Below are 115343 nucleotides of genomic sequence, written 5' to 3'. Positions count from 1 at the left end.
CCGAGCGGGAGGCGCTCGCGCATCTCTTCGCTGGCGCCATCGGTTCCTACAAGAACCCTCACTCGCACCGTAACGTCGCCTTCGAGGATGCCGGCGAAGCGATCGAGATCGTAACGCTTGCCAGCCACCTGCTGCGTATCGTGGACGCGCGGCGCCCATAACATACAGAAAGGAAGGGGCAGGTTGATGACTTGGCCATCAGGTGATCGCCGCATCCGGATGGCCCATCTGCCCTCAAAAATCCCGCCTGCTATGAACATGGAGAATGAAAATACCTACCGGCGCATCATGCTCGCAATCGCGATCATCGACCTTGCGCTCAGCGCTGCCCAGATCTGACTATGAGGTTCCTCAGTGACCGCATTCTCAACTATCGCCCTCGAAGCGCTCGTTCAGGTGATCTCTGGCGGTTCGGGAGCAAACAACACCGAACCACCGATCGGCCTTTATCGTAGCGCCTCCAACATCGACGGCTTCCTCATGGCATGCGGCATTGACCCCGCTCAAGGCGAGGGCTCTCGGCTGCCTGCCCTGCGAGATTGTCTCAACTGGGCTGCTCGCCAGGAGAACGGTGACGAATTGATCGGCCGTGCGATTGAAAAGGTAGCTGATCCCAGGAACCATACGAGAGAGCCAGAAAAAACGCAGGCTGTGCTTGACCACCTGAACTTGCACCTCTCGCCCGATGGCTTCGAGGTTGTACTTCTTGGAGGGAGAGCGGTCCTCCGCAAGCGAGGCTCGGGTGCCGCTGTCATCGGTGCCATTGCTGACAAAACTGCAACGCTGGATTTTGGGACCGTGAGCCGCGATATCGACCGCGCCATCCGGAACGCAGAAGAGGACCCCGAGGACGCGGTGACGGCCGCATGCGCGACACTTGAGGCAGTCTGCCGATCAATCCTCGTAGAGCTCGGTCTGAGCCTGCCGGCGAAGAAAGATATCTCCTCGCTCGTGCGTGCCGTTCAGGAGCCGCTTGGCCTCTCCCCCGGGCGCACGGGCCTGCCTGACCTGATCGCAGGTGACATCCGCAAGATCCTGAGCGGCCTGACTACAACCGCCGAGGGGATCGGCGCGCTGCGCACCCATGGTGGCGATGCCCATGGGCGAGAGCGGGGCCATCGTCGGATCGATCCCCGGATCGCGCGACTCGCCATCCACGGATCAAGTACCCTCGCGCTTTTCCTGATCGAAACTTGGGAACGGAAAATGCAGCGAGCTTTACCTGCGACGACGGAATCGGCTGAATGAGCCTCGTCATTGCCGCTGCTGCAACGGCGCTGCTAGCCGCAAGCGCGCCCGAGGCCAAAGAAACATACTGGCCGCTCTTCGTCGGCAAGCTTTGATCCTCCGTTTTCCTCAACATTGCGGTGGAGCAGTTCAGTGAGGGAGGATCACCGATTTCACATTCTCCGCAAAGCTGCCGTTCATTTCGAGCGCAGCGAAAGCCAGGAGTCCGGACCTTGGTGCGGGGCGCAGCGAGGGTCCTACGCCATCTACGGCAACCTGACTTAACCATCCGAAACGCACCGCCGATCGAGCATGAATGGCCAGCGTCTGCTTGCGTAGAACATCGGATCAGATACGATGCCACCAGCATTGCTTGAAGGTCGACATGGATAAGCATCTTCTATCTGAACGAGATATCTGCAGCAAATTCATCTTACCTGCGCTGATTAAATCAGGGTGGGACCTTCAATCCCAGATCAAAGAAGAGAAGACGCTTACCGCTGGCCGCATTATTGTCAGGGGGAAACTGGTCGCCAGGGGCAAGAAGAAGCGAGCGGATTACGTTCTCTACTTGAAGCCCAATATCCCAATCGCGGTGATCGAGGCCAAAGACAACCGTCACTCCGTTTCCGACGGAATTCAGCAAGCCCTTGGTTATGCCGACTTGCTTCGTGTGCCGTTTGCTTTCTCCTCGAACGGCGACGGCTTTGTCATGCACGACAAGTCGGGTCAGTCAGCCCAAGTGGAAAGTCACCTCAGTCTGGATGAGTTTCCGTCGCCCGAGGCACTTCTCGATCGCTATCTGGCTTGGAAGGGCATGAGTGAAGCCGAGGCCCAGACCGCGTTGTACCCGTATTTTGATAGCGGGAAGGAGCCTCGCTACTATCAGATGAACGCAGTGAACGCGTCGCTTGAGGCCATTGCCAAGGGGCGAGACCGCTTGCTGCTGGTCATGGCGACCGGCACAGGCAAGACATTCACTGCCTTTCAGATCATCTGGCGGTTATGGAAGTCGGGGCAAAAGAAACGAGTTCTTTTTCTGGCCGACCGAAATGTTCTCGTCGACCAGACGATGGTCAACGATTTCCGCCCCTTCATAGGCTCCATGGCGAAGCTGTCGACACATGCAAAGACAATCGAGCGTGCGGATGGGACAGAAGAAGAACTCACCCTCGCGATGGACCGCAAGCGCCGGATCAACACCGCATATGAAATCTACCTCGGCCTATACCAGGCACTGACCGGGCCGGCGGAGAGCCAGAAGATATACAGGGAGCTCAGCCCGGATTTCTTTGACCTAATCATCATTGACGAGTGTCACCGCGGAAGCGCGGCAGAGGATTCAGCTTGGCGCGAAATCCTTGAGCATTTCTCCAGCGCCACGCAGATCGGCCTGACTGCAACGCCCAAAGAGACGGAGTATGCGTCAAACATCCACTACTTCGGTGAGCCGATCTACTCCTACACACTGAAGGAAGGCATCGAGGATGGCTTTCTTGCTCCCTACAAGGTCATCAAGTCTCACATCGATTGCGACGTCGAAGGTTACCGACCGCAACAAGGGCAGCTGGACCGTGATGGCGTCGAGGTTGAAGACCGGATCTACAACATCAAGGATTTCGATCGGACCCTTGTGATCGATGATCGCACCAAACTGGTGGCCAAGCGGGTCACCCGGTTCCTCCAGGAAAGCGGAGATCGCATGCAGAAGACAATCGTCTTCTGCGTGGATCAGGAACACGCCGGCAGAATGCGTCAGGCCCTGATCAATGAGAACCAGGACCTCGTCGCAAAGGACGCCCGCTACGTCATGCGGATTACAGGCAATGACAAGGACGGCCTGAATGAACTGGCAAACTTCATTGATCCCGAGGCAAGCTATCCGGTCATCGTCACAACGTCTCGGCTGCTCAGCACAGGCGTGGACGCCCAGACGTGCCGCTTGATCGTCCTTGATCGTGAAATCGGCTCGATGACTGAATTCAAACAGATTGTCGGGCGTGGCACACGCGTCCACGAGGACACCGGCAAATACTACTTCACGCTGATGGATTTCCGTGGGGCAACATCCCATTTCGCCGACCCGGACTTCGATGGAAAGCCCGTGCAGATTTATCAGCCCGGTCCCGATGATCCCATGACACCGCCTGAGGACGAAGACAACCCAGAGACGGGCGAAGGCGCCGAAGACGACGAAACGGTTGTTATCGATCCGACACCAACGAACACGGATCCGGATGGTGAAGACCCTGATGGAGGCGGGTGCCCCGATGGACGGCGTCGCAAAATCTACGTCGACGGTATTGGCGCGACGATCATCAAGGAACGTGTTGAATACCTGGACGCCGACGGGAAGCTGGTGACCGAGAGCCTCCACGATTTCACCCGCAAGCATCTCACCCGCCGCTTCGCATCTCTCGACGATTTCCTGCGCCGCTGGAAGGACGAAGATAGGAAGCAGGCGATCATCGACGAGCTTGCGGAAGAGGGGCTCGACCTTGAACTCATCGGGCGGGAAATCGACGCTGAACTCGATCCCTTTGATCTGGTCTGCCACGTGGCATTCGGCGCCAAGCCCCTGACGCGCCGCGAACGCGCTGAGAACGTCAAGAAGCGCGACGTGTTCAACCGATACGGCGATCAGGCGAAGGCCGTTCTCGAAGCCCTCCTCGAGAAATACGCCGATGAGGGCGTCCTCACCCTCGACGACACGAACATCCTTCAGATAAACCCCTTCTCTCAAATGGGCACGCCGATCGAATTGATGCGCGCCTTTGGCAAGAAACCTGACTACCTCCGGGCGATCCGCGATTTGCAGGAAGCCCTCTATGACGAAAGCGCCTGACCCACATGTCCATGAGAAATCTCGTAAAAACAATTCAGGACGTCATGCGCAAGGATGTCGGCGTCGATGGTGATGCCCAGCGGCTGTCGCAGCTTGTCTGGATGTTCTTCCTGAAAATCATCGACGACCAGGACGAGGCGCTGGAATTCACCCGCGATGACTACACCTCTCCCATCCCCGAGCATCTGCAATGGCGCGCCTGGGCCGCAGATCCCGAAGGCATCACCGGGGACGAACTGCAGGATTTTGTCAACACGCAGCTCTTCCCGACACTGAAGGAACTGCCGGCCACAACGCCGCGAGCCCGCGTCGTACGCTCCGTCTTCGAAGGCGCCTACAACTACATGAAATCCGGTCAGCTGATGCGACAGGTGATCAACAAGATCTCCGAGGTTGACTTCAACTCCCTGGCCGAACGCCAGCATTTCGGCGACATCTACGAACAGCTGCTGAACGATCTGCAGAACGCCGGCAACGCGGGCGAATACTACACGCCCCGCGCCGTCACCTCCTTCATGGTCCGGCAGCTAGACCCGCATCCCGGCGAAATCCTCATGGATCCCGCCTGCGGCACCGGCGGCTTCCTCTCCTGCGCCATCCGTCACATGCGCGACCGCTACGTGAAACGCCCCGAGGACGAGGCCACCATGCTGGCCTCCCTTCGCGCGGTGGAAAAGAAACCGCTGCCGCACATGCTCTGCACCACAAACATGCTGCTCCACAATGTCGAGGAGCCGTCCTGGGTCCGGTACGACAACACACTTGCCCGCCCGTTCATCAGCTGGACCAGGGATGAACGCGTCGACATCATCCTCACCAACCCGCCCTTCGGCGGCAAGGAGGAGGACGGGATCGAGAACAACTTCCCCCAGTTCAAGACCCGTGAGACCGCCGATCTCTTCCTCGCTCTCATCATCCGCCTGCTGAAGGACAAGGGCCGCGCCGCCGTCGTCCTGCCCGATGGCTCGCTCTTCGGCGAGGGCATCAAGACCCGGCTGAAGGAACACCTGCTCAAGGAATGCAACCTGCACACCATCGTGCGCCTGCCGAACTCGGTCTTCAAACCCTATGCCTCCATCGGCACCAACCTGCTGTTCTTCGAGAAGGGCAAGCCGACGCAGGACATCTGGTACTGGGAACACCGGGTGCCGGAGACCCAGAAGGCCTATTCCATGACCAAGCCGATCCGGCTGGAGCATCTGGACGACTGCGCGGAATGGTGGGGCGGGCCAAACCGTAAAGGCCGCGAGGAAAGCGACCGCGCCTGGAAAGTGTCGATCGACGAGATCCGCGAACGGGGCTTCAACCTCGACATCAAGAACCCGCATGTGGAGGAGGAGGACTGGGGCGATCCCGAGACCTTGTTGAACGACCTGACCAAGGCAGAAGCCTCGGTTGACAGCCTGCGGGCGGAGCTGAAGGCCATCCTGACAGAGGCGCTGGCCCGATGAATGCGGAACGGTTGCTGGAGGTCTACGAGCAGATCAGTGAAGCGCCGGACGCCCTCGCCCGGTTGCGGCGGTTCGTGCTGGACCTGGCGGTGCGTGGGAAGCTGGTGGAGCAGGATGCGGGGGATGAATCTGCTGCAGAGTTGCTGAAGCGGATTAAAGTCGAAAAAGACCGGATTGTTCGCGAGGGGAAGTTCAAAAAGTCGGAAGGAACATTTGCTCGCGACCAAGAGGCTTTCGCATTTCCAGTTCCGGCAAGCTGGCACTGGTGCTACTTGGACGACGTGACGGCCATTGCACGTGGCGGCTCACCTCGACCGATCAAAGCTTATCTGACGAATGAGAAAAACGGAATTCCATGGATCAAAATCGGGGATTCAACTCGCGGAAGCATTCACATTAACAGCACCGCAGAGCGCATCAAACCAGAGGGGCTTTCGAAGTCTCGCCTCGTTATTCCCGGGGACCTATTGCTTTCTAACTCGATGAGCTTTGGCTTCCCCTACATCACGAACATTGAAGGCTGTATTCACGATGGTTGGCTGGTTATTCGGACACCCGAGAAACTTATCAGTAAATTTTTCCTTCATACATTATTCCTTTCGGAACATGCCAAGCGATCATTTGCGGAGGCCGCTTCGGGCGCGGTAGTTCAAAACCTGAACGCAGACAAGGTTAGACAGCTTTCCGTCCCACTCCCCCCGCTCGCCGAGCAGCACCGGATCGTCGCCAAGGTCGATGAGCTGATGGCGCTCTGTGATCGGCTGGAAGAGGCCCGCAAGACGAGGGAGGAGGTGCGCGACAAGCTCACCGCCGCCAGCCTCGCCCGCCTGACCACCCCCGACACCACGGCGGAGGACTTCCCCAACCACGCCGCCTTCGCCCTTGAAGCTCTCCCCGCCCTCACCACGCGCCCCGACCAGATCAAGGCCCTCCGCCAAACCATCCTCAAGCTCGCCGTCCGCGGCAAACTGGTGGAACAGGACCCGGCGGATGAACCGGCGATGCAATTGCTTGCGCGCGTAGAAGCACAGCGCGATGAGTATTTGAGCTCCAACTATCCAACTCCAGCAGAAGCAAATACGCAGCGCAAAAAGCAAAGCCAACAGTCTATCCCGGCAAAGCTGCCGGAGCTGCCAACCGGGTGGTCGTGGGCGACACTTCAGCAGTGCGCTCTGATGGTGATCGACTGCAAAAACAAAACCGCCCCTTATTCTCCCCAAGGGATCCGCCTCATCCGCACTACCAACGTGCGCGACGGTCTGATGAATGCAAACGATCAGAAGTTTGTCTCCGAGGCCGTATACGAAGACTGGAGCCTAAGGGGAAAGCCTGCTCCCGGCGACATTCTGATCACCCGGGAAGCACCCATGGGGGAGGTGTGCATCATCCCGGAGGGCGAACAGATTTGTCTTGGCCAGCGAATGATGCTCGCCCGCCTTGTGCCCGAAACAATTGACCCGCGCTTCATGCTTTACAGCCTGCGAGATCCTGATCTCATGGAACGGGTTCAAGACAAACCTCTTGGGATGACGGTTCAACATCTCCGTGTGGGAGGAGTGGAGACGCTCCTGGTGCCCTTGCCGCCTGTCGCCGAACAACACCGCATCGTTGCTAAGGTCGACGCTCTCATGGTCCTCTGCGACCAGCTGGAGGCCGCCCTGACCGCCGCCGAAATCACCCGCACCCGCCTGCTTGAAGCCCTCCTCCATGAGGCGTTGGAGCCTGCCACGGAAGCGCTGAAGGCGGCGGAATGAGTGAGGATGTCGACTGGACAAAGGTCGCGGCCTTGCTCGACGAGCTCTACACTGCCGCCGATGGCCTCGAGCGGATTTTCCCGGGCCGGAAGTTCACGCTCGACGGCCACCTCGTTGGCAGTATCGGCGAAGTCACCGCCGCCTACATGTTCGGCCTCGACCTGAACCCGGCCTCAACGCAGGGTCACGATGCCCGATCCCGTGATGGGCGGAAAGTCGAGATCAAGCTGACACAGGGAAGCCGCGTAGCGATCCGCCACAAACCCCAGCACCTGATCGTTCTGCACCGTCCCATAGGCGGTCCGATCAGGGTGGTCTTCAACGGCCCGGGCGCGATCGCCTGGGCGGCGTCGGGCAAGATGCAGAAGAACGGACAACGGCCCATCTCACTCTCCCGCTTGTCGCGCCTCTCGCAGGAGGTCGCCGAACACGAACGACTGCCGGTTCTTCGCGATCCGCCGGTTTGATCTGTGATTTGGGAAGACAAAGACGACAGTCATTGTTCAGGGGGTATTTCGCATGAGTAACGGGCTGCCCGAAGGCAAACGCATCCGCATCCGTTCCTTCTATGGCTTTTCGCCGGAGGAAGACGGCTATGTCGGGTGGACGCAAGAGCAAGCCCGAGACGCCTATCTTCGCAAGCTGAACAACGGCGACCTGCTGATGATCTACGGTGCCAGCACGTCAGATACGGAAAAGGCCCTGCGGTCCTACGTGCTGGGCTTCGTCGAAATCGAAACGACGCCGATCCGAGATGTCGACAAATCGTCGGCACTGGGCATGCAGCGCAAGCGTGACAATGGTTGGGAAGATCGCTGGAGCTATGGCATCCCGATCCGCCGTGCCTGGCGAGCTCAGGAAAAGGTGATGATCAGTCGGATCGCCTTCAACTCCTATCGGTCCGAAGCAGGACAAGCCCTGGCAGTCCATGGCGCTGAACTGGATGACGACGAGATCGCCGAAGCCTTGAAGATCAAGGTGCGGGAGGTCAACGTCTTCGGGGAAGAGCCCGTTACGGAAGACGACAGCCCGGTCATTCCCTTCGCTGATGCCTTCCGGCCGTCCCGCGCCTTTCCCGGCAGCGCCGGCACCCGGACGTCCGTTTACGAGGACGGCGACACCTACTTGTATCTGGCCATGTATGATGGAGACGGCCACGCTTTTCTGGGCCGCAAGAAGGCCTTCGGCGATCGCTCCGTGGCTGTGAAAATCGGGATTACCAACGACCCGAAGCGTCGTTACGCGGAACTGAATGCAGGTATTCCTCCTGCCGCCTCGGGAAAATGGTCCCCCAGGCTGATTTCTCAGGCCTTCCCCGATATCGAAAGCGCCGAAGCCGTGGAGCAGCAGTTCAAGAACCAGTCATCCGGCAAGCTTGAAAGCCTTGGAGGTGAGTTCTTCTGGGGCCGGATCGAAGAGGCTGAGAGGCTTTTCTACTCCTTGCCCGGGATGGTGCGCTTCCGGTCCAAATGATCCAGTTTGCAGGGGGCAGAGCGCGCACACGCAGGAGTCGTGAACGTTCCTTGAGTTGCCGCCTCGCCGCCTTCCGGGATATCGCAGACGTGCGTTCGCATGTCGACGTCCCCCAATTCACCGGGCAGACAGGTGACCGGTGGCAGGTCACCAAGACTATGCGGTTCGGCGGCGATGATCTGATCGCGCCCATGCTGATGACGAGGTTCTCATTGTGCATGACCATGATGACCTGCCGCTTAGGTGTCCCCCTCAACGATCGGCCCACCACGGAGCAGATGCTCGGTTCCGGCCTCTGGCTTCACCGCCTCAGTGGCCCAGACAATATAGCTCCGGCATCCTGGACGACTCTTTGTGGTCCGCATCTATCGACCACCTCAAGGATTCGAGCCGCATCAATGGTTGCATCATCGGGAACCCAAAACTGCTGATCATCTGAAAGATCGCCTGCTCCGCTCATTTTGATCCCCTCATCGCCCGAATAAGTGAGGCGAACGCTCTCAATTCACGGTCGCATCGTTAAAATTTTCCAGCGTTAACGGTTCGCCGGTGATTTTGCCCGAGAACGGCGTTATCGCAATTTTCGAGCAGAACAGATGACCGCGCGCCCCCCTCTCTTTGTCCTTGATACAGATATCATCAACACGCTCGCCAAGGACTCAGCCAGCCTGCCTGCCCAGCTTCGCACCAGGATTCGGCAGATCCCTTCTTGCACGTTGGCACTGCCTGCCGCGCCGCCGATATCGCAACCGATTTCGGTCTGGATGCACTGAGCCACCACAACTGAACAATGCGCGACAGTTCACACAACTGCACCTTGAGTGCGGCTGCGAGCTCAAGCGCGCGTTCGAACACATCCACTTCTAACGCTGGAGACCCTCCAATGGACGACTGCTCCCATTTCAACTCGCCTCTCCCCCACAGCATGTAGCTCCGGGCTCGAACAGGTGCGAACCGCTCTTCCCGGCCCCGCATCCAGTTTTCTCACGCCGCATCGGCATCGCTGCCGACCCAAGGAGCACAACATGCCAACCATGACGCTCAACTCCGACCTCACGTATGCGATTGAAGCCAAACACTTCAGGCGGCTTGCCGCCGACCTGTCGCACCTGAATGAACACCGCCAGCCCCCTTCCCTTTTGAGACTGGCACCAACCATCGAAGCGTGGTCGACCACGCTGGTACCGCAAGCGGCGCTCATCGGAAGCATCTCAGACGTCGCGATCCTCGAGCCCCTTTTCGCGCTCTCTCTTAATGATGGTTGGGCTCGCCTGGCATCAGGCTGGGCGAACCTCGGCTCGCATGTGAACGAGCTGGCAGGCGCCGAAGGTGACGGAGGGAACCACAGATAATCCCCTTCGATATGAACGGCCAATTCGACCGAGAAAAGCTGTCACGAGAAATCGACAACCTCAAACGCCTCGTCTCTGATCTGGAACGTATCCGCGACGGTATCTATCCGGACGCAAGAACGCTCCGGTCGTCCCCTGCGCTTAATGACTGGCGCTTGACGTTTCGGCACACCCCCGCCCTTTCTGGATCCGTCAGGGACCACCCTCGCCTCCCCGACGCTGACGAGATTATCACGTCCGAAGTCCACATCGTCGCCCCCGCTCTCGGTCTCGCACGGACGCGGAGCCGCTGGTACCGCCTGGAACAACGGGCAGCCAAGCGCATCTGATGTCCGATGCTACGCATCTGTCTTCATCAATGGCCGCGGAGCCCCCTACTCCTAGGAAAAAGTCGCCTCGCGTTTCCCGGCGACCACGGAAACATTCCGTCGGTCCCTGCAACCTGACGCTCCCCGGGTAATCTTGACGGTCGGCTAAAGCCCGTAACCGAGCCCAGTCTAACGAGATCCATTCTCGAGCTTGCGCGCCTCTTGGCGTCGCAAAACGAAGAGTCATGTCATGAGCAACGATAAAACCAAGCGAATTCTGGAAATCCTCAACGGGTACGACTGTTCAAAACAGCAAATCGCCAATATTCCCGCCGCCAAATCGCCCGACAAAGTCAGGAGGAAGGAGGTTCTGGGCGGCGTTGATAGATGGAGTGAGTATATATCGGGCTTCCCGACACATCGAAGCAGTGTGGCGGACCTTTGGATTCCACCATCGAAATCTCGTGCGAGCCGATTACCAGCCGCGCGTTCCAGGAGTTCTTGTCGAGGGTACATCGTCAACCCTCGAACCAACAGGGAACTGGTTTACGAGAGCTCTCTTGAAGCTGACTTGCTCTACATCCTCCTGGTTCACCGAGACGTCGATGACATCCACGATCAGCCTCCGGCGGTCTCATATGTCGATGATGAGGGCAAGCGTCGCAAACATACGTTCGATTTCCGGGTTCATCTACATGATGGCCGGAAAATCGCGATTGCGGTTAAGCCCGAACGTCGGGTCCGCAGCAGTGGCATCGAGCGCACACTGGAGTTGATCAGGCAACAGGTGACGGACTTTGCCGACCAGTATCAGCTCCGCACCGAGAGATCCATCACAGTAGATCGAAGCTACAACGCGAAGCTGACTTTCCGTGCTCGAAAGATGCGGGACACAACAGCCGACGAGAAAATCTTGCGGATGATCAACAAGTGTCAAGGCGCTCTGACCATCCGTGCGCTGCTCGAACATGCGTCACTGAACAGTCACGACCTCAATGCCGTCGTCAATCTCATCGGCGACGGCGTTCTCAAACACGTTTCATCCGGCCGCATCACAAGAAATAGCTTCGTTCGGAAAGGGCTCTGACATGCATTCCGTGAATACTCGCATTCGCTTCGCAGCGAACACAAAAGTCATTGTCAACGACGTTCCCTATATGCCGATTGAAGAAGACGACCTCGGCTACGTGCTTCGTAGGATCGACATGCCCGAGGTGGTCGAGAATTTCACTCACAGTGAAATCAAGGAACTTCACAGAAGTGGAAATCTAATCGAAAAACTCGACAGCTTTTCTGCCGCGAGCGCAAAGATCCGACTAGGCCCGTCAAATGTGCGCATTACAGATTTGAAGCCTGAAACGCAACGCCTGGTCCTGTTTCGAAAGTTCATCTGCGACGAAATCCTCCGTAGAGAGGAAACAGGAAAGATCACAAGGACAGACAAGAACCTCGCCCAGGCGCTGTGCGATCTTTACGCTCGCTATTGTTCAGAAGAACGCGCGAGACAAACAGCCGACGGTCGTTTCGGTCAGAAGGGCGTGACTGTACTCTGTTGCCCCTCCCCCACCACAGTTCGGCGTTGGCTCGTTCGGTATGAACGAGGCCATTTCAACGCGCTTTCCCTGGTCCCGGGTTACGGGAGAAGCGGCAACCAAAAGTCGAGGCTCGCCCCCGTCGTCAACAGGCTCATGAGGGAAGCGATCCTTGGCTATTCGAGCAGGCTGAAGCCGTCGAAGAAGAAGATCCACGACGATCTCAAGATCCTCATTGCGGAAGAGAACCGATTGCGAAGTTCAGCGGGGCGCGCGCCCCTGACGTGCCCAAGCCAAGCCACCGTGTCCAGAGCCATTAGCCAGCTTCCGCAGTTCAAAGTCAGTTCTGGCCGCGAGGGAACCGACTTTGCCCTCAAGAAATTCCGCATTGTGCATAAAGGCTTGGACGTCGAATGGCCGTTGGAGCGCGTTGAATTTGATGGCTGGATGATCTCACTCGTCAGCCTCTATCAAAAGGCAGGCCTTTGGTCCCGCCTGCCCGAGGCAGAACAAGCCGAGGTCGAGAAAGGCCGCTATTGGGCCTCGGCTGCCATCGATGCGCGAACCAGATGTGTTCTGGCACTTGTAATCGCGCCCAGCCAATCTGCGATTAGCGCAATCGACACACTTCGCATGGCGGTCAGCGACAAAGCACAAATCGCAAAAGCCGCCGGATGTCAGACACCCTGGGACATGTGCGGGCGGATCGAAAAAGTCGTCGCCGACAACGGCTCCGAATACGTGGCGACGGAGTTCAAAGCTGCCGTCCTAGACCTTCACAGTCACTATGAGATCGTGCCCGCTGGCCAGCCACAACTGCGCGGTCGAATTGAGAGGTTCTTTCGGACGGTCGAACTCGGCCTCATGCAACACCTGTCCGGGCGAACGTTCGAAAACGTTGGCAGCAAGGGTGAGTATGACGCCGGGGCCAACGCTGTGTTCTCTGTGGAGGAGTTTGGCCAGCTTTTCGTCCGCTACGTCGTGGATGTCTATCACAACACGCCTCATTCCGGACTCGGAGGTGAAACCCCGCGCAAATGCTGGCAGCGGCTGACCAGTCAATTTGGAACCCAGCTGCCTCCCGATCGACATGAGATGCTACATGCGCTTGGAACATCGATCGAACGTAAGATCACCAAGAGTGGCATCGTATTGCTCGACCTCCACTACCAGTCCCCTGAGCTTCAAAAACTTCGGCGTAGTTCGCCAGCAAGTAACTGGCTCGTACGAATGGACCCGAGAGACCTGGGATTTGTGTCCGTCCGCATCCCCAACGAGGGATGGCTCACCGTCAAGTGTGGTCACGTGGGCTTGGATGGTGTCTCGGTATTTCACTGGAAGAAAGCCAACGAACTGCTGCGTACGCGCATGGCAGCCGAAGCAAAGATGAGCGAAGAGATTGTTCTGCAGGCCATCCAAGACGTCAAAGCCACAGCTACGGAGGCTGAACTCCGCGCCGGAATCGCAGCCCCAATCCTTGACCAGACCGTTCTTTTAAAGCTCGAGCAAGAGGTCGCGCGAGACTTCAGTAGATGTTCCGGCGATCCAACTGAAGTCGTGGACGGCGAATTCGACTTCGAAACCGAAAACACACGATCCGCACCAAGATCCATGTCGGAAGATGCCGCGCCTGAGATGGAGCCGAATGTCGAAAAGGTTCCTGACGACGAAGACGATGAATGGCGCTGGGAGGACTGACCATGCAAGAGGCAAATTGCGTCGTCTCCATTGATGACGCCAACGAGCACGCCGCTGAGCGGCAACGGCGCTTGTAGTCGCTCAAGAAAGAACTGCGGCGAACGTTTCTCTCGCAACCCTGGGATAGAGCACTCGCAGATGAACTGAACGAATTGATCTCAGATGAGCAACTCGTTGCCGAAGCGATGGACAACGATCTGGGAGGGCGCCTCGTAGAAGGCCGCGCTCTCGTAATTCTGGGTGAATCCGGCGCCGGAAAGTCTCGTTCCATCCACCGCGCCTTGTCCGATCGTTTCGGGAACTACCAGGTGGCCAACGCCCCTACCCGTCTCATCTCGATCACTGCTCCGTCTCCCTGCACTCTGAAACAGCTCGGTGCAAGTGTTCTGCGGGCTACAGGTTATGAGACAAAACGAGATCTCAAGGAGAATGTCGTTTGGGCGATGGTGCGCCGTCGATTGAAGGACCTGAACATCAGGTTCCTGCATATCGATGAGCTTCAGCACGCCGTTCAGATGAAGAGTGATGGAGAAATCCAGAAAGTCCGGGATACGCTCAAAGGTCTCATGCAGACGCCTGAGTGGTCTGTCTCCCTCATTCTCTCCGGACTCCCCGAACTGGCGGTCTTCATTCAAGGCGACACGCAGGTCCGTCGACGCTGTCGATTCATCCGGTTTGAGCCGCTCGTGCCCGGTCGCGATGCAAAGAAGGTTGGCACCATGATCCGTAACCTTGCCCGGCGGGCAGATGTGTCGGCCGACCACGTACTGGCAAGCACTTCACTCGCCTTGAGGTTGATCCACGCCGCGTCCGCACAATTCGGGATCGCGATCGAGCTTGCCCAGGATGCGATCCTCGCCGCTGTTCGCGAAGGACACAAGCAACTCACGCTCGGCCATTTCGCTACGACTTACCACGCCCGAACCGGGTGCGTTCCAAGCGAGAACATCTTCTCGATATCAGCAGATTTCCTGCTGATCGATCCTCAGCGCGCACTGGAAGACGCACCAAAGATCACGATTTCCGCGGATGGCGCTCCCAAACGACCGAAAGACAAGAGAAACGCCTGATGCCTTTGCACCCAAAACTCACGCCTGAGCTCCACCCCGATGAATCGCCGATGAGCTTCTGCTCTCGCGCAGCATTTCTGAACGGACGCAGCGCGCGCGATTTCTGTCTGGATATGGGCTTCACGTTCCAGGAAATCATCGATGGCGTTCAGCGCGCACAGGACTCCCTTGCACGTCTTTGCAACATTCCCGAAGGCACCGATTTAGGAACACCAATTCGTCGAGACGGCAGGACCTACTGGATTGGAGCCAACAAATTCACGCGCGCCACTCTCAGCCGACAAACCCTCTTCGTCTGTCCGCATTGCTTGGCTGATGATATCTCACGCAGTCCCAATGGCCCGGCCGCAATCTATGGGCGAACGCGCTGGCTTGTATCATCCCTTAGAACCTGCGCCGTCCACGAAGCCAGTTTCGTGCCCGCCTGCGATGACGAGCGCCCAAGTCGCATTCACGACTTCACGATGCTCGTGGCTCCGACAGGTGCAAACCTGGCTCAAATCACTCGCGCAAGCTCACACAGGAACTGCTCGCCACTGGAAGAGTACCTCATCGCCCGGCTGGAAAACCGACCTGGCGAAGGAAATTGGCTAGACCGTTTTCCGGCGTACGCGGCGGCACGGATCTGCGAAATTGTGGGAGCGGTTTCAGAGTTCGGGGTGCGCTTCCACTCCGCAGAACTTACGCCCAACGCCTGGTGGCACGCAGGGGGTCTAGGCTACGAAATCGTTCGGGCTGGCCCGGAAGGCATCGGCCCCTTCCTTTGTGGACTTCAAAGTCAGTCAAGCGGACCCCAAAAAGCCTGGGCGCCCAGAACGATGTACGGGCGCCTCTATGAGTGGCTGGCCCACGAATCCGAGGACTCTTCCTATGATCCCCTTCGACATCTCATCCGCGAGCACGCAATTGACACCCTGCCATTGGGGCCGGGAGAAGAGATCTTCGGCATTCCAGTCGAAACGCGAAAGCTGCATTCTCTTCGCTCTGCTTCTGAAGAATACGCCGTCCATCCCAAGCGGCTGAGAAAAATCCTCCACGAGGTGGGCGTCATTGCCGACGATGCAATGTCCCTGACTGATGAACGAATTATGTTCCCGGCCAGCGAAGGTAGCCAGTACATTGCGCGCGCCAGCCAAAGTATGTCGATGGCTGCCGTGCGCGATTACCTGAACATTCCCCGCCCAATTGATCGTAGCCTTTTCGAGGCGGGTATCCTCGTGCCCTGGGTGCGCGGCGGCAATGAGACACTGCACCATCACGCCTTCGCCAAGACGGATCTCGACGACCTAATGCAGCGGCTGATGAAGGACGCTTTGCCTAACGACCAACCTGTCCTTCAAGATATTCCTGCGGCGGCCAGGAGAGCCAATTGCTCACAAGTCGAGATTGTCCGGCTTATTCTGGATCGCAAACTCAAAACGGTGCGCCTGCTCTCCGAAGAGCGTGGATATCTCTCGCTTCTGGTCAACGTCGAAGAGGTCAAGCCTCATGTGCGGCTTGAGGGTCATGGGGGCTTGTCGCTTCGACAGGTGGAAAGGGAAATGCACTTATCGTCTGCGGTCGTGAAAGGCTTGCTCGTACACGGTCACCTGCCTTCGCAAACAGCCGTGAATCCCATCAATCGTTGTCCGCAAACCATTGTGAAACGAACCGATCTTGAACAGTTTATGGGCGACTTCTCATCGCTCCACACTCTCTCAAGAGAAACCGGAATCCACCATGTGCGACTGAACAGGCTGCTCCGTGAGTATAAGATCCGCCCGGCTTTCCCCGCCCAAGATGTGCCCGCCACCTTTTTCCGACGAAAGGATCTTCAGCGGATCAGCGAAGCCTTGGGGCTGTAGTTCGCGCCCCCAATAATCAATACTGAAACCGACCAGCCCCGGGACCAAGCTCGGGGCTTTTTTGTCTCTTACGTTTTCGCATTCATGATTGTAGTTAAGTCGAGATTTTGAGGCAATTGATTGCGACTATTGAGGCAGTTTAATGCGCGCAATTCAGTACTTATGAGGCAATTCACATATTTTTCTATTATATTTTCAATTACTTACAAAATATATGAGGCATCCTATTGGAGTCATGACAACATGTTGTCTGAGATAGCAAAGGATGGCCTGAGAGAAGCAAAGTCCGCCTCAATGAGCGCAACAGATTGCCTCTGTGAGGCAATCTGAGAAATCAGGCACATTCTTCCAGCCAAATGAAAATCCGCCGATCGGATCCGATCGGCGGGTTTTCATGTTTCTGATCAGTCGTTCGTGCTGATTTTCCTTCGTGGGGTTGCTGACCCACGAAGAGCAAAAATGGAGCCGTAAGCGGGCTGTCGGCTTCTGGGAAATTCGTTCACGTAAGCCGACAATCGTTAGGACATTTTCTGCGGTAGCTTTCGGCCCAAAGCTGACATTCCGGAGACAACAAATTATCACCCACAACGCATGGATTGCTATCGCGAGTTCTCCGCCTCAATCCGTCTGATATTTTCAGCGTGTTGAGCCGCACGATCCCTACCGTCCACCAGCTGCTGAGGTGTCGAGATAAAGACGGAAAGAGCACCAGACCAATCACCTACCCCTTCAACCTCGAAATCGACCTCGATCTGTAGCTTCTGCTCCTCAAGCTCAAACGAGGGGACGGAGACGCGGTTCACCCTGTTGACGCACAAGAACGGAGTGGCGTCCTCGCCTGTGAGGCGGTTTCTTTTCGGGATAGAAGCCAGACGCACAATCTCGTTCATAGCAAGTGGCTCGAACCAAGGCGAGCCACGATAGCGCCAGTACAAGTCAGCTAGGTGGCTGCCCAACTCCAGATCGGCAAACCACTCTCCCCGCGCCATGCCAAGCGTCCGCTCGAAGTTTTGGACGAGCGCATCCATGCCTTCGATCAGTCGGCCTGTCTCGGCGCACATGCTGACGATGTTCTGTGTTGCATTACGTCGAGGTGTTCGCTCTGAGAACGTGAACTCAAGCTCGTAATCGATGCCTTGGCGAGACACGCTCGGCGTGTCAGCTAGCAAACCACCATAACCAAGCTCATTGAGAAGAACGTACCGATCACCAATGTCAGTTTGTTGGAACTCGTTAGCAAAACGCATGAGGTCTCTGCCTGACCCTTGCACGAAATGCAGCAAGCGGACTTTGAACCCTTCACGCCCCGTACTCAGGATGTCGCCTGCGGTGATGATATCGCGCCCGATGGCAATGACATCCGCGCGGTCGATTTCATTGTCCCCGTCTATACGGCGCGACGCTTCATGCTCGTCACGAATACGCCTCAGCTCGGCTATTGTGAAACGCTCTTCGTCCCGATCAATCAGCACGCTACAGCTCGCGCAAAGCCAAATTCCATTGCTGATGTGTCTCCGCTCTTCGGAGGTCATGTTTGGATCATAGCGACGTGCGCCCTGTCCCGATGCCGCAGCGGAAATATGCGCAGCAACACCGATATTGGTCACTGCGCTTGGACTTTCATCGCTTGGGCCAGATGTTGAGCGCTTGCATTTCGAGCACATGTGGCTAGCCCTGAGAGCTAGATCGCTGCGTGTTCTAGGACTGAACTCGTCTCGGCTGCGGGTCATTGAATAATGGTAAACGCACTTCACGTTTGCTGGAAGGGCAATCACCCCGTATCTGTTCCCGTTCTGGCTAAACACGCCAGATATGTCATGAAACAGGCGATAACATGGATGTGACCCAGTGGCTACTCGGGCCATGGGTGATAAAGTAAATTACGAAAATCAGTGTCCGCTTTACCTGCTTAACTTGCGTAGCTTATATTATTTTTTTGTTCCAAGTTAGTAAATTCATGGGTCACTTTGAGGCGGGTAAATATCACAAAAAATAGGCCTATTACAAATAATACAGCACCAGGCCCCGCGTCTGTCAATGACGTTTGGGCCAACCCAAGCGCTTCAAACGTAAATGACGTTTTCCCAATTATTCCTCCCATAAAAAGCCATGCACCTACAATAACAGATAGGCATCAAAGTAATAATCCACCCATATAGTAGAAAAATTTCTATCTTATTCCATGATTATGTATCTCAATAAATGAATTTAATGCTTTTTCGTATTCGGCGTTTTGCGTTGTGTTTCCTAATAAGTGAGTTAATATTACATTTTCCTTGGCTACGCCAATTTTATTCGCCTCCATTTCATATAGGGCCATTTGTGCATTTGGTATCTCTAAAGTTATTGTTATTTTTTCTTCTGTCATGGATGACTTTCTCTCAACATATTATTCGAGTATCGTCGCAGAAATGAATGTTTTGCAACGGATTTTTTCGGGCTAACATTTCAGGGGGTAGCTCTAGCAAAGCCCAGTCGTAGTAATGTGGTCGGCACGTTGGGGTCATTCATGGAAAAGATATTTCACGTTTTTGTTAGCTCAACATACAGCGACCTCATAGAGGAGCGAAAGAAGGTCAGTGAGGCGGTAGCGAAGGCGGGGTATGTGGCTGAAGGTATGGAAATATTCCCAGCTTCGAGCCAAAAACAAATGAGCTTCATCGAAAGAGTTATTGATCGCTGTGACTACTACATTTTGATTTTGGCAGGTCGCTATGGATCACTGGCTGAGGATGGCTTGAGTTACACAGAAAAAGAGTTTTTGCATGCCAAATCCATGGGTATCCCAGTTCTCGCCTTTATCAGGAACGACCTCGAAAACCTGCCCATAAATAAGATCGAGGAAGACCTAGAGAACAAGCAGAGACTTTCCACATTTATCGATTCTTTGAAGAATGAATCTATGGTCGATTTTTGGGCGAATCCCGACGAACTTTCTACTAAAGCACTCGCGGCGCTGTCACAGGCGCGGGTAACTTTTGAAGGTGTGGGCTGGATCAGAGCTGATACAGCCGCCAGTAACGAAATATTGAATGATATTAATAACCTCAGAAAGGAAAATGAGGAGTTACGATCTATTATTTCCGCTGCCAAGCAACCGCCGATTTTCGATAATATCAATCTTGCCGGACTGGATGAAGAATTCATCATTCACTTCGAGTCAAAGCCGAGAGTTGGTGGTTCGAATGTTCGGAAGACACCCCGTACATCATCAATGACATGGCGAGCGATATTGGCAGCAATTGGCCCTCAATTTCGTACGCCATCAAATACATCAGGGATTAGTTCTTCGCTTGATAGCGTGCTTAGAAAGGTAGCCAACCTAAGCGCTGAAACAAACATAACGATCGACATGGCGGACAAACAACGCATCCTCATGCAGATGGAGGCATTGGGCATGATGCGAGCTGCTACCTATAATCTGAAAAACGGAGGGCATGAAGTTTTTCATCAGCTAACTAACCAAGGGTTGGCCCATATGTTGCGAGAGAATGTGGTCAAGTCAGCTGATGATGCAGCAATCGCACTTGAGTAGCCCTTTTTCTCATAGCGCATAAATCGGCATTCTGCGCATAAATCGGCAAGATAGTTGCTCCGCTCAGCAGAGCTTGAGCAATCAGCAGCGAAAGTCCGCTCCCCGCCCTTCTCAGACTTTGCCCGCGTCGCAGCGTATGGCGGTCTATCTGCCTCGGGGCCGGAAACTGACGGGCCGCTCTCGACATTTCGACTTGCCGAAGCGGACGTACGTCCGACCTCGTTCTCGATGCTGAACTTGTCGGAGTAACCAGTGCGCTGTCGCAATGATCGCAGTCGACCTGACAATATCGCTTCGCCTTATTGCGGAGCTGCGTCGACTTTCTCCAATTTCTCCAATTTCTCCAAGAAGAGACGCAAGCACTCGGGATCAATCGGGAGTTGAGCTCCACGCGCAAGCCTCTCGTCGGGAAGACCGGCGGTGGCTCGAAATCGCGGGTAAAAATCGCGTCTCCGGTCGATAACAAGTTCCTCAATTGCACGTCTGGCTTGCTTCGACAGGCGGTGTGGTATCCAGACTTCGCCGCGCCGGTTGATGGTCGCGAGGCGCGATCGATGTGTGAACGCACTGGTGTCGCCGACTATGCCACTCGATTTACTACGGTGATATTTCTGGAGCTTCAACGCGACGACGAGGTGCTGATCCCTCGCCGCAAGGAACGATGTCAGACCGAGTGACTGACCAATATTCGACAGCCGGCTTCGCTCCACGCCTGCTCGCCCCCCCCAACGCCGCCCATCAATTTCAGATTGGTGCCAGACCTTTGCAGCGCGAAACTGTGCCTCGGTCTTCGGTGGCATTGACACTAACAAGTTGGGTGCGTTTCCCATATCATCTCATAGAATTCTGAATGCGCTCCCGGCAACACGTGACAACTTCAGCTGAAAACATACTCATTACCGGCGCGCGGGCACCAGCCGCGCTGCATCTGGCCCGCCTGTTTCATTCGGCCGGCCACAGGATAGTTCTGGCCGACAGCCTGAGCTGGCCTCTGGCACGGTCAAGCCGTGCCTGCACGGCGTATTCCCGACTGCCAAAGCCAAAAGACGAACCGGCAAACTATGCCGAAAGGCTTGCCGACTTGCTTCAGAGCCAGCGCATTTCCCTGGTCGTACCGACATGCGAGGAGATCTTTTATCTGGGGGAGATCTGGCGCGATCGTGCCATGCCAGCCCGGCTGTTTGCCCCGCATCTCGATCTTGTGGCGGCCGCGCACAACAAATTCCAATTCATCGAAATGGTTAGGGCGATGGGCTTGAGAGCGCCCGAAACCAGGCTTCTGGTCTCACGCGCTGACCTTGAGGAGTTAGGCAGACAGACGACAGATCTCGTCTTCAAGCCGGTCTGGTCGCGCTTTGCAAGCCACACACTGTTGCGCCCGCATTATACGGATCTCCTCCACGTTCAGCCAACGTCGTCATCCCCCTGGGTTGCACAGAGCTTCATCGACGGCGACGAGATCAGCGTCTATGCCATTGCGGTCGAAGGCAGGCTCAAGGCGGCTGCGTTCTATCGCTCACTGTACCGGGCCGGAAAGGGTGCGGGGATTTGCTTCGAGATGGTCACCGCACCGGCTGCCCGAGGTTTTGTGGAGACATTCGCGGAAAAAACCGGCTGGACCGGCCAGCTATCGTTTGATCTCATGTGCGATACTGACGGTACGGTCTGGCCGCTGGAATGCAATCCGCGGGCGACCAGCGGCGTCCACTTCTTTCACCAGCCAGCTGCCTTCATCGCCGCATGTCTGGGGGCCGCAGACGAGGTGAAACCGGATATCGAAGGCATGCAAGGCTCCCGCCTCGCCATGTGGATCTACGGGCTCCCGCAAGCCTTCAGGCGAAAACAGCTTGGTGCCTTCTTTCGGGATCTGCGGCGTATGGATGATATTTTCACTTGGGACGGCGACAACCTGAGCGCCAGCGCCCAATGGAAGGCCTTTGCGGAAATCATCGGAATAGCTTTCCGCGAGCGCATCTCCCCCCAGCAGGCTGCAACCCGCGACATCGAGTGGAACGGCCCGGCTCAGAGCTCGATGGAGGCTCTGCGCGATACTTCCATCGCCGAATGAGGCTCTCCCTTCAGGATAGCCTCGATATCCTTGCGTAGAAAGTCCAGCGGACCGATCACTGGGCGGGCATCCGGCGTGAAGCGACTATTCAAGCTGGCCGAACGCAGAACACGCCGGTCCTGGTTGAGCGCGACGGAGAATAGCGGTTTGAAGGCAAGGGCCATAAGATGGCCGAGGCCACCTTTGCGGGGCCCCATGAGCCAGCCGATACCTTCGACCGTTTCCGCATCGGCCCGGCGAAGATGGAAGGTTGTTGCCAAAGCCAATCCTTTCGGCCCCCAGTATTCCAGCTCGGCTATTCCCGGAGCCCGGAACCGACCAACGGTTCTGGTCCGCTCGCCTTCGAGCAACTTGCTGACGATGCCTTCCTGTCGATTTTCGCCGATGTAGTCCGCCTGGATCCAGCCCTCACCTCCGGTGATTTCAACTGTCACCTTGTGACGTTTCGCGCTCAGTCCGCGCAACAGGTTCTTGTGCGTGAAGTGGGTATGGGTGGCATCGAGGATGTTCTCCGCAGCGTCCAGAACCGTTGACTGGGTCGAACTGCGCACACGGCGCACGACCACATCCTGACCTTCCATGCAATGTACATAGGGGGGCTGCGCCGGGCTGCCGGCCGAGACAAAGATCGCGCCTTCCCGCTCCATCGTGCGATAGGTCTGCGTCCTGTAGACAGGCAGTTTGCCGATGTGACCCGGAATGGCGGTGCATCGACCGTCCCCATTGAACCGCCAGCCGTGATAGGGGCATTCGATGTCTCCGTCGACGACCCTCCCCTCCGAAAGCGCGACCAGACGATGGGGGCAGCGATCCGGCAGGGCTGCCACCCCGTCACGCCCCCGGAACAGGACGATCGGAACGCCATTGAGGAAAATGCGCTTAGGTTTGCGCCCAACATCGGCCGACAGGGCGACGGCGGCCCATTGATCCTTGAATTGGCTCATAGTTCAAACTTTCTAAGGAGGGGAATACCGATGGTCCGAAGGGCGATTTCCATGATCGCTGTCGCAAGGCGCATGCGCAACGGCAAGTGGCGGATATAAACCGCTGTGAACTCGATGACTGGAACGGCCCCGCGTCGCCGCTTGAAGTCGGCGGCCCCGGCGCTGACGTTGAAGAAGGCGCCGGTTCTCCGCGCTTCTGCCTGAGCCATGGCCATGACCATCCGGTAAAGGCCTTCTGTCTTCGGCAGGCTTGTGTCGTAGCCCACAATCGGCTGGGTCAATGTCCGCCCATTCAGGAACGTCCCGCTCACCGCAACCAGTTTTCCCGTGCTGTCACGCAATCCGGCCAGGCGGAGAAGTCCTGCCTCGTGCATACGCCGGATATAGGTTGCGGTGTATTGAGGGTTTAGCGGGGTGTATTTGACGAGATAAAGCATCTCATAGAGGCGAGCGCAGCGTGGATAATCTTCCTCAAGGAAATCGCCATTGCCAGCATACTGAAAATGCGTCCGTTTAAGACGGTTGGTATCGGCCCGCATGTTCTTCAAGCCTGCTGCCTTGTCCGCATCGGCCACAAGATAGATCTGCCGGGCGGGCAGAATCCTGAATCCCTCCTGTCTCAGAGCTACCAAGCTCGCCTCGTCGGCGAGCTCGTTGAGCGAGCGGAGCACGATGGCGTGGGTCGGATACACTTGAGTCAATTCGCTTCTGATCTGCCGCACCGTATCGCGGTCCAGGTCGGGAACCGGATTGGTTGAAAACAGCCAGTTGTTCAGCTGGACCTGCCGGTCAAGCCCGCTGGCGCGGACGAGCGGGGCAAGTCCTGAAATCAGCCTGCATATCGCTTTCTGTAACCTTGGAAAGCCGCCAAAATTACGGGTTTCATCGAGAGCGTAGTCGATATAGGCCGCAGCGGGGCTGCAAATGTAGCAAGTCGGAGTGCCATCATTCACTGTCAGCGGAAACGCATTTCCGGCAATTTCAACGCTTTTCAGCTGAGTTTCCAGGTTGGCGATCAGCTCTTGGCAGGCATAGTCTTGAAACAGTTGCACCAGAGCCGCAACCTGCCCCGGATCATTGGCGACCCGCTTCTGGCCTGAGTGCCCGGTATGCTCGTCATCGGGCAGGCTCACCGAGACACCTGCGCATCGACAAGCCGGCATTCGACCCGGCGCAGCTTGCGCCCAGTCTCCAACTCAAGCAGACGCTGCAAGAGAACGACATTCACCTTGGCACCCCGCCCCTCCAGAAGCGCCTGGAGTGAACGAAGAGCTGCCGAAGCCGCCTCCTCAGGCAGATCAGGCGCCAGCGACACCTCGATGCAGTCCGTAGCGGTCTGAACGATCCGGAAATCGGTTATGCGAGGATCGGCATTCAACACGGCATTGCGCAAAACATCTGGCGTCACCATCACCGGTCCGGTGGGCGAGGCAAGACGGAAGATGTCGTCCTGACGGCCGACAATTTCCGTGACGTGCCGAAGGGGGGAGCCGCAGGGACACGATTGCGGCGACAGGCGAAGCAGATCGTTCATCCGGTAGCGAGCCATGATCTGGACATTACGCCTGAACGTGCTCACCAGGGGCGAGACCAGCCCCTTCCCTACCGGCTCGAACTCGAAATGGACGGAGTCCTCGGCCAGATGCAGATTGCCATGACGGCATGTGACTGCAAACAGACCTTCCGTTGCCATGTAGATCTGCTCCAGCCGCAGGCCAAAGAAGGCCTCGACGGGGGAGCGGTCGACCGGGTCCAGGGTTTCGGCCGCAGAGAAAATCCGCTGCGGGCGAATGGAACTCTTTTCCTCCGCGAGATATCGCAGGACTTTCGGAGGGGCGACGACAACGGTTGGCGCGAAACCTTCCAGCTCCCCACGCAGCTGGTGCGGAGCGGTCGTGAGGTTGAAGAAGGCGAGATCCAGAACCCGCGAGCGGGCCGCGTTATCATAGAGGCCGGTGTTCTGGGGCAGGAGGATCGCCACCCGGGGCCGTTTCAACAGCATGTCCGGGATCGTCTTGGCAAGGATCGATCCAAGCCAGGCATTGCTTTCCTGCCGGGAGACGACAAATACCCCGCGGTTGCCGCTGGTTCCCGTGCTTGCGCCAACCGTATGCCCATCAATCTGGAAGGATCCCTGTGCCAGGGTTGAGCGGATTTCCTGCGCCGTCAGTCCAAATTGATTGAACTGCTCAAACCGAGCCATTTGCATCGCCTTGTCGACGACGGGCAACTGATCCAGTGAGAGGGCCGATCCAGCATAGAATGAAACCCTCGGCACATCGCGGGCAAGCCATCGCATGATCGCCCTGTGTTGCAAGCGCTCGAACCGTTGCCGATCCAATGACTTGCGCGACAGCCAAAGCGTCCGGATGAAGGATGCAATCACCTCCGCCGAAGCGCTCATGGGACACCTCCCTTACCGTCGGAATCATGGTGTGTCATTGCTGGATCATGGCATAGCAAAACATCGACGCCTTGTTTTTCAAGCCCTTGGAGTAATCGTGTGGTGTCAGCCTGAGCGCCAGCGTCATGGGCAATGAGGCTTGCAGGAAAGCCGGGGCGCCGGTTGCTGCTCAATGCGGCGTGAACCCACTGTGCGTCGACCGCGTAGAACAAGGGGGGATCCTGACGCGGAAAAAGGATGCCGAAATGCCCCGCCGCATGCCCCGGCAAGTCAACGGCGATCATGCTGCCGTCTCCCAACAGATCCTTGCCTGAGAATCCGTAGCGCTGACAATCGACCCCGGCGCAATCGGCGAGTGGCTCAAGTCGCCGGCTGAAATCGGGCGGGATCAATTCGGAAAAGACACCATGGCGCAGCTGACCCACTCGCGAACATGAAGCAATCCGGCGCCAGGCGTCCGCGTCAGCGATGAACCTTGCGTTCGGAAAGAGCTGCAATCCGGAAACGTGATCGGCATGAAAATGGGTCAGAACCACGAGATTGACATCGGCGGGCGAAAGACTGAACCGGCGCAAAAAGACCTCCGGTTGATTTTCGGGAACCAACCGGGGGGAAAGAACGGATCCGTAAAGCCGAAGCGCCAGTGAGCGCTGGCCAGCATGGAGGGCATGTGCCGTATAGCCGGTATCGATGAGAACGGGGCCCTTGTCGGGGTGCAGGCAAAGACCGTATCGCACCCGTAGATCTATGGGACGCCATTTTCCCTTGCGGACTACAATCCTCTCCGGAACCCTGACATGGGCGCTGTTGGCAAAAACCGGTGTCACGGCCCTGCCCCCGGCTGGAAAGTCCTCTCCAGTCCTTCCGCGAAGCCGATCTCGGGGCGCCACCCCAGCAAGGTCCGTGCTTTCGTGATGTCGAGGCTCTGGGCAAAGGCAAATAACCCAAGGCCGTAACGTGTAACCGGTGGCTCGGGCGCCCTCGGCAGCATGAGACAAGCGCGTTCCAACATGGCCGCTGCCATGAGCGCAGGTGTGAAGGGCATGGGCTTCCAGCGCGGAGTGATCCCGGCACGCCGGCAGGCGGCATCGGCGACCTCCCGGATCGGCAGGACCTCCCCGCCGGAAATATTCAGGACCTCGCCATTCACTGCGGCTGGAGCATTGAGGGCGCAGAGAACGGCCGAGACCACATCGTCTACGTAGGTCAGGTCCGTGCGTGCGGCGCCCTTTCGGAACAAGGGCAAGGGCCCCTTGTTTGCTGCATGAATGAGGCGGGGCACAAGGGCCGTATCGCCCCGGCCATAGATACCACGCGGCCTGAGGACAATCGGGCCAATGTCATTGGCGGCCAAAACGATCTTCTCGGCCTCCCGCTTGGTTCGCGCATAGGGCGTGAAAGGCTTCGGCAGAACACCGTCTTCGCGCACACCAAGCTGGTCGGCGCACGTGAAGTAAACCGACGGGCTGGAGATGAGAACGAAGCGTCGGACCTCTTGCTGCCTGGCGAAAGTTACCAGATTGCTGGTGGCTTCGACGTTGGCCCTCTGGAAATCCCGAAGTCTGCCGAAGGGGGCCGAAAGAGCCGCACAGTGAATGATCGCGTCGATCTTTCCTGACCTCGGACCAAAGTCCGGCTCGAAACCGAGGCTGAGGTCACCACGCATGACGGTGTGACCAGCGGCCTCCAGAGCCTCGCATTTGCGGCCGTCGCGCCCATGGGCCAGAACGGAACGCCCTTGCCTTGCAAGGCGCTCGACCACATGACCACCGAGAAAGCCCGTGGCGCCGGTCACCAGAACGTTCGCCACCTCGTCAGACCTCCAATGCCATGGCGCCAAAGGAGACCCCTGCGGAGGTTCCAAGGAAAAGCACCCTGGATCCGGTTTGGATGCGCCCGGCTTTGCGGGCAATATCGAGCGCAAAGGGAATGGAGGCCGCAATCTGGTTGCCGTGACTGCGCGTGATGTCGATCATTTGCTCCGCACTGACCCCCACCTGCCGCGCCATATGCTCCAGTGCAAAGGGACTGGCCTGATGCGGGATGACCAGATCGACGTCGCTCAGCGTCCAGCCGGCCTCATCCAGAACCTTGGCGACGAACGCTGCGAAATGGCGCCTGCTGAGACGAAAAAGCGCCGAGCCATCCATCGAGAAAACGGCGTTTCGGGCGAAGTCCTCGTTTTGTTTACGAAAATCGAAGCGGGTCCCTCCAGCGCCAATGGAACAGGCTTCATAGGCGGAAGGGAAACTCGTCATGAGGCTTGCGCGGATGCGGCTCGCAAGAGGCCCGGATGCGCGTCGGAGAAGGACGGCACCGGCTCCGTCCCCGAAAAGGGCTGCCGTTTCCGGATGATCGTCCCAAGGCAAGGCACGCGAGGCGATTTCCGAAGCGACCACCAACGCCGTCTGATACCGGCCCGCTGATAAAAGATGTGCCGCGGTCTCAAGCGCAGTGAGAAAACTGAGGCAGGTGCTGTTGACGTCAAATGCCGCTGCCTGGCCATCCGGGATACCGATTTCCCGCATGATCAGCGGCGCCATCGCAGGCAAGGGCTGGTAGGGGATTGCTGAACCGGACAGGACCAGTTCAACCTGATCCACCGGAAGCCCAGCGTCTTCGATTGCCGCTCGCGCGGCCGCGACAGCAAGATCAATCTGCGTTTCTTGCTCACAGACATAACGCTGCGCAACTCCGGTCCGCATTTCAAGCGTGCCGACATTTTGCCCAAGCTGGCGATCAATTTCCGAAGAGGGCAGGATTCGGTTGGGAAGACTGCTCCCAGTCCCGCCAAGGTCTATAAACATACATATACCTGTTAATGACGTGCTCCCCGATTGTAGACCACCCGGCCCGGGGATTTCCCGGGGTGACACTCACCGCGGACCGGATGCGCCGGAGCCATTCATGAGCGATATCGGAGGCATGTTGCCGATGGCTTGGTGAGCGCAAACCTCATTGTAATCTCTACGCTATTCCTTCCATCTTCTGACGTGCATCGTCAAGCGTCAGGAACCAGTGCGGGTTCAGGCATTCAAGCCGGAACGTCCCGTTGAACGGATCGATACACGCGGTGTCCGAGGGCTCGCCCGCTGAGATGCGACGCCATTCAAAGCCGCGATCCTGCTGCCACTCTCACCTCACACCGGCGTCAAGGTCGTTGCGGTTGTCGCTTAAGCTGCATTTCCGGCAAAGATCAGCGACAGGCAAGCCCACCTGATGCCCCTTCAAAAGGCCAGTGATCTGCCTATCGGAAAACCTGGGCCCTCTCATCGCTTGTCGCTGCCGCCGGGGCGCAGGGCATGCTCAAAACGCGGACAACAAAGGCAAGCCGGTTTGCTGTGTTACGCGAACCGGCCGGATACCATCGTCCCCGGCCGAATACCATCGCCCTTACCAGCCCCGGCCCGACACGCATCACAACCTCTTCCAGCTTCGTGAGAATTCCAATTGGCTAATGTCGCCAGCCTTCCATCTGTGATGGTGCGTTTTCCTGACAATAAGGCGGCCCCACTCAGTGCAGAAGGTCGCCTCAACACCCTACTCACTGCACCTCGCAGACCCTCCTGCCCGAACATAACGCCCCAGCGCCACCTCCCCTAAGGTTTTATAGTTTTCCCATTTGTATATTTTCGTATTTCGGCCCTTCATTACTTTTTTGTCTCTTCTTTTTTACGCGTCTTTTATATTTTTACCGAATTCTCGACGCGCTATCCGTGTATTACATAGATTTTGCTACGTATTGACTCGAATAGTCAAAGCAGACAATGGCGTCAGGACAACTGAGGGACAGAAAGACATGCTCAAAGGGACTATATTGGCGGCTGGGATTGCCGCATTTTCAATCTCCGCTGCGGTCGGGCAGACATGGAACGTCGACAAGTGGACGCCTCCCTATGATTTCACCAACCCGCCACAAGATGCCGCTTATGCCGCGCTCGAAAAGGCTTCCAAGAAGTGGAAGCTTTGCGTCATCTTCCCGCATCTGAAAGACCCCTATTGGGTCGCGACAAACCACGGTGTCGTTGCGCATGCGCAGAAAATCGGCGTGGCCCTCGATCTTTACGAGGCGGGCGGATATCCCAACCTGGAAAAGCAAAAGCAGCAACTGCTGGACTGCGCCAACGGAGACTATGACGCGATTCTGTTGGGCACGGTCTCGTTCGACCAGATGACGCCAACGGTCGTCGAGGCGGCCAAGAAGAAGCCCGTTTTTGCGACCGTGAATGCGATCATGCCCGATGGAATATCGGGAATGGCCGCGGTCGATTGGCATGACATGGGCCGCGCTGCCGGTCGCTATTTCTCGGAAAAATATCCCGCGGGATCGGCCTCCGCCAAAGTGGCCTGGCTGCCAGGACCGGAAGCTGCAGGATGGGTGAAGTTCACGGACAAGGGCTTCCGCGAAGTCGTCAAGGACTCGTCCATCGAACTGGTAACCGTCAAGTTCGGCGATACGGGCAAGGAAATTCAACAAAAGCTCGTTGAAGACGTTCTCGACGAACATCCTGACGTCGACTACATCGCCGGAAACGCGGTCGCGATTGAAGTCGCGATGAGTGTGCTGCGCCAAAGAGACCTGAAAGACAAGGTGAAGCTGGTCTCGGACTATTTCACCCCCGCCATTTATCGCGGAATTCGTCGTGGCCTGATCTCAAGCGCGCCGACCGACAGCGCGGCGCTGCAGGGGATGATCTCGGTCGACCAGGCCGTGCGGTTCCTTGAAGGTTCCGTCGAAGCCGACCACGTTGGCCCCGCGATTTTCAACGTCAACAAAGACAATGCGCAATCTTTCGCGCTGGAAGAATCGCTTGCCCCCTCCGACTTCACGCCGACATTCAAAGTCGACTGAGCCGTCATGAAAATTAAGGAGCGTGACACACGCTCCTTTTTTCCAAACAATTTGGGGTACACATGAAGGGTCTTACCGTAAAAACCGGCCTCCTGACGGCATTTGGCATCGTCACAGCAATGGTGCTCGTCTCATCGGCAACAGGAATGTTTGCACTGCGATCCATGAACAAGGAGCAGGCATCCGTCCTCGACGTCGACATGCCCTCCTCTGAGGCGGCTAAAGACCTCTATGTGAACGGCATCTTGCTCACCAACATGACCGGCATGCTGGATCAGGCACAAAACCTTGAACAGGTCTCAAGCATTGAAGCGTCTCTTCAAGACACGATTCAAAAGGAGAGCGATGCCTTGAACAAGCTGCGGGCACTTGGCGCCCGTCAAGACGAAACCTCCAAATTGGCTTCGGAAATTGAAGCATTGACCGGAAAGCTGAAAACCTACAGCGAACTCACCAAAACGCGCATAACCTACAGCAATGACAGCCTACTCGTCGAAGACAAGATCAAATCGAATGCGAAAGATCTGATCATACTCTCTGAAACGCTCGTCGCAAATTCGAAGTCCAGCGTCACAAACTCTGTTTCGACGTTATATGACATCGTTGAAGACAGCAGCAAAATAGGCTCTGTTTTTGACACTCTCGACGATCTGCTGGATATCAAACTGTTTTACTCGGACGCCATGACAAGCTTCAAGGCGAATGCTCTCGCTGTGGAGCGCAGTATTGGTCTGGTCAAGAACGCGCGATCTCTTGACGGGATTGAGCAAGCCCATGCCGAGTTTGAACAATTGCTTATAGCTCTGGGTCGCAACGCAGAAAAAATTGATGATCCGAACCGGAAAACGCAAGCTCTGGAAACGCTGTCTACGATCAAGCGCCTGATGGACAAGGGAAACGAGGAGAGCTTTTACTCCATCTATGTCAATATAATCAAAACCAAAAACGAGATGGATGTCCTTGAGGCGGAATTGCAAAAGAGCACCAAGGAACTTGAAGAAGCCGTTCTGCAAACTGTAGAGACATCCAAGGACAACATCGCGGCCGCCAAATCGGACATGACGCAACTGACGTCATTTGCTTTCACGTTGATGGTAGCCCTGTCCATCGCATCGGTGGCCCTTTCCGCATCGATCGGCATTTTCTATGTCGAAAGGCGTGTCATTCGGCGGCTGGTGGCGCTGAACCACACCACCCTTGCTTTGTCGCAAGGCGATTTGGAGGCCCCTGTGCCGCAAGTCAGTCGTGACGAAATCGGCCAGATGGCGTCTGCCTTGCAGGTCTTCAAGGACAATGCGCGTGAAGCCGAGATCCTGCGGCAACGGCAGGTGGAGGCAAACGAGGTTGAGCAGAAACGGCAAAATGCCATTTCCAATCTCATTTCCAGCTTTGAGAGCAACGTCGCGAACTTGATGGAGCAAGCGCAAAATACCGCGAACAGTCTGCGCGAAACGGCCGATGGGCTTGGAGACGTCGCCCGAATGACGACGGAAAAATCCAGCAGTGCATTTGGTTCGTCTGAAGAAGCCGCCAAGAACGTTCAGGCGGTCGCGGCAGCGGCTGAGGAACTGTCGCAATCAATCAATGAAATACAGCACCAAATCAAGACGACGGGTGACGTCATCCTCCAGGCCGACCAAGACGTAACCACGGCCAATGAAGAAATCATCGGGCTGGCGAAGACCGTTGAACGTGTCGGTGACGTGGTGAATATCATTACCGACATCGCGGAGCAAACGAACCTCCTCGCGCTCAACGCCACGATCGAGGCCGCTCGCGCAGGCGAAGCCGGCAAGGGATTTGCCGTGGTCGCCACGGAGGTCAAGGCGCTGGCAGATCAGACATCAAAGGCGACAAGTGAAATTGCCGAACAGATATCCGCGATCCAGGGCTCTACCGGCAACGCGGTTGCTGCGATCGAAAAGATCTCTGCGACCATGAATTCCGTGCGCGACTATTCTGCGTCGATCGCCCTGTCTGCGGAACAGCAAAGCTCGGCGACAACCGAAATTTCGCGAAATGTTCAGGAGGCGGCGCGAGGCACCACGATCGTTGCCTCGAACATTCAAAATGTGTCGGAATCGGCTGAGGAAACGAAACAGTCCTCAGAACTTGTGAAGTCCGCTTCACTCGAAGTTTCGACGACAGCGGATGAGATAAACAAGAATATCAATGAATTTCTCAAGTCGGTACGTGCGGCTTGAGAAACACCGCTACAACGGGGGCGGGCGGAATGCCCCGCCCCCGTTGTAGCGGGAAAACGCCATCGATCATGAGCGCGCGGGCGCCTGCGATACCGCGGGCTATTTGACGAGCAACACCGACAGCCGGAACCCTTGGCTGTGCATATCGACAAAGCCATTGGTAAAATCAAAGAAGTAATACGCATCGGGAATTGCTTCCGTCGAGGTCCAGAATGTGGCGCCTTCCCCGAAGTCGGACGCCGAGATTGCTGGAAAGACGGTCGTGTCGATCCAGAAATCGCCGCAGGTTTCTGAAAGAAGCGTTCCAAGTTCCATCGCCGTGGGAACGCGCCAGCCCTTGCCTTGCTTTTTTGCGTAATCCAAAGCGTCATTCACACTAAGGCCAAGCACCTCGCCCGCGCACTGCCTTGTCTCCTGGCTCCATGTCATGCCCGCGGCACATCGCTTCCAGGTCAAACCGCTGCTTTTGTCGGTTGCCTCATCTCCGCGCAGGTGAAACCCAGATCCATTACCTTTAACGCAAGCCGCATGCACGGAAAACGGAAGTATTGAAGCGAGAAAAGCAACAAGAATAACTCTTGACCGCATGTGACTTTACATTCCTGAATGAACTTTGATCGAGATCGGGTGCCGTGAAATAAGGATCAATAAGGTGTTTTTATGACGCCGAGCCCGGCCGGAGATCTCGACGGAAGGCCCCGCCGCTTTCTGATATGCGCCTCATAGGCCGGCGACGGGCAGATCTGAAAAATGAGGCGCCTTCTTCCAGCCCAATACCCCCGGCTCCATCCGCACAGGCACGTCTTCCATCGCCTCGCAGCCTGCCCCGGAACGCGTGTCTACGCAGTTTCCGCATTCCAATATTTCGTTATGTTACTTTTCACGATATACTACCCACTACAAGTAACGTTATCGTATTTTTAATTCGGACAAGAAATCATTTATTAATACTTCCAGTAAAGTAATGCTAGTCGCCACTCACTTGAGACAATGGCGACGGAATACGGAAACCTCCGCTTAGTACCGACACCTCCACGTAATGCCCGAAAGGTTCGAAAATGAAGAGCCATAACTTCATTCGTCTCGGCAGTATTCAATCCAAGATAGCTGTATTTTCAATCTTTTGTATCGCCCTCACCGTTGTCTCATTGGTAGTAACATCACTGTTTTTCTCACGCGATACGAACGAATATGTCGGGAAAACCGCTACGGATATTATCGGAGGACAGATCGAAGAGCGCCTGCTGAATGAGGCCGGCCTCCAAGCGGGTGTCATCAAGTCGAGGCTGAGCGTCGGCATCCAGACCGCACGCAACATGGCGACGACCTTTTCGGAACTGGCGTCGGCGAGCAAGGGCTTGCCGCCTGAGATCCGTCGCGAGAAATTCAATGGTATCCTGCGTCATACCGTTGAGGAAAACAGCACGATCAACGGCACCTATTCGGCCTGGGAGCCCAACGCCCTTGACGGCAACGACGCGGCCTATCGCAACCGCGCCGATATCGGCTCCGACGATACGGGGCGGTTCCTCCCCTACTGGACCAAAGACGCTTCAGGCAAGGCGGTGGTGCAGGCCCTTGTGGAGTACGAAGAAACGTCCATGGCGTCATACGGTTTGCAGAAGGGGGCGTGGTATCTTGATCCGCGTTCAACCGGCAAGGAACGCGTCATCGGCCCGCTGACCTATCTCGATCAGGGCAAGCTGGTATCACTGGCCACGTTTGCCGTTCCTGTCATGATCGACGGCAAATTTCACGGCATTACCGGTGCCAATTTCAATCTGAACTTCGTTCAAAACCTGGTCTCCAGCGTCGATGCCGATCTGTTTGGCGGCAAGGGAAGCGTGATCATCATCAACGACACCGGACTGATCGTTGCCTATAGCGATGATGCCGACCTCATTGGCAAGAAGGTCGACACAGCGCAAACAAGCTGGTCGCAGCGCGTCGGTTCAATCGACCGGGACAAGCCAACCGTCATCGACGACAGTACGTTCGAGATGGTCGACATCTTTGCGCCGATCGTCCTCAGTGAAGATAACACGCCGTGGACGATCGTGATCTCCGTGCCCAAGGCAGTGGCGCTTGCGGATGTCCATCAATTGCAGGACAAGCTCACTGAGCGTTCCCGGTTCGCAACCCTCTGGCTGATCATTCTCGGAATTGTCGTCGGCGTGGCTGCCACTTTCATCATGTTCCTTGCCGCACGCGGCATTGCCAAGCCGATTGTCACCATAACAAACTCCATGAAGAAGCTGGCAGGGCATGATACGTCGGCCGAAATCCCCTATCAGGAACGGACTGACGAAGTCGGGGATATGGCCGTCGCCGTGCAAGTGTTCAAAGACAACATGATCAAGGCCGATGAGCTCACCCATGCCGCCGCGGATGAAACGAAGCGTCGGGAAGAACGGGCACAGCGCATCGCGGCTCTGACGCAGAATTTCGATGTCGATGCCAGTGAGTTGCTGGCCGCCACCTCCGCTGCTTCGAGAGAAATGGAAAGCACGGCGAACGCACTCTCCGGCATTGCCAACAACACCAACCAAAGAGCGACATCGGTTGCCAGCGCCGCCGAACAGGCCGCAGCAAACGTTCAGACAGTTGCCAGCGCGACGGAAGAACTCACGAGTTCCATTGCGGAGATCAGCAGACAGGTGACCCAGTCATCGGAGATTGCAGGGGGCGCCGTATCTCAGGCAGAACAGACGGATCGGCAGATCCAGGGTCTTGCCACCGCTTCTCAGAAGATCGGCGATGTGGTCAATCTGATTTCCGCCATTGCCGAACAAACCAACCTGCTGGCCCTCAACGCGACGATCGAGGCTGCCAGAGCTGGCGATGCCGGCAAGGGGTTTGCGGTTGTCGCCGCCGAAGTGAAGGAACTCGCAAGCCAAACCACCAAGGCAACCGAGGAAATCAGCCTGCAGATCGGCACCGTTCAGCTTGAGACGGATGAAGCGGTGAAAGCGATCCAGGAGATCGGAAAAACGATCGGCGAGATGAATGTGATCGCCGCGAGTATTGCGGATGCCGTTGAACAGCAGTCTTCGGCCACCGGTGAAATCGCGCGCAATGTCGAGCAGGCCGCTCGCGGCACCCAGGAAGTGACCGAGAACATCCTGGCCGTGTCGCAGTCAGCCAGCGAAACGGGAACGGCTGCAACCCAGGTTACAGGCACCGCTGGTGAACTCAGCAGCAAGTCAGAACAGCTCAGAGCGCAAGTGGAGCGGTTCCTGGCAGAAGTTCGGGCTGCCTGAGGCCCCGGTCGCAGGCTGATTGTGTCCCCCCTTCGCGAGGGCTTGTTGCCAAAAGCGGCGGAGGCAGACACGACCTTCTGAAGCCTTGCGAAAAACGAGCTGCCCTTCTGCCCGCATGTGCACCTGCCATGCGGGCAGAATTGTTTCATGCTTGCCTTGCAACTCTTCAGCCGAACAGACAATGCGGAGAACGGTTCAGGGCATGCGCCGCAGACTGCGCACGATTACGCGGGACCGGCCGCCAATTCGAACCCTTCATCGATCCAGCCAGTGATGCCGCCTGCCATGATCTTTACCGGGCGACCAAGTTCCGCCAGCCGCAGTGCGGCGCGGGCCGCGGCGTTGCAGTGCGGGCCGGCACAATAGGTGACAAACAGGGTCTCCTGCGGCCACCTTGCCATCTTGGAGCGGATGATCTTGCCATGCGGCAGGTTGATCGCTCCCGGCACGTGGCCCTTTTCAAAAAGAGCCGGACTGCGCACATCCAGAAGCACGAAGCCGGGCTCGCCCTCCAGCGCCTCATGCACATCCCAGCAATCAGCCTCGAAGGTGAATTCGGCGGCAAAATGCTCTCTGGCAAGGTCGCTCGGCGCGGCGGGAACAGCGGTTACGTTGTTGATCATGAAGGTCTCCTTTCCCTGCCTTTGTCGCCGTCCGGACGGCCGATTGGCAATTGGCGCGGATGACACTATACGTAAAGATCATGACACACTTGACCGCAACGCCCCCAGCGCGCCCTGCGCCTCTCACGGGTCCGCTCGTAGCCGCCCTCGTCTATGACGGTCTGTGCACCTTCGAGTTTGGCATAGCGGCGGAAATATTCGGCCTGGCGCGGCCGGAATTCGGCAGCGACTGGTACCGCTTTCAAAGCGCCGCCATCGACGACGGCCCCTTGCGCGCCCATGGCGGGCTCATTTTCTCACCCGCAAACGGCGCGGATCTCATCGACGAGGCCGACATCATCGTGGTCCCGGGCTGGAAGGGCGCTGATTGCGCCGTGCCGCGCCCGCTTGCCGAAAGACTTCGCCGCGCCCACGACCGCGGCGCCCGGCTCGTTTCGATCTGCTCCGGCGCCTTCGTGCTGGCCGCGACAGGACTGCTCGATGGACGCGCGGCCACGACCCACTGGCGCTATGCGGAGAAACTGCGCGAGAAACATCCCGCCATTGCTGTCGATGAAGCGTCGCTGTATCGCCTCGAAGACCGCGTCTGCACCTCCGCGGGCAGCGCCGCCGGGATCGACCTGATGCTGGAGATCATCCGCCAGGACTATGGCGTCGAAAAAGCGAATTCGGTCGCAAGACGCCTGGTGGTCGCAGCCCATCGCAACGGCGATCAGGCCCAGTTTCTTGAGCGCCCCGTCGCCAAGCGCCCCGGTCCCGGGATCGCGCCCCTGCTGGACACGGTGAAAAGCCAGTTGGCCGAGGACTGGACGATCGGCAGGATGGCCGAGGCTTGTCACATGAGCCCACGCACCTTCCAACGGCGCTTCACGCAAGCCACAGGCCTTACCCCGGGCGACTGGCTGGTTCAGGAACGGGTCGAGGCCGCCAAGTCCCTCCTCAGCCAAGGGCAGGAAGACATGGAAACAGTCGCCGCCCGTGCAGGCTTCGGCAGCGCCCACGCCTTGCGCCATCATTTCCGCAAGAAGGTCGGCATCCGCCCAACGGACTACCGCGCCCAGTTCCATGGCCGGGTGTGATGCGCATTTCCGGAAACCCCGCCAAGGGCTCGTCCTCTGTGGACCGCCCCGAGAGAGCCGGAGGTGCTGCATGTCTCACAAGCACTGCTCGGCAGCACTGCCCGGCGTCGGGCTTTTGCCGTGAAACGGCTCGACGGGCGCGGATGATACGAGATCTACAGGCGCGCGACGCCTCCCCCGTATCGCCTCTGCGACCGCAGAAACCTCATGCCTCCACAAGCACGTCTTCGATGAGAACCGCATCAAGGCCCGATGTGACCAGCATCCCCAGCGCATCCTCGACGGAATTCACGATTGGTTTTCCCATGATGTTGAAGCTGGTATTCAGCAGAATGGGTGTATTCGTGATCTGGCCGAACTGGTGAACAAGGTCGGCCATCCAGGGCGCGGTGTCGGGGGCCACCGTCTGAAGGCGGCCTGTGCCATCTTCATGAACGACAGCGGGCACGCGCGAAATCGCCTCGCTGCGCCAGGGCAGCGTGAAGGACATATAGGGCGACGGCTGCGCCCGGTGGAACCACTGGTCCACCTCATCGGCCGGAACGACTGGTGCGAAGGGGCGATAGGGCTCACGTCCTTTGACCGACAAGTTTATCCGGTCTTTCATGCCCGCAGGCCGAGGATCGGCCAGGATGGAGCGATTGCCCAATGCGCGGGGCCCGAACTCGGCGCGGCCTCGCATGACCCCGATGATCTGGCCGGCTGCCAGGCGCTCCGCCACGGCGTGTGCTGCCTTGCCGGACACATCGGTGACTTTCAGCCCCCCGGCCCCGGAAACAACCTTTTCGACGGTGCGCGCGGCGGCGGTGCTTCCCAGGAACGCAGAGCCATCGCTTTCGGGTATCCGGACAGCGCCGGTGTGATGCATCCACGCCAGGATCGCGGCACCGACGGCATTGCCATCATCGGCAGGTGCGGAAGGGACGAAGACGCGATCATAGCCAAGCCGCCCGGCGATCTTTCCATTGTAGGACGAGTTCAGGGCGCAGCCGCCGCTCAGCACAAGGGTCGGAACCTCACCTTTGATGTCGGCGATGATCTTATCCAGATAAAGGCTGTAGGCCGCCTGCCCCGTCGCCGCCAGATCGGCCGCCTTCATCAACGGCTCGCAGCTGGCCCGCGCATGGAGGGCCGCCGTTGCGCGCGCGGCCTCGATCACACTGTCTTCGGCAAAGCGCAGTCGACCGTTATGGACCTCAAGAACCGACTGCAGAGCCTCGGCCAGGTCAGGCAAGACCTGACCATAGGCGGCAAGGCCCATGACCTTCCACTCCTCACCAAGACGCCAATCGAACCCGCAAAGGCGGGTCAGCCATGCGTAAAAGGTCCCAAGGCTGCCCGGCCCCCAGGACCGCCAGCGCCGCTTCAGGCTGCGATCGCGCAGGTCAAACAGCGAGACCGCCCCAACCTCGCCCTCGCCGTCAACGATCAGGCAATCGGCATCCTGAGCGGAGCTTTGATAGCAAGCGGCCACAGCATGGCAAAGATGGTGATCGAAGCGCAGCACGTCCGGCATCTCGCTCGTCAGACCAAGGCGCAGCAACGACGCGCCCGCATTGCCCTGCGCATGGGCCTGGAGAGCGCGAAGCCATAGGCCATCGGTCGCCGGGAGCATCGCATTCGTGACCTGCACCGGCAATTCGGCTTTGACCATGGGCCAGGTGCTGGCGACACAAAGCTGATCCTTGGCCCAGTCGAACCCGACTGAATTCAGCGCAAGCTCCAGGTGGTTCACGTGGTCCGGGGCAATGCCCCATGCGCGCTTGTCCTGGACAAACCGCTCGGTGGCTTCCGCGAAAACCAGATGCCCGTCGCTATCCACCAAAGCCAATGCCGGATCATGCCCGGAGGTGGAGAGGCCGAGATAATAGGTCGCCATCAGTTGGCATGCCGCCGGACGACTTCGTCCACGAAGCTGCCGACTGTCTCAAACTGGAAGATGGCGCTGGGGTCGAGTTCAATTTGGAAATGGTCCTCAACCTCGCCGCACATCATGACAGCGTCGATCGATTGCAGTCCCAGATCAATGAATTGCGACGATGAATCGATCTTTTCGACGGGAAGCTTCAGTCGCCTGGCAAGCTCGGTGCGAACAAAATTCAGAACAGAATCTGCAAGAGACGTATCGCTCATCTAGGGTTTCCTGAGGTTTGTGCGTCATTCAGCAAGCAAGGCAGTTCGGCCATCGCCACTGTCTGTGACATGTCAAAATACTTGTGAGCCTGAGGTCGCAGACTGAGATCGGGATAGCGGGTGAAAAGCGCCGGGACCGCACTGCGCAGCAGCATGCGTGTCAGCCCCGACCCCACGCAGTGATGAAGGCCGTGACCAAACGCCAGATGGCCCGCTTTCACCTCTCTGTTGATGGACGACAGACACAGCCGCGTTGTCTCTCCGACCGAAAGAGGAATGCCCTCGATCTCGGTCGGGGAGCGAACCATCCGATAGATGTATTTGGGCGATGCACATAAGGAGATGAGCTGCTCGTAATGGCGCGCGATCCAGGCGGGATCGCTGTAGTGCGCGCGCACATCCGCTGGCTGGATCAAGAGCCAGTGCAGGACGTTTCCCAACGTGTGAGAGAGATTGAAGCTCGCGCCATAGAGAACGAGAACCAGTGCCTTGATGTCGTCGACACTGAAATCCTCGTCTTCCGCGTCCATGAACGCGGTAAAGACACTCGTACTCTTCTGGTTCTGCCCGCGATCCGGCACCCGCATCAGCCCCAGAAGTTCATCAAAGATACCCTGGAGGCGCGTCAGCTCCCGGATCGGAAGCCAGGGCTCCAGCACGTCCTGCAAGATCGGCGCGAGCGTGTCGAAACTTGCCGCGTCCGCGACATCGGCTCCCAGGATCGGCTGAGCGGTGCTGCGGAACAGGGGAGACGCGAAATCGCGGATCAGATCCGGCTGATGGGCGGCTTCCAGTCCGTTCAGGGCCGCGGCGACCTGCTGATCGACCATGGGTTGCCAGGCCGGCAGCCTGTTGCCGCCAAGACAGCCAGCGACAATCTCGCGTGCCCTGGTGTGCCGACGGCCCGACATGAAGAACATCGCGTTGCGCGCGATCAGGATCGCGGTTGACAGGTCGCGTCCGCTGTTCTCCGCAAGGGCGCGCAAATGCTGCTCCATCGCCGGAGGCATGAACGTGTCGTTGTCCATGACGATCTGGCGGGCCGAGGACAGGTCTTTCACATCCACCAACCGCGCGTTCACGCGCTCGGTCCGCCCATGCAATTCGCACGGCAGGGAAACGGGCATCTGCACCATGGCCGAGGCGCGGAACCTGGCCTTGTCCTTGTGCAACACCATTTTCGGGAAGCGTCGCGCAATCGCGGGCAAAACCAGCGAAAGCAACAGGCGCGACATGACTTCGCCGGGGCATTTATGCGCGCCGGCGCCGAACGAAAGCGTGGCCTGCCGGGCCTGACCTTCCGGCACCGCCATCAGCTTTGCATTCGCAGCCGGCATATCCAGCACACGGATATCGCCTTCAGCGTATTTGCAGCCGCCAAGCTCGACGTCTTTTTCAGCAACCCGCATCAGCATCAACGTGGGGCTCCACAGCCCCAGTAGGCGCTCCATGTTGCTTTCGATCCAGGCAGGCTCGGCAGCATTCTTCCACGCATCGGCCTGGTCCATGAGAAGGCCGTAAAGAATGTAGCCGACGGTCTGGACCGGCGTGTTCACGCTGGCCGTAATCGCGATCGCAAAGAACCCCAGATCCATGCCGTTCGGCATCGCCCCGCTTTTGCGGTGCAGATAGGCGAAAAGGTCCTCCGGTCCCTCTGATTGCGCGCGCTTTTTCTCCGACAGGACACTATCGAGATACTGGATGGAGCTGTTGAGGTTGCGCAGCTCGCGAAACGAGAGCATCGGCTCCGTGAAACGCTGGACGACATCGATCGCCCGAAACAGCTTCGCAATATCGTCGTCGCTGAAGCCCACCATCCGGCTGATGATCTTGGCAAAGAGCGGAGAGGCGAAGTCGGTCATCAGATCGGGGGCCTCGGATGCCTCCAGGCCATCCAGCACCTCCGCAATTGCGGCTTCGAAGGTCGGTTTCCAGTTTGAAATCGCGCGTTCGGCGAAAAACTCGGCGATCAGGCGCCGTGCAGCAAGGTGATCGGAGCGCCCCTGCGTGATCAGCGCGTTTTGCATGAACAGGCGCAAGGCGCCGAAGTCCTCGCCGCTGACGCGTTCGATTTCCTCGATATATTCCTGCATGGGCACGATACCCATATGCGGACAGCACAGGATCTTCCTCACCTGCTCAGGATCGCTATCGAATTGGGATCGATCGGCCCAGATTTTGTGTTTCATATGGTGACCTCATTCTGGGCGACGGCGTTGCGCTGGCGGGGGAATGCCCCGCTGCGATAGGCCTCTGCGATGGCTTGCCTGCGAATCTTGCCACTGGTGGTACGCGCCAGCTGGCCCCGAGGCAAGATACGCAAATCCTGCAACTGGATACCCCACTCCCCGGCCACAAGTCTCTCAATCGCCTGCCGAATTTCTGCGTGGTCTTCCGGCAGGTCCCGCCCCGTTCTCAGCTCGATCAACAAGACAGCGCCGGACCCTTCCACCGGATCCAGCATGAACGCTGCGGCACCCAGCGGATTGAGGCGGTCACTGACGGTGGCCGCAAGCCATTCGAGTTCCGCAGCCGATACCTTGAGCCCGTTCGCGATCAGCGTGTCTTTCAGCCGACCGTTCACGTACAGAAGGCCATTCTTGATCACCCCGAGATCGCCGGTGCGAAGCCATTCGCCTCCTGCGCTCGGCTCGCCTGCCAATGTCGCGTGAAAGGACCGGGCAGTCTCTTCGGGCAAGCCAATATAGGTGGCGGCCTTTGAGGGACCGGAAAGCCAGATTTCGCCCTGCTCCCCATCCGAGATCGCCTGCCCGGTATCGGGATCCACGATCTTCAAGAGAGGCGCGGTCGCGGCGGTGAGCCTGCAAGGATAGACGGCATCACATCCCGTCGGCGCTTCGGGAAGGTCAACGCTGCCGGGCGCGCCAGCCGCAAACAGCGTGATTTCGGCCATGCCGTAGCAGCCGAAGACAGCCTCCCCGGCCAGCCCGTAGTCTGCGAACCGCGCCCGAAACTCCGGCAGCAATCCCGCCGGGATCGGTTCTGCGCCGCAAAATGCGCGGATCCAACTGGAAAGATCCAGATCCACGCACTCTTCAGGCCTCACCCGGCGCAGGCACTCTGCAAAGGCGAATGCGGGCCCGCCGCTGAACGTGGCCTTGTGATCGGAAATCGCCCTCAGCCAGTCAGCCGGACGCCGCACCATATCCAGCGGGCTCATCTGGACCGACCGCCCGCCCGAAAGAAGTGGATAGAGGATGCCGCCCATCAGTCCCATGTCATGGTAATGCGGCAGCCAGTTGACCATGCACGAGGTGGGGTTCATGTCCCAAACCTCCTCCACGAGCCGACAGTTCGCAATGATCTGACTGTCGTGAATGGCGACCCCTTTGGGCAGCCGCGTGGAGCCGGAGGTGTACTGGATGATGGTCGGCGAACAATCGGGGATGTGTGGGGCAGGCCAATCGCCGAGGCTCAATGGCCCCGTGGCAGCGTCCTCGTCGATGGCAACCACCGGACACGGCGCCCCTTCCCCCATGCTTTGCCGGATCGAGGCGACCTGAGAGGCAACGCACAGGACAGCCCTCGCCCCACAGTCGTGCGCAATGTGGGCCAGGCGTCCGGACCGTGTGCCTGAGCGCGGAATGGCCACGGGCACGAGGGTGTGACCGCCCAATATGCCTGCCAGCAGGGCTGAAAAGAAAACCTCCCCCGCAGGCAGGGCCAGAACGAACCTGCATCTGTCGGAACCGAAGATATCCCGCCACCGCGCCTGCATCGCCTCGGCGCGCGCCAGCAGATCACGACCGCACAGCACAATGGGGTCCGCTTTTCGGCGCAGGATCGTGACCTGGGGCGTATCGAAGCGCTGCTGCAACCGGGTTCGGATCAAGGCCTCAAGCGACAGGCTTGTCATTGGGCAACTCCGACCATGGGCTGCCTGGCCTCACTGGGCTGCCGCATGTAGCTGTTGAGATACATTCCCAATGCCTGCATCAGATCGGCGCGCAGCAGCGGATTTTCCTCTGACAGTTCACGCACGCATTCGATGACCCGACGCGTGGCGCGATTGCGCGCCATCTGGCTGAACAGCTCCAGAAAAGGATGCGCCTTCACCGACGGGCCGCCCGTCTGGGCCGGCACCAGATGAGGCAGCCGTGGCCCAAGCGTCCGGGCGTAATGTTCAAATCTTGGAATGACATTCTCAGGCGCAAGCAACTCCGCCCTGAGCCACATGGCCCCCTCGGTGAGCTGTTCTCGGGTCATCTGCGCAGGCTCGATATTAGTGTGGGCGATCGCACTGGTGGAGGGTGCAAGGGAGGGCTCCACCACGATCCGCCCTGCGGCTTCCATCTGCTCATAGAGCGGCGTTGCGACCGGCGCGACCAAGACGGCGACGCGAAAATTGATGACCGGCAGAGACATGACAAAATCGCGTTGCCGCTCGAAACAGGACAGGTCGTCGCTATCGAAGCCGACCATCAAGCCCGCCTGGACAGACACGCCCGCACTCACGATTTTCTCGCATTGCTCGACCAGATCGATACGCAGGTTCTGGCGCTTGCGGCTTTCCTTCAAGGCCTCGATGTTGCTGGTCTCGATACCCATGAAGGCGGTGCGCAGCCCTGCCCTGCTGCAGGCGGCGAGCAAGTCCGGATGACGGGCCACATCGATCGACATCTGGGTGAGAAAGCCGACCGGTTCGCGGCCGTCCTTGCCGTTCCAGTCGGCCAAAGCCTCCAGCAACACCTCGGTCCGCTTGCGATAGACCGTGAAGTTGTCATCGGAGAGGTTGATCTGCCGGTATCCCAGGTCATAAAGCGCCTGAACCTCGTGCAGGACCCGTTCAGGCGGCTTGTGGCGCTGAACACGCCCCAGATACTGGATCACATCGCAGAAATTGCAGTCAAACGGACAGCCGCGACTGGTCTGCACCACCCCGGCCAGAGCGCGATCATTGCGATAGAGATCCCATCTGGGCGGCAAAGCCTTCGCCAGATCCGCCTTTTGACCCTGATATCGAGGTTTCAGTGCGCCGGACAGCAGGTCCGCCATGAACGTGTCTGCGATGGGTTCGAATTCTCCAATCACCAGACAATCGGCGATGTCTTCGAACATGTCCGGCGCGAGGGAAACATGCGGCCCACCGACAACGATCGTGCGCCCCAATTCGCGGAACCGGTGCGCGATGTGGGCCGCGCCCGGAGCCTGAGCCACATTCGCGCTGATGGCGATAATGGCTGCGGGATCGTCATAGTCGACCGGTTCGATGATTTCATCGCAAAGACGAAGCTCCACCTCCTCCGGGAAATAGGCCGCGATCGTTGCAATGCCCGCCGCGGCGTTCATCGCAAAAGGCGTGGAAACGCCGACCGCACAATCGTCGCTCAGATTGTGCTGACCGAAGTCCGGCGACGGCGCGATCAGATAGACACGCAAATTCCCGGAGCCTGCAGATCGAAGGTCAGTCGTCATGATGCACTTTATGCTGTTTAGCCCGACATTACTCGAATAGTGCCTTGCTGATTAACTTCGAACCACCCAAAATTCGCGACCGGGGAAACGTTTCTTTTGCCCAATAGCGGCTTCTGTTACGCAACTGCACGGCTGCGGGTGCTGCGAGCGAGAGAACATTGTTTCGCCTGTCGAGGGGTGTTCTTAACACTAAAGGCGCCCCTGTCGAGACTGTCTGGCAGGGTTTTTCACGGCTTGCGCTCTCGCATAAGCCGGGTATGCGCACAGACGGTGAATGGCGGCTGAAAACCGCCTCCCTCGAACACAGCGCCGCGCCTTGTATCTGCCCGAAATTGCGAAGCAGCTGACCGGCGCGAACAGGAGCGATCCGGCTCAGACCAGCAGGTATCGATGATCGCCCCGGACATTGCCTGATCATTCCACGCGCAGCCGATAACGTTTCTGATCATGGACCTGCCACTGCACGGGCCCGCCTTTGGCCCGGCACAGGAAAACGCGCAGGTCCCAGTCGCCGGAAAGTTCCGGAACCTTCAGCAAGACCCTGTCGGGCGAACCGGCAGCATCGATCTCTGTCAAGCGAGGTGGCTCGTCCACCTCGACGAGCCCATGAACATCGCTCACCCAGAAATAAAGCAGGACCAAGGGGGCATCCTCCGGGTCCGCCCGCATTTGGGTCGTCGACCGCAACCCCAGTTCCAACCGCTCTCCGGCCGTGACTTTCTGCGGCAAGTCGATCGGCTCCAGGCTTCGCCCCCTTGCCTCATATGCAGGGGCATCCTTCCGATGCCCCATGTCCAGAAGACGGTCGATCGCATCGCAGGTGGTCTGACCGTTCTCGGGGCCAAAAAACTCACCGTGCGAACCTGGGATGATCTCGAGATTCCACCTTTGACACAGCATATCCCACCGCGCCTCGGGCTGCTCGCCGCGCAGGAAAGGATTGAACATCTCGCTGCGATCGCCATAGACGAACCCGACGTGACCGGGAAACGGGCTGGGGAGCCGTGCCTCCATGATCACGAGGGTCTTTACGTCAATCCCAGCCTGCAAGAGGCGCGCCGCCAGTGGGGTCGCAATTCCGGCGCCCTGACAATTTCCACCGATCGCACATCCTTGCAGATCCAATCCGCTGGACAACAGCAAGTCGGCATAAAGATCGGCTGTTTTCTCGTCCTGTGAATAGCGATTGGGGCCGTTCGGCGTGACGAGATGCAGGGACCGCAACCCGATCAACGGCTGATCGGCCCCCAATCCACCCGCCATGAGCGGAAACTCGTGAGCGGCGTTGAAACACCAGAGCAACGCCGGGCGACTTCCGGAAGAATTGAGCATATGAACCAGCCCATTCCCCGATACATCCTCGCCCTCCCAGCTCGAACTCAAATGAGCCAGCAATTTGAATCTGTTCAACATTCAGCGACTACCGTCAGATACGAACTGGCATTGGCCCAAGCGCCTGACAACGCTTGAAGAACTTGCGTTTTTCACGGCAATAAAAGGCGATCACCCGCCCCCTTGATGCACCTTGCCGCCGAGCTCGAACCCGGCTTATTCATCAAATCGGACAGCAAACAAGCGCAGGATTAAACCCGATTCAAACCAAGAATTGAAAACACGTTCTTCAATGACGTTATTACAGTCGCGGGAGGGGCACGGCAAGTTGCGATGCCGCAGGGCCGCTCGTTTCCTGCGGCCCGTCGGCTGGTCTGATCGACTGACCGGCAAACCGGGCGCCTTTTTACATTGACGGAATGTGAAAGGTGGCGCGCTTGCCCTCCCACACGACCGAAGGGCCGCTAAAGGCGCAGGTGGCCGATCCGATGAGCTCGATTAAGGAGAGCTGCGCAAAGACCCCGGCAAGCGTTGGCGTATAGTCAACGCGCCTCCAGACAAAGCCAACATCGCATAGCTTGCATATTCAGCTAAGCGTGCCAGCATTCCGGGCAAACACACGACTGCGGGCCACGCGAGGTATTGCGCCGGGCTCACCCGCCAACGGCAGCGGCAAGACCAGGATACGCGCACTCAAGACCAAGACACGGCTGTGACCTTCACCGCTATCGGGCGTATTTTCTTCAGCGCCACTTGGCACGGATGTTTGTCCACGACTGCGAAATGGACCTTTGCGCGTGATACAGCATATGACCGTGGAGCCCTTTCAGCAGACGTGACAGCGATCATCGAACGCTACGAGAAGCTGGCTGTCGCGTCGACGGCTGGCTTGCGCAAATGCCAGAAAGCTTGGGTGAGCTTGACCTTCTGCTCTTCATGGTCACGAAGCCGCGGCTCATGCGCCGCGATAGTGTCCAATTCCAGGGCCTGCCGCTTCTTGGGCCCCATCCTGGCCCCTCATGTCGGCGCAAGCGTCAGCTGGCGCTGAAGAAAATACGCAAGGCAGAGCTATATCCGCACGGATGCCTCTCTGGTTCTTCCGTCGGATAAGAGCCCTCATTGATGGACAATATTACCGATACAATGATATTCTTAATACCAATAATTGGTATAGCCATTCCTTCGTACCGCAATATATTGAGAAGCAGAGACCATGCTTCACATTCCGCTGCCGTTCATCGCCGCGCTTCTGCTTTCGATCCTGCTTTTCCGGATCATTCGAACCGAGGGATCAGGGACCCTTCGCAAACCGACGACCATCTTCATCGCCCTTTGCACGCTCCTGGCGATCGTGGGTGGGGTGCGCTGGACCTATAAAATCGAGATTCTGCACGTTCTCCAGCCTGTTCTGGCGAGCATCATGCCAGCATTGGCCTGGATTTGTTTCTCCGACCTCATGTATGGCCCCCGCGTCGGAATACGGGTCTGGGGGCACTTCATCCCCACCATTATCATCGCCCTGGGCACGATGACGCCATGGCCGTCGGTAACCGATATGGTCGACCCGTTCCTGACGCTGCTGTTTCTCGGGTATGGTGCCGCCTTGCTCCGCTTCGGCAGCAAAGGACCTGACGCCCTGCGTGCAGTCCGGCTCGCCGACAGCGCAAACGCCCTCTGGGCCATCCACACCGCGGCGATTGTTCTGATCCTCTCCGGGCTGATCGATCTGTCGATTGCGGTGGACATCAGATATTTCAACGCCAGTTTCGCCCCGATCATCGTGACGATTGCCACGTTGGCGATCCTGCCGCTTCTGGCCTACGCGATCGCGGTCGCGGGAAGCAGCGTTCCATCCGAAGTCGGCAGCACCGAGTTTTCAAGCTCCGAAGACGCCGACCTGCTCCCCGCCTCTGACGAAACGGCGTCCTGCGACAGCAAAGCCACCGGTTTGGCGGAGGCAGATCCAGAAAACGACCTGCGTATCATTGCCTCCATCGACGCCCTGATGACCGAAAAGCGGCTTTATCGGAATCCGGACCTGACCCTGACCCGACTGGCCTCGCGCGCGGGGATCCCGATGCGGCAGATATCCGGCGCCATCAACCGGATCCGCCAGTGCAACGTTTCCCAGTTCGTCAACGCCTACCGTGTCCAGGAAGCGAAGCGGCTGCTGGCGCATACCGAAGAGAGCGTCACCGACATCATGCTGGACAGCGGCTTTCAGACGAAGTCCAACTTCAACCGTGAATTCCGCAGGATGACGGGCATGAACCCGAGTGAATTCCGGCAATTGGCAGCCGCCTCCGGGAGCCCCTCCAGGAACGCGGACACGTCAGCCCCCGCAAGCCCCCACGCCACGCCGGAGAGACTGGACAACACGCAGCGGCGCTCCAAGAGCGCCAGCTCCATCCGTTAACCGGTAAGCCTCTCAGCCTTTACGTGCCCATTGCGGCAAGGCATCGTTTGGTCCAGCCGGTTTGCTGGCAACGCCGCCGCCCGAGCATGACACGCCTTGCCGGATCATGCCGCACTTGCCGCTTCGCTCGGAAACGCACCGCGCGCGCGCCCTACCCCGCATCGCGATGCTCAAGCGCGACTGCCATGCGCTGATCGATACCGGCGATGGCGTCTTTCGCGACAGCGGACAGGGCGAGGTCATTCTGCTCGGCCCCCAGATCGCCAGCGGCTACCTGCCCGCCACACATCCCAACAATACGAATTTCGGCGTCCTCGATGGTCACAGCTACTACCGCACTGGCGACCTCGGCAGGTTGTGCAAGAACCAGGGACTGACGATCCGCGGACGCCTCGACAGCCAGATCAAGCTGAACGGCTTTCGCATCGAACTCGGCGAGATCGAGCAATGCGCGCTTCAGGTGAACGGCGTGGGATTGGCCATGGTGGTGCCGCAGGGAGATCCGGTGCGGGCACTGAGCCTGGTGCTCAGCGGCGACGCCGTGAACGATCGAACCATTGAGGAAGTTCGCGCTTCACTCGCCGCGAAGCTGCCACCCTACATGCGCCCGACGCGCATTTCCGTGCAATCGGACCTGCCCCTGTCGCTCGCCGGCAAGGTCGACCGCAAACAGGTCGAGGCTTTCCTCGAAGGGTGAACCCCGGCCCCCGGCCCGAAGGACGATGCCGTCTTCCTGGTTTTTTTTCCCCAATGCCAGACCAAAACGTGATCCGGGACGAACGAAATCGCGAAAGAGGTCTCCCGGCGCCGACAAGCCGGCTGAAACTGCGTTTGACACAAATGCGAGAGTGCTCTTCATGAATGCCGACATCGGTACGAAACTGCGCTCCCTCTCAATCGAGCGCATCGACCCGCCACAGGGGATGCCGCTGAAGGGGCAACGCCGGACCTGGCGCGGGCGAACCGCCGCATTGCTCCTCGCAGCGGCGGCCCTAGCGAGCGGGCTGGCCGGGGCCTATTGGGAGCGTGACCGGCTTGCCGCCGAATTGTCCCGGCTTGGCGATGTCCTGCATCTGAACGCGCCTGCGAAGGAACCGGCCAGGACCGCGCTGCGATCCGATCAGACGCAAGCGCAGGACGGGGCGCAGGACGGGGCGCAGGGCCAGACGCAGCCACCTGCGGTCGCCATCCTGCCTCCCGTCGTCGGGTCTGGGTACGTGATCGCCGAGCGCATGGTGACCCTCAAACCCGAAATCGGCGGACGGATCCTCTCTGTTCCCGTCGAAACCGGCCAGACGGTCAAGGCGGGTGACCGCATTGCTTTGATGGACAACCGCACGGCGATCATCCAGAGCAAGATCGCCAGATCCAATCTCGCCAATACCGAGGTGAACGTGGAGCGAATCCGGCTGTCGTTGGCGAAGGCGGAAAAGGACGCCGCGCGCGCGGAGCGGCTGAAAGAGCGCGGCGTCGTGTCTGAGAATGCCTGGGAAGACAACGCCCTCACCGTGCACCAACTGCGACAGGATCTGAACGCGGCGCGCCAGGCCATTGAAACCGCCCGCCTTCAGGTCGAAGCCCAGGAACGGAACCTGCAACTGCACGAGATCATCGCCCCATTCGATGGCATCGTCGCGGAGCGGCTGGTCCGCACGGGGGACATTCTCGCCGCTGGCACCGAAGGCGCACCGGGTGGTGGCATCGCCATTCTGCTGGACCCGACCTCACTCGCGATCGACGTTGACGTCGCCCAGAGCAACACCGTGCGGATAACGTCCGGCCAATCTGGCACGGCGGTGTTCGACGCGTTTCCCGATGCGCCGCTGGAGGTGCGTGTGCGCGCCGTTCTTCCTGTCGCATCCGCCCAGAAGGGGACGATCACGGTCCGCCTCGACTTCCTCGCCCCGCTCCCGGCGGTCCTGCCGAACATGTCCGTCAAAGTGACCTTCGACGGCAGAAAGTCGACCGGTTCCGGTCATACGTAAGGAATGCGGAATGGATAGTTTCAATGCCGCAATGTCGGCCGGTCTGTCGCTGAATCAGGTTCGCAAGAGCTACCGCATTAGCAAGGAGGTCGTGACCATATTCGACGACCTCAACCTGGAAATCGCTCAGGGAGATTTTATCGCGGTGGTCGGACCATCGGGGTCAGGCAAGTCGACACTGCTGAATCTCATCGGCGGCATCGACCGCCCCGATTTTGGCGAGATCAGTTTCGCACATACCCGTCTCGACATGCTGAGCGAAGCCGAGCTGACCGCGTGGCGCGGCGCCAATGTCGGCTTCGTCTTCCAGTTCTACAATTTGATGCCGATGCTGAACGGGGCGCAGAACATCGAGCTGCCGCTGCTGCTCACCTCGCTGAACAGTCGGCAGCGGAGAGATCGGGTCCAGACGCTTCTTGAACTCGTCGGGCTAGAGGACCGGGGGCGACACCTTCCCTCCGAACTGTCGGGCGGCCAGCGCCAGCGCATCGGCATCGCAAGGGCTCTTGCCAGCGACCCCAAACTGCTTTTGTGCGACGAACCAACAGGCGATCTTGATCGGGAAACCGCCGACGACGCGCTGAAGGTCCTGCGCATTCTCAATGCTGAACTCGGCAAAACGATCGTCATGGTCACCCATGACGAGATCGCCTGCCACTCGGCCCGGACCGTCCTGCGGCTCGACAAGGGCCAGTTCGTCACACAGAGAGCCGCCTGACGATGACCAGGTTCACGCTCATCACGCGAAGCCTTCTGCGAAACCCCGGCAGAAGCGTCATGCTCGCCCTGACGATCGGACTGGCCTTCTTTGTCTATCTCATCATCGCCAGCTTCGAAGAGGGCTTCCACCCAGATTCCGGCAAGGCGCAACGCCTCATCGTCACCAGCAAGTCCGGAAGCGCCACCCCCTTGCCCATGGCCTATTTCGCACAGCTGCAGCAGATGCCACAAATCAGCCGGATAACGTTCACGGCGCGCAGCCGTGCCACGTATCGCCGTCAGGACAACTATCTCGGTCTGGTCGCCACCAATCCGGCAAGCTTCACGAACTTCGCCGGTTCCCAATACGTCTTCCCTCCCGACGCCGTGGCGGCGATGGAGGGATCACGCGATGGCGCGCTCGTCGGACGCAGCCTCGCCGATCAGGAAGGCTGGCAAGTTGGCCAGACGATCTCGCTCAACGCCTTCAGCTTCGAAACGCGCGAGCGGACACGGGATTTCTCGTTCACCATCGTCGGGATATTCGACTCCCGTCAGCCGATCGACACGCATTTCGTGATCGTGAATTACGATTACATCAACCTCGTGCGCACAACGAACAAGGACACGGTCTCCAGTTTCGGGCTCGTCCCCGCCGACGGGCAGCGGCTCGACGACATCATCATCGCCGTGGACGACGCCTTCGCGAATTCCGCTTATCCCACGCGAACCCAGACCGAGACCCAGTTCATGAAGGAGTTCGTGTCCCAGTTCGCCGACATCACGACCATCGTTCGGCTCATCACGACGGTCGGCTTTGCAACGATCCTGATGATCGTCGCCAACACGATGTACTTCGCCATGCGCGAGCGCACCCGGGAAATCGGCGTGTTCAAGATCATCGGATTTTCCAACTCGTTCATTTTCACCAGCATGCTGGCCGAGACGTTTCTTCTGTTTGGCCTGGGACTGGCACTGGCATACCCGACCGCATATGCGGCGGTCGCTGCCCTGAAGCAGCCACTGAGCCTCATCGTCCCCAGCATAAGTCTCACGCCCGCCATAGCACTGTCGGCGATCGCCATCGCCGCGGCGCTGGCCGCTTTCGCAGGCGGCATTCCAGCCTTCGGCGCGATGCGCATCCCGCCCCTTGCGGCCATGAAGGAGTGACAGGCAATGAGCGGCTTGATCCGACAGGCAAGCGCCCTTGCCGTCTCCAACCTCAAATCCATCCGACGCCGGTTCTGGCTATCGGCCTCGGCAGCCTTCTCTGTCGCCATGGTGGTGACGGTGCTGCTCGGCTTTCTCTCCATGTCGAACGGTTTCAGCAAAGCTCTTCTGACCGCCGGCGCGCCCGACATCGCCATCGCTTTGACCAAAGGCGCGGCGAGCGAGTTCGCCAGTCAGATCGAGATGGCGCAGATCCACCAACTCGACGCCGCACCGGGGATTGCCCGCGCACAACGTGGTCCGGTGATCTCGCCGGAGATCCTTGTTCCCGTGGACGGGCATGACCGCTCCAGTGGGTTGACGTCGAGCCTGTCGCTGCGCGGCATCGGAGGCTCGGGCCTGGAAGTGCGTCCGGGCATCACCCTGATCGAAGGACGCACGTTCCAGCCGGGCTCCAGCGAAATTATTGTCGGACGCCGCCTCAGGAAGGACTATATCGGCCTCGACGTCGGCGACGACGCCCGCTTCGGCCTCTCCAAATGGAAGGTGGTCGGGATCTTCGAAGCGGACGGGTCCGCGCTGGAATCCGAGATCCTCGGCGATCTGACCACCGTGCAAACCGTGTTCAACCGTCCCAACCAAATCCAGAGCGTCCGCGTCAGATTGTCGGATGAAGATGCTCTGGCCCGCTTCCAAAGCTTTGCGGAAACCAATCCGCTGGTTGACCTGTCGGTGCGCTCAGAACGGGAATATTTCGCCAGCATGGCCGAGCGCACGACAAACCTCATTCTCTATTTCGGTTGGCCGTTGGCCATCGTGATGGCTGCCGGTGCGATGATCGGCACGATGACGACGATGATGAGCTCCATCGCCGAGCGCAGAAAAGAGATCGCGACCGTCCGCGTCCTCGGCTTCTCGCGCAGCGCGACCTTCTTCGGAACGTGGGCGGAGGCAATGGTGACCACCATGGCGGGCTGTGTCCTCGGCCTTGCCTTCTCCGCCCTCGTGCTGAATGGCTGGAGTGCCTCCACGGTCACCTCCGACCAGCAACATATCGGCTTTGAGCTGATGCTGTCGCCCGGCCTCATGCTGCAGGCGGTCATCCTGTCGATATTGATCGGCGCCATCGGCGGCGGCCTGCCAGCTTTCAACGCCACGCGCATTCCGCTCACTGTCGCACTCGCGGGGCGCGACTGACGCCGGCCCTTGCACGTTTGGGAGATTGATTATGAAAGTGCTGACCACCGCCCCCACCTCCCTGCGGTACGAGCCCGCCACCTTCCTTGGCGAGGTCAGGCGTCTCGCCCGCTGGAACGAGGATGCGGGCATCGAGGGCATGCTGATCTACACCGACAACACCCTCATCGACCCCTGGACTGTCGCGCATGTGCTGCTGAGCGAAGGCAGCGGCCGCCTGCGGCCCCTTGTGGCCGTCCAGCCCCTCTACATGACGCCCTACGCCGCCGCCCGCATGATCTCATCACTCGCCTTCCTGCATGGCCGAGCGATGGACCTCAACATGGTTGCGGGCGGTTTCGTCAAGGACTTGCAGCAACTGGGCGACAACACGGAGCACGATGCCCGCTACGAGCGTCTGATCGAATACACACAGATCCTGCAAGCCCTGCTCAGCGGTGATAACGTGACCTTTGAAGGGGCCTATTACCGGGTCTCCAACCTGCGCCTCTCCCCCGCCCTGCCGCCGGAATTGATGCCGGGAATCTACCTGTCGGGCGCATCGCCGGCATGCGTTGAGGCGAGTGCCGCCCTGCGCGCCGTGCGCTTCAGCTACACCAAGCCGCCGGCAGAGCTGGAACCGCAGGCGCCCCTTCCCGGCGCCGGTCACCTCGGCCTGAGGATCGGCATTATCGCAAGAAAAACGGCGGAAGAGGCATGGCGAGAGGCTCTCGGCCGTTTCCCGCCCGACCGACGTGGCCAGTTGGCCCACCGCATCGCTCGCGGAACCACGGACTCCATCTGGCATCGACAGCTTTCCGCCTATGCCGACGAACTTCAAAACGCGCAAGACGGGATCTATTGGCTGCATCCCTTCCGCAACTACAAGACCTTCTGTCCCTATCTCGTCGGCACCTACGAAGAGGTTTCCTCCTATCTTCGCCGCTATGAGGCCCTGGGCTACAGCCACCTGATCCTGGACGTAGCGGCATCCGAGGAGGACCTGGCCCATACGATGACCTCCATCGAGGCCAGCCGCGCCGCGCTCGTTCCGGTCGCATAACCCGGATTGGGTCAACCGGCTCTTCGCCGAACCAAGTCGGCGCGCGGGACCCCGCAAACCAGTTTTGCAGGCCGCCGGCTTGAAACGGCATGCGGAGAGCAAAAAAAGCGCCTAATTTCAATTCCCTGCCGCGATTCCTTCGGTATTCGCATGCTTGTTATGGCGGGGGGGCGGTGTCGATAAGACGCCCTTTTGAGGTCTCACAATATTGGCCACAAGAGGCGGATCGGCCGGATCACGAAACAGGCCATGGTTCCCGGTCAAGCCGAACGCACGCGACAAGACACGTCGCTGGCGCCAGAGAGGGCGCTGGTACCAGAGATATGGAACGTGGCGCCATCTGCCGGGCCAGCCGCGCGGCATCGGCGCTCCCATACTGAGGACCTTCCAAGCCCGGCAAAACGGCGTCCCGGCTCACACCGGGAACACCTTCGCGTCATAGATCACCACCAATTCCACGTTGAGCAGCTTGGCCGGATCGATGAAGCCGTTTTCAAGAAGCGGAGCGATATCGGGCGATGTCAGATCGAAGGAAATCGTCCAGTCCCCCATCGCCTTGTCCGCCTTCCATGTCAGGGACCCGCTTTCCGAAATGCCATCGGTGAAACTGAGATCGATCGCCGTCTCGCGTCCCGCCGTCAGACTTGCGATCTGAGCCCCACCGGACAGGTTGACGCCCTCGGCAAGGTCGAGCTTCACCGTCACCGCGATGATCGTGGCGGACTGGTATCCGCTCACGAGCCTTGGATCGAAAGTCAGGACCAGATCCTGCGTGCTGGTGGTGGCATGGTTTTGGAGAAACGCCGTCCACGCCAGGGGTTGCTGGGCCGCTGCGCTGACATAGAAGCCGCCGCGATAGGGCGTCTTGGCCAAGAGGCCCTCAACGCTGGTGCGCAATCCCCCGTCAAAATAGGCGCTGTAGCGCAGCGTGATGATCACGTCCGACAGCGCCTCGAAATCGAAGTGATTGGTCGATTTCGGGATCTCCAGCTTCCAGGAGGAAACCGCCCCGGTATTCTCGAAGGGCAGATAGCGCTCGTCGGCGAAGTTCATGGTGAACAGGCCGGAATCGTCGATCCCGCCCGACAGCGCGATCATCTGGTTCGACTGCCAGTCGGTGCGAAGCCCGCTGGAAGGAGCACTGCCCTGTCCGGTCAGAAGGTATTTGACCACATTCGGATCGGGCGCGGTCACGACTTGGTTCTTGGTCTGGGTCAGCGTCGCCTTGATCTGCTCGTAGGGCCCGAGCAGGGCCGGAACCGAAACGGTGACCGCCTTGATCATGCGCGCATACTGGCCGGGATAGTCGTAGTCGAACAGCGCCTCGCTCAACGAGAACGCACAGGTTCCCGTGCTCTTCAACGCCAGCAACGCCTCCGGCGCGACATGGCCGAGCGAAATCGTCTTGACGATTTCAAGCATGCGCGTGTTTTCGGCCCGGTAGCTCGCCTCCATGCGGTTCAGATCCCCCAGCAGACCTTCGCCCGCCAGAAGCCCCTTATGGGCATCGTCGAAATAGTTGAAGCCGACAAAGGTCTGGTCGCTCAGAAGTTCGAACTGGTAGGCCGCCTGCGCCCGCCGGGCTTCCTCGATGGCCACCTGATAGGCCTGATAGTGAATGGTCGAAAGCCGCGAGGCCATCCACGCATAGAGCTGGCGATTGGTGAACTTGTCGTTCAGATACTCCGCGATCGCCTGGTTCTGCTCGATCTGGCGCTGAGTGATGGCAAGGTCCTGCTGGGCCTGCGCAAGCTGCTCCTCGGCCGCAGCAATGCTCTGCGTGATCTGTTCAACATCGTAACCGGCGGTCACCTGCTGGATCTGCCAATCCTGCTCACGACGCTGATAGCCCGCCACGGTCTGCGACATCTGCATTGTGAAATTGGCAATCTCCGCCCCCAGCTTGGCGACGCCCGCAGAGGCCTGGATCATATGGCCGAGCTGCTTGCCGCCATAGGTCATGGCAAAGGGAGAGCCGACCTGTGGCACGGCATAGCCGATGGCCGCCGCGGTCTCCAGCGTGGTCGCCACGAGATTGGCGACAAGCCCCACGCTCATCGCAGTTAACCCGACGATTTCACCCGGGCTCAGCCCCTCATCGATCAGGTGCTGGTAATGATCGTTGCGCGCCTGCGCGGACTGAAGCGAGGCATTGAGGGAGGCGATGGTGTAGGTCAGCTCCTGGATGCGCTGGGTCTTCATGGTGACCGTCATCTCGAGAATCTGGCCAGCCTGCGAGGTCTGGAGCTGGCTCAAGCCCTCGGCGTTTTCCTTCTCCAGCGCCGACAGAAGGCTCGCGCCAAAGGCGGAAACGCTCTGTGCCAGCTGCTTGGCAAGCGCGATGGTGCTGTCGAAGCGATAGGCCGGGATCGGGCCCGTCCCGGAACTGGCCACGGCTAGAACGTTGGAACCCGCCGCCGCCGCCTTGACCAGATCCAGCGGGTTTATCGGCGGCTGGAACAGCGCCAGCGTCCGCACCTGGCCCTTGATGTTCATCGAATGCTCGATCTTGAACAGGCGATCGTCGATCGTGTCCCAGTAGCCCATCAGCATGTCGTTGGGCGGAACGCAGAAATAGACGTTGAGATCGTTGAAGGCGTGCGACGTCATGGAAGGCATGGCGTTGCCATTGGACGTGGTGAACATCTCCAGATCGATGAGGAACTGAGGAATACCGCCGGGCTGGCCGGCATAGGCCTTCTGGATATCGGCAAAGGTCAGGGGGTCGGAGCCGGGGCATTCGCCCACATTCACCGGACGCGGGCCGAGGAGATCGCCGGCATAGACATAGAGCATCGTTGCCGCCGTGATGCTCTCCCAGCTGTCCTGCGTGAACAGCATGTCGCCCCATTTGATCAGGAGCTCCACATATTGCATCACCGTCGCCTTCTCGAAGGCGCCGATGCGCAACCGCGCGATCAGGTACGGATCGAAGGGATCGTCATTGTAGATCTCGATGCCGGGATTGTCGTCCGACAGGATCTCGCTCAACGATTTCAGCGTGTGGTTGCGGAACGGGAAGAACTGCCAGTAATGCGCCACAGGGCTGGACAGCTCGTAGTTCAGCAGGATCGCCTGAACCATGCCGATCTGTTCATCCGTCAGGCTTGCGGGTGCCTGGGAGAGGAAGCTCAGATCGGTTTGCGGGGTCAAGGCCGGGTTGACCCGTCCCTGTGGGGAAAGAACCGGTGCCGGCGGCGTCCCGATGGTGTTGCTTTGCAGGCTGGCAATGACATCGTTCGCCGTCGCCTGATTGATCTCCTGATTGGTCTGGGAAACGATCACATCGGCGGTGACGAATTCTTCCGGAACGGTCGGATTGAAGATGTAGTGAAGCCAGCTCATGCCATCTTCGTATTGCAGGCCGGTCTCCTGCATGTAGGCGATCAGCCGCGGGATATGAAAGAAGATCTCCCAGAAATACTCGCCATAAAGCCCGTCGAAATCGACCTGTGTGCCGTCAAGCGCGGTGGGGTAAATGACATTGGCGCTGTTCGGATCGAGCCGTGAGAAGGGCATTTCCGGCTGTACCGGATACCCTTGCATCGAGGTTTGCAGCAAGGCCGGGACACCGCCGGAAAACAGAGCCTGATTGAGTTTCGGAACCGCGGAAGTGCTCAGCCGCGTCACGGAATACTTGTAGTCCGAGGCCGCCGAGAATGCGCTGGTGTCGCCGCTGTTCTCATAGGTCAGCACCAGAGGGCGCGGCGCCTGCGCCAGCACCTGGTAGATCTGCGGCACCTGCATCGGGGTTATGTTCCGGTTGTTGATGTCATTGGACAGCATCTGGAATATGAAATTGGGCGAAAGCAGATCGTTCGAAACGCGCCCCATCCCGTCCACAACCGAATAGGTTTGCAATTGGGTGTAGATCGACGCGGACAGTGTCGGGTCAATGCCCAACCCCTTTCCGACAAAATACTCCTTTGTGATCATCGCGTTGTTGCAAAGGATATTGTAGATCACCCGCATCTGGGTGTCGCTCAGCTTCGGGTTCTGCAAGGTGGCGAGAAAGGTGGAGACGGTCTGGTAGGTGAGCGACGTATTGAAGACGCCGTCATCTATGACGTTGTAGGAATCCAGCAGCGTGTAGACATTTTCGGAATCCGAACTCGACAGCTGCTCGGGGCCGTTTTGCTGAGAAGTGTACTTCGTCACGAAGGACATCTCGTGGATCAGCGGCACGGCGGCGATGGTGCTGGAACTAAGTGAGGAGAAGACCGGCGCGAGCGGATCGGTCGCGGAGGTACTCTGCCGGGGCGCGAGCAGGAATGTCTCGCCACTTGAAAACAGGACCGCCGAGCCGGGCTGGTTGCGCACCGGTATGACTGTGGCGCTCATGATATCCTGACCGCTGAACAGCGTCGTGGAATCCAGCCCGGAGAACAGGGTTTTCTGAACATCCATGATCTGTTCGGCACTGAAGCCCAGCGGCACGAAAATGGATTTCAGCGTCTCGATCAGATCGGCGGCGGCAAGTGCGGCCGGATCAACTTTCGACTGCGCGGTGATGATGCCCGCCGCCTTCAGCGTGCTGAAGATGTTCGTCGCCGTGGCGCTGTCGATGGCGGGGGAGATGAAAAGCTGCGAGCCCATGGTCAGCCCGCCCGAATTTGCCATGGGCAGGTTCGCGGGATCGGCCACAAGTTGTCCGGACATGGGGACCGGCGTGGAGACCAGAACCACCTCTCCCACTGTCCCCGACAGCTGGACATCCACCGTTTTCAGGTCGTTCTTCGCGCGATATCCATCGAGCTGGATATCCTCGCGGTTGAACATCAGCACGCTGTCTTCCAGAAGGCCATCGATCACCAGCGCGCGCTGAACGGTGATATTGCCCGTCAGCTGGCCGAGCTGGGCGAAATTGTAGTGCTCCACCGTTTCCACGAGATTGCGATAGAAATCCAACGCGGATCCGCCCGAAGGAGGCGGCGCGCCCGGATCGACGACCTGCCCGCCGTCGATCACGCACGGTCCGTAGAAAACGGCGATCTTTTCCTTTGTCTGCAACTTTGGCGCAACGGGGAAATTCTGCGCCGTCAGGTGCAGAGCACCAGGCCGACGCCAGGCCGCGGAGGACATGTCGAAGAGGCCTGAGAAGATCTTGTTTTCGGCAAGCGGCACCTTGTCCGCGCCATTGGAATAGAAGAAAACCACCTCGTCGGCCGTCAGCGTCTGGGCCGAGGTCCACTTCCCCTGGACATTGATGAACGCGTAGCGCAGCGCCGCATTGTAGGTGATCGATTCCGTGGATTCGCTGCCCCCGCCCGTGGTGGGTTGAATGGTGGAGTTGTTTGTCGGCGTCAACTCGATCCAGAACAGGAACAACCGGTTGAAGGCATAAACCGGCGTAATGCTGTCGGCGTGAATTTGAACGTCGATCTTCTCCCATCCGGACCATGGGCGATTGTCGGTCTTGGCGCAGTAATAGTATTCGCGCGGATCGGTATCGGTGCGCGCGAAGACGAAGGTTGCCTCCACCTCCCCCCGCTTGGGATCATTGATCTTGCCACGGAACGTATCGACAGCGCGCAATTGCGCCGCTTCGAAGAAACTTCCCATGTAGGTCGTGAAGCACGCGTCTACATATTCGGGCGTGATCTTCGATTGGCGAAGATTGTCCTCCAGCGTGTTGAAAGGCACGGTGCCATTCGTCCGCAAGGACGGGATGAGATAGTTTTCCGGATAGACGAAGATCTGCCGGTTCGCTTCCCAGACCCTGTAATTCATCATCCAGGTCCACCAGACCGGAGCGATATCGACATCCTCCACGCCGGTTTCCAGCCGCAGCCGACAGCGCTGCAGATAGAGCTGGCTGGCGTTGAGCGCCTCCTTCAACACCGATATCTGCGTTTCCGGCCCCATGTCGACATCGATCAGCAGGAACTCGTAGACATTTCGCGAGGTGCGGATATCCGGATAGGTCGCGCGCAATTGCTGCTGGACCAAAGGCAGCAGCGCATCGCGCAGCGCGACATTGAGCCTGCTCTCGATATCAACCGCGACACTCGACCAGTCCTGCCCGTAACGCGCCTGCGCGACGGCCAACATCGCGCCCGAAGCTTCTGTGAACGCCGACCAGTTCGCCTTGGCGGGCTTGGTCGCCAGATCCACAAGCGAGGTCAGAAATCCGACCTCCGCCCCCGTATCCTTAACGACGGCAACGGCCTGCGAGAGCGCCGCGATCTGCAAGCCTTGCGGCGAGACAGAGCTCACCGGCCCCGAAAGGAGCGGCCCGGTGACGGATGGCGCCCAGTTCGTGGCCTCGAAAAGCTCCGCGAGCTGCGTTTCGAGCGGAACGGAGCTGCCGGGCTGGCTGTCGGCCAGATAGGTCAAAAGTTTGAACCGGACATCCCCCGTCCGCTTGATCGTCCCAGCGATGGCCGCGATCGCCGAAATGGCGGTCAGGTCGATCGTTGAATAGGAGGACGTCAGCCCGTAGGGCGCAGGCAGCACGGCCATGCTCTCCACGATCTCAGCCGCCAGAGACAGATCGGATTTCAGCACCAGCCAACGGGCGCACCATGCCAGAACCTCCGCGACATAGTCGGGATAGAGCGGCTTGCCCTGCGCATCGCAGGCCAGAAACCCTGCCTCCCAGTCTGCCGCCCCGGATGGCAGCGCCACCGCCGCGCGCGCCATGGCAAAGACCGGCACCATGGTTTGGGCCTGCTCGCCGAACAGAACCGCCACCTGGTCGGTAATCTGGCTTGCAGCCTCGGGCGCGGTCGCATCCGGCACCTGCTTGATCAGCGAGACCTGCCATTCCTCCACGCTTGTGGGATCGTAGGGGAGGCTCACATAGGCCGTGATCGTGCCGGACACGAGGTAGTCGACGTCATAGACCGACAGATTGAGCCCATCGAGAAGCATCAGGAGCGAGGTGATCGCCGAAACGTCATCGGCTGTCAGATCCGCCTTGGTCGCATCCGCCAGCCGCAAGACCAGCAGGTACTGCTCCATCGTCATCTGCGCCACGCCCTTCAACAGCGCATGACGATAAAGCGCGGAGATGGTGGCGACCCCCAGATCCGTCGCGCTGGCCGTGCCGAAGAGCGCTGTTCCCAGCGCATTCGCATCCGTCACACTCAAGCCAATGCCCGGCAACACGCGGTTGAGGGCGGCGAGATTGGCCGCGCTCGTATCGCCCGGCGTCCAGGTCAGAACCGTGTCGGTATAGGTGGAATTCAGCGGATTGCCTGCCGGATGATAGTGACCGACCTGGGCCACCAGTTGCGGCGTATTGAAGAGCTGGTCGAAGGGATCGAGCACGTCCGATCCCCCCGATCCGTAGGTCTTGATCGGACCGAACAGGCTCGCCGCCTGATCGAACGTGAAATCCTTGTGGCTCATGGCCTGACGGATCATCGAAATGACCCGCATGGCCGCCTGCGTGATGACCGGCGTCCCCCCGCTGGCCGCCACCCGCAAGGCCCAGTCCGCCTGTTGCGTCTCAAGCCCGACAACCTGCGCCAGCCGCATCAGGCGATTGATCGCATCAAGCGCCGGAGCCCCAAGGTTCTTCAGGCTCTCCCGCGCGCCGCTGGTATCAATCGAGACGACCGTTCCGCCGGACGTGCTGTTGATGAAGAAGTTGGCCTGAAGCCCCGCAGCGATCTCCGCATCGGACAGGTTCTGGTTCACCAGCGACAGGACCTGGCCGTAGTCGAGATCGTTGACAAGCTGGAATGTCTCCACATCCGCCAGGGAGCCGATATCGGCGGCCGCCACCCCGTAATAGGGAGCGACCTCCTGATCCGTTGCCGCCACGGTCGTGACAATGGTCTCGGTATCCTGCGTGAACCCGAGCCCGCGCGAAGAGACAAGATCCGCCGGCTGACGCCACGCCGCCAACAGATCCGCGTAGGACGACCCAAGGCGGCTCAACAGCCCCCGGATGCTCGAATCCGGCTGATTGAAGGGGGCACGGTTTGGATAGACAATCTCGCCGGCGAGCTTCTCGATAACCGCGTCATCGCTCAGGCCCTGCGGATTCAGCCCAAGCCCAGCCTGGTGAAGGAGCCGTTGGTTGACCAGCATCACATAGGGAACCAGCGTGTTGGTCGCTTCGCAGGTCAGCGGAATCTGCGCGATATCCGGGCGCCTTGCGTTGAAGGCCATCGCTGGGGGAATGGTGCTCTTGTTCGGCTCGGTGATGTACTCGTCGATGATCCGGTTCAGATCGACGAGATACGCGGCCGGGCCGAAAATCGACTTGCATTCCTCGCAGGAACAGTAGTCGAGCGTCCCGAACAGCTCCTGATAGCTCGGCAGGGCCTCAAAAGGCTGAGCGACCGCCGCCGACACATTCTCGAACCTGGAGCCGCGATAATGCGGCGAGGCGATCGCGCCATTGACCGTCGCCCAAAGATGCGCCGCCTTCGTGCGCACGGCCTCGGCCCGACGATGAATGGCGTCCGCCTCCTCGCTCGAAAGCCCGACCGAAGGCGCGATGGTCTTGCAGAAATGCCGCCGGGAGTGCCGTGCGATCTGATGCGCGGAATGATACCCCGCCCCCATCAGCGCTTCCACCTGCCCGCTCGTCCGCGCCACCCGCATCAGCCGCAGCACGGCCTGCGCGCTCGGCGCATTGAGGCCGGACCTTTCGGTCCTCAGTTCCTCCTGCGTCACGAAGGGATTGTATGACGACAAATCGATATGGCGATTTTCCGAAACGAATTCTTTTATCTGACCGGAACTTGCCGGGACAACCATTGTCATGACAAACACCCAACGTTCAATTTATAATATATAACGCAAATAAATAGACATTACATACAAACGCACTGCAAGCGCCCATATTACATTTATCGTAGTTCGTTTTTATTCCATGTAAATCGCTTTTTTCTATTTTACAACGCATTCTTTATGATATGATTCCCTCCAATACTTTATATCTCATTGATTTTTTCGCTTACCTTAGCCAATTTGGAATCTGGTTAGTTCATGCTGCAAAATCCGAAAACCGCTCCCGTGACGGCGGCAACAGCCGATATGGATGAAGGCTCCCTGCTGGATGAAGGGTCCTTGCTGGAGGAGCGCCGGACATTTTCGCAAATCCTCGGACTGGACGATCTGGTGAGCGAGGAGGTGATGATCGCCGCACTCACCCACAAGAGCTACGCGCAGAACCTGCTCGTCGCGCGCCGCTCCGCCCCGCATCTGGCCCGCCTCCTGCAAAACCCGCCCCAACCCGCACAGGAAAAGCGCATTCCCGCACTGGAGCTTGTCTCACGTGCGGCCACGTCGCTTGCGCGCTGGTCGGCGACCGGGTTTTCGACCGTCGACGAGGCGACCTACGCCAGGCGCCTTGAGGCTTGCCGGGCCTGTCCGAACCTGATCGCGCCGCCGGATCGACAAGCCACGCTCTACCGTCTGGCGGGCGCCGGTCAGGCGGAAAGGACGGTCTGTGCGAAATGCGGCTGCGTGGTGAAAAACAAGGCGCGACGCAGCACCGACACCTGCCCCGCACCCGACCCCGACAATCCGGGCCTGAATTTCTGGGGAGAGCCCCTTCCCGCTCCGGCCCGCTGACGCGCGCCACGAGGAACGCCCCACTCGCGTTGCGTCCCGAGGTCGGGGAAATATTCATTTATTCAATGCCTTAGAGGCACATTTCAGGGAGTTATTTCTATGGGTTACGATCCGCAAACCTGTTACAACAAGCTCACGCAGGCGGGCCTTACCCCCCTATGCGGCGTCGATGGAATGAGCCTGCAATATCACTGCGCGGACTTCATGGTGTCGTCGACCTATCACTCCATGTGCGCCGGCGCGAACCTGTATTTCCCGGTCAGCCAGGTCTGCTGTCACAACTCCAACAACAACGAATGGAAATGCAATCCGGACAAGATCATCCCGATCTGTACCGAGCTCCAGAGCAAGGACCCGGCCTGGGGGTTTCAGAACTGCTTCTGCTGTTGCGCCTGCTTCGCCTATGGCACCCTGATCGCCGTACCCGGCACCGGCCCGACAGGCAGCGAGACGGAGAAGATCCAGGACATCAAGCTTGGCTCCGAGGTTCTGGCCGCCAGCGTTGTCGGCACGTCGGGCAGCGGAATGACGCTGGAGTGGCGCCCGCAACTGGTGAGCTTCAGCGAGGGCGCCTCGGGCGGCCTGCCCGGACACCAGATCGAACAGCCGAACATGGTCTATATCGTCTACCTGCTGAAAGACGGATTGCATGACCTGATCGCGAGCACGGACCAACCGGTGCTACTGGCCTCAGGCAAGCTGGTGACGGCCAACACGCTTTATATCGGCGATGAACTGATCGACGCCGAGGGCAACCCGGTCCCGGTGATGCTCGTGTCCATCGGTTCCTATTTCGGCGGCGTGCATCACATCGGCACCGCCGCCCCAACCGACAATGGGGCCGATGGCCACCTGTTGCTCGCCGATGGCGTCGTGGTGGGGGACTTCGACCTCCAGATGAGCGCAGAAAGCAACGCCTCCCTGTTCGACACCGCGGACGAACGCTTCGAGATCGGCTCACGCGAATACGACGAGGCCTTTTCCCGCCGCTCAACCAAGGCGATGCGCAGCGACGCAAACATGACCTTCTCTGAGGATGGCTCGCAGGTCATTCCGGCGGATTCGAATTTCGCATCGAAGTTCAAGGTCTACGCACGCTCCTACGGCGCCTCCGAGGTGCCCACGGCCTACCAGGCCTTTTTCACGCAGGCAGAGTCGGAATCGATCCTTCAAAACGGCACCCAGATGCCGTTCAGCAATCCGGTTCCGCAATCGATGTTCAACTCGATCGCCCTTCAGCTGAAGGGGTTCTTCCCGGATATCAACTTCATCTACGACCCGACCAACATGCTGCCGAATGTCTACGCCTATGAGTATTTCGGCATGAAAATCGTCCGCATGACCGGTGGCTTCGCCCGCATGACCGGCATGAGCTATGAAGGCCTCTACATGGCCATGTCCTGGGGCGTGGCGGCCTTCTCGGGAACCGAACCGATGACCGCTGACGGCTTCACCGGGGTTGCAACCTGCGACTTCATCGCCTTCGGCACCATCTCCCGCCTCACCTGGATCGGTTCGGGCTGGATGGGATATGTCAGCAAGGCGATGCAGCAGTGGAACAGCGCGCTGTTCGACCAGATCGACCCCAAGCTCAAGGGGGGCAATCCGGAGGATCCGCTGCGCGATCCCTCTATCGATTGTCGCGTCGAGTCCATCCAGCGCGGCTTTACCGGCGGCTCCCTGCCGGCTTGCGCGGGCGGCTACCAGCCCCCCGATATCGCGCTTGAGCTTGCGACCTTGCGCGACGAGACGCACCTGCTCCTCACGTTCTCGCTTGGCCTGAAGCCCGAAAGCGCGACCGACATCGCGAATTACACCCTCGATCCGGCCATCGACGTCGTTTCCGCCACTCTCGACCCGATGAAGAACTTCCTTGTCACCCTGGAACTGGCCGAAGCGCCGGAGAAGGGCAAGACCTACACGGTCACGGCGGCGAACCTGAAATCGATCTATGACACGCCCCTCGACCCGGCGCGCAGTTCTGCGGATTTCGAAGCCGCGAGCTGACGTCCAGCGGATCGGCCGGCACACCCGGCCGATCCCCTTCTCGACATGAGCAGAAAGCGCCCGGCCCCAAGGCGCGGGACGTCAGGCCCTGCCCAAGCGAACAGGAGATGCGCCATGACCGCCGCTTACACGATTGAATCCTGCAAGGAACGTCTGAAAAAAGCGGGCCTTAGCCCGATCGCCAACCCCATCATCTGCGCGGAGGCGAAAAAACTGTCGCCCGTACACACGATGTGCAAGGACCAACCGGTCGGCACTCCCGTCAGTATCATCATCTGTGAAAACAGAGCCACCGGGCAACAGGTCTTCGATCCGGAGATCATCACGGTCTGCACGAACCTTCACGATCAGGACCCAAACTGGGGCATGATGGCGGCCTATTGCTGCTGTTTTCTCGCCGACGCGACGGCTGCGCAAACGATCCCGCGTGCAACACTGCGGCGCGCAGACGGGGCCCCGCATCTGACCTGGACCGAAGCCCGCCTCGACATGGTTCAGGCGCTGGAAACGGCGGTCGGCGAAACCGTCCTGATCCGCACGGACGGGGCTCCCGGCGAAGCCATTGTCGGTGCCGCCCAGCCCGTGCTGCTCCATGATGGGCAGTTCGTTCTGGCCGAACACCTCGCCCCCGGAGACAGGCTGCTGTCAGCGGAAAGCCACCCCCTTACGGTCCTCGCGGTCGGACATGGGCACGAGGCCCCTCACCCGCCCAGCCTGAGTTTCGAAGGCGAGTTGGCGCCTCACGAACGGCTTTACAGCATTGGCGGCCTCGTGGTGGGCGATTTCACGGTGCAAGCAGATTTCCACGGCCTGGAGGCGGACATGAAGGCGCCACCGCGCGCCAAGGAGCCCGCGGAGGGACTGCCGGTTCGTCTTGCCGGTGGCGGCACGTTCCGCATGACCTCCAGCGAAGGGGCGGACCCAGCTTTCTCGCGCACTGTCTCGCACATGTTCACGCCGAAACAGGCTCAGGACATTCTGGCCAATGGCGACCTGCTTCCCGCCAATGACCCCGTGGTCAAAGACCGCGTGAGGCGGTCCATCTCTCTGCTCAAGGGCTTTTATCCAGCGGTGTCGATCACCTATGACGACACGTCCATGAACGCGAATATCGATGGCCGCCAGAAGTGTTTCTGGAGCGGGCTCGACGTTTATCTTCATGGGGGGCTTGCGCGACAGAAAGCCCTGCAGGAGGAAGGCCTGTTGATGGCCCTTTGCCACTGCATCGCGGCTTTCGGAGAGGATCCGTCGCATCCCGACAGCTCGATAAGCTGTGTGGCCGAGGCGGATTTTTCGGCATTCGGCTACTATGCCCGCAACATCTGGTCGCCAGCCAGCTTCCTCCCCAATTCGCAAGCCGCCCTGGCCCAATGGAAGACCCTGTTCGATCTGGTCTCCCCCGCCCATGGCAGCGGCGATCCGGTGGACCCATGTGCCGCTCCTTCGCTCGATTGCCGCTACGAAAGCGCCCAAGTCGGCTTTGTCGGCGGCAACCAGCCGGCTTGCGGCAAGCCCCGGACCTATCTCGAACTCGACAAGCTGGAGGTTCTTCAGGCTGCCCTGATCGCGTTGCATTTCTCCGAACCGCTGGATCCGGCTTTGGCCGACGACGTCGCAAATTACGACCTGACGCCGGGCATTTCTGTGGTCAGCGCGGGAATTCCCAAATCCGACCCGAAGGCGGTGGTCCTGACGCTGGATCAACGTCTCGACGACAGCACCCTCTACACGCTGACCGTGTCGAACCTGAAATCGTATGGCGGCGACAAGCTCTCCCCCGATCCGACGGTCCAGACCTTCAGCTACCCCCCTTACCAAGGCTGATCAGGCACGACCGCATGGCGATGGAGGGGTGAGACATGAGTACGGCGACGGTATCAGGAGGCAGAGAGAAGACCGCACAGCGCGGCGCATCCTCGCAAGGAGGCTCTTCTGCGGGAACCGGCGGCTCGACCATCGAACTGCCGGAACTCAGCCTGCCGAATGCCGGAGGCTCGCTCGGCTATGGCGAAACGTTCACCCCCAACGGCTTCACGGGGACCGCCGAACTCACCTTTCCGCTGCCCATGCCGGAGGCCCGTGGCCTCAAGCCGTCCATCGCGCTCAGCTATTCCAGCGGCGCAGGAAACGGCGTCTTCGGGATGGGCTTCACCCTGACCCCCTCGTCCTTCACGCGCTCCACCTTCACCGGCCCGCCTGCCTATGATGACACGGACACGCTGATCTTCGACAACGACTATCTTGTGCCGAAATACGCGCAATCGGGCAACGCGTGGCAGCGTGTTGAACGACGCGAGACGCTACAAGGCCAGACATTTCTGGTGCGCACCTACCTGCGCCGCGTCGAAGGCCCCAACGACGTTATTGAGCTTTGGAGCGAGGAGGCGACCGGGACAAGCCACTGGAAGGTCACCGACGCAGATGGCGGGGTGCGGATTTTCGGACAGTCCCCGCGAGCCCGCGTCTTCGATCCGAGCGATCCGAAGCGGATCTTCCGCTGGCTCCTGTGCGAGGAGATCGACCTCAAGGGCAATCGCATCGTCTACACCTACAAGGCGGAAGACAGTGCCGGGCTCCCGGCCGGATCGCCGCCCGCCTCCACCGCCCAGCGATATCTCGACCGCGTCTGGTACGGCAATCCGACGCCGGACGCCGCCGTGGCCGACTTCTGCCATATGGTCATCCTCGATTACGGGTCCCGCGATCTCGATCCCCCTACAATCGATCCCGTGCGCGCCTGGAGCCTCAGGCCCGATCCCTCTTCCAGCTATCGCGCCGGCTTCGAGATCCGCACAAACCGGCGCTGCCAAGCCGTTCTGATCGCTTGCAATTTCCCCCAGACCCTCGCCGGCTCGCCTCTGGTCACCGATGTCCTGTCCTTCGACTATTGCGACGAGGCCGACCGGGATGCCGGCCTGCTGGGGGCGGTCCCCTCCCGTATGATCTCCCTGCGCCACACAGGATGGCGGCACAACGCGGCGGGCACGGCGCAATCCAAGGCGATGCCGAAAGTCCGGTTCGACTACACGGGGATTTCGCCGGACACGGCCGCCTTCGGTCCGATCTCGAGCGACAACGGGCGGCCCCTGAGCGGCAATCTCGCCGACGGCTCGTTGCAGATGGTCGACCTTTACGGCGACGGACTGACGGGCTTCCTGACAAGCGGCGGGCCGGATGTCATCTATTGGCGCCCACTTGGCAAGGGGCGCTACCAGCCCGGGCAACCGCCGCCGGAATTCCCCAATGCCCGCACCCTTTCGCCCCGCCGCGTGGTGCTGAACGATGTGGAGGGCAACGGGCGGAGCGATCTCATGGTGATCACGCCCGGCATGACGGGCTTCTTTCCAAACCGCCTGCAGCAGGACTGGGGTCCGTTTCAGCCGCTGCCCGCGGTTCCCACTGTGCTTCTCGATCCCAAGGCCCGCCTTCTCGATCTCAACGGATCGGGCCGCACCGATGTGCTATGCGGCGACGGTAGCGGGTGGCAGGTCGCCATGTCCAAGGGCGCTGACGGCTACAACGCCCCCCACCGCGTGGAGACGCCCGAAGCCCTGCCCTTCTACAGCTCCGATGCGGAGTATCTTTTTGCGGGCTTTGCCAACATCTTCGGAGACGGGCTCGCCCATATCGTCCATGTGTGGAACGGCGGGGTGCGCGTCTGGCCGTCGCTGGGAAACGGCACCTTCGCCGCCCCAATCACGCTGCCGGGCGCACCTTCGGGTCTTAAAAACGCAAGCGCCGATCAGATCCAGTTCGCCGATGTCACGGGCAATGGGTGCGCGGATCTCATCATCGCGCATGCCGACGGCATCAACATCGCCTTCAACGAATTCGGCAACGGCTTTTCCGCCCCCCGCCGTTTTGCCCTGCCGGACGGGTTCACCCGGATCGATGGCATCAGCGCGGGCGACATTCTCGGTCTGGGACTGTCCGGACTGGTGGTGGATCAGAACCGCCCCGCCCCGCGCCAGCAGTTTCTGTCACTGGCATCGCACGCCAAGCCCTACATGCTGTGCAGCTACGCAAACGGAATGGGCGCAGAGACGGAGCTGGCCTATCGCCCGGCATCCGATTTCGCGCTTGCCGACCGCGCGGCCGGAGCCCCTTGGGTCACCGCGCTGGAACAAAATCCGCAGGTGCTGGTGGAAGTGATCGTGAACGATCCGATCTCGCAAAGCGCGCGCACCACCGTCTATCAATATCGAGATGCCTATTACGATCCGATCTCGCGCGCCTTTCGCGGGTTTGCCTATGTGCAGTCGCAGGACCATCCCGTCCTGGCCTCACGCGACTGGCATTTTTCCTCAAGATCGCGAAGCCGGAGGCTGATCGCCGCACAGGTTGGCGCCAGCGAGGCCGCTCCCTTGCAGACACGGCAATGGAGCCACACCGGGGCTTTCGAGACCGCGGATCGCATCGCCGAAGATCTCGCCGGCAAGGCCTATCACGATGGCTATCCGCTTCCCCCGCCCACACTGCCCGGCGCGATCTATGCCGCGGGAGCCGATGCCGTGCGACAGGCGCATGTGGCACTCGTCGGACGCCCCTACAGGGAGGAAAAGCGCGGGCTGGATGGCGATGGCGACGCCCTGACCACACCTTATGACGCGTCTCAGTCCACCTACGCGCTGGACATGCTGCAACCACCACTGTTCGGAAATTACGCCGTCTTCCGCGTGAACCAGTCGGAGAGCCTTGAAAGCACCTTCGAAGCCGATCCCGACGCGCAACCGCGCCTTGCCCACGTTCTGAACGTGACGACAGACCGCTTCGGTCAGCCCCTCCAATCGCTCAAGGTCTTTTATGCGAACCGGCAGAAGACCGGCGCCGATCCGCTGCTGCCCGGCCAGGACGCGGCCCAGATCGATCTCGACTGCGCCGCCTTCATCAATGTGATCGAGGGTCAGTACGAAAACACGTCAGGCACGACGAGCGCGCCGGTCACGGGCACGACAGCCGGGGCGGGTCACCTTGTGGGTCTCGCCTTTGAAAGGCAAATGTTCCAGATCACTGGCTTTGTCGAGCCGGGCGCGTTGCTGAGCTTTTCCCAGGCGCAAAGCCTCGCGAGCGAGGCCATGCAGAATGTCGTGCCCTACGGCGCCAATCCGGTCGCGGGCACAGTTCAGGCAATCCCCCAGTCATGGCAGCAGGATCTCTATGTGAATGCCGCCCTTGATGACGCCCTGCCGCTTCAACAGGTTGCACCGGTTCCGCTGGAGCACCATCAACAGGTCGCGGTTTTCCCGCAGAGCCTGGTCGACCGGGTCTTTGGCACCAAGGTCGACGACACGTTGATGGAGACAATCGCCGGCTACCGGAAGCAGGACGGCTACTGGTGGAACTGGCGCGATGTCGCGCGCTATCTCGATGCGGACGGCTTCTATCTTCTGAGCGTCACGACGGATCCCTTCGGCCACGAGGTTTCCGTCACCTATGATGAGACCTGCCTCTTCCAGATCAAGCGCACCGACCAGATGGGGTTCACCGCCCATATCACGTGGGACGTGCAATCTTCCCAGCCTGCGCGCATCGTCGATGTGAACGACAACACGGCGGAGGCGCTCTTTGACCCGCTGGGACAGGTGATGGTGACCTGCCAGTATGGTGAGGAGGGCGGGAAAAAGGTCGGCGACGACCCGCTTGCCGACTATACGCCCCTGCCTGTGCCCACAACCACGGAGCTTCTGGCGGATCCGGCGAAGTATCTCCAGAATGCCGGCAGTTACGCGCTGGAAAACCTGCAATGGGACCCGGCGACCTCCATGCCCCCGCACACGGTCATGGTGCGCCGAAGGCTTTTTGCCAACCCCGAAACCGGCGCCCCGTCCCCGAGCGCCACGAACGCCGCCTATGACGTATCCATCGGCTATTTCGACGCCTCGCAGCGCGCACTCGGCACGGCAAGCCTGGTGAGCGGCACACCGCCTCTGGCCCTTCATCCCCCCCAAATGCCGAAATTGCGCATGGCCAATGCGCAGGAGGCCAACTGGCTCGTCTCCGACCGGGTGCGTTTCGACAGCCGCGGCAAGGTCGGTATACGTTACCTGCCCTATCTCACCGACACGCCCGGCTTCGTGCTCCAGCCTGTGCAGCCGCACGACACCCTGAAATACGACCCCCTCGGCCGGGAGATCGGGACGCTCACCGCCAAGGGGTTCCTGACCCGCAACGTCCACGCCATATGGCAGACGGACCAATATGATGCGGACGATACGGTGACGCAGTCACCCTATTACAAGGCGAACATTTCAAACCCGACCCTTCCCGAACCCGAACGCGCCGCGCTGGAACAGGCGGCGGTTTTCGAAGACACGCCGCTGACAAGCATGCTCGATGTGCGCGGCCGCACGATTGCTAGCCGCAGCCTGCTGGTCGACCATTCCGGCGCCCAGCCTGAGCCACTCACCGCCCTGCGTTGGCTCGACCCGCAGGAGCGGGAACTCGCCACCTCCAATCCGCGCTTCTTCAACGCTGCGGATCCGGCGCGCCCCAGCTATTTCGACGCGCTCTCCATCTACGACATGGGCGGGACCGCGATCTCGCGCGCCGATGCGGATGCGGGCAACGTCCCCCTTCCGCCGGGAGCAACCGGAACCCCGCGATTGACGCTCACCGATGCGCTGGGCAATCCGGTGGAGGTTTGGACGCCACGCGGCTACCGGATTTCCACCCGCTACGATCCGGGCCGCCGCCCCCTGACGCAGGGCGTCATCGGCAACGGTCTTTCGCTGACCTTCGCCCGGTTCGTCTATGGCTCCGCCCCCTCCGCCAACACGGTCAACCGGGTGATCGAAAGCTATGATCAGGCGAGCATTCAGGTGATCGACAGGTACAGCCTGTCGGGCGATCCATTCAGCCATGCCCGCCAATATGTGGCCGACTGGACGCAGCCTGCCGACTGGACGACACCGTCAACCGTGGCGCTCGACCCGACGGTCTGGACCACCACCTTCACCTATGACGGCGACGGCAACACCATTGGCGCGCTCGCGCCCGACGGCACCCGGATCGCCTATGCGCTCTATCCCAATGGCTGGCTCAAGGCGATCGCGCTGACACTTCCCGGATCCACCAATGTCCAGATGGTGGCGGGCCCGATGCTCTATGCCGCCAACGGACGCGTCTCGAAAATGCCGCTTGGCAACGGCGCCCTGGTGGAACGCGGCTTTGAGCCGACCACCCTGCGCCTCACCTCCATTCACACCACGACAGCGGCGCAAGAGGTCGTGCAGGATCTCAGCTATGCCTATGATCCGGTCGGCAACGTCACGTCCCAGATGAACGCGCTGCCCGTGCCAGGCGACGCCTCGGCCACCTCCGGCGATTCAGCCTATGTCTTTGACTCGCTCTATCGCCTTATGACCGCGACAGGCCGCGCCGCGAAAGGGCTCGGCCAGAACGCATCCCACACGCCGCCCGCGCTGCCCGCATCGAGCATCGAACTGGAGCGCTACGAGCAACGCTTCACCTATGACCACGCCACCAACCTGACCGCGATCGCCTATGCCGCGGCCGCATCCAGCTGGCAGCAGGACATCGCCATCTCCCTCAGTTCCAATCACGGGGTGCTGCGCGGGATGATCACCGGCACCGGAACGCCGGACGATTTCTACGATGCAGGCGGAAACCTGCTGTCTCCGACAAGCGACTTGACCCTCGATTACGACTTCTTCGGCAACGCTGCCCATACGGAGCGGGTGGATGGCACGAAAAAGACCGACACCTGGGGGCAGTTTTCAAATGGGCGTGAGCGGTTGCGCAAGGTCGCCGTCGCGCCCGATGGGACAACGGTCGAAACGCTCTATCTGGATGACGCGATCATAACCCGCCCCATCGCCAACGGCGCACCGGGACCGGTCAGCGAGATCTCGGTGCAGGTCATGCTGAACGAACGTCTCGCCCTGCAGCTTCGCACCCCCGCAGGCACCGGCAGCACAATTGCCCAATACCAGCTCGAAGATCACCTCACCTCTGTCGCCGCCCGGCTCGACCAGGCGGGAACCCTGGTCGATGTGCAGGAATATCTGCCCTATGGATCCGACGCCCTTTGGGTGTCCGCGAGTGGGGCCACGAGCCAGACGCAGGCAAAGCGATACAGGTTCGCCCAGAAGGAAGTGGATCTCGGCTCCGGTCTCTACCGGATGGGCCAGCGCGCCTACATTCCGTGGATGGGGCGCTGGACCAGCCCGGACCCGGCTGGCCCGGCCGATGGGCCGAACCTGTTTGCCTATGTCGGCGGCAACCCGATCACCAAGCACGATCCGGATGGCCTGTGCGGCAAGACCCCCAATTTCTGGGATTCCGTGAAGCAGAAGGCCAACTTCTACGCCAACAAGACAAAATACCAGGCCAAGGAGATGAACGCCTGGGGCGTGATGCTGAACGCGATGCTCGACACCAGGTTCGTGGCCCTTGAGATGTCTCATAAGCTCAAGCTGCCGCTCGTGACCACGATGGGAGACAGCACCAAGTCGCTGCTGCCGACTGCGCGGTCGATCGGCCATTTCGGCCTGCTGGGATCATTGCAGATGGTAACCAGATACGGCGGCATGGCGGGCATCGCCTACCATTCGCTGGCAATCACGCAGGAAGGTTTCAAGGAAAAGCACGTTCTGGGGATTGTCGGCAACAGCCTGTTCACGGCGGAAGGCTACATGCTCTTGAAGGCAATGGGGGCCGCGAGCACCCACACCTTGCACCACAGCCTGCACATGGCGGGCCGCCTCGGTTTCGCAGCAGACTCCGTCAAGGCCGTCAGCTACTACCGGCAGGGCGATTATTCCACCGCCCTGATGTATGGCTTGCTGGCCGGTGGCAACGGGCTGAGCCTCGCCAGCACGGAGCAACGCATGCAAATCGCGCGTTTCCTCTTTGGCAACATGGGGGAGCAATTCTACAAGGCGAACAATTTCGCCGGCGAATTCGGCTGGAACGCCAAAGGGTTCTCGCGCACCCTTGCGATGACGAGCGCCCGCAACTGGCTTGGAGCGGGCTTGGTCGCCTCCGTTTTCGTCTATCAGGACTACATCAAGAAGCGCGTTATCCCGAACGATCTGGACTAGGGTGTGGCCCCATAGATGAGCTGCGAGTGGTTTGGTTGAGCGGTTCGGATGCGAGGCGCGAGCCCGCAGGACACCCTCTGGTTTTCAAGGGGCTGCAACGACGCAGCCGGATCGCTCAACCAAATCCGGCAGGACGGTGAAACGGCTTCGACCTGCGGTGTCGCGCCGCTTGAGCGGGCGCAAAGCCCGCTCTGCCCGTCTCTCCTCGTATCTCGTCGCCTTTTCGCCGCCATTCGCGGCTCATCTATGGGTCCACACCCTAGGGCGGCTACCGCGCCGCCAGCGCCTTTTTCAGCACATCGCACAAGATCGCCCCGGCCGCCTCCAGACGCGCCTCCTCGTAATAGCTGAAGCCCAGCCGGATGCAGTTGGCGAAATTTCCAGCGCTTGAACAATCCGAACCGAGCCGGAAGGAAACACCCCGGCGCTGCGCCTCGGCAAGGACGGCCGGCATGTCGAGATCCTCGGGCGCTTCCAGCCAGCAGAAGAACCCGCCTGTGGGCGCGGCGAAGCGCACCTCCTGAGGCAAATCGCGCTCCAGAACCGCACAAAGCGCGCGTCTTCGGGCGTTATAGACAGCGTTCAGGCTCGCCAGCACCTCGTCCTGCGTCCCGCTGGCCAGCATCTGCGCCAGGACCAGAGACATGACGGGCGCCACGCCGCCTCCGCTGATCAGCACCCCGCACTTGGCCAGCCTGTCGATGAGCGGCCTAGGCCCGTGTATCCAGCCCGTGCGGACGCCGGAGGCAAGCGTCTTGGCGAAGGAGCCGATGGAAAGGATGTTCGCTTCGTTGCCCGTGAAGAGGCTTTCCTGCACCTCATCGCCGACGAACTGATAAACCTCGTCACTGGCCACGATCACGCCATGGCGCTCGGCAAGGGCAACGATGCCTTCGCGGTTTTCCCGCGAGAACATCCGGCCCGTCGGGTTGTGATGGATCGGGATGGTGTAAAGCATCTTCACATCGCGGGTGCGGATCTCATGCTCCAGACGGTCGAGATCCAGACCATCCTCGCGCACCGGGATGGGCCTCAGGTCGATATCCCAGTCACGCAGGATGTTGAGCGCAAAGAAATAGGTCGGATCATCCACCGCGACGGCGCTTCCCGCAGGCACCAGCTTCTTCAGGACGAGATCCAGCGCATGCGATGCACCATTGGTCATCAGAAGATTCTCAGCACTCACCTTCCTTCCCGTTCGGGCGGTGAGGTAGCGGGCGAGCTCCTGACGCATCTCCGTCAACCCTTCCGACGGCGCGTACTGGAAGGCATGGCGATTGTCCGCGTTCAAGACGCGCTGCGCCGCCACCCGCACGGCATCGAAAGGAAAGAACCGGTCCTCGGTCCGACCAATTCCCAGATCCGTCATCTCCATCGCCTGTGCCTCGCGCTTTTCGGGCCCTCGCCCCTGCCATGCTTTGCGTCAGGCGTCACACAGGACAGCGGGTCCTTGCAAGCCCTGCCCAGAAAATCCCGTCCACAACCGGCTGTTTTTGCCCCCGGCGAGACGGCCAGCCGGGCCATTTGCGCTCCGTTCCCGGACATCGGAATCCAGGCAAATTCTGATGGGATTCAATTGTCTTACAAGTAAACAACTTGTACCATGACGCGACGCACGAACGAGCAAGAACGGCATGAAACTTCTTATCATCGCAGACGACCTGACCGGCGCACTTGACAGTTCCGTTGCCTTTGCGCGGCACGGTTTCCGGGTGCTGTGCGCCTTGTCGCCGGAGCGGCTTTCAGATGCGCTCGCCGAGGCCCCCGATGTCATTTCCGTCTCGACGAACAGCCGGGAATTGGCTGAAAAAGAAGCCATTCGGCGTCTGGAAGACATCTTGTCAGGTGCGCGGGAGGATTGCGCATTCCGCAACGCGATCATTTTCAAGAAGGTCGACAGCCGCCTCAAGGGCCATGTGCGCGCCGAGCTTGCGGTTCTGGCAGGCCGGAGCGAAGGGATGCTTGTCTGCCCCGCCATTCCGCGCCTGGGCCGACTTGTAAAAAACGGCGCTGTTTGCGGAGCGGGCGTGGACACGCCCATCGATATTGCAAAGACGACGGGATGCCAGCCATCCGCCGTGCCGGAAGCAACCAGCGACGCCGATATCGATGCCGCGCTGAAAGCCGCGCTGGCCGATGACGGTCAGCTGCCGCTGCTGGTGGGAGCCGCCGGTCTGGCGCAAGCCGTTGCCCGCCGCTTTGCAAAAACCCCGATTCAGCCCGAGATCGCCACCCTGCCCGCTCCGGCCCTCTTCGCCATAGGCTCGCGCGATCCCGTGACCGTTGCGCAGATGACAGATCTGGATGGCCTGGCCGCGCCGAATGGCCATGTGCCGGAGACGGCAGAAACCGGCGCGGAGCCCGAAATCATCCAGATGACGGCAGGGCACGAGACCATTGACAGCGTGGCCGCAGGAACGGCATTCGCAGCCGGGATCGCTTCGCGCCTCCAGCGCCGTCCGCCACGGGCATTGCTTGCCTGCGGGGGCGAGACGGCGGCGGCGATTGCACATCGGATCGGCTGCGGACTTGTTGAGGTCGATGGCGAAGTCCTTCCCGGACTGCCGGTCTCGCGCATGCTCGATGGAATGCCCGGCCTGACCTTTATCACCAAGTCCGGCGGCTTCGGTGAAGCAGATACCCTTGTGAAACTTGTCAATAAACTTGTAACTTCACCCGCCAAAGCGATGTGAAGAGGCACCATTTGAAAGCCAGAGCGATGAAAGAGACGCGCGAAAAGCCCAAACTGACACTGGCGGATCGTGTCTACCATTCGCTGTACAGCCGCATCAGCAATGGCGAATACCCGGTAAACCAGAAGCTGCCCTCGGAGAACACGCTGGCGAACGAGTTCGGCGTTTCCCGGCCGGTGCTGCGCATGGCGCTTGAGAAGCTGCGCACCGAAGGCGTGATCTATTCGCGTCAGGGCGCGGGCAATTTCGTGCGCGCGGCAAGTTCAAACCCGGTGGGTTTTGCCCGCGTGGAGACACTGGCCGACGTTCAACGCTGCTATGAATTCCGCATCACGATCGAGACCGCCGCAACCCGTTTCGCAGCCGACCGGCGCGGCAGCGCCTCGCTTGCGGAGATCAAGGATGCGCTGGATCTGATGCGCGTTGCCACCGGCAGCCAGGAACACCGCGAGGATGCGGATTTCACCTTCCACCTCGCCATCACCAAGGCCGCCAACAACCAGTATTACGAGGCCGCCGTGCGGGCCCTGCGCGAGCACATCCATGTGGGCATGAAGCTGCATGGCCAATCGCTAATGACCGATGGGGCAAAGGCGCTGGAGCGCGTTCTGGAAGAACACACCAACATCTATGAAGCCATCCGCGACCAGCGCGCCGAGGATGCGGAGGCGCATATGCGCGCGCATCTGGAATATTCGCGAGACCGCCTCTTCGGCATCGGCCTGCTTGACCTGCGCATGAAGGATTGAACCGGGTTTCAGATCCCGGACATGAAAAAGGCGCCCTCCTGACGGGGCGCCTTTTCATTTCATTCGCACTCACAAATTGACGACGTCGCGCAAGCCTTGAGACCTCAGCTGCGCCCCGCCGCGAGTTTGCCCGCATAGTCGAGCGCGGCCAGCATGTTCACATGGTTGGCCTTGCCGGTTCCCGCGATATCGAAGGCCGTGCCGTGATCGACGGAACACCGGTCGATGGGAAGCCCCAGAGACACGTTCACCGCGGTATCGAAGGCGATCAGCTTGATCGGGATGTGGCCCTGATCGTGGTACTGGGCGATCACCAGATCGAACGCGCCCTTATGCGCCCGGTAATAGACCGTGTCGGCGGAAATCGGGCCCTCGACGTTGATGCCCTCGTCCTGCGCCATCTTCACGCCCGGCGCGATCTGCTCGTCATCCTCGCGCCCGAAGAGCCCGTTCTCACCACAATGGGGGTTGATGCCCGCAACCGCGATGCGCGGGTTCGCGATCCCCATGCGCTTGAGATGCTTGTGGCCGGTGCGGATGGTCTCCAGAACGCGCTCCGGTGTCGCCCGTGTGATCGCATCTTTAAGCGACACATGGGTGGAGACATGAAGCACGTTCAGCGTCGGCGATGCGAGCAGCATCCAGCTCGACTTGGAATGCGTCAGTGCCGCCAGCATGCCGGTGTGGCCGTCATAGTGATGACCGGCTGCGTTGAGCGCCTCCTTGTTGATCGGCGCGGTGACGATGCTGATCGCTTCACCGCCGGTGGTCATCTCGACCGCCTTTTCGATGAAACGGAAGGAGGCCTCGCCACAGGCCGGCGACAACACGCCGAACTTGCCCGGCAGATCCGCCACCTGCACATGGATCACGGCCAGCGCGCCTTCCGGCACGGCCCCGCCGAAATCGGCGAGTGCCAGATCGAGCTTGCAGGCGGCAACCGCGCGTTCAAGCGTCGGCTTGTCGCCGATCACCGCATAGCGCGCACGGTCCTTCGGTTCGAGCGAAGCCATCGCCTTGACGGTGACCTCGGCCCCCACGCCTGACGGGTCGCCCATCGTGATGACGATCGGTTTCTGGCTCATATCCCTCTCCTGATGCGGCGCGGGACCACGGCATTAGGTCCCGGCGCCATGAGTTCACACTGAAATGGCGGATCGTGAGCGGATCACAGGTCCCTGGCGTTGAGGCACCGCTTCGGCATGCCACCTTCCAGGAAGGTGGAAATGTCCTCGATCACCATCTTGCCCACATTCTCCACCGCTTCCCTGGTGTCCGCCCCCGAATGGGGCGTGAAGACAGCGTTTGCGTGGGAGAAGACCGGATGGTCGGTGGACGGCGGCTCGCTCACATAGGCATCGATGGCGACGCCCCCGAGCTGGCCGCTTTCAAGAGCTTCGGCCACCGCATCGAGATCGACCACCTCGCCGCGTGCCAGATTGATGAGCCGCGCGCCGGGCTTCATCTGGCCAATCGTCTCGCGGTTGATGAGGGCCGCGTTGTCCTTGCCGCCGAAGACGTGCAGCGACACGTAGTCGGAAGCGGCGAGAACCTCGTCCAGGCTCATCATGGTGACGCCATGTTCACGGGTAAAGGCCTCGTCCGGGTACATATCGTTGGCGACAACCGTCATGCCGAGGCCACGCGCGAGCTTTGCAAGCCGCTTGCCGATATTGCCGAGCCCGACAATGCCCAGCGTCTTGCCGCCAAGCTGGCTGCCGACGCGGCGATCCCATCCACCGGATGTGACGGACGCATGGCCCTGCGGGATGAAGCGGGCCATGGAGAACATCAGCCCGACCGCCAGTTCCGCAACCGCATCCGCATTGGCGGCAGGCGTGTTGCATACCGGCAGCCCCGCCGCCGTACAGGCCGGAATGTCGATATTGTCCACGCCCACGCCATGCTTCAGCACGGCCTTGAGATTGGAAGCGCCTTCCAGCGTCGCGGGCGTGACGGGCACCAGCCCCACGACCAGGTAGTCAGCCCGGCCAATATGCGCGCTGACACCGCCATCGGGCAGCGAAGTGTCCGCACAGCGGATCAGTTCCCAGCCCTTTTCCGCGATCAGCTCGGCCACCGGCCCCTGCTTTGCAAAGCCCGGCGAAGTGGTAACGACGACGGTCATGATCAGGCGTCCCGCGTGTAGAGGTTACGCGCCTTCAGGATCTCCACGATCTTGGCGTCCTGCTCGTCATTCGGCAGAAGCGCGGGCTGGCGCGACAGGCCGACGGAGCTGTCATTCATGCAAAGCGCGCGCTTGACCATGGCGGGCGGGAAGCCCAGCGCATAGAGGTCCTTGCGAAGCCCGGCGAAATTCTCCTGCGCGGCCCTGGCGGCGTCCATGTCGCCTTCATTGAAGCCACGGATGATCTGCGCCAGCGTTTCGGGCGCCACGTTGCCGAGACCGGACACGACGCCCGCGCAGCCCTGCTCCAGCCCCCAAAGGACCAGATGATCGGGGGCGCAATAGACATCGAAATTGCCAACCTCGCGGCTGACTTCCAGGTATTCCTGAACGGTCTCGGTGGAGCCGCCGGAATCCTTGATGCCTGCGATATTGCCGTGCTTGGCCAGCACCTTGGCGGTCGCCGGTTCGATGTGGTTCTGGGTGCGCGCCGGGATGTCATAGAGATAGACCGGCGTCTTCACCGCATCCGCGATCGTGGAGAAGTGGCGGATCAGGCCATCCTGTGTGCAGGAGATGAAATAGGGCGCGATGACCGCGATGCCGTGCAGGCCGAGACCATCGACGGCGCGCGCAAGCTGCAACGTCTCGAAGGTTCCCGGGCAGCCGACATTGACGATGATCTTGACGCGACCGCCGACCTCTTCGCTCACCACCTCGGTGAGCTTGATCTTTTCTTCGTGCGTGAGCGCGGAAAAGTCGCCATTGGTGCCGCAGACCATGAGGTCGTTGCCAGCGGCCACCTGTCGGCGGGCCTGGGCGCAGGTCGCCTCATAGTTGATCGTCTCGTCCTCGTTGAAGCAGGTGACGAGGGCCACATGGGCATTGCGCGTCATTGTTTACTCCGTGACTTTTTTACGGGTTTCGCTTCTGCGAGCGATGCCGCGCGAGATCATCGGCCAGCACAGGGACACGACGGTCAACGCGAGGAAAAGAAGGGTGATGGGGCCAGAAAGGAATTCAATCAGGTTGTCGCCGGACTGAAGCAGTCCGCGACGCAGGTTCGCCTCCAGCATCGGCCCGAGGATCAGCGCGATGCAGAGCGCGGCCTGCGAGAAGCCGTATTTCTGCATCCCCCAGCCCAGCACGCCGAAGCCGACCATGGTGTAGAGGTCCACCGGGTTGAGATTGATCGAAAACGATCCGATGAAGCAGAAGACGACGATCGACATGGTCAGCATGCGGCGTGGCACCATGAGGATCCGCGAGAAGACCGGGATCAGCGCCATGCCGAAGATGAACATGAAGATGGTCGCGATGAAGGTGCCGCCGAAGATACCGACCACGACGTCCGGGTTGGTCTGGAACAGCATCGGCCCCGGTGCGAGGCCCTGGATCATCAGGCCGCCCATGAGGACGGCGGTGACCACGTCGCCGGGAATGCCAAGCGCAAGCAGCGGGATCAGCGCGGAGGCGCAGACCGCGTTGTTGGCGCTCTCGGTGGCGGCAATGCCGGGCATGTGACCGGTGCCGAACTTCTCCGGCGTTTTGGAGGTGCGACGGGCCTCGTTATAGGAGATCCACGACGCGGTACCGGAGCCGGTGCCGGGGATGATGCCGATCAGCGTCCCGATCAGCGAGCCGCGAATAAGCGCGCTCGCGCTCTCTTTCATGTCGGCACGCGAGGGCCAGCGGTTCTTGACCAGCGCGATCGCCTTTTCCTTGTCGGTGGAGGCGAGACGCTCGATCTGGGTGAACACCTCCGACAGCGCAAAAAGGCCAATCAGGGCGGGCGTGAAGGCGAACCCGGAGGCAAAGCCCTGGATACCGAATGTGTAGCGCGTGATGCCGGAAATCGGATCCGCGCCCACGCAGGAGATGAGAATGCCCAACATCCCGGAAATGGCGCCCTTCAGCACATCGCCGGAAAGCGACGCGATGATGGTCAAGCCGAACAGGGCAAGGGCGAAATATTCCGGCGCGCCGAATTCAAGCGCGATACCGGCAAGCTGCGGGGCGAGCGTGGCCAGCACGACCGCGGCGATAAGGCCGCCAATGGTGGAGGCGATGGTCGCCATGCCCAGCGCCTTGCCTGCCTCCCCGCGCTGCGCCATCGGATAGCCGTCCAGCACGGTCGCGGCCGCAGCCGGCGTTCCCGGTGTGCGCAGAAGGATGGAGGAGACACAGCCGCCGTAAATGCCGCCGATATAGATGCCGATGAGCATGTTCAGGCCCATCACGGGCGACATGCCGAAAGTCAGCGGGATCAAAAGCGCAACGCCCATGGTGGCTGTCAGCCCGGGAAGCGCGCCGATCACGAGACCGCCGAGGGTCCCGAGCGCGATCGTCCACAGGACCTGAAACTCGAACAGAGGGGCGAGATACGAAAGGGTTTGCATTTCTCGTCAGACTTTCGGGCTCGTCGGACTTGCAGCCTTTCGGGCTTTGCGAAGGGTCCGATTTCCGGGACTGCCGGTTCATCCGGCGTGCTAGCGATCCTGCAGGAAGAGCGCCGGAGCGGGATCAGGCCCCGCTCCGACTGTCTTGTCCGGCGATGTGACGCCTTACTTGTTCATGCCCAGAAGGCCGAGATCGCTGAGAACTTCCTCAGCCATCTTGCTGTCCTTCTTCACGCGGGCCTCAAAGGTCGGACCATCTTCATAGGTCACGAACTCACCCATCTCGGTCATCTTCTCGATGAACTGCGGGTCCTCGGCGACAGCCTTCACCGCATCGCGCAGCCAGGCGAGATCGGCTTCCGGGATGCCCTTGGGCGCAATCAGGCCCTTGTAGGACGACCAAGTGAAGTCGACGCCCTTCTCGACCGCCGTCGGCGTGTCGGGGAAAAGGTCGATCCGCTTGTCTTCCATCACGAAAATCGGGGTCATCTGACCAGCCTCGGAAGCTGCCTTGGCTTCGGCCGGAGAGGCCACCATCGCATCGATGTGACCGCCGATGCAGGCCGTACGGGCTTCAGAAGAACCACCAAAGGGAATGGAGGCAATCTTGATACCGGCCGCCTTGGCGAAGGCTTCCGCGGAAATGTGGTTGGCACCACCCGCGCCGGAATTGCCGACCTGCGGCATCTTGTTCTTCGCGTATTCGACAAAGCCGTCATAGTCGCTGAACGGCGCATCGTTGCAGGCCACCATCACCTGAAGCGAGCGCGCAAACAGACCCACGAACTCGAAATCATCGACCGTGTAGTCCGCGCCACCCACATGGGGCAGGATCGCGATGGGGCCCTGGGCGCCCGCACCCAGCGTGTAGCCGTCGGGACGCGCATGGGCGACCGCCGACGAGCCGATACCGCCGCCGCCGCCCGGCTGGTTGCGCACGACAACGCGAACGCCGTCAAACTTGCGCTCCATCGTATCGGCAACAACGCGCATGCCGAGGTCGGTGGAGCCACCGGCCGAATAGGGCACGATCACCTGAAGCGGGCGCTCGGGGAATTCGGCCAGAGCCGGAGTGGACACACCGACGAGAAGTGCAACAGCGAGCAGTTTCGATTTCGACATTACTTCCTCCCTTTTTGGAAGTTTGCGGATCTCAGGGGAGCCAGACGGACAGAAGCTCCGTAAAGGCGTAATAGACCCCAAGGGTCATCACGCATGGAAAGACCAGCAGATGCAGGATCTTTCTTTCTCCGAGCAGCCAGAGGCCAGCTACGAAAGTCACAAGTGTGGAGGGGATATACCCAACCGGGTAGAAGGCCGCGGCATAGGCGACAAGAAGCAGCGCGAAGAGCACGATCTTGATCAGCGCCCCGCCTTCCGGACGGATCGCCTTCACCCCGCCCCCGGCAGCCACCTGCTGACGAACCCCGCGCCCGATCAGCACAAGCGCCAACAGCACCACGGTGCCAATCATCAGCCAGGGCACGAAGGACGGCCCGGCGACGGTTCCGGAATGAACATTGCGAACAAGGAGCGTACGCCAGGCGCCAAAGGCGCAAAAGGCGAGCAGCCCGCCCCCGATCAAGATGTCCGACTTGCTGTGTCGAAACTCTGACATCAACCATCCTCACCACGCTCATCGATTGCAGATGAAGATGCTGCCAAGATGCAAACTTGTCAACTTTTATCGTCGACAAGATCCAATTTGCGGTTGTGCAGCGCAAATCTGGTCATAAAATGCCATTTGAATAATTCCGAAGTGGCGCGATGCACTTCTTTTTTTCTCTATATTTTTCAACAGATTATGAATCTTTTCTGGGCAATTAGCCGTCCACAGGCTCAAACGGGCACGCTCGGACCATCCAGATGTTTGAATTTGACAAGTCATTTTACAACTGACTAATGTGACGAACCAATTCCGGCTGTCATTCGCAAGGTGCAGCCGTGCGACAGTCATGCGGAGACACTTATGCAGCGACTTGATTCTGCAATCGAAATGCAACGGCCCCCGCAAATCCGGTTCGGCGAGGGTGTGCTGGAAATCCTGCCGAAATGGATTGCTGCAAAGGGCTACAAGGCCCCCTTCGTGGTGGCTGATGCGGTCAATGCCGCGCGCATCGATGTGCTGGGCCTGGAGAATGTGTCGGTCTTCGGCGAAGTCGTGCCGGAACCCGATCTGCCGAACCTGATGCGGGCGGTGGAAGCTGCCGGGTCCTGTGACGTGGTGATCGGGTTCGGTGGCGGCTCCGCCATGGATCTGGCCAAGCTGGTGGCTGTCATGACCGGCACGGGCGTGGCGCTTTCAGACATTTCCGGCCCCAATCGGGCCCCTGCCCGCAAGGTCGGCCTGGTGCAGATCCCCACAACGGCGGGAACCGGCTCGGAAGTCGGCACCCGCGCGCTGGTGACCGATCCGGAAACCTTGAACAAGGTGGCGACCGAAAGCCTGCACATGCTGGCCGATATCGCCATCATCGACCCGGCACTCACCGTCTCCGTGCCGCCGTTCGTGACCGCAGCCACCGGCGTCGATGCCATGGCCCACTGCGTTGAAGCCTATACGTCAAAACGCTCCCACCCGATCATCGATGCCTATGCGATCCAGGGCATCGAACTGGTCGGTGAATTCCTGAAACGCGCCGTTGAAGACGGCTCGGACGTGGAGGCGCGTGCCGGGCTTTCGCTGGCGGCCTTCTATGGCGGCGTCTGCCTCGGCCCTGTCAACACGACAGCGGGTCACGCGGTGTCCTATCCGCTGGGTACCCGTCACAAGATCGCCCACGGCATCGCAAACGCCCTGATCTTCCCGCACACGCTCGCAGCCAATGCGCTGGCCGAACCGGACAAGACCCGTGCCGTGTGCGAAGCCCTCGGCTATCCGGCCGACGGCGTTGAGGATGTGCGCAAGGCGGCCTACGCCTTCTGCGAAAGCCTCGGTCTCGACATGCGCCTTTCCGCCCATGGTGTGCCGAAGGACGACCTTCCCGCCATGGCGAAGGAAGCTCACGCCATCCGCCGGCTGCTCGACTGGAACCCCGTCGATCTGTCGGAAAAGGACATTCTGGAGATCTATGAAAGGGCCTACTGAGCCCTTTCCTCCGCCAAACCGAAAAGGCCGCGCCCGTACTCCGGACGCGGCCTTTTTCATGCCCCCGCCCCGCCTTGCGGCCGGGCGCGAATTTTACAAGTCATTTTACAAGTTGGCAGGCGGTCCGAGAGATGTAAAACACCTCCCTCGCCCCCTCATGAGTGCCGCACGAGATCCAGCGGCTGGACGACGAGACGCCCCTCAGTTTCGGCCATGAAGACACGAATGCCATAGACATCGGCCAGCACCTGCGGGGTGAGCACGTCTCCTGGTACGCCGTCGGCCACGATCTCCCCTTCACACATGAGCACGATGCGGTTGCACCAGCGCGCGGCGAGTCCCAGATCGTGCAGGCAGGCGAGCACAGCGCCGCCACTGCGGGCATGGCTCTTGAAGGTCTCCATGCAGGCGATCTGATGCGCCGGATCAAGCCCGGATGTCGGCTCATCGGCCAGCAGAAGCGGCGCATGCTGGGCCAGCGCGCGCGCGATCAGAACCCGCACCTTCTCGCCCCCCGAAAGCTCGGTCGCCCGCCGCCCGTCAAGCTCGCGAATGCCCATGACATCCATGGCCTTGTCGACGATGGCGCGCTCCTCCGCCCGGCGGGGATTGGCGCCCCAAAGGCCGCTCCGATGGGGCATGCGCCCCAGTTCCACCACGCGCCGCACACTGACCGGCCAGGCGATCTCGTGTTCCTGCGGGAGATAGGCCACCTTGCGCGCGCGCGCATCCGCGCCCATGAGGCGGCTGTCATCGCCATCAAGCAGGATCTCGCCCGTGGCCTCCACCAGCCCCAGGGCAGCGCGCATCAGGCTCGATTTGCCCGCCCCATTCGGCCCGATAAGGCCGACGAAATCGCCCGCGCGAACGCTCAGCGAGACGTCTTTGACGACCCGCGTGTTTCCATAGGCGACGGCAAGGCGGGAAAGCGAAAGGAGCGTCATGCCGCCTCCTTGCGCGCGCGGTGGACGAGCCACAGGAAGAATGGCGCGCCGATAATCGCCGTTAGGACACCGAGCTTCAGATCGCGACCCGGCGCGAGCAGGCGCACGGCGATATCGGCAGCGAGGATCATGGCCGCGCCCCCCAGCGCGCTCGCCGGAAGCAGCCGCGAGGGCACGGCCCCCACAAGCGGGCGCAGCAGATGCGGCACGACGAGCCCGACAAAGCCGATGGCCCCGGTCACAGCCGTGGACGCGCCCACAGCGATGGCGGTCCCCAGAACGGCCATCAGGCGCACACGCGCCATATCGGTGCCCAGAGAGCGCGCCGCATCATTGCCGAGCGTCAGCGTGTCCAAGGCGCGCCCCTGCATCAGCAGCATGGCGCAGCCGGCCAGAATGAACGGCCCTGCGATCCACACATGGGTCATGGAGCGGTCGGCCAGAGAGCCCAGCATCCAGAAGACGATTTCAAGGGCCGCAAAGGGATTGGGCGAGAGATTGAGGGCGAGCGAAGTCATCGCGCCCGCAAAGCTGGAAACCGCGACACCGGCGAGGATGATCGTCAACGTCCCACCGCTGCCCGTCATTGCCTGTACCAGCACCACGGCGGCAAAGGCACCGCCAAGCGCCATGAGCGGCAGGGCGAGCGGAAACATGGCGGACAAGCCGGTATAGATTGCCAGCACCGCCCCAAGCGACGCGGAGGCGCTGACGCCCAGAAGCCCCGGTTCCGCCAGCGGATTACGCAACAGGCCCTGAAGTACCGCGCCACTCAACCCCAGAGACGCACCGACCCCGAGCCCCAGAAGCGCGCGCGGCAGGCGGATCTCGCGCATCACCAGAACCACTGCCTCACGCGCGGAATCGCCTTCCCCGCCAACAAACAGCGCCTTGAGGCTGTCACCAAAGGCAATCCCCGCAGGCCCCACGGTAAGCGACAGGCCGAAAAGCGCCACAACGACGCCCATCAACACCGCAACAAGCAGCCTGTAGGAGACGGCATCACTCATGGTTGACGCCCTGCCAGGGCCTTTGGCGCATCAGCCCCGGCGCGCAGGATGCGAACGGCCTGACTGGTAAAAGGCCCGCCGCAGACCCAGTAGCGCGAAGGAATGGAGACGAGCCCCTTGCGCCGGGCCAGTTCCCGGTAGGCGGGGTGGAGAAAGATCTCGTTGGCGCGCGCGGGCGAGCGGTAGCCCTGAACGCCGGATACGACCAGATCGGGGTTCGCCATGATCAGGCTTTCAAGCGGCATGCGCGCGGAGCCGACAACGCCGGTTTCCGCCGCCACGTTGGAAAGCCCCGCGGCCTCCACGATGGCCTGCGTGAGGGTACCGGAGCCTGCGGTGAAACTGTTTGCGAAAACGAGGGCGGCGCGCTTTCCGGAGGGTTTTCCCACCGTGTGCGCCAGATCCTCATCAATCTGCGCGACAAGCTCCTCCGCCCGTGCCTCACGGCCCAGAAGCGTGCCCATGCGACGGATATTGGCGCGGATATCGTCAAACGAGGTGGCGGGCTGGAATTCCTCGACCTGGAAGCCGAGCCTGCGCAGCAAGGTGACGGTGGTGCGCGAGGTATAGGCGCTGGCCAGAACCACATCCGGCCGCATCAGGAAGACCTCTTCCGCCTGCGCATGGTTCAGCGGATAGGCCTGCGCCTGCCGGGTCATCGCCGACATTTCGGGATCGCGCGAAAAGCGGGAGACGGATTTCAGCTGACCGGGCGCGCTGATCAGCATGGCGAGCTGGTCGGTGCAGACATTGATGGAGACGACACGTTCCGGCACCGGTTTCAAGGATGCCGGGCGCGCCTCTTCCTGTGCCCGGACCAGCTTCGCGGGCAGAAAACAAACAAGAGCCAGGGCGGCAAGAACCGCCCCGGCTTTCAGGCTTGAAAGAGGTATCAAAACCTTCCCTTCACACCGACATAGGCCGTAAGTCCCTTGGTGTTATAGCCAAAGACTTCCTCATAATCCGTATCGAACAGATTATCGACCCGCCCATAGACCTCGTAGTTCTCGTTGAACTTGTAGTTCGCGCCGACATTGAAGAGCGCATAGGAATCGAGCGAAACGCGCGTGCTCGTGCCGGTCACGAAGCTGTTGTCGAACATCTTGCCGTTGAAGATCGCTTCACCGAAGACGCGCGCCTTGTCGTCAAGGAAGCTGTAGGCAAGGTTGAGCGCGCCGGAATGCCGGGGACGACGCACTTCCACCATCCGGGCTCCACCGGCAACCGTCTGTTCGGTGGCATCGGTATAGGTGTAGGAGCCGTTCGCGGTCAGGCCGTCGAGAATTTCAGCCGTTGCCGACACTTCCACACCCTGGCGCAGGCTCTTGCCCTCGCGGTTGATGGGCGTAGAGACGAAGGTTCCGCCGATATTCTGGTAAACGGTGGCGATTTCGTCCGTCAGATCCTGATGGAAATAGGTGACATCGACCACGAAACGCTTGTCGAAGAAGGACTGCTCGACACCCACATCCCACCCGAGGCTTTTTTCCGGCGTCAGCGAGGGATTCCCGACGAAGGTCGACGGGGTGTAGCCGTAAAGCTCGTAGAAGGTCGGGTTGGTGACACCGGTGCCCACCGAGGTGTGGAACCGGGTGCCCGTCTCGTGCAGCTGCCATGCACCCGCGATGGAGTAGGTCGTCGCATCGTCGAAACGGTCGTTCAGATCGTGGCGCACGGCCCCGTTCAGGTAGAACTGGTCGAGGAATTCACCCCGGTATTCCGCTACGAAGGAATGCGCGTCACGGGAAAACCCATGCTGCAGATGCGAGGGGCGGAAGGTTTCGCGCTGCCATTCGTAGCCGCCGGTGAAGCTGTGACGTGCCGCGGCGAAATCGGGCGTGTCGAAGGCATAGGTCGCCTGATAGGAGCCGTTCAGACGCGCGCCCTTGGTGGCCGAGGTGACAGCTCCGCTTTCCAGATTGTCGCGCCGGGTGTCGGAGCCGGAAAAGCGCAGCTTCTGGGTCAACGCGCCGTCGAGACCCGTGGCGGTAAGACCGACGGAGCCGAAAAGCTCTTCCATCTTGGTTTCATCGTCGGTGTCCAGCACGCGACCATAGGTCGGGCTGCCGAAGGTGAAGTCCTGCGCGTCCGTGTCTGCCTGACGTTTCACGTAGCGCAGCGTGGAGGCGAACTCCATCCAGTCGGTCAGATCCACGCGGACCTTGGCGTTCAGCGTGCCATTGCGCGCGCCATCTTCGTGCGTGCCGAAATCGGAGACATTGAAGCCGCCGACATTGTCCAGCGCCGCCGCCAGCGAGATGTCGTATTTCTCGCCACCGCCGCGAAGGCCAAGGCTCGTAAAGACAGACTTGTCCGATCCGGCTTCCACCGTGCCTGTCGCCTCGAAACCGTTGCGGATGCCGCCCTTGGTGATGATGTTGACGACACCGGCGGTTGCGTTGGAGCCCCAGAAGGCGCTCTGCGGCCCGCGCAGGACCTCGATGCGATCGATATTGTCGACAATCAGGCCGCCGAAATCATACTCGCCCGTGGAGGTCTCGCTGACCTCGATGCCATCGATCATGACGAGCAGGTGGTTGGCTTCCGCACCGCGCACGCGGATCTGGGTCTGACCACCCGTCGCGCCCAGTTGCGAGACCGAAAAGCCGGGAACAGCGCGCAGCGCATCGGAGACTTGGCGCACATTGCGCTCCGCCAGATCTTCGCCTGTGATGACCGTGAAGGCGCGACCGGACTTTTCCTTTTCCACCGGCGTGCGACCCGCCGTGACGAGGATGGAATCAAGAACGACAGAGCCGTCTTTTTCCGTGTTTGCGACTTGCGCCCGGGCGGTCCCCGTCAGAGCGAGCGTCACCGCTCCCGCTGCCAGGAGACTTGTCCCAATGATCTTCTGCATGATTGCCCCCGAAAGGAGGACCGAACGCATACACCTGGCCCGGCCCGATTGACTTGAACCGCAGGCAATCTGAAATCGGAAGAAGACGCGCTTCTCTGGCGCGGGCATGATCCGGTCTCTCACGCGTGCGGCGACACGATTACTGTCACCGCCACGGACGACCGCGCCTGGACACACCCCGTATCCAAGCATGGGTGACCGGAATGGCAGGTCTCCTGACTTCCGGGTCGACGCCTGCCCTTCCCCTTCCCGATCGTTTGCGCGATCAGTGGATCATCGAAAGGAGGCTCGCCGGTTACAGTTGCGGGGGCAGTCGCGGAATGGATCGCCCGATCGATCGCACCGCGTTCCCTTTTCATCCGCCAGCAAAGCGGAACCAATTCCGCCCATAGCCTTATTCACCCACGGGAAACGGGTCAAACGCTTTGTTAGGAATTTGTGAAGGATTGCAGGACTTTTCCAGCCTCTTCGCCATTTTCCACGATCCGGACCACAAGAAGATCCAGCGCTGCAAGCGCAGGCTGAAACGACAGGACCTCTCCGTCCTCCACGCGCACGACATCAAGCCTGGCAAGGGGCACCGAGCCGTCGCGTGAGGAAACGGCGCAGGGCGCGCGCAAAACGACCAGGGTTGCCGCCCCCTTGCCCGCGATCTCGCGTCTCTCCTGCCCGCCGACCCGCTCCATGCTCCCATGAAAGCGCCCGCGACGGGTCATCAGGTTGAGATCGACAACCGGGCCACCGAGAAGGTCCGATGTCACGTCGACATCACCGGCGAAAGCGGCAGCCTCGCGTTCCGGCGTGACGATTGCCTCCCGCCCCTCGACCAAGAGCCGCAAGCCTTCGCCTTGCACGATGGCGAGCACCCGATCGATGCCGGGGAAGATCGAGAAGGCGCCGGGCTCGCTCACGCTCGCCATGGAAAGCCGCCAGCCGAAATCCTCCAGCCCCGCATCTTCGGGAAAGAGGGCGATTTCCGCAGTCTCCCCCTTGCCGTTTTTCCACGGCATGCGGCGATGATCCGCCGCCTTCATGATTTGCATGTCACTTTCCCAGAAATCGCGGCGGGCACCGTTGATGGATTGCAGAGCAGTCAATGCCGCTCATCACGATAAAGCGGGTCCCCCGGCGCACCGCCATTGCAATAGCCCCCTGCTCCCACGGTGGAAAGCCCCTGCCGAGACCACCACCATGAAGCCGTGGAGACGTCTGGCAGCTATCGGCCCATCTCGCCCCATGACCGCCCCTGCGGCCAGCAGGGAAGAAGCCTCACGACGTCGCCTCGCGCAGCGCCTTGCGCAATTGCTTGCGCTCCTCGAAATCCAGCGTCACGTCACGCATCACCGCCGCCAACGCGCAGATCTCTCCCTTGTCATCGCGAAACGGTGTGATCGAGAACTGAACCGAGATCGCGCGTCCATCCTTGCGGATCGCGGGCACGGACAACAGATCTCCGGCCCCGTATTGCGTGCGCCCCGTCCGCATGGTCCGCTCATAGCCCGACCAATGCCGCTCCCTGAGCCGCTCCGGCGTGATGATATCGAGAGAGCAACCAAGGGCTTCGCTTTCGGTGAACCCGAAAACCCGCTCCGCCCCCGCATTCCAGAAGGTGATCTTGCCCGCACGGTCGGAAATGACGAGCGCATCCGGCAGGCCCTCAAGCAGTTTTCGCGCGACTTCGTCGTGGTTCATGGCCTCGTTTCCCATTCCAGCACCGCCCTGTTCGTCAAGTCATGATCATACAAGCACGCTCTCGCGCATCCATGCCACCGGCCAACCTGCGGGCCACCGCCCACCCCGGAGAGACGCGCATAAATTGCACAACCACCGACCTCCAGTCGCCTACCCAGCCTCAACAGCCTGACGTTTCAATAGCCCCGGACCGAAATTCGCCACCCCACACATTCCCCCTGCGTTACTTTTTGAATATTTTTATCCAATAACTCAGGACGCTCAGCCTATTCTTATTTATGTCACCATGAATACATCCACGAACTGACGCTACATACTATTTCAATAACCTTATCAAAGCGCGCTTATATATGATTTCCGTAATATCAAACCACCTATTTTACTTATTTTTCAATCAATAATTTGACCTGAGTCATGGGCCCGCGTGTGAAAGCCGGTAGAATTCCCGTTGATCGTCACTGCAATCACAAGTGGATCAAGAAGGGGCGAATACATGTTGAATCGCAGACAGTTTGTGAACCTGATGGCTTCCGGCGCCATCAGCGCGACGATGCTTCCGCATCTGGCGCGCGCGGCTTCCGGTGTCGGTGGCGTGACCGATGGGCGCGTCCTCGCCAACACCTGCCTCGGCCCTCTCTGGCTGATCAAGAAGGACGGTCAGGTCGTGGGCGTCGAGATGCTTGAACAGCTTGGCCTTGCCGATCCTCTCCTGCGCGCCATGCCGGACCGTCTTTATGCCCGTGACCGTGTGCGCGCGCCGATGGTGCGCGCCAGCTTCCTCAAGGATCGCGAGAAGGCCGACCGTACGCTGCGCGGCAGCCGCGACTTCGTGGAAGTCTCCTGGGATGACGCCCTGAAGCTCGTCACGGACGAAATCACCCGCATCAAGGAAACCCATGGCAATGCTTCGCTGCATCGCGGCAAGAGCTCCTGGGCGTCCAACCATGCCAAGGTGCATCGCACCGAAGCCATGAACCAGCGCTTCCTGAACCTGATCGGCGGCGCGTCCACCTTCTTTGGCAACTATTCCAACCAGGCGGTCAACGAGATCATCACCGGCGTCGGTTGGGGCGCGACGGGGATGTACAGCGATTTCCCCGGCCTGCTCAAGAACACCGAGTTGATGGTGATCTGGGGCGCCAACCCGATGGTCACGACGCGGATCCTGTCCGCGCGCAAGAGCACCCGCTACTGGTTCGACCTGAAGGACAGCGACATCGAGACGGTGGTCATCGATCCGGTCCGCAGTGAGACGGTGCAGCATCTCGGTTCCCAGTGGATGCCCGTCGCCTCCAACACCGACGTCGCGCTGGCGCTCGGCATCATGCACACGTTGCTGGTCGAAGACATCTACGACAAGGAGTTCGTCTCCACCCACGCCTTCGGCTTCGATGACTTTGCGGCCTATCTCAAGGGCGCGGAAGACGGCACCGAGAAGACCGCGGAATGGGCGGCCGAGATCACCGGCCTTGCGGCAGAGGACATCAAGGCGCTCGCGCGCAAGATGGTCGCCAAGCGCACCTATATCGCAGGCGGCTGGTCTATCCAGCGCCAGCACCACGGCGAGCAGACCCCCTGGGCGCTGATGGCGCTGGGCTGCATGATCGGCCAGATCGGCCTGCCCGGCGGCGGCGTGTCTTTCGGCATGCACTATGCCGATGGCGGCTACCCGAAGCCGGACATGCCCGTCCTGGGCGGCATGTCGCCGGGCAAGAACCCGGTTGAGGGCACCTTCCCGATCGCCGCCTTCGCCGACGCCTTCCTGAACCCGGGCAAGGAGCTACCCTACAAGGACAAGTCCTTCACCCTGCCCGACGTCCGACTGGTCTACACCTCCGGCGGCAACCAGTTCACGCACCATCAGGACACGAACCGCCTCATCAAGGCATTCCAGCAGCCTGAAACCGTGATCGTGCAGGAGCCCTGGTGGACCCCGACCGCCTTCTTCGCCGACATCGTCCTGCCCGCGTCGAGCGATCTGGAGCGCAACGATCTGGGTCAGGTGGCAAACCTCATCCTTGCCGCCAAGCAGGTCGTCGCCCCGCAGCACAAATCCCGTCCGGATTACGAGATCTTCTCCGAACTCGCCGACCGCTTTGGCGTCCGTGACGCCTATACCGATGGCGGCAAGACCGACATCGACTGGGCAAAGCAGTTCTACGAAGACGCACGCGGACGTTCGACCTCGGTCGAGATGCCTCCGTTCGAGGAGTTCTGGGCCGGTGACGGCATCATCGAGTTCCCCGAAGGCAAGGGCGACAAGGTGATGCTCGCAGAGTACCGCGAGGATCCGCTCCTGAACCCGCTGGGCACCTCCACAGGGCTGATCGAGATCACCTCGCCCTATATCGCGAAGATGAACATCCCGGACTGCCCGGCGCATCCGACCTGGATGGAACCGGTGGAATGGCGCAAGAGCGAAGAGGCAAAGGACTATCCGTTGCACCTCGTCTCCGCGCATTCGCCCCATCGCCTGCACTCGCAGATGGACAACACCATCGAAGGCGAGAGCTACAAGGTCAACGGACGTGAGCCGATGACGATCAACACCGCCGATGCCGAGGCGCGCGGCCTGAAGACGGGCGACGTTGCCCGCATCTTCAACGCGCGCGGTCAGGTGCTGGCAGCGGTGGTGGTCTCCGACGACATCTCCGCAGGCAACGTGCTGCTGCACGAAGGCGCCTGGTACGACCCGCAGGAGCCCGGCGTGATCGGCACCCTCGACAAGGAAGGTTCGGCCAACACGCTGACCCGCGACCTTCCGCTCTCCTCCGGCTACGGTCAGGCGACAATCGCCGAAACCGCCATTGTGCAGGTGGAGAAGTTTGAAGGCGAAGTGCCGGACGTCACGGCCCATGTCGGGCTGTGATCGCGGCTGAGCGACAGAGCGCAAGAACGCACAAGGCCCGGGAGCATTCTCCCGGGCCTTGTTGCATTTCAAGAGGCGGCTGAGAGAACAGAAAAGCCGTCCCGCGCCGCAATCGCTCGCTACATCCCGACCAGCCGTTTCAGGTTGGGCACGTCGCACAGAAAGCTGTTGGGACGCGGTTCGGAGATGTAACCCTTGCGCTTCAGGTCGGCCATCGTGCGGCTGGCGGTTTCGGTGGTGAGCCCCAGCAGCGCGCCGAGATCCTCGCGCCCGAACAGCTCGCACCGATCCCCCTCTTCTTTCTCAGACAGCCACAGCAGCAGCCGGACGACCCGGTCGCGCGCCGCACCGGTCGAGAACTCCGTGATCCAGCGATCCGCCGTGCCGATCGCTGCGTGCCAGCGCGCCATCAATTCATGAAACAGCGCACTGTTGGACTGCGAAAGCTTGTGCACCATGTCGACCGGCAGGCGGCACACTTCCGTATCCCGCAGAGCGGTCGCGGTGTGGGGATATTCCGCATCGATCATCGCTTCCAGACCGAGCAGATCGGTCTTGCGCAACAGGCGGACGATGCGCGCGGTCCCGTCGGGAAGGTATTGCGTGAGCTTTACCAGCCCGCTGCGGATCGTGAACAGCGTGGAGGCCGGATCGCCGGCGTCGTAAATGGTCTTGCCGGCCGGATAGACGAGCTGATCGATCGGCCGGTGCAGCTGGGAGAAATCCTCCTCCTTCAGCCCGGCGAACAGAACCGCTTCCCGTATGACGCAATGCCGACAGTCCGCGACCCCGGTCCAGGCTTCAGAAACCTCAAGACGCCGCAAATTCCCCTCCCATGACAAATCACTTCAGCCCGCAGCCCTCACGCTTTCAACCGGTCTACCGTTGCAGGCAGCAGCGGCAGAATGGCATCCGGCGCGCCGCGCGCTGCAATGCCCCCATCCTCCAGAACAACGATCTCGTCCATCTGCTCAAGGCAAGTTCTGCTATGGGCGATCAAAAGTACCGCGCGATCCCGCGTCATTTCCAGCACGCTTTGCAGAATTTCCCCTTCGCCCTGCCGGTCGAGCCCTTCGGTTGGCTCGTCAAGGATCAGAACGGGCGCGTCCTTCAGGAGTGTGCGCGCCAGGCCGAGCCTGCGCGCCTCCCCGCCGGAGACTTTCGCGCCCAGCGCCCCGACGAATGTGTCAAAGCCCTGTGGCTGCGCTTCGATGAAGGGCAGAATTCCGGCGATCTTGCAGGCTTCAACCATCTGCTCGCGCGAGATATTCCGGTCCGCAAGGCGAAGATTGTCCGCAATGCTGGCTGAGAACAGATGATCCGATTGCGCCAGAACCGCAATCTTCGCGCGCCAAGTATCGAGATCACACGCCTCGGCGGGCAGCCCGCCAAACCGGATCGATCCATGAGATGCGGCACGATAGCGCAGGGCAAGCGAAACGAGGCTCGATTTGCCCGAACCGCTTGGCCCGACCACCGCAAGCCGTTTTCCCGGTGACAGCGTCAGGCTGATCCCGGAAAGCGCGGGGCGAGTCGCGCCCGGATAGGTGTAGCTCACCCGGTCGAAGACGAGATCGCCCTGGTCCGGCACGCGTACGCTGACAACGCCGCCCCCCATTTCGGATCCCTCCGCCCATGTCATCGTATCGGGCGCCTCAACTGGTGCAGGCCTGTCGGCAAGCGCAAAGATCCGCCGCGCCGACGCCAGAACCAGTGGCAGGCTCTGCATGGCAAGCGGCAGCGGCCCCACCGCCTCGAAAAGCGCTAGGCCCAATAGCGCCAGCATGACCAGATCGGGGCCCGCAAGCGTGCCCGCCGCAACAGAGGCCCCGCCGAAACCGATCACCACGATCAGCCCGATATGGGTCGCAAGCCCGACACTTGCCGAGGCTAGCCCCGTCAGACGCGCGATCTTCTGCTCGTCGTCGATCAGCGCCTCGCTGGTGGCAAGAACCGCGCCGCGATGGCGGTGATCGGGATCATAGATATCGAGTTCCGCGCGGCCTTCCAGATGGTCCACCAGGAGGGAATTGAATTCAGCCGTATTGGCACTGACACGACGCGCGGCCGGGGTGCTCACCGCCCCGATGAAGAGCGGCACCAGCACGCCCGCCCCCAAGGCCAGCAACGCGAAGATGATGGCGACCGCCACTTCATAGCGCGCTGCAAAGGCAATGCCCGCCGCCAGCACGATCACCGCAACCACGATGGGCTGGATGATGCGCAGGAAGGCGAATTCCAGCCGGTCGATATCGCCGCGAAGACGGGTCAGCAGGTCACCGGAGCGCGCATCTTCCAGCGCGGCAGGCGCCAGAGGCTCCAGCCTGGAGAAAAGCCAGGGCCTGAGTTTCGCGACGAATTTCAACGTCGCCTCATGGCCCATCAGCCGTTCCGCATAACGCCCGGCGGTGCGCACCATGGCGAAGGCCCGGATCATCCCGGCAGGCGTGAAATAATTCATGCTGACGCCCGCAATGCCTGCGGCAGCCATGGCGGTGATGAACCAGCCCGAGGTCGCCATCAGCGCCACATGGGCAAGCGTCGCAATCGCAGACAGCGCAATGGAAAGCAGCATCCAGCCCGCTTGCGGGCGCATCAGTTTCAGGAGGCGGGCGATATCGCTCATGACGACACCTCCTCGTCCACATCATCACGGGCACTGTCATCGCCCTCGGCGGTCACCGCAAGACGTCCCGCCTCAAGTCTCACCACGCGGCTGGCCTGGGCGATGGTTGCGGGGCGATGCGCCACCATCAGCGCGGTGCGCCCCGGCAAGAGCCGGGTGATCGCCGCCTGAACGCGGGCTTCCGATTCCGCATCCAGATGCGCGGTCGGTTCATCGAGAACGATCACCGGCGCATTGCGGTAAAAGGCGCGCGCCAGGGCAAGCCGGTGCGCCTCGCCGCCGGAAAGCCCCGCCCCGCCCTCGCCGATGCGCGCATCGAGCCCGTCCGGCAGACGCGCCACCACGTCGGCGAGATCAGCTTGCGCGATGGCCGCCCTCATCCGCTCGCGGTCCGGTTCTGCCTCACCGGGCGCGATGTTGGCGGCAAGCGTTCCCACAAAGACGCGCGGGCGTTGCGCGACATAGCCCACCAGCCCGCGCCATGCCTTGATATCGAGATCGCAAAGCGCGGCCCCATTGATCAGCACGCGCCCATCCGTTGGTTGAACGAAGCCCAGCAGCAGATTGAGAAGACTCGACTTTCCAGCCCCCGAAGGCCCCACCAACGCCACCGCCTCCCCAGCCGAAACCGTAAAGGACACCTCGCGAAGCGCGCGCCGCTCATCGGCAAAGGAAAGGCTGACATTCTCGAATGTGATCTCGATCCGCGCCGGATCGGCAAGCGCCTCGGCCCCGCCGGGCTCGGCAAGTTCGGGCACATCCTGAAGCGCGACGATGCCTTCCGCGGCCCCCACCGCCTCCATGCGGGCGTGATAGGCCGTCCCCATGGCGCGCAGCGGCAGATAGAATTCCGGCGCCAGCAGCAGGATGAAAAGGCCCTGGAAATAATCCATCTGCCCCCACATCAGCCGGAAGCCGACCAGCACCGCGACGAGCGCGATGGATACGGTGGCGAAGAACTCCAGCACCAGCGATGACAGGAATGCCACGCGCAGCACCGCCATCGTGTCGCGGCGATAGGCATCGGCAACGCGCGCCACCTCGCCCGTCATGCGTTTTGCGGCGTTGAAGGCTTTCAGCGTGGCGAGCCCCTGCACCGCGTCGAGAAGATGGCCCGACATGCGCTGCAGCCGCCCCCACTGGCGCTGGTTGAGCTTCTCCGCGCCCTCCCCGATCAGGATCATGAAGACCGGGATGAGCGGCGCCGTCACCACAAAGATGATGGCGGAGATCCAGTCGAGGGGAAGAACCACGAGAAAGATGGCCAGCGGCAGCAGCCCGGCCATGACGGTGGCGGGAATATAGCGCGAATAGTAGGGCTCGATGGCCCGCACCCCATCCGCGATCGCGGTAACGGTCTCGCCCGTCTTCAGGTCCGCCATGCCGACCGGACCGATCCGCTCCACCTGCTCAACCAGATGCCCGCGCAAGGCGCGCATCACGGTTGCTGCGGCGGAAAAGGAAAAGAGATCTGTCGCCCAGGCCGCCACCGCGCGCACCACGACAACGCCGCTCAGAAGAGCGAATTCGGGCAGGACGGCGGAAAAGGGAAGATCATGGAAAATCAGCCCGTTGAGGATACGGGCGACCAGGAAGGCCTGCGCGATGACGGCGAGCCCCGTCGTCATCGCGCAAACCAGTGTCAGACGAAGATCGCGATGCGCGGTCTTCTTGAAGCCTTTCAGGAAGGCGTTGAGGCGTTTGCGATCAGCCGTAATGGAAGCCATCTCCGTGTCGGTCGTCCGCCTCTCTCACGTGCACCTAGTGGTGCTCGCCGTCTCCGGCACCATTGTGATGCCCGTTCTCGTCGGCGACTTCGAACTCGTTCTGGAACTCGTACCACATCACATTGATGATCGAGATGCAGAGCGCAGCCGTGACACCCAGGATCCACGCAAAATACCACATGGGTTTTCCTCTCTATCGTGTCGGCTCAATAGGCCTGGTGGGTGTTGTCTTCGATGTGCTCGACGGTGATCCGGCCCCACATCTGATAGTAGGCCCAGATCGTGTAGAGCACCACGATCGGAAGGAAGATCACGACGGCCCAGAACATCACCGTCAGGGTCAGATGGCTCGAAGGCGCATCCCACACCGTCAGGCTTGAGACCAGATCGGTGCTCGACGGCATCACGAAGGGGAAGAGCGAGAGCCCAGCCGTGCCGATGATCCCGGCCAGCGACAGCCCGGAGAACACGAAGCCGAAGCCCGGTCTGTCGACCCGCGACAGGAACCACACGACCAGCGGCCCGCCCAGCCCGACAATCGGGAGAAGCATTGCGGCAGGAATACGGGAATAGACATCCAGCCACGCCCCCGGCGCCCTGATGACCTCCTTGGCCAGCGGATTGGCAACACCGCCGGGATCCACGTCGGAGACGATCTTGTACCCGTCAATGCCAAGCCACACCCACAGCCCGCCAATGGCGAAGATCAGCGTCACGGCCGGCGCGAGGAAGCCGAGAACGGACTTCGCCCGTTCCTCGATCACATAGTCGGCACGAAGCTGCAGCCAGACCGCACCGTGCATGGCCAGCATGGCGACGGAGAGCACACCCGCCAACAGCGCGAACGGGTTCAAAAGCGGCAGCAGCGCCCACAGGAAGTCGGCGTCATAGTGAGGCCGCAGGAACTGGTCGAGATGGAACGGCACGCCCTGCAACAGGTTGCCAAAGGCAACGCCGAAGATCAGCGACGGCACCAGCCCCCCCACGAACAGGCCCCAGTCCCACGTGTTACGCCAACGCGGGTTCTCCAGCTTGGAGCGGTAGTCGAAGCCCACAGGTCTTAGGAACAAGGCCGCGAGCACGAGGAACATGGCGAGGTAGAAGCCGGAAAAGGCGGCAGCATAGACTGCCGGCCAGGCGGCGAAGATCGCGCCGCCTGCCGTGATGAACCACACCTGGTTTCCGTCCCAGTGCGGGGCCACCGCATTGATGACCACACGACGTTCCGTGTCGTTCTGCCCAAGGAAGGGCAGCAACACGCCGACGCCCATATCCATACCGTCGGTGACGGCAAATCCGATCAGGAGCGCACCGACCAGCACCCACCAGACCAGCTTCAGGGTTTCATAATCGAGCAGCATGGCTCGGTCCTTTCATGCTTTGCGGTTCACTCGGCGGCGGACAGTCCGGAGGCATCGCCCCGGGTCTCGTGGTAGTAGCGGCCCGTGTGCAACGAGCTTGGGCCAAGCCGCGCAAAGCGGAACATCAGGTACATCTCGATGACCAACAGGATCGTGTAGAAGATCAGGTAGCCAGCCATGGACGCGATGATGTCGGCGACGGTCAGTGACGAAGTCGCGAGGAACGTCGGCAGCACTTCACCTATGGCCCAGGGCTGACGGCCCAGTTCCGCCACGATCCAGCCCAGCTCCGCGGCAAGCCACGGCAGCGGGATCGACCAGACCAGAACCCGCAACAGCAGGCGACTGTTCTCAAGCTTGCCCACGGCAAGCTTGTAGAAGGAGACCACGAACAGCAGCAGCATGAAGAAGCCGAAGCCAACCATGATGCGGAAGCTCCAGAACAGGTAGTTCACGTCCGGGATGGTATCGACCGCGGCCTGCGCAATCTGCTCATCGGTGGCGTCGGACGGGTTCTCGACATAGGCCTTCAGCAGAAGACCAAAACCGAGATCCTGCTTGTGATCCTCAAAGACCGCCTTGGTCTCGTCGGAGGTATCCCCCGCCCTGAGTGCTTCAAGCTTCTCATAGGCGATGATGCCGGAGCGAATGCGCACCTCGTGCTCTTCGATAAGGTCGCGGATGCCCTTGACCTCGCCGTCGAGCGAGCGCGTCGTGATCAGCCCCATCAGCCAGGGGATCTGGATCGCACCATCTGTGCGCATTTCCTCCTGATTGGGGAAGCCCAGCAGCGTGAAGGCCGCAGGCGCGGGCTCGGTGTGCCACTCCGCCTCGATGGCCGCGAGTTTCACCTTCTGCACGTCGCCCAGCTCGTAGCCGCTCTCATCGCCCAGCACGATGACCGCCAGCGAGGCGGCAACGCCGAAGCCGGCTGCGACCGCGAAGGACCGCTTGGCAAAGGCCAGATCACGCCCTTTCAGGATGTACCAGGCCGAAATGCCGATCACGAACATGGAGGCTGTCACATAGCCTGCGGCGACCGTATGGATGAACTTGACCTGCGCGACCGGGTTGAACACCACCTCCCAGAAGCTCGTCATTTCCATGCGCATGGTCTCGGCAGAAAATTCCGAACCGACGGGGTTCTGCATCCACGCATTCGCAACAAGGATCCACAGCGCCGACAGGTTGGTGCCCAGCGCCACCAGCACCACCACGGCCAGATACTTGACCTTGGAAAGCCGATCGCGACCCAGCAGCAGCAAGCCGACAAAGGTGGATTCAAGGAAGAAGGCCATCAGTCCTTCGATGGCCAGCGGCGCACCGAACACATCGCCCACATAGTGCGAGTAGTAGGCCCAGTTCGTGCCGAACTGGAACTCCATGGTCAGGCCCGTCGTGACGCCGAGCGCGAAATTGATCGCGAACAGCTTGGTCCAGAACCGCGACATGTCGCGGTAGATTTCCTTGCCCGTCATCACATAGACGGACTCCATGATCACCAGGATCCAGGTCAGCCCCAATGTCAGCGGAACAAAGATGAAGTGGTAGAGCGCGACAGCTGCAAACTGCCAGCGCGACAGCTCTACGAAGGTGGGATCGATCATCGTGCGGCTCCCTCGAAAACACGCCGCGCCGATCCGATGACGGGCGTGCCCATTGTCGCCCAAACAAGGCGAGACCTTACGCTAAAACACTGAATGAGAGTTTTAATTCGACGAATTCTACCTTCCTTGGTTAGCGCATCATTCTACCCCCTGACCAGCGCGAGCGTCAGCCGCGCGTCACTAGGTCGCAAGCCCATTCTTCCATGACGGCATTGGCGACCGGCATGGGCGTTTCGAGAAAGCTGATGACGAACCGCTCGCCCAATTCCGCGACCCCAATGGATCGGGGGCGCAATGCGAGACACTCCGGCTGGGCAATGGCCAGGCCGAAACAGACAACGATGTTCACCGCCCCGACAATGCCCGGCCCGATCTCGCCGTCAGCCAGCGCCTTTGTGTGGGCGTAGTGGTCGAATACGGAAATCAGACGAGCAACGGGATGCGCTTCCGCCAGGGCCACAAAGTGTGCCACGACATCGTCGAGCGTCGCGAACCTGCAATCTGCCTTGTCGACCTTCAGGACGAAGATCGGGAAGTTCTCGTGCACGATGCTGTGTAACATCACAAACCACGACGGACCGGATTGAACCTGAAACGCCCGCCTTGCGGAGGCTCAATGCCCCATGCGGACCCGGCATCGTTCTTCCCGCAAACCTCAACGAAAAGCCTGGGAGACCCTCGGCTGATGGCCCGGGAAGCGCGACAAGTTCATTTTTCGACCGGGAACGCCTCGCCTGTCATTGCGGATACGCAACGGCACCAGACCTGCCAAAAAAGAACAGGCGTTTCCAATAACTTGGACCATCTCCTAAAACATGTATTACGCCAATTAAAAACTACCTCGCAGCGCCCGACATGCCCTGGACCGGCCCGAACGCCCCTTTGCGTAACCTTGAGGCAAGACCGATTCACTGGCATGGGCACGGGGCAAGGCGCGACGCGCGACACCAGCACCGCGTTTGGCATCCCCCACCGGCAAAAGCTGCAGGAGCGCGAACAAACGAAAAAGGGCCACGCGCTTCACAAAAGAAAGCACGCAGCCCTTGTTCTCGACTGAAACCGGCCTCAGCGGAAGAGAACGACCGGCACCTTGCACGACCGCAGCATTTCCGTGGTCGTTGATCCGATAATGAGGGTACGGATGCGCGAATGGCCGTAGGCGCCCATGAGCAGGAGATCGATGCCCTCCTCCTCGATCATGCCGGAGATGATGGCATCAGCTGCACCGTTGCGGACATCGCATACCGCCTCAATCCCGCCTGCGCGCAGGATCGCGCGGGCGTCATCGAGCTTCTTGCGCAATTCCTGAGAATCGACTCCCACGGTGAGAAGCGTGATCTGCAAACCGGCATAGAGCGGATTGCGCGCCACATGATCCACCGCCTTCATAGCCGACGCCCCGCCATCATAGGCGATCAGAACCTTGTTGATCGGCCTGAAAGCGCGTGAGGCCACAAACAGCGGGCGCGTCGCCGCACGCGCGATGCGCTCAAGGTTCGATCCCAGATGCAGTTTGGCAAAATCGGCCGCCTCACCGCGCTTGCCAATGGCGATGACGCTGGCGTCCTTCTCCAACTCCGCCATCGTCTCCACGATGTCGCCATGGCGCAGCAACGTGGTCACATCACTCCCCCCGGCCTCTTCGACCACCGCGCGTGCATCTTCCAGAATGGCCCGTCCGCGCTCGCGCGCCAGCTTCGCGCGCTTTTCATCCAGATCGCTCAGTTCCGCCAGAAGCGCACTGCGCGCGCCAAGCGCGAGACTTCCGCTGTAGTCTACAGTATCCGGGCCATCGCGCCTGTCCAGCACATGTGCCAGCGTAATTGCTGCCCCCGTGCGCGCGGCAACCCACGCCGCATGTTCGCACACGCTCTTGGAGTAGATCGAGCCATCCACCAGCACGACGATCTTCTCAGCCATTGCCATCTCTTTTCCGTCTTGTTTCCGTCCAGCCCGTGGCTTTCCGCTCAGGCGGTCATATCTGTGTAGGAAAGGCTCAGTGGCCCATCAGCTTCTCAAGAGCACCCGGCTTGTCGTGAATGGCGAGCTGGTCGACGATCGTCTCGCTGGCGCTGTTCATGCCTACCAGATCAACCGCCGCCCCTTCCCGACGGAACTTGAGCACAACCATGTCGAGCGCCGCAACCGACGAAATATCCCAGATATGCGCCCGGCTCACATCGATGATGACCTTGTCGAGCACCTCACGGAAATCGAAGGCAGCCGTGAAGTCCTCAACCGAGGCGAAGAACAGCTGCCCCTCAACCTTGTAGGTACGCTCGCGCCCGTCGGCGGAAACAGATGAGGTGACCCTGAAGATCTGCGCGATCTTGGCGGCAAAGAAGATACCCGACAGCAACACGCCCGCCAGCACGCCGATGGCGAGGTTATGCGTGAACACCACGCACACGACGGTGGCCAGCATCACCGCCGAGGAAGACCGCGGATGATCCTTCAGGTTCTTGATGGAGGACCAGGAGAAGGTGCCGACGGACACCATGATCATGATGGCGACCAAGGCGGCCATGGGGATCTGCCCGACCCATTCCCCCAGAAGTACAATCATGAACAGCAGGAAGATGCCTGCGCAGAAGGTCGAAAGCCGCCCGCGCCCGCCGGACTTCACGTTGATCATCGACTGGCCGATCATCGCACAGCCCGCCATGCCACCGATGAAGCCGGACGCGATGTTGCCAAGCCCCTGCCCGACACATTCGCGGTTCTTGTCGGACGGCGTGTCGGTGAGATCATCCACGATTGTGGCCGTCATCAGCGATTCCAGCAGGCCCACGGCGGCCACCCCCGCCGAGTACGGCAAAATGATCATCAGCGTATCGAGATTGAGCGGAATATCCGGCAACAGAAACACCGGGAACGTGGAAGGCAATTCCCCCATATCGCTCACGGTGCGCAGGTCGAGGCCCATGGACATGGAGATCGCCGTCAGCACGATGATGCAGATCAGCGGCGACGGCACCGCCTTCGTGAGATAGGGAAACAGGTAGATGATCGCGAGACCGGCTGCGACAAAGACATAGGTCAGCATCGGCACGTCGATCAGTTCCGGCAACTGCGCCATGAAGATGAGAATGGCCAGCGCATTGACGAAGCCGGTCATCACCGAGCGCGAGACGAAGCGCATCAGTTGGCCGAGCCTCAGAAAGCCTGCCCCCACCTGCAACACACCCGCCAGCACCGAGGCCGCCAGCAGGTATTGCAGCCCATGGTCACGCACCAGCGTGACCATAAGAACGGCGGTGGCCGCTGTTGCGGCTGAAATCATGCCGGGGCGCCCGCCCGTGAACGCCAGCACCACCGCGATACAGAAGGAGGCATAGAGCCCGACCTTCGGATCGACGCCAGCAATGATGGAAAAGGCGATGGCCTCGGGGATCAGCGCCAGGGCGACGACAAGCCCGGCGAGGACGTCGCCGCGGATGTTGCCGAACCATTGTTGACGATAGAGGGAAAGCGATAGCATTGGCGGTTTCCGAAAGACGTGAAAGGATATCGACGTGGTTTGCCGTAGCGGTACCGACGCAAACGCGTCGACCGTTCAGGTTCTAAAATCGAGAAATTTTAGCTGAGCGAGATTTCCCGGCGGCTGCCCCCGAACCGGATCGGGTCCATTTCGCAGCGCACAATCCTATTAACGGCTTCGACGCCCGGTTTCAACGCCGCGTTTCGAACCCGTTTCTGCCAATAGTGGCAGTTTTTCGAAGGTATGCGGGCTTAATCCAATGAAAATGGTGGGCGGTGAGAGACTCGAAGTCTAAGGATGCGCCCGGTAGTCGTTGTTTTTATTGCACTATTTCCAGCGCGATGTGTGGACTGTGTACCAGCGGGGTGCACTTGGGTCAACTGCCTTGGATGCGAAAAGCTTGGTGATATCGGCTATTCTGGCTGCATGAACAGAGGTTTGGAGGCGGACGTTGTGCCCAACCGCAGACGCCAAAGAACTCGTTATGTGGAAGGCTCCGCCGCTAGATAGCATCGTTGGACATTCTGGACGAAAAGGGATGTAATTGGCCGAGATTGGTCCTCCGATTAAGGGTGTTGACATGTTCGGTTTCATCGAGAAGTCGCAACTGAAGATGCATGAATCGAACCTCGGACATGCATATGACTTTGCTCAAGTGGGAATTAATAACGGCTTGCGAATGGGCGACTTCTTTTGCGAACTTAATGATGAATTAGAGGAGACCTTTTGCATTAATATGCTATCTGACCTCGAAAGCCTCTTAGAAATTCCAGTTTCCTCATCAGATCTTATAGCTGATTACTTTATGAAAAAAGCAGATAAATTTGCGAGAAGCGGAGACACACTATATATGTATTATTGCTGCGACATCTTTTGTGCGCTATTCCGAACAAAATCGATTATGGCACGCAGACCCGCGCTAGTTCAGCGTACGGCAAATTATACGTATCGTGCTCTTTCATTAATATCGAATTGCTTAGAAATTTGTACAAAGAAACAAGAAGCTCTTTCTGCGACCACCGCACTTGAATATGAGGCTGAGGAAGAGGCCGACAAAGAAAATGCCTTGGTCATGGTTCGAAAGCTCGTGATGCGACTAGGAAATGACCTTACTGACTACGGAGTAGCCGTCGCGTTGTTGTCACTGGAGAGTGGCTACAGCGTTGCAGAGACTGCATCTCACATCTCTGTTGTTACGTTTGCAAGAAACTTAAAGAGAACAGCAGACGAGGGAGACATAGTCGCGTTGATCACTCTCGCAGAAGTCGGCGTAGCCACGGCTGAGGTGCTAAAAGAACTCAAAGATGACGACTTAATCCGCGACGAAATTTGGGCAAATGATGTTCGCGCTATTAGTAAGATGATGAATCCGAGTCCGGAAGCGATGGAATGGGCTGACAAAGTCCTATCTGATCCGGTAATTGCAAAAGAGCCGGTCGCAGTAAGTCGAATATTGTTCAAAGACAGATAATGACAGCATCACGATAACAATTTCATTTTCTTGGCCGACGGCTGTCTTACTGGTTTCAAATGGCAACTATCCCGTATTTCGATAGTCCACATGGAGGAGTTCGGTTTTATAGCGCACCAGCTAGGCACCGAACTAGCCCTTTCAAAACGGCACAAAAATCCGAAGTGCCAACCTCGACAGGTGAGGAGCGAACGTTCCCCCCGCTGGGTGCCTGACCGCTGCCACGTCCCTCCCCGGCATGGGCATGGCCAACGCCCTTTGCGAGGCTGGCGCTTCAAGCACAGTGGCAAGTTGCAGGAGGGCGACAGACCCCACACGCTTCTGTCCGCAAGGGTATACCTCCACGGACACCCTGCGCTGCCCCTTCCAACCTGTCCGCAAGGATTGAACTCGCTCTACGGGCATCCGATTCCGCGGACATAGCCTGTTCGGGCACATTCGGAGGCATCATGTCCACCAACCTCTATGCCCGCGCCTCCACGTTCGACCAGAACCTCACCCACCAGCGCAGCCAAGCCGAAGCGGCGGGGTGAGGCGTTCGTGGTCCGTTGGATTGACCGTCTGGGCCGCAATTATCAGAACGTGACGGGCACCATTCGCCACTTCATGCGGCAAGGCGTTGTGATCCGAACCGTGATACTCGCCGCGAGACCCATCTGGCGGAGGGGACAGCAGCCAGCATAGCCCACCGCTTTCCAAACCTTACGGTGGGCTGATACCGTTCCGCCCCTTTCATCCAAGATCCGGGACGTAGATTTGACGAAGCGGGATCAGCGTTCGGTATCGCGGGGACAGTTCGGCATAGTGCTTCACGATCAAATCGAAGAGTTGTTCGCCGTCGATCAGGCGCAGTTTTGACAGGTTGCGTTCCGATTGGCGTACCTTCGGTGCAAACGCCCCCAGTGTTACAAACAGCCCGTATTCGCCTTCAACCAAGGTTCCAAGCAACTCGCGGACCTGCGTTTCGTTGATCTGGCTCGTCGTCCGCTTGCACTGCACCTTGATGATTGGAGGCTCGAAACCAAGCTTGTCGTTGTGCGCGATAACGTCGATGCCGCCATCAGATGACTTCTGTGTAACGCGAACGGTGTAACCCATCCGTTCCAGCAAATGCGCGATGAAGTGTTCGAACTCATGACCGGACAGGCGCTCATGTATGCGCTTGATGACAAAGTCCTCGGTCGTTTCCTCTGCTTGCCGCGTGACCGTGCTAGACACGCTGTCGTCATCTGGAAGAGCATCCTGATCGTCTTCCGGTTCGCCCGATGCGCTTGGATCAATCTTTCCCAAAAACTCAGCCGTATGGTTCTTGATCCGGAACAGAGTGATAAACGATCCAATCTCGTAGAGGGCCGATTGATTGAACTCGCTGCGGGGGAAATGCCCAAGCCATTCGACCGTGCGCGAGTTGGGAAAGCCGTCATCATCGTCGGCAGGGCCAGTTTCGTAGATAAACTCACCTGTGAATTTGCCGATATTCACCATGCGGTCGTGTTTGGATGGGTAAACGACATAGTCGCCCGCATTGATCTCGTGCACAAACCGGTAAATGACGCCCGCTTCGACCGGGATCGCGCCCTGTTTCTTTTCCGGGTAAGCAGTGGCAATTGCAGTTTTGATAGCCTCCCGATCCTTTGGAAGCTTGCTCAAATCACCCATCTTGGCCCAGCCTATGGACACCCGACGCTTGTCGATGGCGTCCAGCCCAATGCCGATAGGCATATGCAAACCCCAGACGTTCGGCATGACTGTCCCTCTTACAACAACTTCGGCAACTCGGCCTTGAACAGCCCCTGGATAGCCGGACACTTTCTTCCCTCATCTTGAGGCCCGGAGGCCATGATGGGCTACTTCGGAACTCATCATCAAGGTCACTTGGGACCAGCACGATGTTTTTAAAGCAGGTCCGCCCTGCTGAGAAAAGAACATCGTTGCCAGGTTTCATCCGACGCGCACGGGATGGCTGCTTTGCGGCCCGATAGGCTTTGAGATTCAATCGTCTTCTGTCTGGGACCTATTCGCTCGCGAAGGCCTCCGCCCATTCGAATACGCGACTTTGTTGCTCCTTGAGAAAGGCCTTCTCGTAAGTGACCGAATAGCCGAGCGCCTGTGCGGCAGCGACGAACCCTTTCAGGGTTTGCGGCTCCATCTCTCCGGTGTCGCTGTGCTTCTGGTTGACGACAATGGCGCTCAGCAGCGGCCAGCCTCGCCGGTGGGCATATTCGACGAGGTCACCCAGATGCGTGGTCATCGCATAGTGAACTGACGAACAATCCGCACAACTTTTGTCGGCGAGTTCCTTGTAGGAGAGAAAACGGCGATCCTTCGCCGCCGCCAAGACCGCCCGCGTGGTCGTATCGAAATCAAGCCCCCGCCCCTTTCGACGGCCCCACTCCTCCAGAAGGCCGGGAAAGGCCGGATCGCCAGTCTTCTCCAGGCGCCGATAGTTCGCGATCAGATTGTTCAATTCCTCGTCAGTGTAGTCGCCCGCCTTCTTCATCACTCCCTCCCACTGAAGCAACGCGCGACCTACGCTGTCACCAGACGGCCAGTCTTTTTCCGCAAGGATAATTTGAGATGGTATGGGTCGACCTGCTGGAACAGCACGGCATCTCCGGGTTCGGCACCTGTTGCCTCGAAGAACTTACCGACAAATGTCCGGTCCTGAAAGAAAGTGCGGGGCTTTCCAGCCATGTCCGTTGTTACGAAGGTGTCGGTGTCCAGACTGCCGAACTCCAGGTGAATGGTTCTGCGAGCGGGAGCATTCTTGTCGGTCCCGCCGAAGACATCAGGTGGCAACTTGTCCCTGAAGGTCGTGTGATAGATATGAGAGTGGGTAAAGTTGGCGGCTGTGAGCGCGCTTTCGAAAACGGTCATGCTTTCTTCCCCCGTCCACGTTTCGGCTTTGGTTGTGCGGCCCGTTCGGCCTTGATGCGGTCGAGAAGGACGGAGGCGGGTTCGTCGTTCGGGTCCTGGGGCACGAGTTCGCCCCGGAAAGCCTTGGCGAGGATAGCCTCATCCAGCTTATCCGTCAGTTCCAGTGCCCGCTTCGCTTCGGCTGCGAGCCGGTCGATCTTCTGGAAGGCGCTCTCGATGCGGCGGACGATTTCCTTTTGTTCGGTCTCTGGAGCCAAGGGGACTGGGAAGTTTGCGAGTCCTTGGCGTCCGATATGTTGTATGTTTACACCCTGAGTACTCGCCACAAATCGCCCGGCTCGCGCGGTCAGCAAGAAGTAGTAGTAAAGATACTCAGACGAACATTGGCTAGGTTGCACTCGAAGAAGTGTATTCTGATAACAGCAATCAGCGATCTCTCCACGCCAAATAGTGGGCTTCCCGACCTCCGTTGGACTTCCTGAGCCTTCGTTCAGCAGAACGTCTCCATCCTCAAGTTGGAAGCGCTTGAAGTCTGAATCATCGAAGTTCATTTCCTTGACGTCGTTGGTATCGATGCCATGCCAAGTGATGTTCGCAGAACGGAGGTAGGGGCGCATTTGTGGCCCGGTGTGGTTCTTAGGTGAGCGTTGCCGACCCAGCCCAACATGTCCAACTTGGTCTGTACGGCACCAAGTCCATGTATTGGGTACAGGCCAAAGCGCGGCCACATGGGAACCATTGTCAGCTTCGATGACGTTCAAATTGACGTCGACGTTTTTCGTAAGTTCCCCAGAGAACGCCTTAGAGAGCACGGCTTGCTTGTAGCGTTTGACGAGGGTTTCGATGCGGTCGAGGGCTTCACGGGCGCGGGCGTAGCGGGCGCTCAAGGCGTCCAGCTTGGCGACAATGCGCTTCTGCTCGGCTAGAGGCGGGAGGGAGAGAGTGGTCTGTTCAAGGTACTGCTTAGGGACCCGTCGCTGTCCGACGGCGCCTGTCATCGATTGTTCAGCAGTTCGCCGAAAGCTTGACTGCCGCAGATAACGCCAGAGAAACGCGGGCTCCACCGCCCCCTCACTCCGCAAGACGTGAAACTCGGTCGATCCACAGGCCATACTGTTGGTCAGCTGTTCTGCTACAGCGATCTTGCCGTTTTCCATGCAAGGCGTGATCTTCGCAAAGATGACGTCCCTTTCCTGGAAGTGCGTGTAGCCTTTCCATACATCGCTCAATGGCTTGGTCTGTGAAAGATCGATGATGGTGCCAGTCCTGTCATCGACCGCTGGCATTGGGATGAAGGAGACTTCTTTTTGGCGGTCCGAGTTGGGGTCGTGCTTCGGATTGAAAGTGACCAAATCGGTCAGCGGCTGGATGGTCCACCCCTTCGGTAACTCACTCATTCCGCACCCTCTTCCAACTCCGCACTCAGCGCCTCGATCTCCAGCATGGCCGCCTGAAGATGGCCCAGGATTGCCGCCGCGATGTCTTCCGGTTCGTTCAGTCCCTCTTCCGCTTCGTCCTCGGCCTCGCGCAGCCATGAAATATCGAGGTTGTCACCGCGCGCCGCGATTTCCTCGCGGGTGAAGCAGCGCCAGCGGCCTTCCTCGCCCTGATCCTCGCCGCGCTCCGCGCCATACGGATCCGCGCCAAAGGCTCCCACGAAGTCGGTGAAATGATCGTCCGTCAGCTGGTTGGTCTTGCCGAATTTCGGCATCTGGGCGCGCAGGTCGTAGATCCAGACCTCGTCCGTGTTGCCGGTGTCGGTCTTGCCCTTCGTCAGGAAGATGACGTTGGTCTTCACGCCTTGCGCATAGAAGATGCCGGTGGGCAGACGCAGGATGGTGTGCAGGTCGCACCAGTCCATAATCATCTGACGCAGCGCCTTGCCGCGCCCGTCCTCGAACAGCACATTGTCCGGCACGACAATCGCCGCGCGGCCGCCGGTTTTAAGCGAGCGGATGCAGTGCTCGACAAAGGGCAACTGGTAGGAGGAGACACTGGCCGTCACGGTCAGGTCATCCCGCGTCGGTGCGCCGCCCGCCGGTCCGAACGGCGGATTGGTGAGGATCAGATCGGCCTTGCCGAGGCGCGCGCCCTTGTCGGACAGGGTGTCCCCCAGATCCACATTGTCGCTGTCCAGATCGTGCAGGTAGAGGTTCATGAGCAGCAGCCGCAGGGTGCCCGGCACGTTCTCCATGCCGTGGAAGGCCTGATGCTTCTGGAACTTCTGTTCTTTCTCACCGAGGGTGAAATAATCGTCGGTGCGGGCGCGCATGTAGCGATCCGAGGCGATCAGAAACCCGCCGGTTCCCGCTGCAGGATCCTGAATCACCTCGCCCGGTTGCGGCTGCATGAGCCGGACCAGTACATCGATCAGGACGCGGGGCGTGAAGTACTGCCCCGCACCGCGCTTGGTCTCCTCGGCGTTCTTCTGGAGGAGGCCTTCATAGAGGTCGCCGAACTGGTCACGCTCGTCGGAGAACCAGTCCAGATCGTCGATGGCCGTAATCAGCGTGGTCAGGTTCTGCGGTTCGCGGATGAAGGTGGAGGCATTGTCGAAGATGGCCTGAACCATGCGCGGAAGGCTGCCTTCCGGGTCGCCGAGTTTGGTCAGCGCCTCGCGGTAGACCCTGAGCTTCTGCATGGGTTCCGCCTTGACCAGCGCATCCCAGCGATAGGCTTCGGGGATGTTGCCTTCCTCTCGTTCCCGCTCCGCCATCATTTTCAGAAAGAGCAGATAGGTCAGCTCCGTGACGTACTGCTGGTAGGTGATTCCGTCCTTGCGCAGGACGGCGCAGAGACGCCAGAGTTTCTGGACGATGGCATTGGCGTTCATGAGAGTTCCATGCGGCGGGTGTTTGTGTTGATGTCAGGCTTAATGCGGTGGTGCCGATTTGGCGAGGTCACGCCGCAGAAGACCCCCAGATTGCTTCATTGAACTGCTGCAGGACGGGGGCAAGATCCTCCCCGAACTCGCGCGAGATGCGGGCATAGCCGCCCCGGTCGGCAAAGCTTCCCTGTTCCAGCAAGCTCGGGTCCGCCACGGGCTTGTCTTTCAGCGCCCTTGCGATACGCCGCAGCCAGTCCCTCTGACGCTGGGACCATTCGCGCGACTTCTCGATTGTCTCGACAGCCGCATCCACACGCCTGGCATAAGGGATCAACGGATCGCCCAAGGCCGCCTGACGGACATAGCCGATGATATGGGCCGCAATGTCGGCATTACGCGCCTTGGTATAGGCCGCCTGAAGCATGGATTCAGAGTAGTTCTTCTCGTCCAGAAGGGCGGCCAATTCGGTCAGTTCCTTGCGGGTGAGATCGCGCGGCTTCTGGGTCACGGCGATCAGCGCGGGGATCTTGTTCATGTTCTCGCGCACGTAGCGCTCAAAACCCTCGATGTAGTCCTCCGGCGTGGTGTTCTTGCCGAAGATCTCCTCAATGCGCAGAAGCTCATCCTCGTGCGGGGAGATGACCACACCATCATCCGCGTTCCCCTGACGCAGGGGCTTGCGTTCCAGAAGCTCCACAGCGCGCGGATACTGCCTTAGCCAAGCTTCCAGATCCGCTGCAGGGCTTGTCGAGAGGGCCTCGATTGCGGCTTCCGGCGTCTGGCCCGTGTGATGCTCGAAGCTCTCGCGGGTCTCCTCGTCGATCTTGCCCGCCTGAGCGCGCATCTTGACGATGACCTGCCCAGCCACCCAGGCCTTGTCCTCGTCGTTGGGCGCATTGAAGAAATCGGAGACGAGCTGCTTCAGCGGCAGATCCGGCTTCACGACCACCGGCCTCATGTCCGACATCTCCTGCAACTCGGCATAGAGGTCCACGGCGTCGAAGATCCTGAAATGCTCCTTGCGGATGGCGGGGCACAGGCGGGTCGCGCGTCCGATCATCTGGTCATAGAGGATGCGGCTCTTCACCCGCCGCAGAAACACCAGATTGCAGATGGTCGGTACGTCCATGCCGGTGGTCAGCAGGTCCACCGTCACCACGTATTTCGGGTTCGGGTCGTTCTTGAACTTCAGGATCCAGTCCTGGGCCCTGTCCGTCTTCCCGGTGATCTTCTGGACCATTCCGTGCGGGACGGCGTTCTCACCGTACTCGTCCTTCAGTTCCTCGATCAGAAGCCGGACGACATCGTCGGCGTGATCGTCGCGAGCAGCAAAGATCAGCGTCTTGCCGGGCTGGTCCGGCGGGATTTCGCGCGCCAGCGCCTGACAGACCCGACGGTTGA

At 60.1% G+C, this 115343-nt stretch carries 82 protein-coding genes, 3 pseudogenes and 1 riboswitch (2 of these 86 only partly in view); of the genes and pseudogenes, 37 read left to right on the top strand and 48 right to left on the bottom strand.

The genetic code is table 11. The features are described 5' to 3' along the window. The 8 genes from ABGM93_RS03285 to ABGM93_RS03250 all read left to right on the top strand — a co-directional run. A protein-coding gene (locus ABGM93_RS03285; RefSeq protein WP_321503466.1) for a TIGR02391 family protein crosses the window boundary here: on the top strand, positions 1-161 show its 3' end. The gene continues 586 nt to the left of window position 1, outside the view; the window shows 161 of its 747 coding nt (coding positions 587-747); the start codon falls outside the window, past its left edge; its stop codon occupies positions 159-161. Positions 162-186: 25 nt separating this feature from the next. Then, positions 187-339: a hypothetical protein gene (locus ABGM93_RS03280; protein ID WP_321503464.1), complete on the top strand. Its 153-nt coding sequence runs from the start codon at positions 187-189 to the stop codon at positions 337-339. 15 nt (positions 340-354) lie between these two features. Continuing rightward, the gene (locus tag ABGM93_RS03275; RefSeq protein ID WP_321503462.1) at positions 355-1248 is read left to right on the top strand and encodes an abortive infection family protein; all 894 of its coding nucleotides are present in this window, start codon (positions 355-357) and stop codon (positions 1246-1248) included. 364 nt (positions 1249-1612) lie between these two features. Further along, a complete protein-coding gene (locus ABGM93_RS03270) occupies positions 1613-4072 on the top strand; it encodes a DEAD/DEAH box helicase family protein (protein WP_321503460.1) in 2460 nt (819 codons plus the stop codon). A gap of 5 nt (positions 4073-4077) precedes the next feature. Next, entirely contained in the window at positions 4078-5523 is a 1446-nt protein-coding gene (locus tag ABGM93_RS03265; protein WP_321503458.1) for a class I SAM-dependent DNA methyltransferase, read from the top strand. Further along, complete coding sequence (locus ABGM93_RS03260) at positions 5520-7277, top strand: restriction endonuclease subunit S (protein ID WP_321503456.1); 1758 nt, start codon at positions 5520-5522, stop codon at positions 7275-7277. The genes ABGM93_RS03265 and ABGM93_RS03260 overlap by 4 nt, the downstream gene beginning before the upstream one ends. Next, entirely contained in the window at positions 7274-7744 is a 471-nt protein-coding gene (locus ABGM93_RS03255; RefSeq protein ID WP_321503454.1) for a hypothetical protein, read from the top strand. Before ABGM93_RS03260 ends, ABGM93_RS03255 begins: the two co-directional genes overlap by 4 nt. A gap of 52 nt (positions 7745-7796) precedes the next feature. After that, the gene (locus tag ABGM93_RS03250; protein ID WP_321503452.1) at positions 7797-8750 is read left to right on the top strand and encodes a GIY-YIG nuclease family protein; all 954 of its coding nucleotides are present in this window, start codon (positions 7797-7799) and stop codon (positions 8748-8750) included. A gap of 22 nt (positions 8751-8772) precedes the next feature. Here the strand turns inward: ABGM93_RS03250 and ABGM93_RS03245 are convergent. Continuing rightward, positions 8773-8991: pseudogene (locus ABGM93_RS03245) on the bottom strand (hypothetical protein); the annotation flags it as partial. Positions 8992-9775: 784 nt separating this feature from the next. On the opposite strand from ABGM93_RS03245, the gene ABGM93_RS03240 reads away from it, so the two are divergent. The 5 genes from ABGM93_RS03240 (at position 9776) to ABGM93_RS03220 (ending at position 16554) form a co-directional block, all read left to right on the top strand. After that, positions 9776-10102: a hypothetical protein gene (locus ABGM93_RS03240; RefSeq protein WP_321503450.1), complete on the top strand. Its 327-nt coding sequence runs from the start codon at positions 9776-9778 to the stop codon at positions 10100-10102. A gap of 558 nt (positions 10103-10660) precedes the next feature. Beyond that, a complete protein-coding gene (locus ABGM93_RS03235; RefSeq protein ID WP_321503448.1) occupies positions 10661-11497 on the top strand; it encodes a TnsA endonuclease N-terminal domain-containing protein in 837 nt (278 codons plus the stop codon). Position 11498: 1 nt separating this feature from the next. Beyond that, positions 11499-13640, top strand: a complete 2142-nt coding sequence (locus tag ABGM93_RS03230) for a Mu transposase C-terminal domain-containing protein (RefSeq protein ID WP_321503446.1) — start codon at positions 11499-11501, stop codon at positions 13638-13640. A 281-nt stretch (positions 13641-13921) separates the two neighbouring features. Continuing rightward, positions 13922-14710 carry an ATP-binding protein gene (locus ABGM93_RS03225; protein ID WP_324292391.1) on the top strand — a complete coding sequence of 263 codons (789 nt, stop codon included), beginning with the start codon at positions 13922-13924 and terminating at the stop codon, positions 14708-14710. Next, a complete protein-coding gene (locus ABGM93_RS03220; RefSeq protein WP_321503444.1) occupies positions 14710-16554 on the top strand; it encodes a TniQ family protein in 1845 nt (614 codons plus the stop codon). The genes ABGM93_RS03225 and ABGM93_RS03220 overlap by 1 nt, the downstream gene beginning before the upstream one ends. Before the next feature lie 599 nt (positions 16555-17153). Here ABGM93_RS03220 and ABGM93_RS03215 read toward each other — a convergent pair. Both ABGM93_RS03215 and ABGM93_RS03210 read right to left on the bottom strand, forming a co-directional pair. Continuing rightward, on the bottom strand, positions 17154-18161 hold the full coding sequence (locus ABGM93_RS03215; protein WP_321503442.1) for a hypothetical protein: 1008 nt from the start codon (positions 18159-18161) through the stop codon (positions 17154-17156). A gap of 563 nt (positions 18162-18724) precedes the next feature. Beyond that, complete coding sequence (locus ABGM93_RS03210; RefSeq protein ID WP_321503440.1) at positions 18725-18922, bottom strand: hypothetical protein; 198 nt, start codon at positions 18920-18922, stop codon at positions 18725-18727. Positions 18923-19063: 141 nt separating this feature from the next. On the opposite strand from ABGM93_RS03210, the gene ABGM93_RS03205 reads away from it, so the two are divergent. The 3 genes from ABGM93_RS03205 (at position 19064) to ABGM93_RS03195 (ending at position 22157) form a co-directional block, all read left to right on the top strand. After that, on the top strand, positions 19064-20089 hold the full coding sequence (locus ABGM93_RS03205; RefSeq protein WP_321503438.1) for a DUF4062 domain-containing protein: 1026 nt from the start codon (positions 19064-19066) through the stop codon (positions 20087-20089). A gap of 380 nt (positions 20090-20469) precedes the next feature. Further along, positions 20470-20766 (top strand): hypothetical protein, encoded by a 297-nt coding sequence (locus tag ABGM93_RS03200; RefSeq protein WP_321503436.1) that lies wholly within the window; start codon positions 20470-20472, stop codon positions 20764-20766. A gap of 404 nt (positions 20767-21170) precedes the next feature. Further along, entirely contained in the window at positions 21171-22157 is a 987-nt protein-coding gene (locus ABGM93_RS03195) for an ATP-grasp domain-containing protein (RefSeq protein WP_321503435.1), read from the top strand. Here ABGM93_RS03195 and ABGM93_RS03190 read toward each other — a convergent pair. From ABGM93_RS03190 to ABGM93_RS03160, 7 genes and pseudogenes are all read right to left on the bottom strand, one after another. Beyond that, positions 22112-23101 (bottom strand): Rieske 2Fe-2S domain-containing protein, encoded by a 990-nt coding sequence (locus ABGM93_RS03190; RefSeq protein ID WP_321503432.1) that lies wholly within the window; start codon positions 23099-23101, stop codon positions 22112-22114. The two genes, ABGM93_RS03195 and ABGM93_RS03190, sit on opposite strands and share 46 nt — an antisense overlap. Further along, positions 23098-24234, bottom strand: a complete 1137-nt coding sequence (locus tag ABGM93_RS03185; RefSeq protein ID WP_321503430.1) for a GNAT family N-acetyltransferase — start codon at positions 24232-24234, stop codon at positions 23098-23100. Before ABGM93_RS03185 ends, ABGM93_RS03190 begins: the two co-directional genes overlap by 4 nt. Further along, a complete protein-coding gene (locus ABGM93_RS03180; protein ID WP_321503428.1) occupies positions 24231-25505 on the bottom strand; it encodes a F390 synthetase-related protein in 1275 nt (424 codons plus the stop codon). Before ABGM93_RS03180 ends, ABGM93_RS03185 begins: the two co-directional genes overlap by 4 nt. Next, complete coding sequence (locus ABGM93_RS03175) at positions 25502-26332, bottom strand: MBL fold metallo-hydrolase (protein WP_321503426.1); 831 nt, start codon at positions 26330-26332, stop codon at positions 25502-25504. Before ABGM93_RS03175 ends, ABGM93_RS03180 begins: the two co-directional genes overlap by 4 nt. Further along, complete coding sequence (locus ABGM93_RS03170; RefSeq protein ID WP_321503424.1) at positions 26329-27315, bottom strand: NAD(P)-dependent oxidoreductase; 987 nt, start codon at positions 27313-27315, stop codon at positions 26329-26331. Before ABGM93_RS03170 ends, ABGM93_RS03175 begins: the two co-directional genes overlap by 4 nt. A 4-nt stretch (positions 27316-27319) precedes the next feature. Then, on the bottom strand, positions 27320-28381 hold the full coding sequence (locus tag ABGM93_RS03165) for a 3-oxoacyl-[acyl-carrier-protein] synthase III C-terminal domain-containing protein (protein ID WP_321503422.1): 1062 nt from the start codon (positions 28379-28381) through the stop codon (positions 27320-27322). After that, positions 28382-28595, bottom strand: a pseudogene (locus ABGM93_RS03160) (transposase); the annotation flags it as partial. A 532-nt stretch (positions 28596-29127) separates the two neighbouring features. Between ABGM93_RS03160 and torT the strand changes: the two are divergent. Both torT and ABGM93_RS03150 read left to right on the top strand, forming a co-directional pair. Further along, complete coding sequence (gene torT / locus ABGM93_RS03155) at positions 29128-30357, top strand: TMAO reductase system periplasmic protein TorT (RefSeq protein WP_321503420.1); 1230 nt, start codon at positions 29128-29130, stop codon at positions 30355-30357. 62 nt (positions 30358-30419) lie between these two features. Beyond that, positions 30420-32561, top strand: coding sequence for a methyl-accepting chemotaxis protein (locus tag ABGM93_RS03150; protein ID WP_321503419.1), 2142 nt, complete (start codon positions 30420-30422; stop codon positions 32559-32561). Positions 32562-32660: 99 nt separating this feature from the next. Here the strand turns inward: ABGM93_RS03150 and ABGM93_RS03145 are convergent, their stop codons facing one another. Continuing rightward, positions 32661-33149 (bottom strand): DUF1566 domain-containing protein, encoded by a 489-nt coding sequence (locus ABGM93_RS03145; RefSeq protein ID WP_321503416.1) that lies wholly within the window; start codon positions 33147-33149, stop codon positions 32661-32663. 470 nt (positions 33150-33619) lie between these two features. Here ABGM93_RS03145 and ABGM93_RS03140 point away from each other — a divergent pair, with 470 nt between their 5' ends. Further along, positions 33620-35821, top strand: coding sequence for a methyl-accepting chemotaxis protein (locus tag ABGM93_RS03140; RefSeq protein WP_321503415.1), 2202 nt, complete (start codon positions 33620-33622; stop codon positions 35819-35821). 224 nt (positions 35822-36045) lie between these two features. Here ABGM93_RS03140 and ABGM93_RS03135 read toward each other — a convergent pair whose 3' ends face one another. After that, on the bottom strand, positions 36046-36444 hold the full coding sequence (locus ABGM93_RS03135) for a rhodanese-like domain-containing protein (protein WP_319773435.1): 399 nt from the start codon (positions 36442-36444) through the stop codon (positions 36046-36048). 80 nt (positions 36445-36524) lie between these two features. On the opposite strand from ABGM93_RS03135, the gene ftrA reads away from it, so the two are divergent. Continuing rightward, entirely contained in the window at positions 36525-37523 is a 999-nt protein-coding gene (gene ftrA, locus ABGM93_RS03130) for a transcriptional regulator FtrA (protein ID WP_321503412.1), read from the top strand. 205 nt (positions 37524-37728) lie between these two features. Here the strand turns inward: ftrA and ABGM93_RS03125 are convergent, their stop codons facing one another. The 7 genes from ABGM93_RS03125 to ABGM93_RS03095 form a co-directional block, all read right to left on the bottom strand. Further along, positions 37729-39402 (bottom strand): carbamoyltransferase C-terminal domain-containing protein, encoded by a 1674-nt coding sequence (locus tag ABGM93_RS03125; protein WP_321503409.1) that lies wholly within the window; start codon positions 39400-39402, stop codon positions 37729-37731. Next, positions 39402-39656: an acyl carrier protein gene (locus ABGM93_RS03120; RefSeq protein WP_319773430.1), complete on the bottom strand. Its 255-nt coding sequence runs from the start codon at positions 39654-39656 to the stop codon at positions 39402-39404. Before ABGM93_RS03120 ends, ABGM93_RS03125 begins: the two co-directional genes overlap by 1 nt. Further along, complete coding sequence (locus ABGM93_RS03115) at positions 39653-41845, bottom strand: cytochrome P450 (RefSeq protein WP_321503405.1); 2193 nt, start codon at positions 41843-41845, stop codon at positions 39653-39655. Before ABGM93_RS03115 ends, ABGM93_RS03120 begins: the two co-directional genes overlap by 4 nt. Then, the gene (locus tag ABGM93_RS03110) at positions 41842-43533 is read right to left on the bottom strand and encodes an AMP-binding protein (protein WP_321503402.1); all 1692 of its coding nucleotides are present in this window, start codon (positions 43531-43533) and stop codon (positions 41842-41844) included. Before ABGM93_RS03110 ends, ABGM93_RS03115 begins: the two co-directional genes overlap by 4 nt. After that, positions 43530-45092 carry a radical SAM protein gene (locus ABGM93_RS03105; RefSeq protein ID WP_321503399.1) on the bottom strand — a complete coding sequence of 521 codons (1563 nt, stop codon included), beginning with the start codon at positions 45090-45092 and terminating at the stop codon, positions 43530-43532. Before ABGM93_RS03105 ends, ABGM93_RS03110 begins: the two co-directional genes overlap by 4 nt. Positions 45093-45506: 414 nt before the next feature. Then, positions 45507-46505, bottom strand: a complete 999-nt coding sequence (locus ABGM93_RS03100) for a hypothetical protein (protein WP_321503395.1) — start codon at positions 46503-46505, stop codon at positions 45507-45509. Between the two features lie 774 nt (positions 46506-47279). Next, the gene (locus ABGM93_RS03095) at positions 47280-47432 is read right to left on the bottom strand and encodes a hypothetical protein (RefSeq protein ID WP_321503392.1); all 153 of its coding nucleotides are present in this window, start codon (positions 47430-47432) and stop codon (positions 47280-47282) included. Positions 47433-47637: 205 nt separating this feature from the next. Here ABGM93_RS03095 and ABGM93_RS03090 point away from each other — a divergent pair, with 205 nt between their 5' ends. The 7 genes from ABGM93_RS03090 (at position 47638) to ABGM93_RS03060 (ending at position 54933) form a co-directional block, all read left to right on the top strand. Further along, the gene (locus tag ABGM93_RS03090; RefSeq protein ID WP_321503388.1) at positions 47638-48840 is read left to right on the top strand and encodes a helix-turn-helix domain-containing protein; all 1203 of its coding nucleotides are present in this window, start codon (positions 47638-47640) and stop codon (positions 48838-48840) included. Positions 48841-48955: 115 nt separating this feature from the next. Beyond that, positions 48956-49537, top strand: a complete 582-nt coding sequence (locus tag ABGM93_RS03085) for an AMP-binding protein (RefSeq protein WP_321503384.1) — start codon at positions 48956-48958, stop codon at positions 49535-49537. Between the two features lie 160 nt (positions 49538-49697). Continuing rightward, on the top strand, positions 49698-50825 hold the full coding sequence (locus ABGM93_RS03080) for an efflux RND transporter periplasmic adaptor subunit (protein ID WP_321503381.1): 1128 nt from the start codon (positions 49698-49700) through the stop codon (positions 50823-50825). Positions 50826-50856: 31 nt separating this feature from the next. Next, positions 50857-51543 (top strand): ABC transporter ATP-binding protein, encoded by a 687-nt coding sequence (locus ABGM93_RS03075; RefSeq protein WP_321503380.1) that lies wholly within the window; start codon positions 50857-50859, stop codon positions 51541-51543. A 2-nt stretch (positions 51544-51545) separates the two neighbouring features. Next, positions 51546-52694 carry an FtsX-like permease family protein gene (locus tag ABGM93_RS03070; RefSeq protein ID WP_321503378.1) on the top strand — a complete coding sequence of 383 codons (1149 nt, stop codon included), beginning with the start codon at positions 51546-51548 and terminating at the stop codon, positions 52692-52694. A gap of 6 nt (positions 52695-52700) precedes the next feature. Then, complete coding sequence (locus ABGM93_RS03065; RefSeq protein WP_321503377.1) at positions 52701-53891, top strand: ABC transporter permease; 1191 nt, start codon at positions 52701-52703, stop codon at positions 53889-53891. 31 nt (positions 53892-53922) lie between these two features. Continuing rightward, a complete protein-coding gene (locus ABGM93_RS03060) occupies positions 53923-54933 on the top strand; it encodes an LLM class flavin-dependent oxidoreductase (protein WP_321503375.1) in 1011 nt (336 codons plus the stop codon). A 414-nt stretch (positions 54934-55347) separates the two neighbouring features. Here ABGM93_RS03060 and ABGM93_RS03055 read toward each other — a convergent pair whose 3' ends face one another. Continuing rightward, positions 55348-63654 carry a neuraminidase-like domain-containing protein gene (locus tag ABGM93_RS03055; protein ID WP_321503373.1) on the bottom strand — a complete coding sequence of 2769 codons (8307 nt, stop codon included), beginning with the start codon at positions 63652-63654 and terminating at the stop codon, positions 55348-55350. A 225-nt stretch (positions 63655-63879) separates the two neighbouring features. On the opposite strand from ABGM93_RS03055, the gene ABGM93_RS03050 reads away from it, so the two are divergent. From ABGM93_RS03050 to ABGM93_RS03035, 4 genes are all read left to right on the top strand, one after another. Then, entirely contained in the window at positions 63880-64467 is a 588-nt protein-coding gene (locus ABGM93_RS03050) for a hypothetical protein (RefSeq protein WP_321503372.1), read from the top strand. A gap of 99 nt (positions 64468-64566) precedes the next feature. Beyond that, a complete protein-coding gene (locus tag ABGM93_RS03045) occupies positions 64567-66474 on the top strand; it encodes a hypothetical protein (protein ID WP_321503370.1) in 1908 nt (635 codons plus the stop codon). Positions 66475-66588: 114 nt separating this feature from the next. After that, positions 66589-68298, top strand: coding sequence for an Ig-like domain-containing protein (locus ABGM93_RS03040; RefSeq protein WP_321503368.1), 1710 nt, complete (start codon positions 66589-66591; stop codon positions 68296-68298). 35 nt (positions 68299-68333) lie between these two features. Then, the gene (locus tag ABGM93_RS03035) at positions 68334-75536 is read left to right on the top strand and encodes a SpvB/TcaC N-terminal domain-containing protein (protein ID WP_321503366.1); all 7203 of its coding nucleotides are present in this window, start codon (positions 68334-68336) and stop codon (positions 75534-75536) included. Positions 75537-75804: 268 nt separating this feature from the next. On the opposite strand, the gene ABGM93_RS03030 is transcribed toward ABGM93_RS03035, so the two are convergent. After that, positions 75805-76905 (bottom strand): PLP-dependent aminotransferase family protein, encoded by a 1101-nt coding sequence (locus ABGM93_RS03030; protein WP_321503364.1) that lies wholly within the window; start codon positions 76903-76905, stop codon positions 75805-75807. 265 nt (positions 76906-77170) lie between these two features. Here ABGM93_RS03030 and ABGM93_RS03025 point away from each other — a divergent pair, with 265 nt between their 5' ends. Together ABGM93_RS03025 and ABGM93_RS03020 are read left to right on the top strand one after the other, a co-directional pair. Then, complete coding sequence (locus ABGM93_RS03025) at positions 77171-78229, top strand: four-carbon acid sugar kinase family protein (protein ID WP_321503362.1); 1059 nt, start codon at positions 77171-77173, stop codon at positions 78227-78229. 26 nt (positions 78230-78255) lie between these two features. Continuing rightward, positions 78256-78978, top strand: a complete 723-nt coding sequence (locus ABGM93_RS03020; protein WP_319773401.1) for a FadR/GntR family transcriptional regulator — start codon at positions 78256-78258, stop codon at positions 78976-78978. A gap of 104 nt (positions 78979-79082) precedes the next feature. Here the strand turns inward: ABGM93_RS03020 and pdxA are convergent, their stop codons facing one another. The 6 genes from pdxA to ABGM93_RS02990 form a co-directional block, all read right to left on the bottom strand. Then, positions 79083-80063 carry a 4-hydroxythreonine-4-phosphate dehydrogenase PdxA gene (pdxA, locus tag ABGM93_RS03015; protein ID WP_319773399.1) on the bottom strand — a complete coding sequence of 327 codons (981 nt, stop codon included), beginning with the start codon at positions 80061-80063 and terminating at the stop codon, positions 79083-79085. 83 nt (positions 80064-80146) lie between these two features. Beyond that, the gene (locus ABGM93_RS03010; RefSeq protein ID WP_321503360.1) at positions 80147-81106 is read right to left on the bottom strand and encodes a phosphoglycerate dehydrogenase; all 960 of its coding nucleotides are present in this window, start codon (positions 81104-81106) and stop codon (positions 80147-80149) included. Between the two features lie 2 nt (positions 81107-81108). Beyond that, entirely contained in the window at positions 81109-82002 is an 894-nt protein-coding gene (locus ABGM93_RS03005) for a dihydrodipicolinate synthase family protein (protein WP_319773396.1), read from the bottom strand. Between the two features lie 3 nt (positions 82003-82005). Next, entirely contained in the window at positions 82006-83505 is a 1500-nt protein-coding gene (locus ABGM93_RS03000) for a tripartite tricarboxylate transporter permease (protein ID WP_319773394.1), read from the bottom strand. Between the two features lie 165 nt (positions 83506-83670). Continuing rightward, complete coding sequence (locus ABGM93_RS02995; RefSeq protein WP_321503358.1) at positions 83671-84627, bottom strand: tripartite tricarboxylate transporter substrate binding protein; 957 nt, start codon at positions 84625-84627, stop codon at positions 83671-83673. A gap of 31 nt (positions 84628-84658) precedes the next feature. Beyond that, on the bottom strand, positions 84659-85123 hold the full coding sequence (locus tag ABGM93_RS02990) for a tripartite tricarboxylate transporter TctB family protein (RefSeq protein ID WP_321503356.1): 465 nt from the start codon (positions 85121-85123) through the stop codon (positions 84659-84661). A gap of 351 nt (positions 85124-85474) precedes the next feature. Here ABGM93_RS02990 and ABGM93_RS02985 point away from each other — a divergent pair, with 351 nt between their 5' ends. Continuing rightward, on the top strand, positions 85475-86593 hold the full coding sequence (locus ABGM93_RS02985; protein ID WP_321503353.1) for an iron-containing alcohol dehydrogenase: 1119 nt from the start codon (positions 85475-85477) through the stop codon (positions 86591-86593). A gap of 155 nt (positions 86594-86748) precedes the next feature. Here the strand turns inward: ABGM93_RS02985 and ABGM93_RS02980 are convergent, their stop codons facing one another. The 6 genes from ABGM93_RS02980 to ABGM93_RS02955 form a co-directional block, all read right to left on the bottom strand. Further along, positions 86749-87537, bottom strand: a complete 789-nt coding sequence (locus tag ABGM93_RS02980) for an ABC transporter ATP-binding protein (RefSeq protein ID WP_321503352.1) — start codon at positions 87535-87537, stop codon at positions 86749-86751. Then, positions 87534-88547: an iron ABC transporter permease gene (locus ABGM93_RS02975; protein WP_321503350.1), complete on the bottom strand. Its 1014-nt coding sequence runs from the start codon at positions 88545-88547 to the stop codon at positions 87534-87536. Before ABGM93_RS02975 ends, ABGM93_RS02980 begins: the two co-directional genes overlap by 4 nt. Further along, on the bottom strand, positions 88544-89443 hold the full coding sequence (locus ABGM93_RS02970) for an ABC transporter substrate-binding protein (RefSeq protein ID WP_321337490.1): 900 nt from the start codon (positions 89441-89443) through the stop codon (positions 88544-88546). The genes ABGM93_RS02975 and ABGM93_RS02970 overlap by 4 nt, the downstream gene beginning before the upstream one ends. After that, entirely contained in the window at positions 89440-91404 is a 1965-nt protein-coding gene (locus tag ABGM93_RS02965; RefSeq protein WP_321503349.1) for a TonB-dependent receptor, read from the bottom strand. Before ABGM93_RS02965 ends, ABGM93_RS02970 begins: the two co-directional genes overlap by 4 nt. Positions 91405-91591: 187 nt before the next feature. Beyond that, a riboswitch (cobalamin riboswitch) is annotated at positions 91592-91800 on the bottom strand. 32 nt (positions 91801-91832) lie between these two features. Further along, on the bottom strand, positions 91833-92447 hold the full coding sequence (locus ABGM93_RS02960) for a HutD family protein (protein WP_321503347.1): 615 nt from the start codon (positions 92445-92447) through the stop codon (positions 91833-91835). A gap of 226 nt (positions 92448-92673) precedes the next feature. Beyond that, a complete protein-coding gene (locus ABGM93_RS02955) occupies positions 92674-93096 on the bottom strand; it encodes a PAS domain S-box protein (protein WP_319773378.1) in 423 nt (140 codons plus the stop codon). A 493-nt stretch (positions 93097-93589) separates the two neighbouring features. On the opposite strand from ABGM93_RS02955, the gene ABGM93_RS02950 reads away from it, so the two are divergent. Further along, positions 93590-95965 carry a molybdopterin-dependent oxidoreductase gene (locus ABGM93_RS02950; RefSeq protein WP_321503344.1) on the top strand — a complete coding sequence of 792 codons (2376 nt, stop codon included), beginning with the start codon at positions 93590-93592 and terminating at the stop codon, positions 95963-95965. Positions 95966-96084: 119 nt separating this feature from the next. Here the strand turns inward: ABGM93_RS02950 and ABGM93_RS02945 are convergent, their stop codons facing one another. The 9 genes from ABGM93_RS02945 to ABGM93_RS02905 form a co-directional block, all read right to left on the bottom strand. Continuing rightward, positions 96085-96789 carry a Crp/Fnr family transcriptional regulator gene (locus tag ABGM93_RS02945; protein ID WP_321503342.1) on the bottom strand — a complete coding sequence of 235 codons (705 nt, stop codon included), beginning with the start codon at positions 96787-96789 and terminating at the stop codon, positions 96085-96087. A 38-nt stretch (positions 96790-96827) separates the two neighbouring features. Next, positions 96828-98591: a thiol reductant ABC exporter subunit CydC gene (gene cydC, locus ABGM93_RS02940; RefSeq protein WP_321503340.1), complete on the bottom strand. Its 1764-nt coding sequence runs from the start codon at positions 98589-98591 to the stop codon at positions 96828-96830. Further along, positions 98588-100318 (bottom strand): thiol reductant ABC exporter subunit CydD, encoded by a 1731-nt coding sequence (gene cydD, locus ABGM93_RS02935; protein ID WP_321503338.1) that lies wholly within the window; start codon positions 100316-100318, stop codon positions 98588-98590. Before cydD ends, cydC begins: the two co-directional genes overlap by 4 nt. A 34-nt stretch (positions 100319-100352) precedes the next feature. Further along, positions 100353-100499 carry a cytochrome bd-I oxidase subunit CydX gene (cydX, locus tag ABGM93_RS02930; RefSeq protein ID WP_321503336.1) on the bottom strand — a complete coding sequence of 49 codons (147 nt, stop codon included), beginning with the start codon at positions 100497-100499 and terminating at the stop codon, positions 100353-100355. A gap of 25 nt (positions 100500-100524) precedes the next feature. Beyond that, positions 100525-101679, bottom strand: coding sequence for a cytochrome d ubiquinol oxidase subunit II (cydB, locus tag ABGM93_RS02925; protein WP_321503334.1), 1155 nt, complete (start codon positions 101677-101679; stop codon positions 100525-100527). A gap of 26 nt (positions 101680-101705) precedes the next feature. After that, on the bottom strand, positions 101706-103286 hold the full coding sequence (locus tag ABGM93_RS02920) for a cytochrome ubiquinol oxidase subunit I (protein ID WP_321503332.1): 1581 nt from the start codon (positions 103284-103286) through the stop codon (positions 101706-101708). Between the two features lie 166 nt (positions 103287-103452). Continuing rightward, positions 103453-103848 carry a DUF6858 family protein gene (locus tag ABGM93_RS02915; protein ID WP_321503330.1) on the bottom strand — a complete coding sequence of 132 codons (396 nt, stop codon included), beginning with the start codon at positions 103846-103848 and terminating at the stop codon, positions 103453-103455. A gap of 503 nt (positions 103849-104351) precedes the next feature. Further along, on the bottom strand, positions 104352-105206 hold the full coding sequence (locus tag ABGM93_RS02910; RefSeq protein ID WP_321503328.1) for a universal stress protein: 855 nt from the start codon (positions 105204-105206) through the stop codon (positions 104352-104354). A 76-nt stretch (positions 105207-105282) separates the two neighbouring features. Then, positions 105283-106767: a SulP family inorganic anion transporter gene (locus ABGM93_RS02905; protein WP_321503326.1), complete on the bottom strand. Its 1485-nt coding sequence runs from the start codon at positions 106765-106767 to the stop codon at positions 105283-105285. Positions 106768-107347: 580 nt separating this feature from the next. On the opposite strand from ABGM93_RS02905, the gene ABGM93_RS02900 reads away from it, so the two are divergent. Then, positions 107348-108238 carry a hypothetical protein gene (locus ABGM93_RS02900; protein WP_321503324.1) on the top strand — a complete coding sequence of 297 codons (891 nt, stop codon included), beginning with the start codon at positions 107348-107350 and terminating at the stop codon, positions 108236-108238. Positions 108239-108687: 449 nt separating this feature from the next. Continuing rightward, positions 108688-108877 (top strand): annotated as a pseudogene (locus ABGM93_RS02895) (recombinase family protein); the annotation flags it as partial. Positions 108878-108970: 93 nt separating this feature from the next. Here ABGM93_RS02895 and ABGM93_RS02890 read toward each other — a convergent pair. The 6 genes from ABGM93_RS02890 to hsdR all read right to left on the bottom strand — a co-directional run. After that, positions 108971-109984, bottom strand: a complete 1014-nt coding sequence (locus ABGM93_RS02890) for a restriction endonuclease (RefSeq protein ID WP_321503322.1) — start codon at positions 109982-109984, stop codon at positions 108971-108973. Positions 109985-110252: 268 nt separating this feature from the next. Then, positions 110253-110738, bottom strand: coding sequence for a hypothetical protein (locus ABGM93_RS02885; RefSeq protein WP_321503319.1), 486 nt, complete (start codon positions 110736-110738; stop codon positions 110253-110255). Positions 110739-110767: 29 nt separating this feature from the next. After that, positions 110768-111115 carry a hypothetical protein gene (locus ABGM93_RS02880; protein ID WP_321503316.1) on the bottom strand — a complete coding sequence of 116 codons (348 nt, stop codon included), beginning with the start codon at positions 111113-111115 and terminating at the stop codon, positions 110768-110770. Then, on the bottom strand, positions 111112-112512 hold the full coding sequence (locus tag ABGM93_RS02875) for a restriction endonuclease subunit S (protein ID WP_321503314.1): 1401 nt from the start codon (positions 112510-112512) through the stop codon (positions 111112-111114). The genes ABGM93_RS02880 and ABGM93_RS02875 overlap by 4 nt, the downstream gene beginning before the upstream one ends. Further along, positions 112509-113948 carry an N-6 DNA methylase gene (locus tag ABGM93_RS02870; RefSeq protein WP_321503311.1) on the bottom strand — a complete coding sequence of 480 codons (1440 nt, stop codon included), beginning with the start codon at positions 113946-113948 and terminating at the stop codon, positions 112509-112511. The genes ABGM93_RS02875 and ABGM93_RS02870 overlap by 4 nt, the downstream gene beginning before the upstream one ends. A 67-nt stretch (positions 113949-114015) precedes the next feature. After that, positions 114016-115343: the 3' portion of a type I restriction-modification system endonuclease gene (hsdR, locus tag ABGM93_RS02865; protein WP_321503308.1), read on the bottom strand. It continues 2089 nt past the right edge of the window; only the last 1328 of its 3417 coding nucleotides appear in the window; its start codon lies off the right edge, out of view — the gene reads right to left on this strand; it ends in the stop codon at positions 114016-114018.

It is taken from the genome of Breoghania sp. (assembly GCF_963674635.1).
In the GTDB taxonomy this organism is placed as follows: Bacteria; Pseudomonadota; Alphaproteobacteria; order Rhizobiales; family Stappiaceae; genus Breoghania.
Note: the sequence above shows the minus strand (reverse complement) of the source record. Positions and strands in the feature narration are given on the sequence as shown.

Coding starts and splice junctions, on each gene's coding strand:
- ABGM93_RS03190 (WP_321503432.1), bottom strand. CDS start 23,101: ATGAGCCAATTCAAGGATCAATGGGCCGCCGTCGCCCTGTCGGCCGAT.
- ABGM93_RS03210 (WP_321503440.1), bottom strand. CDS start 18,922: ATGACAGAAGAAAAAATAACAATAACTTTAGAGATACCAAATGCACAA.
- ABGM93_RS03120 (WP_319773430.1), bottom strand. CDS start 39,656: ATGAGCGATACGTCTCTTGCAGATTCTGTTCTGAATTTTGTTCGCACC.
- ABGM93_RS03250 (WP_321503452.1), top strand. CDS start 7,797: ATGAGTAACGGGCTGCCCGAAGGCAAACGCATCCGCATCCGTTCCTTC.
- ABGM93_RS03280 (WP_321503464.1), top strand. CDS start 187: ATGACTTGGCCATCAGGTGATCGCCGCATCCGGATGGCCCATCTGCCC.
- ABGM93_RS03145 (WP_321503416.1), bottom strand. CDS start 33,149: ATGCGGTCAAGAGTTATTCTTGTTGCTTTTCTCGCTTCAATACTTCCG.
- ABGM93_RS03000 (WP_319773394.1), bottom strand. CDS start 83,505: ATGCAAACCCTTTCGTATCTCGCCCCTCTGTTCGAGTTTCAGGTCCTG.
- ABGM93_RS03105 (WP_321503399.1), bottom strand. CDS start 45,092: ATGACGACTGACCTTCGATCTGCAGGCTCCGGGAATTTGCGTGTCTAT.
- ABGM93_RS03045 (WP_321503370.1), top strand. CDS start 64,567: ATGGGTTACGATCCGCAAACCTGTTACAACAAGCTCACGCAGGCGGGC.
- cydX (WP_321503336.1), bottom strand. CDS start 100,499: ATGTGGTATTTTGCGTGGATCCTGGGTGTCACGGCTGCGCTCTGCATC.
- ABGM93_RS03050 (WP_321503372.1), top strand. CDS start 63,880: ATGCTGCAAAATCCGAAAACCGCTCCCGTGACGGCGGCAACAGCCGAT.
- ABGM93_RS03090 (WP_321503388.1), top strand. CDS start 47,638: ATGCTTCACATTCCGCTGCCGTTCATCGCCGCGCTTCTGCTTTCGATC.
- ABGM93_RS03140 (WP_321503415.1), top strand. CDS start 33,620: ATGAAGAGCCATAACTTCATTCGTCTCGGCAGTATTCAATCCAAGATA.
- ABGM93_RS03055 (WP_321503373.1), bottom strand. CDS start 63,654: ATGACAATGGTTGTCCCGGCAAGTTCCGGTCAGATAAAAGAATTCGTT.
- ABGM93_RS03230 (WP_321503446.1), top strand. CDS start 11,499: ATGCATTCCGTGAATACTCGCATTCGCTTCGCAGCGAACACAAAAGTC.
- ABGM93_RS02980 (WP_321503352.1), bottom strand. CDS start 87,537: ATGACGCTCCTTTCGCTTTCCCGCCTTGCCGTCGCCTATGGAAACACG.
- ABGM93_RS02880 (WP_321503316.1), bottom strand. CDS start 111,115: ATGACCGTTTTCGAAAGCGCGCTCACAGCCGCCAACTTTACCCACTCT.
- ABGM93_RS03080 (WP_321503381.1), top strand. CDS start 49,698: ATGAATGCCGACATCGGTACGAAACTGCGCTCCCTCTCAATCGAGCGC.
- ABGM93_RS02900 (WP_321503324.1), top strand. CDS start 107,348: ATGTTCGGTTTCATCGAGAAGTCGCAACTGAAGATGCATGAATCGAAC.
- ABGM93_RS03125 (WP_321503409.1), bottom strand. CDS start 39,402: ATGGCGACCTATTATCTCGGCCTCTCCACCTCCGGGCATGATCCGGCA.
- ABGM93_RS03010 (WP_321503360.1), bottom strand. CDS start 81,106: ATGACCGTCGTCGTTACCACTTCGCCGGGCTTTGCAAAGCAGGGGCCG.
- ABGM93_RS02955 (WP_319773378.1), bottom strand. CDS start 93,096: ATGAACCACGACGAAGTCGCGCGAAAACTGCTTGAGGGCCTGCCGGAT.
- cydD (WP_321503338.1), bottom strand. CDS start 100,318: ATGGCTTCCATTACGGCTGATCGCAAACGCCTCAACGCCTTCCTGAAA.
- ABGM93_RS03030 (WP_321503364.1), bottom strand. CDS start 76,905: ATGACGGATCTGGGAATTGGTCGGACCGAGGACCGGTTCTTTCCTTTC.
- ABGM93_RS03075 (WP_321503380.1), top strand. CDS start 50,857: ATGTCGGCCGGTCTGTCGCTGAATCAGGTTCGCAAGAGCTACCGCATT.
- ABGM93_RS03180 (WP_321503428.1), bottom strand. CDS start 25,505: ATGAGCGCTTCGGCGGAGGTGATTGCATCCTTCATCCGGACGCTTTGG.
- ABGM93_RS02875 (WP_321503314.1), bottom strand. CDS start 112,512: ATGAGTGAGTTACCGAAGGGGTGGACCATCCAGCCGCTGACCGATTTG.
- ABGM93_RS02905 (WP_321503326.1), bottom strand. CDS start 106,767: ATGCTATCGCTTTCCCTCTATCGTCAACAATGGTTCGGCAACATCCGC.
- ABGM93_RS03260 (WP_321503456.1), top strand. CDS start 5,520: ATGAATGCGGAACGGTTGCTGGAGGTCTACGAGCAGATCAGTGAAGCG.
- ABGM93_RS03220 (WP_321503444.1), top strand. CDS start 14,710: ATGCCTTTGCACCCAAAACTCACGCCTGAGCTCCACCCCGATGAATCG.
- ABGM93_RS02885 (WP_321503319.1), bottom strand. CDS start 110,738: ATGAAGAAGGCGGGCGACTACACTGACGAGGAATTGAACAATCTGATC.
- ABGM93_RS03100 (WP_321503395.1), bottom strand. CDS start 46,505: ATGTTGAACAGATTCAAATTGCTGGCTCATTTGAGTTCGAGCTGGGAG.
- ABGM93_RS03070 (WP_321503378.1), top strand. CDS start 51,546: ATGACCAGGTTCACGCTCATCACGCGAAGCCTTCTGCGAAACCCCGGC.
- ABGM93_RS03035 (WP_321503366.1), top strand. CDS start 68,334: ATGAGTACGGCGACGGTATCAGGAGGCAGAGAGAAGACCGCACAGCGC.
- ABGM93_RS03270 (WP_321503460.1), top strand. CDS start 1,613: ATGGATAAGCATCTTCTATCTGAACGAGATATCTGCAGCAAATTCATC.
- ABGM93_RS03205 (WP_321503438.1), top strand. CDS start 19,064: ATGGAAAAGATATTTCACGTTTTTGTTAGCTCAACATACAGCGACCTC.
- ABGM93_RS03110 (WP_321503402.1), bottom strand. CDS start 43,533: ATGACAAGCCTGTCGCTTGAGGCCTTGATCCGAACCCGGTTGCAGCAG.
- ABGM93_RS02985 (WP_321503353.1), top strand. CDS start 85,475: ATGCAGCGACTTGATTCTGCAATCGAAATGCAACGGCCCCCGCAAATC.
- ABGM93_RS02995 (WP_321503358.1), bottom strand. CDS start 84,627: ATGTCGAAATCGAAACTGCTCGCTGTTGCACTTCTCGTCGGTGTGTCC.
- ABGM93_RS03115 (WP_321503405.1), bottom strand. CDS start 41,845: ATGAAACACAAAATCTGGGCCGATCGATCCCAATTCGATAGCGATCCT.
- cydB (WP_321503334.1), bottom strand. CDS start 101,679: ATGCTGCTCGATTATGAAACCCTGAAGCTGGTCTGGTGGGTGCTGGTC.
- cydC (WP_321503340.1), bottom strand. CDS start 98,591: ATGAGCGATATCGCCCGCCTCCTGAAACTGATGCGCCCGCAAGCGGGC.
- ABGM93_RS02975 (WP_321503350.1), bottom strand. CDS start 88,547: ATGAGTGATGCCGTCTCCTACAGGCTGCTTGTTGCGGTGTTGATGGGC.
- ftrA (WP_321503412.1), top strand. CDS start 36,525: ATGACACACTTGACCGCAACGCCCCCAGCGCGCCCTGCGCCTCTCACG.
- ABGM93_RS03065 (WP_321503377.1), top strand. CDS start 52,701: ATGAGCGGCTTGATCCGACAGGCAAGCGCCCTTGCCGTCTCCAACCTC.
- ABGM93_RS02950 (WP_321503344.1), top strand. CDS start 93,590: ATGTTGAATCGCAGACAGTTTGTGAACCTGATGGCTTCCGGCGCCATC.
- ABGM93_RS02920 (WP_321503332.1), bottom strand. CDS start 103,286: ATGATCGATCCCACCTTCGTAGAGCTGTCGCGCTGGCAGTTTGCAGCT.
- ABGM93_RS03150 (WP_321503419.1), top strand. CDS start 30,420: ATGAAGGGTCTTACCGTAAAAACCGGCCTCCTGACGGCATTTGGCATC.
- ABGM93_RS03040 (WP_321503368.1), top strand. CDS start 66,589: ATGACCGCCGCTTACACGATTGAATCCTGCAAGGAACGTCTGAAAAAA.
- ABGM93_RS03095 (WP_321503392.1), bottom strand. CDS start 47,432: ATGGGGCCCAAGAAGCGGCAGGCCCTGGAATTGGACACTATCGCGGCG.
- ABGM93_RS02960 (WP_321503347.1), bottom strand. CDS start 92,447: ATGCAAATCATGAAGGCGGCGGATCATCGCCGCATGCCGTGGAAAAAC.
- ABGM93_RS02965 (WP_321503349.1), bottom strand. CDS start 91,404: ATGCAGAAGATCATTGGGACAAGTCTCCTGGCAGCGGGAGCGGTGACG.
- ABGM93_RS02990 (WP_321503356.1), bottom strand. CDS start 85,123: ATGTCAGAGTTTCGACACAGCAAGTCGGACATCTTGATCGGGGGCGGG.
- ABGM93_RS02870 (WP_321503311.1), bottom strand. CDS start 113,948: ATGAACGCCAATGCCATCGTCCAGAAACTCTGGCGTCTCTGCGCCGTC.
- ABGM93_RS03005 (WP_319773396.1), bottom strand. CDS start 82,002: ATGACGCGCAATGCCCATGTGGCCCTCGTCACCTGCTTCAACGAGGAC.
- ABGM93_RS03020 (WP_319773401.1), top strand. CDS start 78,256: ATGAAAGAGACGCGCGAAAAGCCCAAACTGACACTGGCGGATCGTGTC.
- ABGM93_RS03240 (WP_321503450.1), top strand. CDS start 9,776: ATGCCAACCATGACGCTCAACTCCGACCTCACGTATGCGATTGAAGCC.
- ABGM93_RS02910 (WP_321503328.1), bottom strand. CDS start 105,206: ATGGCTGAGAAGATCGTCGTGCTGGTGGATGGCTCGATCTACTCCAAG.
- ABGM93_RS02890 (WP_321503322.1), bottom strand. CDS start 109,984: ATGCCGAACGTCTGGGGTTTGCATATGCCTATCGGCATTGGGCTGGAC.
- ABGM93_RS03135 (WP_319773435.1), bottom strand. CDS start 36,444: ATGATCAACAACGTAACCGCTGTTCCCGCCGCGCCGAGCGACCTTGCC.
- ABGM93_RS03025 (WP_321503362.1), top strand. CDS start 77,171: ATGAAACTTCTTATCATCGCAGACGACCTGACCGGCGCACTTGACAGT.
- ABGM93_RS03235 (WP_321503448.1), top strand. CDS start 10,661: ATGAGCAACGATAAAACCAAGCGAATTCTGGAAATCCTCAACGGGTAC.
- ABGM93_RS03060 (WP_321503375.1), top strand. CDS start 53,923: ATGAAAGTGCTGACCACCGCCCCCACCTCCCTGCGGTACGAGCCCGCC.
- ABGM93_RS03255 (WP_321503454.1), top strand. CDS start 7,274: ATGAGTGAGGATGTCGACTGGACAAAGGTCGCGGCCTTGCTCGACGAG.
- ABGM93_RS03265 (WP_321503458.1), top strand. CDS start 4,078: ATGTCCATGAGAAATCTCGTAAAAACAATTCAGGACGTCATGCGCAAG.
- ABGM93_RS02915 (WP_321503330.1), bottom strand. CDS start 103,848: ATGTTACACAGCATCGTGCACGAGAACTTCCCGATCTTCGTCCTGAAG.
- pdxA (WP_319773399.1), bottom strand. CDS start 80,063: ATGAGCCAGAAACCGATCGTCATCACGATGGGCGACCCGTCAGGCGTG.